Here is a 115,343-nt window from a genome sequence, read left to right as displayed (position 1 = left end):
TTGGTGCTGCTCGGATGCCACGACATCGGCGAGCGGAAGACCCATTGGTCCGCGGTGTTGAGATTGGTCCCGAGATAGCCGTCTTGGCTCTTCGAGGCGGCGATCTCGGTCAGCGCCGGACCGACATTTCCGTTGCGCCCCGCTCGCACGCCGGTGACGCCGTAGGTGTAGGCGACCATGTTGAGTCCCATGTTCAGGCTGTCGGGATAGGGCCGGGGCATCATCCCCAGGATCGCCAGGTCGGTGGTCGGCGAAAACCGCGTCGTCATCACCATCCCGAGCCGCTCGTCCGGCGAGAAGATCGTCGTCTCGTCGTAGCCGGGCGTATTGGTGATCGCCTCCATCTCGCCGGTGGCGAGGTGATGAACGACGGAGTCGGCGATGTCGCTCTTGCGCCCCCCGGCGAGCGAGATGGCGGTTCCGCCGTGGACGAACTGCTTGACCTCGCCGCCCCGGACGACCTGCGGGATGACGCCGTCCGGATGTTTCGGGTCCTTCTCGAAGGGATCGAGCGTGCTGACGATCTGCGGATCGGCGATCACATAGCCCGCCCCCTCCTTCCGCAACTCACCGGTGAAGACGAGGGCCGAGTAGTTGGCCAACAGGGTCGTCCAGGCGATGTGGCGGTTGTCAGGGGCGACGATCATCTCCGACCATCGGTGGCCGATGTGATCGCCGTCCGCCACTTCGGCGGGGTAGGTCACGGGCAGCAGCGCCGACTTGGCGCAGTCGTCCAGGCTGGGGGCGCACTCCAGGACGAAATCGCCCATGAAGATCCGCTTGTTGTCGGGAAACATCATGTAGCGGATGCCGTTGTCCTTCGGACGCGGCGGCACCGCTTGCGAGAAGATGGTGCGCGCGTTCCGGCCGTCGTCGTCCATGACCACAAGCGTGACCTGCCGCTGGTCTTGCTCCCCTTCCTGCGTGGACGAGACGAGGACCCTGCCGGACGGCGTATACATCGCGCTGCGGGGCACGAAGCCGTCAGCGAGGGGCAGGGTGTAGATCTCGTACCGGCCGGTCGACGCCGCTGCCGGCGCGCGCGGCGCGGCGACCGCGCTGTGGGTGAAGAACGCCGCGACAGCGCTGGTGGCGATAAGGCAGACGCGGACTGTGAGCGATCGCAGCTTCACTTCGAGAATCCTCCGACGGGTTCTTGTTGACTCGCTGGCTTCAACGGACCGCTTCCCACGTTCCGTTGCTTCGCACCTAAAAATATTTCGATTCCGAAGCGCATGCCCCGCGACGGCAGCGGGTTAGCGCACATCGTGGCTGTAGATGTCTTCCTGGGTCAGCCGGTTCAGCATCGGCTCGCCCGTTTGGAACCGACGGATGTTCTCGCAGATGATGTCGAGCGAGCGCGCGGTTCGGTCGGGGACTGCGGGGGTCACGTGGGGCGTGATCAGCGTGTTGGGCGCATCCCACAGCCGGCTGTTACGCGGCAGCGGCTCGACCTCGAAGGTGTCGAGCCCGGCGCCAGCGATCCGCCCTTCGTACAGCGCCTCGGTCAGCGCCGCTTCGTCGACGACGGGGCCCCGCGCCATGTTGATGAGATAGCCGTTCGGCCCAATCAAGCCGAGCTCGTGCGCGCCGATGAGGTGATGGGTGGCGTCCGACAAGCCCAGCACCAGCACGAGGAAGTCGCTCTGAGCAAGCAGGGTGTCCAGCCCGTCCCCGGCGTCGGCGCTGAACAGCTGATCGACGCCTGGCGGCGGCTCCGTGGCGCGGCGGCGGTAGCCGAGAACTCGCATGCCGAACGCCTTTGCCCGGACCGCCAGCTCCTTGCCCGTATTGCCCAGGCCGACGATGCCAATCGTGCGGCCGTAGAGACCTCGCAACTGATCCTGGTCTGGGACGCCCCATCGGTGGGCCCGCTGAGCGTCGAGGAAGACTGGATAGCGGTAGGCAAGGGCCAGGGCGAAGAACAGGGCGTGCTCGGCGAGCACCGGCGCGGAACGGCCGGCGGAGCCGGTGACGATCAGTCCTGGCCGGAACGCCTCAGGGCGTGCGGCGCGGTTCAGCCCGGCGTGATCGACATGGATCCAGCGCAGCCGGGGCACGCTGAAGAAGCGCTGATCCGGGTCCTTCGCGAGAATGGCGACGTCCGCGCGCTGCAGCGCCTGGTCGAAACCGGATGCATCGGGGCTATCGAACCGCAGGATCTCCGCGCCGGCGAGCGCCGTCTCGAGGCGCCGCCGATGCTCGCCCTCGTAGCGAAGGGTGGTGACGACGGTCAGGCCTTCCATGGCGATTACCCGGCCCGCGGAATGAGGATGGCCTGGAGGTATTTGACGTCGGGGACGTCAAGCCAGGCGTATCCCTCCGCGTCGGACGAGCCGACCTCAATCAGAGAGCCATCCACCAGCGACCGCGCCGGGCCGCCAGCGCCCTTCACGCCCAGCCGCAGCCCGCTTATCGCCGGCGGCTCCTCGTAGGCGCTCTGGCGCTGGCCGGCGTAGTTCACGAGGTGAACGACCAAGTCGCCGGCGCCATGTTCCTTGGCCCGAACCGTGACCTCGAGCGGCCCTGCGCCGACCAGCTTCACCGCCGGCTGCGAGGCCCGGCCGATCAGCTGCGCGAGCAGCTCACGGTGTTCGGGCAGGCCGTCGCGGAAGTACAGCCACTCCGGGAGCCAGGGCAGGTAGATGGCCTGCCCCTTGCCGAAGCGACGGGTGAGGACGCCAGCATGATCGTCGGGCTCGAGCTCGGGGAAACAAAGCTCGGGGGGGCCGTACTTCGGCGGCGGTAGAAGCTTCAGAAGGCGCTCGGCGTCGTCCTTCCGGTCCGTGTAGAAGTACCAGCCATCCAGGTGCAGCAGCCGGGTCTTCGGGAAGTCCAGCTCCTCGACGCCGATCTCCACGTAGGTCTCCAGTTTGTCGGCCGCTAGGTTCAGCCGGCTCGCCGGGAAGCTCTCGAGAGCGAAGGCGTCGCCGCGCTGGCCGCGCTCGTCGTAGAGCCCGGTCTCCCCGGTCGCGATCAACGTGCCGCCTTGGGCGACGAAGGCGTCGAGCACGGCGGCTTCCTCGGCGCTCAGGCAGGCGACGTTCGGCAGGACGATGACGTCGTAGGCCGCCAGCTGCTCGGCGACGTCGGCGTCGCCCATTCGCTCGTCGCTGACGAAGTCGAAGGGTATCCGGGCTTCCAGCAGCAGGCGATAGGCGCCGCGGAACCCGTTGACGTGCTGGCGGCCGGTCGCGGTCGCGCCGGCGTGCAGATCAGTCGCCCGCGAGTGGTAGAGGCCGACCCGCGCCAGCGACTTCGTGCCCACGAAGTGCTCTTGGTTGGCGCCGTGCCAGTGCATGAACTTGCGCACCGGCTCGAGCGGCGCTGTGTTGTCTTGGTCGAACGTTCCGAGGAGGTAGTAGTCGACCTGCGCCCCGCTGGCGATCTGCTGGCCGAAGCGGAGCATGTGGTGGGCGGGCGTCTCCGACGAGAACCGCCACTGGTAGTCGAGGAAATTGGTCGAGGCGCAGGCGTAGGCCTTGCCGCGACCGACTGCGGCGCCCCAGCGCGACAGTTCCCCCGCTTGGTGCGGCCATTCCGGCGCTGGCCGGCTGACCGCCCGCTGGAGCTCCAGACGCATGAAGTCGCAGGCCGCGCGGCCATTGCCCATCACGCCCGTCTTGGGGCGCAGCGACTTGACCGTGTCGTAGATCTGCTGAGCTACGGCCTGGCTCGTCCGCCGCTTGAACAGAAGGTAGTCGGCGTACGCCGGATCGCTGAAGTCCTCGCGCTCGGGCAGGCGGCGCTGGAACATCGCGGCGAAGCCGTCCTGGCAGTTCCGGCACCAGCAGATGCCGCGGTGGCGCCCGCTGTAGTCCACCGGCTGATAGCCGGTCATGTTGAAGAAGGCTCCGTCGAGCGCGTAGCGCGACAGCGACTCCCGCAAGATCCGATGGGCGTAGTCGCGGGCCCAACCGCCGTTCACGCAAGCCTGATAGGTGCCGTTGTACTCTTGCGGCTCGCCATCCTTGTTGTGCACGAACCAGTCAGGATGGGCCTCATAAGCGATGCGGGTGCCCTTCGAGAGGTCGTAGCGCCCGACCATCGTCAGCCCTTCGCGGTGCGCGGCCGCCAGCATGTCGCCCGCGAGATCGCGGGTTAGGAACGGGTTGCGCGCCTGCAGCGGCAGCTCGGTGGGATAGAAGGCGAAGATCCCGCCGACGTTGAAGGTGACGGTTGTCGCGCCGAACTCGCGGACCTGACGGGCGAGGGCGTCCGGATCGAGGCTCGCGTCCGTCAGCCGCAGGTTCGTCTGCACGATCCGGTACGGCTTCTCCCACCACGGCGAGCGATCGTCAGCCACTTTCATCCCGCGTCCTTCTTGCTCATCCTGCCTCCGAACCACTCGCCGACGAGGGCCAAACCTCGCAGGCGCAGCGATCTCCCGCCAAGGGCGCTCATAGGACGCTCGGCGAGAATGGTCAAAGTTTTTGGCCAAACCGACATCCTGGCGCTGGCGCCTTACCTGGCCGCGGGCTAGGGTCCGCCCCCGACACGACCGGTGAGAGCAGAACGCCGGCGGAAAGGCCCGGACGCCGGGGCTGGACCACGGGAGAGACGGGAAGTGGGCTACTTCGGAGAGTTCCGGACCAACTGGCAGGCCCTGCTGGCGACCTTCGTCGGCATCGCCACCGGCAACGCGCTCAGCCACTACACCATGAGCGTGTTCGCCCCGGAGCTGATCAACGAGTTCGGCTGGTCGAAGGCGCAGTTCGCGCTCGTCGGCTCGCTGCCGATGATCACCATGTTCCTGGTGCCGTTCGCGGGCAGGTTCACGGATCGGTTCGGCGCCCACGTGGCCGCGGCCGTGGGCTTCGGGTCGATCTCGCTGGGTTTCCTCGCGCTGAGCGCGATGACCGGCAACATCGTGGAGTTCTTCACGATCTGGGTGGTGCAGCACGTCTTTGGGGTGCTGACCACGTCGCTGGTCTTCACCCGCGTCATCGTCGAGCGGTTCGACAGGGCGCGCGGCAGCGGCCTGTCGCTGCTGATGATTGGACCGCCGCTGTCGGGCGCCATCGTCGCCCCGGTGCTCGGCAGTTTCATCGCGGCGGAGGGCTGGCGCGCCGCCTTCGTCGGCCTGGCCCTCGTCTCCGGTCTCGGCGGTCTGTTTTGCGTGACGCTGCTGGGCCGCAGGAAGCGCGCGGCGGACGGCGCGACGCCGACGAAGGCGCCGCACGCGCGCCTCACCCGCGCCGAGATGCTCGCGGTGGCGCAGCATCCGGCGTTTCTGCTGATCGTCGGCGGCATGTTCCTGATCAACATCCCGCAGGTGTTCGCCGCCTCACAACTGAAGTTGATCGTCCTCGCCAACGGCGTGTCCGACGAGCTAGCCACCTGGATGGTCTCGCTCTACGCGATCGGCGTGATTATCGGCCGGGTGGTCTTCGGACTGGCGCTCGACCGGGTACGGGCCAATGTCGTGGCGCTGTTCGCTCTCAGCCTGCCCGCGCTCGGCTTTTTCGTGCTCGCTTCGCCGGTCGCCGCCGTAGGCCTGCTGGCGGCGGCGGTCCTGGTGATCGGCATGGCCCAGGGCGCCGAAGGCGACATCGGCGCCTACATGGTCTCGCGCCACTTCGAGCTGAAGAACTACAGCTTGATCCTCGGCTTCGTGAAGTCGGCGCTCGACGGCGGCGGGGCGATCGGCGCGCTGGTGCTCAGCTACACCCTGCACGCGACCGACAGCTACGCACCGTTCCTGTTCCTGTCGGCCGCCGCCACGGTCGTCGGCGCGGTGTGCTTCTTCCTGACCGGCCGAGGCCGATCGCAGCCGATCCGCAGCGAGCCGATCGCGACGGAAGCAGCATGAGGCGGAGCCTCCTCGGCGGCGCAGGACGCAGAACTAGCCCTTTACATGATCCTTACATTTCAACGGGTTGCCGCTCCGCCTTGCACCGATAGGACTGGCCCGGGAGGCGGCCGCGCGATCCGCGGTCGCTTCGACCAACGAACGCCAAGAACGAAATTCTGGGGGAGAAGATCGTGTTTCACCAGCCGCTCCAGCCAGTGGGAGACAGCTTGTGGCTGTCGTTTTTGGTGGCCTCGATCCCCATCGCAGTCGTTCTCGTCCTGCTCGGCGTCGTCAGGCGTCCTGCTTGGCAGGCGTCCCTGGCGGCGTTGATCGTGGCATTCACCATCGCCACGATGGTCTGGCGGATGCCGACGAGCTTGGCGTTCAGCAGCATGGCCGCCGGCGCGACGTTCGCCCTTTGGCCCGTGATGTGGATCGTCTTCAATGGGCTGATCCTTTACAACGTGACCGTGGCCTCCGGCCGTTTCGATGCTTTCCGCACGTGGATGGTCGAGCATCTGCCCAACGATCGGCGGGTAGTCCTCGTCGTTGTGGGCTTTTGTTTTGGCTGCCTGCTCGAGGGCGTCGCCGGCTACGGTCTACCGGTCGCCATCACCAGTTCGCTGCTCATCGCGCTCGGTTTCCCGCCGATCCAGGCGCTCGTCGTCACGTTGATCTTCAATACCGCTCCGGTGGCGTTCGGCGGGCTCGGCGTTCCGGTGACGACCCTTTCCGCCGTGACTCAACTTCCCGCCACGTCTCTCGCAGCGATGATCGGCCGGCAACTCCCGTTGCTCGCCATTCTGCTGCCGTTCTACGCCATCGCCACTCAGGAAGGCGCTCGCGCCTTGCGCGGCGTGTGGCCAGTGCTGCTGGTCGCCGGGACGTCATTCGCCGTCGGTCAGTTCGTCGCCTCGAACTACTTGAGCTACGAACTGACCGATCTCGTATCTTCCTTGACCGCGCTGATTGCGACTGTGACGTTCCTTCGGGTGTGGAAGTACGCTCCGGATGAGCGGTATGCTCTACCCCCACTCCCGCAAGCGCCACGACCCGCACAACAGCTGGCCGCGTGGGAGGGCTGGGTGCCGTGGCTGCTCATGGTCACCGTGGTGATCGCCTGGGTTCACCTCAAGCTGAACCTGCTCGGCGAGATCAAGGTCGCATGGCCATCCCTTCATCGCGAGGTGTTCATCACCGCCTACAACAAGCCCTACGACGCGATCTGGAGCTTCCAGCCACTATCGACCGGGACCGCGATCACCGTGGCTTCCGTCCTGGTCGCCGCCGTCGTCCGGCTGTCTCCGGCGCGCTACTTCAGGGCGGTCGTCAAGGCGGCGCTTCAAATTCGAATGCCGGCGTTGACCACCACGCTGATCGTCGCGCTCGCCTACCTGATGAACTATTCGGGATTGACGTACACGCTGGGCATCGGCGCAGCGACGGCTGGTCCGCTGTTCCCGCTGCTGGCGGCTTTCCTCGGCTGGCTGGCGGTGTTCCTGTCCGGCAGCGACACGTCGGGCAACGCTCTGTTCGGCAACCTTCAGGTGGTCGCGGCCAACCGTCTCGGTCTGGATCCCGTGCTGATGGCGGCGACCAACTCGTCGGGCGGCGTGCTGGGCAAGATGATCTCGCCGCAGAACATCACGACCGGCGCCGTCATGACCGGGATGCAGGGCCGCGAGGGCGAAGTCCTTGCCCGCACCTTCAAGCACAGCGTGATCCTGACTTTACTGCTGGGCCTTCTCGTGATGGCGCAGCAGTATCTTTTTCCAGGTGTTATTCCGCACTGACCGGCGCGCGCCTCTGGCACCCGGGAACATGCGCATAGGGGGGCCACGTCCTTGCGGTCGCGCTGTACTGATGCTCCTGGGCGCTGCGGCCGCGGGAGAAGGCGGCGCCGATCAGGCGATCCGCCATCTCGATCGCGGCATCGATCAGGCGGGCTTCAAGGTCGATCAGCAATGCGACGATCGTCGCGCGCCGCCGCGCCAGGGTGTAGCGATCGATCAGGTAGGTTGGCGACAGCCGGCCCTCGCGCACCAGGCGGCCCTGGCCCTCGCAGGCCGGGACGGAGCCTCAGAGTTCTACAGGCCGGCCGGTTGCGGCGCTCTCCAGGATCGCTTCTCGCCGAGATGTGGTTGGCGAAGCTGGTCGCTTGCACCTCGTGACAGCGCGCGCCCGAACCGTCGCAATGAGCTGGTGACAGACCGCCGAGCCCCGCTCGGAGGCGCTTCAAGCCTCCGGGCGCCGCTGTTTCATCCCCTTGGTGATCACTTCTGCTTCAGCAGGAAGATCCCGTAGCCGACCCCGGCTTCGTCGCCGCTCCGTCCGCTCTGGAAGGCGATGGTGCGACCGTCGGGACTGACGACGGGATTGGACGCCTTGTAGCCGGGGTAATCGCCCCAGCGCGTCATGCGCACCATCTCGGGGCTGCTGGGCGCCAGCCGAAGCTTCCAGATGTCGATCGTCTTTGAGGTGTTGGTCGCCTGATCGCGGCTCGACTCCACAAGGGCGTGCTGGCCGTCCGGGAAGACGCCTTCCACCTCGTTGTACTCGTCGGGCAGCTTCCGATAGGCCGTGGTCTGGCCAGTCGTAAGATCCACGCCCATCACGTCGGCAAGCAGAACCTTGTTGAACCGGTAGCAGACGTAGATCAGCTCGCGGTCGTCATTGCGGAAATCCTGCGGCTCCCCGCCGACGCAGTCGGGACGTTTCAGCCGCACCGCCTCGCGCTTGTTGACGAGCTTCGGCTCGCCGTTCTCCAGCGCAATGTCCGCCGTGTAGATGACGACGTCGGTGACTTCGCCCGGATGGGTGCGAGGGTCGACGGCCCAGGCGACTTTCATCCGGCTGCGCGAGATCGCGATGCCTTCGGTCAGCTTCTGATCCAGCGCTATCGGCGCGCCGCCGTCGGCCTTGAGATACCAGAGCTCCTGGTCCGTGAAGCGCGTCTTGCGCACGTCGTCGAACTTGCGCGCGCCGACCAGCAGGAAGTCGCCGTTCGGGAGGTACTGGACGCGCAGGTACCCCGGGCTGGGATAGTGCGTCAGCAGCCGGATCTGCTTGGTCCTGACGTCGACCACGAAGGCGTCGCCGAAGCTCTTCGACATGAAGGCGATCTTGCGCCCGTCCGGAGACCAGGACGCGCGCTCGCCGAAGTAGGTCAGCTGTTCGACGTTCGGCGGCGGCTTGTCCTCGGGACTACCACTCTTGGCGACTGGCGGCGCGCTCGCGGCCCCGCCGCCAAGTGCGACCGAAAGGCCTGCGGCCGCCAACAGGATCGACGTGATGCGCTTCATGATCTCATCCCCATCAGGAGCCGGAGAGGGCGCCTCGTAGACAAAAATTTCGCCGGGCGAATACCGGCTTCGTGTCACCGGCTGCCACCGGAGGCGTCCGCCGTTCGGCCGCTCGCAGCGTCACCGTGCTCCGACCAGAACGATTGCGGCCGCGAACGGCGGGAAGCGCAGGGAAGCTAGGCGAGGTCTACCGCGACAACTTCGTGGATGCGCAGCCGCGGAACCTCGATGATCAGCCTGTCGCCCTCGCGCCTGACCTTAGCGTCCTGTTCCGCCTCAAGCAGCCGGACGCGCTTGGCTCGCGCTCCCGGGGGGAGCTGAAGGCCGACGACGAACGGACCCAGCGGCACGGTCTCGTGCATGAAGCCCTTCATCGTCGAAGGATTGTTCAGGTTGACCAGGTGCGCGGCGAGCGACTTCTCCTGCCGCCAATAGCTGACGTCGACGAGGCCCGCGCCCTCGACGGTCATCGGCTGAAGCTCTCCCGTCGCCCACGCGACCGCGTTGCGAAGCAGGTACAGGTGGTCCCTGGCCGAATGCTCCCAGAATGTCTGATCGGGGTTGAACGGGAAATAGACCACACGCCCTTTCCCGAAGGTTCGGGCGTAAGCCATTTGCACATCGGACGTCGGCTCTCGGGGATAGGCCGCTTCCGCCGGCAGTTCGGGATAGCTGCGGATCAGCCTCAGCGGCGGACGCTCGGCGGGGGAATGGGGCGTGACGTGCACGAGATGCGTTCCCGCGACGATCCGCGGCGTATCGTCGAGGCCGACCGTCAGGGGATGCGGGCCGTCGATGCTGATGTAGGCGTTCGCCACCTTCTTATCGACCTTGCCGGCGTAGTCGCAGCCGAACAGGTCCGCCAGGCCGAAGTTCTTCCGCGGGACGCCGAACTCGTCGTAGAGCGAGGTCTCGCCGGTGGCGACGATGGCGCCGCCGTTGGCCACGTAGTCGCGGATGCTGGCGCACTGGCTGTCAGTCAGAACCGCGATGTTCGGCAGTACGATCGCCTTGTACCGGCCGATCACGGCGCGATCGAGCTCACGGTCGTCGACCAGGCCGAACGGCGCCCGGGCTTCGAGAAGCGCCTGGTAGAAGCCGTTCAGCGAGGCCTCGTTGCCGCCGGCGGTCATCGCGCTGACGGGCTGACGCGACGGCGGCTCGGCGGACGGATAATAGCTGTTGGTCTGCACCGATTGCATCATCGCGACCGTGGCCAGGTTGGCCGTGTTCCGGAAGTAGCGTTCGTGCCTGGAATGCCAGGCGAACGCCCTTTCCACCGCGGGGACCCAGCGTTTGTCGAAGACTTCCGCCTTGAACTTGATCAGCCAGGGCCGGAAACCCTGAGCCATGCCGTCGTGCATGAAGGCGAGGGTCTCGTCGACGGACTGCACCGAGTCCTTGAATTCGATCTGGGCGACGTTGAAGCTGCCGCTGATCGGCCCGCTGCCCTGCATGACGCACGCGGCTTCCTTGGCGCCGCGGCCGGCCGCCCAAATAGGGTGATGAGCCTGCCGGTGCTGCTGATCCGCGTAGATCGCCCGGAAGGCCCCGCGCAGGCGTTTGGGATCGAGCCGCTGCCACGACGAGCCGGGGGCGAACAGGCCCTCGGGGTTTATGCTGCGAACCGTCTCGTTATAGGTCTTGATCTGCGCGAAGCGCTTTTCGTCGTTCCACTGCTGGTAGGCGCGCAGGGCGGGATCCTGCCTGTTCATCATGGACCGGGGCAGGTCCTGACCGCTGAACTGGCGGAATTCCGATGCGCAAATGTTGCAGTAGCAGATGCCGGCGAGACCGCCCGACCAGCGGTTTCCGAAGATGCCGTCGACCGGGTAAGTGCTCACGATCTCGCGGATGACCTGCGGCATCCACTCGAAACTCACCGGGCCGTTGGGGCAGCTCAGGTAGACCGAGGGATCGTTGGGGTGCTTGCGCGGCTGGCCGTCGGCGCCCCGCGCGGCCCAGTCCGGATGCGCCGCCAGCGCGTCGGGCCGCAGTACGCTCGGATCGACCCGCGCCAGGACGCGCAGCCCCATGGCCTTGCTCGCTTTGGCCATGTCGCCGAAGGGATCGGACGAGCCCAGGTGCTTGCTGCGGTAGTGGAAGGGCACTTCGGTCGGGTAGAAGGCCACGATGCCGCCGGCGCCGAGGCATACGCCCTGCGTCTTTGTCCGCCGCATGAAGTCGAGCCAGAACTTGGGATCGTAGCGCCCCGGATCATCCTCGGTGAAGTTGACCTGCACCCACCGCATCGGCTGCCACACCCAGTCGGGCGCATCGGCGGCGAGAGCCCTCGATACGCCGAAGGGCGCCGCGCCGGCGACCGCGGCCAATGACGCCGCGGCCTTCATCAGTGTCCTGCGATCCGGCGAGGAGATGCTGCTGGGTTCTTTCACGCTGACCTCGTTCGCTCGATACCTGAGTGGCATGGATGGGGCGCTACAAGGGCGCCACAGGGGGCGGGAGCATGGCTCAGCTCGCCGGTGCGCCACTTTCACGCCAGCTACGCTCAGGCAGGTTGATCTCGACAGCGGGGCCTAGGCGATCGGCGCTCTCGCCGAGTGCGAAGCGGTAGCGTCCTGCCCGCATGTGCCAGCCGCTGTTCTTCCAATCGGCGAGCAGGCGCGGGTCGATGTTCAGCACCACCTGCTTCGTCTCACCGGCCGCCAGTTGCACGCGCTGGAAACCGACTAGCCGCCGCTTCACCTGTCCGGCCTGAGAGACCAGGTAGAGCTGAGAGACGTCGGCGCCGGCACGCTTGCCGGTGTTGCGCACGGTGAAGGTGGCGGTCGTTCCCGAGAACTTGAGGGGCGACGTCTTGAAGGTGGTGTAGCTCAGGCCGTGGCCGAACGGGAACAGCGGCTTCAACCCCTTCCGCGCGTACCAGCGATAGCCGACGTCCGACCCCTCAGGGAATTCGACCGGGAGGACTTGCTGCTCCTTCGGCAGCGTGCGGACATCCTTGCCCTTCGCCGCATCGATCAGGTTCTGGCCCGGAAGCACGGGATTGGGGATCTGCGCGGTTGAGACCGGGAAGGTCACCGGCAGCCGCCCGGAAGGATTGACAGCGCCGGAGAGCACGCGGGCGATCGCTTGCCCACCGCGGTTGCCCGGATACCAGGCCTGCAGCACCGCCGGCACGCGGTCGATCCAGGGCATCGCCACCGGACCGCCGGTCTCGAGCACGACGATCGTGCGCCGGTTGGCGGCGGCCACGGCCTCGATCAGCCGATCCTGGTTGTCCGGCAGGTTGAGGCTGAGCACATCGCGGCCTTCGTACCGGAACTGCTCGGCGAAGACGACCACGACGTCCGCGCTGCGCGCAGCTCCGGCGGCGCGGGCCGGATCGGTCCCATCGTCGAAGCTCACGGTGGCTTCTGGGTACTGCGCCTTTAGCGCGGCGAGCGGCGCAGAAGGCATATAAAGGCGGAAGTGATACGCCTTATCGTCGTACCGCATCTGGTGCGACGCGCCGCCGACGGGCCAAACCTGCGAAGATCCGGCCCCTGCCAGGACGCCCTTGTCGGCGTGGCCGCCGACAACCAGGATGCGTTTTGCGCTGGCCGCGAGCGGCAGAAGCCCGCCTTCGTTCTTCAGCAGGACGATGCCCTGCTCCGCCACGCGCTGCGCCAGCTCGAGGTGCGCGGCGAAGTCAATCGGCTTGCCCGGGATCGGCGGATCGTTCGTGATCCCAAGCGCATACATGGTGCGCAAGATGCGGGACACCGAGCGGTCCACATCGGCCGGCGCGACGTCGCCCGTCCCCAGCGCCTCCTTGAGGCGCTCGCCGAACCAGGGGTTATGCCTTGGCTGCGTGCCCGATTCCTGGTCCAGGCCCTGTCGGATTGAGACCGAGTGGACAGCCCCCCAGTCGGACATCACCCAGCCCTTGTAGCCCCAGTCGCGCCGCAGCACGTCATTCAGCAGGAACGAGTTCTCGCAGGCGTAGACCGTGTTGACCTTATTGTAGGCGCACATGACGGAACCGGGCTGGCCGACCTCGATGGCGATCTGGAAGGCGAGCAGGTCGCTCTCGCGCATGGCGGGCTCGGACATTCGCACGTCGGCGAAGGAGCGCCCCGTCTCGTTGGCGTTGAGCGCATAGTGCTTGACCGTCGAAACGATTCGGTTCGACTGGATGCCGCGGACCGAGTAGCCGCCGAGCACGCCGGTGAGCAGCGGGTCCTCGCTGAAATACTCGAATGCGCGTCCGCCTCGCGGGTCGCGCACCAGGTTGATGCCCCCGGCCAGCAGAACGTTGAACCCCTTGGCCCGGGTCTCCGCACCCATGGCGCGTCCGACCTGCTCGATGAGTTCCGGACTCCAAGTGGACGCCATGGCGAGCCCGGCCGGCATCGCCGTCGCTTCATCCTTGGCCCGCATCAGCCCGCCCATGTTCGCGACGCCCAGGCTGGCGTCGGACTCCGTGAGCGGCGGGATGCCGAGCCGCGGCACGCCCGGCACGTAGCCTGCGCCCTTGACCAGGTTGGCCGGGAATTTCCCCGCCGGCCAGGTCTGGGGCACGAACCCCTGCAGCATCGAGAGCTTCTCGTCCTGCGTCATCTGGGTGATCGTGGCGGCGGCTCGGGCGTCCGGGTCCGCAGGCTGCGCCCCGGCGGTCGGGGCCGCGGCGACCAAGGCCAGCAGGGCGGCCGTCGTGAGCCTCAGCCGGGATCTCGCCGAAGACCCTCGCTTGCTCGGCTGGTCGAAACAAACCCCAGTAACAGCCGGCATCGTTCGCGCTCGCTCTCTAGGGGTTGGAAATACCTGGCGCGGCCAGAGCTCTGCACCAACCGAACCGTGTGGCTTCCGCTGGTTCGGAAAAAAAGATGCGCCGGGCGTCCCAATCGCCCGGCGCAAGGGGGAGGGCTGGTGCGGCTAGCGAGAGCCGAAGGCGTAGCGCAGGTTGATGCCGACCTCGCGCGGCGGGGTCGTCGTCACGCGGACGTAGGGCGCGGTGATCGTCGAGGCCTGCGCCGTCTGGAACGTCGGCGGTTGGAGGACCTGCACGCTGGTGCCGACGATGCTCGCGTCCGCCGTCAGCACCTTGGTCGTGTTGAAGATGTTCTTGGCGTAGAGCGCGACCTCCCAGCCCCCGTCGCGGCTGCGCACGCCGGTGTAGAGGTTGAGCAGCCCGAAGCCGTCGACCGCATCGTTGCGGTTATTCGGATCGCCGTTGGTCTTCGGACGGTAGGTGAACAGGCCACGGATGTAGCCGTCCATTTGCTCATTTACCGGGCGGGCGTATTCGCCCTGCAGCGTCAGGTTCCACTTCGGGATGAACTGCAGCGGACCATTCGTCACGCACTCCGACAGCCCCTCGGCGCCCGTAGCCGCCTGAAGTTGCGCGATGGTCGGCGCCTGGGTGAGGACTTCGGGCACGCCGTCGCCGTTGAGGTCGTTGCAGGCGATCGGCTGGTTCTTGATCTTGCTCTTGGCGTAGCTGAAGGCGCCTGAGATGTTCAGGCCCTGCATCACCTGCCAGGAGGCGTCGATGTCGACGCCATCGATCTTCGCGTCGACGCTGTTGCCGAAGTTGAAGTTGCCGACCGTCGGGCCAAGCTGGTTGAGATTGACGTAGTAAACCTGCTGGCCGCGCTGGATGAAGTTGTTGAAGTCCTGGTGGAAGGCGGCGGCGTTGAACAGCACCCGCTTGTCGAAGAAGGTCGACTTGAATCCGATCTCGTAGGACTTGGACTTTTCGTTGGCTAGATCGATGTGCCGCTCCAGCGTCGGCGTTAGGGGGCGGAACACGCCGATGACGAACGGACCGGGGCGGAAGGCGCTGCCGGTGTTCCCATAGACCATGAAGTCGCTGGTGAAGCGGTGTGACAGCGAGACGTTGTAGAGGGTGGCTTCCGCCTTGTCCTTCTTGTCGTTCAGGACAGGCCGGCCGCTGACGATCAGGGTGTTGCTGTCGCGATACCACAGCTTGCGGAGGCCGCCGGACAGCTCCGTCGACTCGCCGATGTGCAAAGTGGCGTTGCCGAAGATTGACCGCTCGTGCGACTTGCCGCGACGCGAGACCGGGGTCTCGACGGCGCGGATAAAGCGGCCGCCCAGAGTGACCGCCGAGACCTGCGTCAGGTCGTTTGGCGGGTTGAAGTCCTGCTGGTAGCCGCCGACCGTGTAGTCGAGCAGGCCGCCGAAGAGGGGCTGGTCGGACGACAAGCGCAGTTCGTTGGTGGTCTGCTTGGAGCGGCTGTGCAGGTTCTGGCGGAAGACGATGCCGGTGAAGGCGTTGGCGGCGTCCTGCGAGGAGAACTGCCGCAGATCCGTCTTCGTGAACGAGCCGACGTAGCTGAGCTTCTGGCCGGCGAAGCGATATTCGGCGTTGGCCGTGAACAGGTCCTGCTTCTGCTTGAAGGCGCCGAAGTCGTCGGTGATGCCGGCGTAGTCGTCGGCGTGCAGGATCGGCTGCGTCCCCACCGGCTGGCTCGGATCGAGCGTTGACACCGACACGACCTGCTCGAAGGAGATCACCTTCTTCTCCAGGTGCTGGTACATCAGGTCGACGGTCAGCGCGTCGTTCCACTCGAAACGAAGGCTCGGCCGCACGGCCCAGGTCTTGCTCGAGGGATGGGTCGGGCTGTTGATGCTGCCGATCCCATTGCCCTGGCTGTCGTCGATGATCCCGGCGATGCGGAAGCCGAGCATGTCGGCGATGATCGGCGCATTCACCGCGCCGTTTAGGTTACGGCCGTGCTGGTCGTTGATGGTGAGATTGCCGAAGCCGCCGAAGTCGCCGAGCGACGGCCGGCGGGTGGTCAGGGTGATCGAACCCGAAGGCGCGGACTGGCCGCGCAACGTGCCCTGCGGCCCGCGCAGGACTTCGATCTGGCCGACGTCGAACATGGATTGGAAGGCGTAGGACGACTGGATCGTCGCATCGTTCAGGTAGAAGGCGACGGTCGGCTGAGCGCCCGATTCCGCCTGGAACGGCGCGCCGCGGATCGTGGCGGCGGTCGTGAACCCGCTCGTGCCGGCCGTCAGGTTAAGCCCCGGGACGACGGCCTGGACGTCCTCGAACTGTCGGATGTTGAGCTTCTCGAGCGTCGCGCCGGTGACGGCGTTCACCGTCTGCGGCACCTCCTGCAAGCTCTCGGCCTTGCGACGGGCCGTAACGACGATCTCGCTGAGCATCGTGTCCTCGGACGAGGTCGATGCGGCGGGTTGCGCCATGGCCCCCGTCGCGATTGCGGCGACGCTCACGCTGGCGAATATCAGTGATGAAAGTCTCATTAGGTTCCCCTCCCAAGTGTTGGTGAATTTGTTCGCGGCCGCGTCTCTTCAGCGCGCGGAACACCGCGATTGTGATTGAGCCAGGCCGGCCCTTTTGGCTGTGTCGCCGAGGGCGGCAGCATCAGCTGCAGCGCGCCTTACGCCGCCGCGCAGCTTGGGTTCTTGGCCTTGGGCAGCGTGATGAAGTTGACGCTGGTCGGCGCCAGCGTGACCCGGCTCGCCTTCAGCGGGGTCGGGGACATGCCCGGCAGCTTGTCGCCAGGCTGGAGCGCCAGCGCCCGTCCATTCAGCAGGACCGTCTTACTCTGCAGCTCTGGGCTTGTCAGGGCGTATAGGTCCGCGGGCCCGGACAAGCGGATCTGCGCCGGCGCCTTCTCGAGGTTGATCGCGAGCAACGTAACGCCGCCGGCGACGCCCCGCTGGCAGTGGGCGTAGACATGCAAGCCGGGTTGGATCGGCCCGGCGTCGAGCACCTGGGTCCCCATCAGCCGGCGCCACAGCACCGCGCCCCAATAGCTGGCGTTCGGCTGGAACGTCTTTTCGTCGATCACGCCGTTGCTGCCGCTGATCAGCGCGTGCGTGAACATCGCGTCGAGGCCCTGCTTGGCCAGGCGCGCGTGCGTGTCGAGATACCGGAAGCTGTCGAGGAACGTCGGCTGCCACTGCAGGCCGCCGCACGCCGCCCCGCCGGTTTCGGTCAGCCAGATCGGCGCGCCCGGCGCATGGCGATCACGCAGCGCCTTCATCTCCTGGAGCTGCTTGTCGGGGCGGGCCAGAAACTCCTCGGTCAGGGCCTTGTCCGCACTGATCCCCTGTGGGGACTCGGGCGGCGCGCAACGCTGCGCGAGGACCGGGTAGAAGTGGTACGAAACGATGTCGAACTTCGGGGTCGGGTTCGCAGCGGCATACTGTTCGGGGCTCGTTCCCATTAGGGAGGCGACGCCGGCGATCCCGAGGGTCGCGTTCCCCGGACCGGCCAACTTCACGTCCGGGGCGACTTTGGCCATGCTCGCGCGGAAGGTCGCGAAATCGCGTGCGAAGTCTGCAGCGCTGACGCCGTGTTTAATCCGCGGCGGTTCTGGGGCGTTGGGCTCATTGAACAGCTCCGCCGCGTAGATCTCGCCGCCGATCGAGCGCGTATAGGTCATCCACGGCGCCGCCATCTTCGGCGTCCAGGCGTGCGCGCTGTCGCGTACGCCCTCGCTGTTGGTGAAGGAGGTGACGATCTTGGTGTCGGTCGCCTTCGCGAAGTCGATGGCGTCCTTCCACCGTTCGCGGGTGAGCACCACCGTATAGCCGTCCGGCGCCTTAGCCGGCGGCGGGGTGTCGCTGTCATGGAAGTAGACCGAGTTCGCCGTCGTGCCGCTGTAACGCAGGTAGAAGGGCGCAAGGGCGGCGGTGAGGGTGCGGAGCCGCGGATTGGTCAAGTCGGTCGCGGCCCGCGGTTCCCGGACAGCGGAAACGTCCTTCGGCTGCTCCCCTTTGGGCATGGCGTCATACGCCTTCCAGGTCTCGCCACCGGTCAGATGCGAGAAGCCGATCTGGTACGACTGGAACCGCTCGTCGATCTTGCGAACGAACGGCAGGCTCGCCGCCTCGATCTCGAGCGACCTGGCGGGCGGGGCCTTCGCCGGCGCCTGGGCTTGCGCGCCAGAGGCAAGGGCAAGCGCGCTCGCGCCGACAAGGGCTCCCGCAACAATCGGATTGGCTGAAATCTGCTTCACGGCGCGCCCTCGGTTTCCGCCCTGCCCCATTTTGGTCGGGACGCTATCCCGCAACCCTCTACGTGGTCAAATGTTTTGACCACGTTCGTATTTAGGCGCGTTTCTGGGACCGCGGGCGCGTGGCCTCGCCGTTCAGGTGACGGAAGATCTCCTAGGGTTCGCTCGGTCTTTGCGGCAGTCGCGGCTGGCGTCGCCGATCAGCCGGTGCGCGACCGCTTCTTGGGTGGCGCGACGAAGTCATGTCCCGACAACCGGCGGATCGAGGCCTGGAGGCGACGCTCGGCGTCATGAATTTCCTGCTGCGTCCGCACCGTCGAGATCATGTGCTGCCGCGCCGCCTCGCTCGCGCCTTCGGGATCTCGGGCCATGATCGCGTCGTAAATGGCTTTGTGTTCGGCCAGCTGCGTATCCGGCGCGCGCCGATGCTCGAACAGGTTCCGGCGGTTCAGATAAACGTTGGACCGCAGCACCGTCTCAAGGCTGCGCATGACGTGCAGCAGCATGCTGTTGTGGCTGGCGGCGTACATCGCGAAGTGGAAGTCCGCATCGGACTTGGCGATCTCTTCTGCGTCGCCAGCCTCGTGCGCCGCCGTCATCCGTTCGAACTGTTCCTGGATAGCCTTTCGGTCGAGCTCAGAGGCGCGAGTGGCGGCGTAGCCGGCGGCGGCGGCTTCGACGACGGACCGGAACTCCATGCAGTCGATGCGAGCGTCCGGCTCCTCGAAGAGCAGCGCCAGAGGATCGCGCAGCGTGCGGCCGATGGACTCGCTGACGTAGCAGACCCCCTGCGCGTCAGTCGTCAGAAGGCCGAGCTGTACGAGTTTGTCGAGCGCGTCACGCAGCGACGGGCGCGATACGTCCAACTTCGCTGAGAGGTCACGCTCCGAGAGGAGCCGCTCACCAGGCTGAAGAGCGCCCTCCAGAATGAGTTGCTGGATATGCTCGGCGACGGCGTCCGCCAACTTGGCCGGTCTGATCGACGGCGACATCGTTCCGCATCTCCACTTCCCTACGTCAACCGATGTGGCGCCTCCACGTCAGACCGTCAACGCGGTCACCGAATTTGCCCGCCCAAACGTATGGTTAGTCCCCCAGACCATCTCCTCGCGTGCACCCGTTGATCACGTGGGTTCAGGCGCAACCGGATGGTCCGCGAGCGCCTCCAGCGCCCGGACCATCGCGGAATGATCCCAACCGCTTCCGCCGCGGGCCACGCAGGCGCTGAACAGCTGTTGCGCCAAGCCGGTGTTCGGCAACGCCAGTCCCAGCGCCCGCGCGCTGGACAAGGCGAGGTTCAGGTCCTTCTGGTGCAGCTCGATCCTGAACCCTGGATCGAACGTGCGCTTGATCATCCGCTCGCCGTGCACCTCGAGCACGCGCGAGGAGGCGAACCCGCCCATCAGCGCCTCACGAACCTTCGCGGGATCAACGCCGGCCTTGGATGCGAAGAGCAGAGCTTCGGCGACGGCCTCGATGTTCAAGGCAACGATGATCTGATTGGCCACCTTGGCCACCTGGCCAGCGCCGACGTCGCCCACGAGCGTGATGTTCTTGCCCATCAGCTCGAAAAGCGGCCGGACGCGCTCGAACACCGCCGACTTGCCGCCGCACATGATCGTCAGCGCGGCGTTCTTCGCCCCGACTTCGCCGCCGGACACGGGTGCGTCGACATAGTCGCAGCCGAGCGCGGCGATCCTCTCGGCGAACCCGCGGGTGGAGATCGGGTCGATGGAGCTCATGTCCACGATACATTTTCCGGCGCTAAGTCCGGCGGCCGCCCCGTCGACGCCGAACAGGACGCGTTCAACGTCCGGGGTGTCCGGCAGCATCAGGACGACGACCTCAGCGGCGGCGGCGACCTCGCGAGCCGACGCGCAGGCGACGGCGCCGCCGGCGAGCAGTTCATTCGGCAACGGACTGCGATGCTGTACGACGTACAGCTGATGGCCGGCGCTCTGGAGGTGGCCAGCTATCGGGCGTCCCATGACGCCCAGGCCGATGAAGCCGATTTTCACGTGCGTTGCTCCGAGGAGTTGTGATCAGGGGAGGGCTCAGGGCGCCGAGGCCGCGCCGCCGGCCATCCGTCCGGCAGGACCAGGATGGCGCGGAAGTCGTTCACATTGGTTCGGGTCGGGCCGGTGACCACGAGCTCGCCCAAGCGTTCGAAGAAGCCGCCGCTGTCGTGAGCGGCAAGGTAGGCGAGCGGATCGAGCCCGCTGGCTCGCGCGCGGGCCAGAGTGTCGGGACCCGCCAGGGCGCCCGCGGCCCCGCCGCTCGCGCCGTCCTCGCCGTCGGTGTCAGCGGCCAGGGCCCATACCCGATCTCGAGGTCCGAGCTCGGCCATGAGGGCGAGCAGGAACTCGGTGTTGCGCCCTCCGCGACCGGTTGGTGGGCCGCTCAGGGTCACCGTCGTCTCGCCGCCGGAGATGAAAGCTGTCGGCTCCAGCCGGCCGTGCCGGACAAGATCGGCCATGCCGCGAGCGACGTCGCGGCTCTCGCCTTCGATGTCGTCTCCGAGGATGCGGACCCTGAAGCCTGCGGCCTGAGCGACGGCGGCCGCGGCGTTCAAGGCCCACCGCGGCGTCGCAATGGCGCGAATATCGTCGGGTCCGGTCGCTAGCGCAGGAGGCGGGGGCTGCGCGAGGAGGCGGGCGGCCGCCGGCGGCACGTCCGGGCCGAGCGCTGCGAGGATCCGGCTGAGATCCGGTTCGCCATCGGCGTCGAGGGCCGTCGGGCCCGAAGCGATTGCTGCGAGATGGTCGCCGGGGATGTCGCTGACGCACAACGTGACGACCCGCGCCGGGGCGGCTGCTGCAGCGAGCTTGCCGCCTTTGATAGCCGAAAGCCGCCGCCGCACGGCGTTCATTGTGCGGATGTCCAAGCCTGATCGCAGCAGCAGGCGGTTGACGGTCCGCTTGTCCTCCAGCGTGACGCCATCTGCCGGCAGGGCCATGACGGAGGAGCCGCCGCCGGAAATCAACGCAAGAACAAGATCTTCCTCGGCGAGGCCGCCGACCGCGGTCAGAATTTCACGCGCAGCAGCTTCGCTGTTCGAGTCTGGCACCGGATGAGCGGCCTCGAGCACGCGGATTCGGTGTGTTGGCGCTCCATGACCGTATGGAACGACAACGACGCCCGAGAGCGGCATGTCCGGCCAGGCCGCCTCGACGGCGGCCGCCATGGAGCCAGCGGCCTTGCCGGCGCCGACCACGATGCAACGGCCCGTCGGCCGCTCTGGAAGGTGGGCTGCAAGAACGGTCGCCGGATCGGCGCTGTCGACCGCAGCCTCGAACATAGATCGTAGAAGCTGACGGGCCCAGAGATCGCGGGCCTCGTTCTGCGTAGCAGCCATCACTGTGTGAGGCTTTCTGCCTGACCGCGCGTGCCGTGCGCAAAATCGCGCTTGCGCCTGCTTGGCGGCGCGCCGACGGGGCGGACGATGTTCGCAGCTCTGAAACGGTCGGGCTCGGCCATGTCAGATGGCTAACAATGTTGACCAGTCGTGGCAAGCGAGGGCGATTGCCTGCGGACGAGTGTGTGCGAAAGCAGGCGCGGAAATCGGAAGAGAGGGTTCCCGGTGGCGGGCGTAGCTTCGGATGCTACGCCAGAATTCCTCTAGCTGCTTCCTCGAAGGCCCGCGTGTCGGACTGCGGCGAACGGCGCGGTAAAAAAATACGACCACGCAGGTTGAGTTGAAGGGCGGCAGGGGCTACCGCTGCCCCGACGCCCATACTCAGTACGCGTTTGGAACGGAAAACTGAGCCGGCGCCACCGTGTCGTGCTCCTAGTTTGGGTGAGGGAGGAACGAGATGAGCCTGACCTTGCCGCCCCTCGACGAGTCCGTTCTGCAGCGACGGGACGAGGTCGTGCGCATGCTGCGCACACTGCTTCCCGCGGAATGTGTGATCGAGGCGGAGGAGGCTCGCCGCGCCTACGAATCCGACGGGCTGACCGCCTATCGGCAACTGCCCATGGTGGTCGCCCTGCCGGAGACGACCGAGCAGGTGTCGCAGGTGCTCGCCTGGTGTCAGGGGGCGGGCGTGAAGGTGGTTCCCCGCGGCGCAGGAACGTCGCTTTCTGGGGGCGCGCTGCCGTTGGGCGATGCGGTGCTGCTCGGGATGGCCAAGTTCAACCGCGTCCTTGAGATCGACTATGACGACCGCGTCGCCGTCGTGCAGCCGGGCGTCACCAATCTCGCCGTCACCCAGGCCGTGGAAGGTCAGGGCTTTTATTACGCCCCCGACCCCTCCAGCCAGATCGCCTGCACCATCGGCGGCAACGTGGCGGAGAATTCCGGCGGGGTACACTGCCTCAAGTACGGGCTGACGACGAACAACGTGCTCGGCGTCGAGCTGGTGCTGATGTCCGGCGAGGTGATCCGCCTCGGCGGCCGCCACATGGAGCCGCAGGATCTCGACCTCCTGGGCCTGGTCGTGGGCTCGGAAGGACTGCTGGGGGTGGTTACCGAGGTCACAGTCCGCATTCTGCCGAAGCCGGTGACGGCTGTGGCCATGCTGATCGGCTTCCCCGCGGTCGAGTCCGCTGGACAATGTGTCGCCGACATCATTGGGGCCGGCGTCATTCCGGCTGGGATGGAGATGATGGATCGGCTCGCGGTCGAGGCCGCCGAGGCCTTCGTACATGCGGGCTATCCGCTGGATGTCGAAGCCCTGTTGATCCTCGAACTCGACGGCTTTGAGGCGGAATGCGAGGACCTCGCCGCGCTCGTCCGCGAGATCGCCAGCGCAAACGGCGCCACGACGCTGCGCCTCTCGCAGTCCGACGCGGAACGCCAGCTCTTCTGGGCCGGCCGCAAGGCGGCGTTCCCGGCGGTCGGCCGCCTTGCGCCCGATTACTACTGCATGGACGGCACCATCCCCCGCGGACGGCTGCCCGAGGTGCTGCGCGGCATGTCGGAGATGTCGGAGCGCTACGGCCTGGCGGTCGCGAACGTCTTCCACGCCGGCGACGGTAACCTGCATCCGCTGATCCTCTATGACGCCAACGAGGCGGGTCAGCTGGAGCGGGCGGAAGCCTTCGGCGCAGACATCCTCAGGCTCTGCGTCGAGGTGGGCGGCGTGCTGACCGGCGAGCATGGCGTCGGCGTCGAGAAGCGGGACCTCATGCCGTTGATGTTCAGCGAGACGGACCTCGCCCATCAGCAGCGGCTGAAGTGTGCGTTCGACCCGCAGCTGTTGCTCAATCCGGGCAAGGTGTTCCCGACGCTGCATCGCTGCGCCGAGCTCGGCCGCGTGCATGTTCACCGGGGCCAGGTCGCCTTTCCGCACCTGCCGAGGTTCTGACGATGACCTCGCGAGCCCGATTGTCACCTCAGAGCCCCGAGGCGGTGCGCGACGCTGTCGCCTCGGCCGTCGCGCGCGGCGAAAAGCTCGAAATCGTCGGCGGCGGCTCGAAGGAGAGTTTCGGCGCGCCGGAAAGGACCGGGGCGCTGCTCGACATGCGCGGGCTTGGCCGGGTGCTCGACTATCAGCCTCGCGAGCTGACCATCGAGGTCGAGGCTGGGGCCTCGCTCGCCGAGGTCGACGCGCTCCTGACTGCGCACGGTCAGACCTTCGCCTTCGACGCCTTCGACGCGGCCGCGATCTTCGGCGGTCCAGTCGGTCGCGCGACGATCGGCGGCGCTGTCGCGAGCGGCGTGGCTGGGCCCGGTCGCCTGCAGGGCGGCGGCCCGCGCGATCATCTGCTCGGCTTCGAAGCGGTCTCGGGACGTGGCGAGCTGTTTGTCGCCGGCGGCAAGGTGGTGAAGAACGTCACCGGCTACGACGTCTCCAAGCTGATGGCGAACTCCTGGGGACGGATGGCGGCGCTGACCAAGCTCACGCTGCGCGTTGCGCCCCGCCCGGAAGCGACCGTCACATTGGCCTGCGCCTATCTGTCGCCAGAGGCCGCGGTGCAGCTGATGTGCGACGCGCTCAAGGCTCCGGTCACCATCGCCGCGGCCGCCTGCCTGCCGACTGTCACTCTGCTGCGGCTGGAGGGCTTCGACCGCTCGGTGTCGCTGCGGGCGCAATATCTCCGCGAACGCCTCGCGGCGCCGGGCGAATTGGAGCCGCTCGGGGAGACGGCCGCCGCGGACCTGTGGCGTCAGACCCGCGAGGCGACGTGGCTCGAAAGCAGCGAGACTGTATGGCGCATCGGGATAGCGCCGACCCGCGCCGCGGCGACGGTGCGACGGCTGTGGGAGCTTGGCGCGAATACGTTCATGGACCTGGGCGGCGCCCGCATCTGGGCCGGCGCCTCAGCGGAGGTCGAACCCCGCCTCTTGCGTGAGGTCGCAGCGGGGCAGGGGGGCTACGCCACCTTGATCCGGGCGCCGGCCGCGATCCGCGCCACGACGTCAGCCTTCCACCCTGCGGCTCCAGGCGTCGCCGAACTGTCCCGCCGGGCGATCGAGAGCTTCGATCCCTGCGGCGTCTTCCGCACCGGCCGTTTCCACGAGGTCGCGCATGCGCACTAGCTTCACCGACGCGCAACGGCGCGACCCGGATGTCGCCGCCAGCGAGGCGGAGATCCGCCGCTGCGTGCACTGCGGCTTCTGCACCGCGACCTGTCCGACCTATGTGCTGCTCGGCGACGAGCTCGATAGCCCGCGCGGGCGGATCTACCTGATCAAGGACATGCTCGAGAATGAGCGACAGCCTACGCGGGAGGTGGTCACCCACATCGACCGCTGCCTGTCCTGCCTCTCGTGCGTGACGACCTGTCCTTCCGGCGTCGATTATCGCCGGCTGATCGACCACGCCCGCACCTATGTCGAGGACAAGCACCGCAGGCCCTGGCCAGAGCGCGCGCTTCGATGGGTGCTTGCGCAGGTCTTGCCGCATCCGGGTCGACTGCGCCTTGCCTTGCGCCTCGCGGCCCCGGTGCGCGGCCTTGCGGGGGCGATCGGCCGCGCCCCCGGACTGAAGCCCGTCGGCGCGATGCTGCGGCTCGCACCACCCCGTATCCCGGTAGCCGCCAAGGACGGGGGCGCACCCGCCATCGGCCAACCCCGCGGCCGCGTGATCCTGCTGCAGGGCTGCGCCGAGTCCGTCCTGACGCCCGAAGTCCGGAGCGCCGCCGTTCGGCTGCTCGCAAGAGCCGGCTACGAGGTGCGCCTCGTGGCCGGAGAGGGGTGCTGCGGAGCGCTCGTCCACCACATGGGCCGCCATGAGGCCGCGCAGGCCTTCGCCCGCCGCAACATCGACGCCTGGAGCCGCGAGGCCGACCGAGGTCCGGTCGACGCGATCGTCGTCACCGCCTCTGGCTGCGGCTCGGCGGTGAAAGACTACGGCTATCTGCTGCGGGATGATCCGGCCTACGCCGAGCGGGCGGCCCAGTTCGCCGCCCTCGCCAAGGACGTCACCGAGCTGCTGGACGGGGCTCTGCCGGCGCCGGCGCGCAGCACGGGCCTTTCCGTCGCCCTGCACTCCGCCTGCTCGCTGAACCATGGCCAGCGCGTGCGCCTCGAGCCCGAGCGGTTGCTGCGCGCCGCCGGGTTCGAGGTGCGCTCGCCGAAGGAGGCGCATCTCTGCTGCGGGTCGGCCGGCGTCTACAACATCCTGCAGCCGGACATCGCCGGCGCGCTTGGCCGGCGCAAGGCGGCGAACCTCGACGGGCTCCGCGCCGACGTCATCGCCAGCAGCAACATCGGCTGCGCCACCCAGATCGGCGGATTGGCCGAAACCCCGGTGGCGCACACCGTCGAGCTTCTCGATTGGGCGACCGGCGGACCGCAGCCGCGTGCGCTCGCGCATATCCCCGAACAACAAGAGAGACCCATGCCATGTCCGACGGCCAGCTGACGCTGTCGCAAGCGAACGCGGTGATCGAAGGCGCGCTCGCCGAAGCCGCGCGCCTGGAGCTGAAGCCGCTCACTGTGGCGGTGCTCGATGCCGGCGGGCACCTGGTCGCCCTGCAACGGCAGGACGGCGCCTCCAACCTGCGGCCGCAGATCGCCACCGCCAAGGCCGCCGGCGCGCTGGCGCTCGGCGTCTCGTCCCGACAGATCGCGGCCATGGCGCAGGAGCGGCCGCAGTTCGTCGCGGCCTTGGCGAGCCTGGGCGCCGCGGCAGCGACCGGTGTGGTGCCGGCCGCCGGCGGCGTCCTGATCCGTGGCGAGGGCGGCCGCATCGTGGGCGCGGTGGGGATCACCGGCGACACCTCGGACAACGACGAAGCCTGTGCTTTGGCCGGCGCCTCCGCCGCCGGTCTGACGGCCTCGGTTTAACCGCGCCTACTCGCCTCGCCTGGAGATCCGCATTTGGAAACGCACCGTCTGCACGGGCGTCAGCGCCCGCTGTTCAAGCTTGCCCTCAGTCTCCTCGGGGCCGCGACGCTCGCCGGCCCTTCCGCCGAGGCCGCCTCGCCGCAACGGCTCGACGAGCTCCTCTGGCTCGGCTCGCACAACAGCTACCGTCCCGCGCCGAGCCCCGCGGACCTTGCCCGACTGCGCAAGTACGGATCGCGGACCTCGGGACTGGAGTACGGCCACCCGCCGATTGGCCAGCAGCTCGACCTCGGCCTGCGGCAGCTCGACTTCGACATCTGGGCGGACTCGCGCGGCGGCCTCTATTCCACGGTCCATGCCGACGACCTGGTGCAGCAGGCGGCGATGGGCAAGCCCGGGCCGAAGGTCATGCACATGCGGAGCGTCGACGAGCACACCTCGTGCCCGACATTGGAGGAGTGCCTCAGGCAGGTCGCGGATTGGTCACGCCGCCATCCGAAGCACGACCTCATCCTGGTCTTCCTCAGCGCCAAGGAAATCGCTCCGATACCGGGCGGCCCCAAGCCTGAGGCCTGGACGCCGGAGAACCTGTCGGGCGTTGACGAGCTCGTGACCAGGACCTTCGGCCGCGACCGGTTGCTTACGCCCGACGACGTTCGCGGCAAGGCGGAGAGCCTCCGCGCCGCGGTGCTGGCGCATCACTGGCCGAAGCGGGCGGCCGCGCGGGGCAAGGTGATGGTCGTGCTGGACGCGCCGCCCAGGGTGGCGGAGCTCTATCGTCAGGGCCATCCCGCGCTGCAGGGGCGGGCGATGTTCGGGCTCTACGACGAAGCAGCGCCGGAGGCGGCCGTGCTTGATGTTCCCGATCCTCGACGAGACGAGGCGCGCATCCGCCAACTGGTCGGGGAGGGTTTTCTGGTGCGCACCCGTGCCGACGCCGACACCCGTGAGGCGCGGGCAGGCGACCTGGGTCGCTTCGAGGCGGCGTTGCGCTCCAAGGCGCAGATCGTCACGACGGAGTACTATCCGGGCGCGCCGGATCCGCTGGGCCTGAAGTTCGTCGTCAAGGTGCCGACGACCACCCGATAGCGGACGAGATCGCACGCGAGATGCGGCGGGATCAGAGCCGTGTCGTGTTGACGGCGGCGTTTCCGCGTTCGCGTTCTCGCCGCCGGGCTATGTTCCGCCGCTACCGCGGCGTGTGCGCCGAACGCGCCTGGTCGCTGGCGGCAACGCTTGCCCCCGTTCAGCCCGAGCTCGGCGTGCACTCGGCCCCGATCATCACCTCGGCGGCTTCGCTTCCGCGATCTCGACCGGAATAGTCAGCTGACGCCCTGCGAGGACTCGCGCCTCACGCCGGAGCAACGCGCCGCCGACCTCGTCTCCCGGATGACGCTGGAGAAGAAGGCCGGGGCGATGCTGCGATGCGACGCGTCCGAGACGCTTCAATTTGGGGCCGAAGACGCCACGTAGTCGCACGGAGAACGAGAGGCATCGTCCGGAAGGCCTGCGAATCCGACGCGACTCGCGGACTCACATCGGATTCGCAGGAACTACGAGAACTGACAGATCTAAGCTGGGCCGTTCCCCGCCCAATGGAAATTATGATAACTTATTCAACGGCTCACGGGGATATCCTGAGTGGCGACCGCTGCAGGACCCACCTGTGCGGTCGCGCCGGTCAGTTGCGCGATCTGCAGCTCCAGAGCGCCAGGCTGACCGATGACCCGGTAAACCAGTCTGTCCTCCAGGGTAATGCGGCGCGACCACCAGCCCTTGAGGTCGCCCTTGAGCGGCTCCGGCTTACCAGTGCCTTGAAACGGCGTGCGCATGCATTCCTTGATGAGCTGGTTGAGCCGCTCGAGCGCATTGCGGTCTGAGCTCTGCCAGTGGAGATAGTCCTCCCAAGCTCGCTCCGCGAACACGAGCTTCACGGCTCGATGAGGCGCCCTTCACCGCCTCCAGCCTCGAGCTCGCTGATGGCGCCGACACGACGAGCGGCCCTGGCGTCGCTCTCTCCGCCCTGTCTCCCATGGTTGACAGGAACCTTACCTGTCTCCCATAGTTTACGCTTGATCCATGTGGAGCAACTCGACGAGTTCAAGGAGTGGCTGGAGGCTCTGCGCGACCGTCGCGCTGCCGCCAAGATCGCTGCCCGGCTCGAGCGCTTGGCCTATGGCCTCTTCGGGGACGTCGAGCCCGTTGGAGAGGGCGTGTCCGAGCTGCGGCTCCACTACGGCCGGGTTATCGGGTCTACATCGTGCAGCGCTGTTCGACCTACGTGGTCGTGCTGTGCGGTGGGGACAAGTCGTCCCAGACCGGAGACATCAAACGGGCCAAGGAGCTGGCTCGGGAATTGGAGAAGTGAGCCCCATGCCCCTGAAGACGCGCCGCTTCGATGCGGCTGAAGTGCTGGACACTCCCGAAGCCATTGAGGCCTTCCTGGAAGACGCCTTCGAGTCCGAAGACGCGGGCTACATCACCCATGCGCTTGGCGTTGTCGCCAGAGCTCGAGGAATGACCCTGCTAGCCCAGGAGACTGGCATCACCCGCCAAGCGCTCTACAAGGCTTTAAGTTCTGACGGGCATCCGGAGTTCGGCACTGTGCTTAAGGTGGCCCAAGCTCTAGGATTTAGGCTGACACCCGAGCGCATCCCTGAACACGCCTGAATGTCAGTTTAAGTTGGCCGATCGTTCGGCGGAGTAAATCGGGCGGCACGCAGACGCAGCAGTCTTGCGGTGTTGAATATAGCTGATCGATGTCAGCGGTGCCGGCCCAGAGATTTTCTCCGCATAATTTCCATTACGTCACCGCACCAGGAGGGGGCGCTTGGGATTCTGCGCGGATCCGCAGAGCTGGCCGCGTACGGCTGGTCGCGCTGCGCTTGAATTCCACAAGAGTTATGACCATCATGATGGTCATAACGGAGTTGCCTAGATGACCACGTATAGCGTCGCGGACGCAAAGACCGGCCTCCCGCGGCTGATAGATCGGGCACTCGAGGGTGAGGAGGTGGTGATCTCCCGGCATGGGCGCCCAGTGGCTGAGCTTCGTCCGATCCAAGCGCAGCGGGCGACGCAAAATGCGGCCACCTACGAATGGCTCAAGCGCCGCCGTGCGCAGCGGCCCCTGGTCAGGATCACGGCAGTTGAGCTGCTGGACGAACTCTATGAGCACGACCGCGATTGACCGCCTACCTTGACGCCAGCGCCTTGCTCCCGATGCTAATCGAGGAGCCAGGCAGCGCCATCGTCGACGACTTCATCGGCGCGACCTCAGGGCCGCTCGTCGTGTCGGAATTCGCAGCGGCTGAGGTCGCGTCAGCGCTGTCACGCCTGGTGCGAACCGCGCGGATCAGCCCGGAAGACGCCACGGCTCGGCTCGCCGATTTCGACGCCTGGCGGGTCGCCGCGACGGAAGACATCGACATGAACGCCGCTGACGTTCGTCTCGCAAATATCTTCGTCCGTCGGTTCGACTTGATATTGAGGGCGCCGGACGCTCTGCATGCCGCCATCTGCCGGCGGGCTAATCTCGCTTTGATTACGCTGGATCGGCGGCTTGCAACCGCCGCCGAGGTGTTGGGAGTGGAGACGCGGCTGCTGCAGATGGCAAGGTGATCACCTGGGCCCGGAGGGCTCCTACCATCTCAGATCAGCGAGGCCGATCAACATGCTGATATCGCTGGAATATTTCGCATAATTTCCATTGGGCGGGGAACGACTGTAGCCGCAAAGTGCAAATGTCAGTGCCGTGCAAATTAGAGACGTCAGCCTCCCTCCAAGCTTGGCTGGGAGACGGCGTCGATGGCGGTGCGGATCATGAGCGATGCGGAGCTGTCGAAGTTCGAGGTGCTGCGCGACGTGGACGCCGAGCGATTGCCGGTGCGCGCCGCGGCCGGCGTGCTGGGCCTCAGCGAGCGCCAGGTCTGGCGGCTGCTGAAGGCCTACCGGCTGCGCGGCGCTGACGGGATCATCTCGAAAAAGCGCGGCCGGCCGAGCAACCGCAAGACGCCGGCGGACGTGCGCCAAGCGGCGATCGACATCATCAAGGCGCGCTACCCGGATTTCGGCCCGACGCTGGCGGCCGAGAAGCTGCAGGAGCTGCACGACATCACCGTCTCGCGCGAGACGCTGCGCGCCTGGATGATCGCCGACGGCCTGTGGGACGCGCGCGCCAGGCGGCGGCGCAAGATCTACCAGCCGCGCTACCGCCGCGACTGCGTCGGCGAGCTGGTGCAGATCGACGGCTCCGAGCACCGCTGGTTCGAGGATCGCGGGCCGAAGTGCACGCTGCTGGTGTTCATCGACGACGCCACCAGCCGGCTGATGCACCTGCAGTTCGTCGAGTCGGAGTCGACCTTCGCCTACTTCGCGGCGACGCGGACCTACCTCGAGGCGCACGGCAAGCCGGTGGCGTTCTACAGCGACAAGCACTCGGTGTTTCGGGTCAGCAAAGCCGGCGTTAGCGGCGACGGCATGACCCAGTTCGGCCGGGCGCTCGGCAAGATGAACATCGAGATCATCTGCGCCAATTCCAGCCAGGCGAAAGGCCGCGTCGAGCGCGCCAACAAGACCCTGCAGGACCGGCTGGTGAAGGAGCTCAGGTTGGCGGAGATCGGCACGCTCGCCGACGGCAACGCGTTCCTTCCCGGCTTCGTCGCCGACTACAATGCCCGCTTCGGCAAGCTCCCGGCCAACCCGAAGGAGCTGCACCGGCCGATGTCGCCGCGCGACCAACTCGACGACGAGTTCACCTGGCAGGTCGAGCGCACCCTCTCCCAGTCACTGACCCTGCAGTACGACAAGGTGCTGTTCATCCTGGAGCCGTCGGAGACCGCGCAATCGGCGATCGGCAAGCGGGTGACCGTCGTCGACTATCCCGACGGGCGGATCGCCATCCGCTACCAGGGCGTCGAGCTCGCCTACCGCACCTTCGACAAGATCCGGCAGGTCAACCAGGCCGCGATCGTCGAGAACAAGCGGCTCGGCTCATTGCTGGAGATGATCAAGGCCTATCAGGACGCCCAGCCGCCGCCGAAGCGCACCTCGAAGGCGCCGAAGCGGCGGGACCAGACCGGGCACCGGTTCAGTGTTGGATGATCCAGCGTTGTTCGCCGCGGCTGGCCTCCGGCGCGTCGTGCTGATGAAACAGAACGAAGACTGGCAGCTCCAGCGCGTCACGGGGCTGTTGCAGCCCGGATCGCCTTTTCAAAGACATCCTTCTGCGACGAGATCTTCTCGGTATCTTTGCGCCGAGAGTACAAGCCAAATACGAAGTCCGTTGTCTTGAACGGGGACGTTACGACAATCGAGGTCGTATTCTCTTTGTCCCGGAGTTCTAATGCGAATGGGGTCCCGTCTCCAGGCACACCATTCTTCGCCATAGATAGACCATTTACTTCTGCAAAATCGTCTAGCCGAGCGCTCAACTGAGCAACCTGTGTTGGACTGAGTTCGCGGGACTCCTTGACGATCAACGTCATGTCTGACGGCTTGGAGCTAACCAACGGTGAGCAGCTGGCGGCAACAAGCCCGATCAAAAGGCCGCCGTAGCGGACCAAACGTCTCGCGTCGCTAGTTGCGACGGTCGCAGCTAAAACAACAGCGATCCAGTGCATGGCTCATCATGAACTGTCGGACGGCGCCGCGCGAGTTCGCATCCACCAGCCATGAATGGAGCTTCGGACGTCCGCTTCTCGGCGCGCCGCGGCTACGTGCCTCGCGCGCCTGCCGGCGCGCTTCGGAAAACACGCTGTCATCGTCTCCCGTGCGCCGGCCGGGCGGTCGGGCTCTGCGCTCCGCAACCGCTCCGCGCCCGCCCTTCGGCCGACCCCAGGTCCCCTGCCCTGACATCTCTATCCGGCGCCAACCGCGACATCTCTAACCGGCGTAGACAACGACTGTAGCCGGGTGGATTCCATTTCCAAGTGCGACCTGCCAAGCTTTTCAGCGGGTTGTCTCGGGGACGGATCCGGCTGTGGGCGAACGCTACGACCACCTCACCTTGGATGAGCGCAAGCTGATTTTCCAGCTGCGCGAAGCGAAGATGTCCGTGCCGCGGATCGCCGAGCGGCTCGGCCGACACCGCTCGACCATCCACCGGGAAATCCGGCGCAATTGGCATGACGACGGGCCGTGGCTGCGCGGCTACTTTCCTCAAGCTGCCCAGTCGCGCACGGATCGGCGCCGCATCCGCCGGCGCAAGCTGCATCAGGACCCAGACCTGGCGCGGTACGTCATCGCCCGTCTGCAGCAAGCCTGGTCGCCGGAACAAATCGCCGGCCGCCTTCGACGCGAGGCTGACGGCGCCCGCCGGATCAGCCACGAGACCATCTATCAGTTCGTCTACAGCGAGCTCGGGCATGCGCAGAATCTCTGTCAGTTGCTGCCGAGCCGCCGTCGACGTCGCCGGCGGCGCTACGCGCGGAAGCCCCGCGGCATGCAGATCCCGCTCGAGAACACCTTCGCCGAGCGTCCGGCCGAGATCGCCGCGCGGAGCTCGTTCGGTCACTGGGAGGGCGATCTGGTGATGTTCCGCAAGGCGCACGGGCAGCGGAATGTGCTCTCGATCGTCGAGCGCCAGACGCGGTTCACTGTCCTGAGAGTCCAGCCGAGCCGGCACTCCAAGCCCATCATGAACGGCCTGGCCGAGGAACTCGGCGGCCTCCCTGCTGGCGCGCGGCGAACCGTCACCTTCGACCGCGGCACCGAGTTCGCCGCTTACCCCGCCCTGAAAACGTCGCTCGGAATGGACGCCTACTTCTGTGCGCCCCAAGCGCCCTGGCAGAAGGGTTCTGTCGAGAACACCAACGGCCGCCTCAGGCGCTTCCTGCCGCTGGATGCAGACATTTCGGCCCGCAGCACCGCCGATCTGCGCGCATTAGCAGCGCGGATGAACGCAACGCCTCGCAAGTGCCTCGGCTACAGAACTCCTGCGGAGGCATTCTCCTCGATGCTCGATTGTAAGGCGCCACCATCTAGCCCTGAGCAGTGACGGTCTGGCAGTCTTCGGTCGGCGATCTGCGGCCTTCAGAGGCAATTGTCTGCCCCGTAGCTTACGGTTAGCTCCTTCAACTTGCCTGTGGGGGTTACGCGCCAAGTTATCAAGGCTTGCCTATTGCAGATCCCGATGCCGTGCTCCGTCCGAGCCATGCCAAAAACGGGGTTCTCGGCACCTGGGACGATGTGACGATCTACGTCCATCCCCTGTGCTTTTAGGTAAGCGGGCAGGTCGCCCTCAGGACCGCCTACGCGATAACGGGAATACACTCTTTTCCGAAGCAGTTCGGCGCGTGCAACGTCGCTCTCCTGTTTCCCGAAATCTGCGAACAGCTTTGTGTCGGGAAGTCTTAGGGCAGAGACAGTAACCAACGTGGCGGCTATCGCTGCCACAACGACCATCCAACCAATGACAACTCGCGCGCGCATGTTGGATTCAACATGGCGGAGCTGTCAGCCCAGTCAACATCCGCCACCCCGAGCGACACCTGGGCGAGCCACCTTCGGTGTCGCTTCTACGTGCTCGCGCGCCTACCGGCGCGCTCGAAGCGAAGATCGAAGCTGATCCATCTGTGCGGCGGACGGCGGTCGGGCTCTGCGCGGCGTGGGGCTCCGCGCCCGCCCGCCGTCCGGTCCCCTGCCCCCGTTGCACTTCGCCTGGAACCCACACCGCAAAGTGCAAATGTCAGTGCCGTGCAAATTAGAGACGTCAGCCTCCCTCCAAGCTTGGCTGGGTGACGGCGTCGATGGCGGTGCGGATCATGAGCGATGCGGAGCTGTCGAAGTTCGAGGTGCTGCGCGAAGCTCGCGCCATCGCCTTCTCGGAAAGGTGAACCGGCGCGGCAGCGCTCCGCCAAGATCTGGATCCGCAAACAAGACTATTATTCTCTCTAAGGGGTCCTGGCGAGAGTTGGGAGGTAAGCCATGCTGGGGTTTCGGGGTTTCTCCTGGAGCCATCGCCCCGCGGGACAGATCTGCCCCAAATGTGCTCTCCGGGGCACCCCGCTGTCAGGCTGCCCCTTGACGACCCATGGCCTGGCCGAAATGCATGGGATGAACCTGAGTCTGAACGACGTGGTGCACAGACTGGCGCTATGCAGGCCTAATCCCGGTGTGCAGTGCGCACATTGGCGACTGTCGAGCTAGCTGCTTGGCGGCGGCGGGCCGCGTTCGGATTCCACACTTAGCTGAGTGCGGGCCCCGGAGGCCGATCGAGCCGCGCAGAGAGCCCGAGACCATTAGGTCTAGGGCGGCCTAAAGCGCGACGCGCGCCTTCTCTATCTCAGCGCAAAGCATTTCCGTCGCTCCGGAGTTCGCGCGCCGAACGAGCGCGACAAGGTCCGCGTTGCTCATGCTAACGAGCTCCGGAGCTTCACCTGCTGCGGCCGCAGGCACCTCCCGAAGTTCCACGGGCAGGCGGGAAAGCCCGTCGCCGCCTAGAGGTCTGAACCGACGTCTCCACGCCAGCTGAAACTTGTCTCGGCAATCCGCTCGGCGGGTGGACGACGGTCGGGGCCCCAGTCATCGGCGAAGAGAGCTAGCCCCGCACCGCCGTTCGGAAACACCTCCGGCTGTTCGGCGCGGCTATAGAGACGCCCCGCGGGGGTGAAGACGTGACTCGCGAGCACTCCGTCACCGACGACGACAACCGGGCAATTCCACGCGGCAGCGAGCCTCGCGAAAAGCGCCCGATTTCGCGGCCTGTCCCAGGCGTCCAGCCTGCCAGGGGCCGGACAGATCTTCACAGAAGTCGGCCAGGTCGGCGAGGGATCGAGCTCCCAGAAATCCGCAGTCCGGTGGAAAAAGGTCGGGCGGCAGGAGGTCGTCAGAACCGCGCCAGAGACAGAGGAAGCTTCTACAAGAAGCAGGGTGATCGCCCCAGACGCTGCACCCCTGACCCGCGCCCGCCAGGTGCTCACAGCGAGCAAAGGGCGCCTTCACCAACTCGCGCACTCCCATGATGGTGCAGCACAGGTCACATTGGGAGCAGCTGCGGCTAGTTATGTGCGAGGCGAGAGCAGAGCGCCAAACCGACACCTCGGTCATAGCGGAGCGTACTGGGCTGGCGCGTGCTGCGGAACATTCCGGACCCTAAACCGCAAAGGCATGAGGCAATACTCCTACTCGAGCGCCTTCCCGGCCCTTATCCCGGGCCCGGGAAAGGCGTAACGGCCCTCGGCCCCGTCATCGTCTTCCACGCGCCGACCGGTCGGCTGCGCATCGGAAGGGCTGCCCGCCTGCCCGTCGGCAGACACCGTGCCCCTGCCCTGTCATCTCTGGCTGTCGACGATCGCGACCTCTCTAGCTGACGCCAACCGACGAGGACAACGGTGCAGCTTGTGTTGAATCCGGGCCTTGTGCTGCCGCCGCTGCCGTATCGGAAAGCCGGCTCAGCCGAGCACGGCGGGCTTGAGCGTGTCTTCGCACCACTGGCGAAAGCTGGTCGGCGTTGAGCTCATCGGCGTCCTAGACACGATCAAGTCGAGGCCTTGATCCTTGGCCCGGGCCATATCCGTCATGCCCTGCGCCACGGCGTCAGACATGCCGAACTGAACGAGGCGAGCCTTGTACGACTCGAAGCTGATCTGGTGATAGCTGACCGCACGGCCGAGCACGTCGGAGACGATCTCGGATGACCGAGGCGGCCTTTGGGTCGGGGGGCGTGAGCCAGAATACAGCGTCGGCGCCGCTGAATGCTTCGTTTACGACGCCTGCGTCCCCGTGGGAGCCGTTCACGACTTGGGTACGGTCTCGCACCTCTTTTGCAAGGTGCGTTGGGTCGCGCACGATCACCCGGACAGGTGCGTTCAAGTTAAGAAGGTTTTGGACGACCTGATCGCCGATATTGCCGGTAGGGGCGGTGACAACGATCATGCTTTTGCTCCGGTGTTGTTGGCGACGGCGCGGCCGGATTGGCGCTCTCGCTGGCCGGAAGCGGGCTCAGGCAATGAAAATCGCTGAAGCCGGCGTTCCGGCCAACATGACATTTCGGTCGCGCACGCGGCAAAAGCGGCGCAGCACGAACACTCTCAAGCGGCTCAGCTCAACAAGAAGGTGGGGCCAAGGCAGTCCCTCGGGCCCCCTACCCTGCCTTTGTGCATCCAAAGGCGCCGCATCAGACCGACAACCGTCCAACGCTGCTCATCTTGTGAAGGCGTAAGGAACTGGCGCCCGGTTCGACCTGAAAGCCGCAACGAAACCGATCGGATATGGGCGCGGGGGGCCCGCTCAGTTCTTCGGAACCGCGGCGAACATTTCCCGGCCCTTTTCGAACAGGTGTATGATTTCGAGGTGATGGCCCATTGTCTGGCGAGCGTCAGCGAAGAGCACCTCCAGGCTTCCTTCGTTGCGCCCCCTGCTGGCGACGGGAATCTGCTGTGCTTCGACCCACGCTACGGCTTCGGCGAACTGCGCATCGTTTTCCACCAGGTAGCCAGTGTGGTGGAGCTGTATGCCGAACCCCTCGTCAGGCAGCGCGTGAGCATAGAGCTCGTTCCGGCCGACGGGCTCGATCAACTCGACCATTACGGGCCCGGTCCAAGCCAGTCCGACCCGCACGTGATGTCGTGCATTAGGGTGCGTATCCCGGGTATCAAAGATGAGAAAATTCGCGACGCCGTGGCGGGCGTAATGCTGAATTGCCTGATCAAGGTCCGGCGTTACGTAGCCGAGCTGAACGAATTTGTTCAGGAAGGCTGGAAGGGCAGCGGTCATATCGCCTGGAGCTCCATCATGAGCGCCAAGTCCGCCCGGCGATGAGGCTGGCGCTCACAGGCGCGCCTCTCGCCAGTTCTCGTTGCGATGGACCTTCGGCTCGTCACGGGTATTCCCCAATGTTCATTGGTTCGCGGTAGGCGAACGCCACCACTTTTTGGGTTGGTCGACGAGAGGCACCGTGCCGTCGAACCCGGATTGCGCTCAAGGAGCCTCGTCGACCGGTTTTCGGACAAAGCATGCTTCACGCGACACAAAGCGCGCTGCTTGGCGGCTGGGCGCTGTTCAGCCCACGCCCGCCGCCGCGTCTTTCGAGCTGGTGGCCGCCGGCCCCGCTCCCATCGCGACTAAAGCGCGGCGCTGACCGGGCCAGTCACCCGATCTCGCTCGCACAGCCCCAGGACCAGCAGCGCCGACCCGGCGAGTCCAGCCTATCGGCGCCTATCATCGGCCCTGAGCGCATGGACCGGGCCATGCGTCGGACGGCGCGCGCCAGTGATCACCGCGGCCCCCGGACGCTGCCTGCGTTCGATTTCTGGCTCCGGCTCAGGAAAGGCGCTAGGAAGTAGATGAGTGAAGCCATCGGGAGACGTACCTTCATCCACGCTGCGGTCCCGGGCGAGGCTTGAAGGTTAAGGCTGCGTATGAGAGCCCAGATCGTCAAAGGTGCAAACCTCAACGGGCAAGAGATCACCCGGCATTTGCTTACATTTGAGCGCAGCCGTTCTGGGTTGCGGGCGGGCGCATCGCAGGTCTGGCTGGAAAACTATGTGTCTATCGCCCCTATTCATGGGGTGTTCCACTCGTCGCAACACGCCTTTCTCGAGCTGACTTTTCGACGGCCGCGGCCATGCGGAGGATCGTTCTACGAAAAATGGGGCTCAAAGCGGTCGGAGCCGGTTGGGCAAGCATTGTTTATCCCGCCGGACGTTCCGCTGCTTGGCGCCTGTCCCCCAGGGCCGATCGTCAAGCTCGCCTGCCTGCTGGACGCCGCCCTGTTTGAAGAGTTGCCGGCGGATCTGAGCGACCGTGCGCTCCAGCACTGCCTAGACCTTCGCGCGCCAAACGTCTTACGCAGCCTGCAGCAGATTTACATCGAACTGTCGCAGCCTAAACTGGGTGGTCATCTCATGGTGGAAGCCCAGCTCGTCTTGGCCAGCGTGGAGCTTGTGCGTCATCTCCACCAATTCGCGACCGACAAGCGTGGGGGCCTGCCCGACTGGAAGGTGAGGATAATCGAAGAGAGATTGCGCGCGGACGAGCCGCCGCCGACGGTCGCGGAGCTGGCGCAGCTGTGCAATATGTCGGCGCGCCACCTGGCGCGAGCATTCTCCCAGGAGAACGGCCATTCGATCTCGGCGCATGTCCGCGCCGCATGTCTCGAGCGGGCGCAGAAAATGCTCGCCGAGGGTGATCTGACCCTCAAGGAAATCGCCGCGAAGCTCGGCTTTTCGAGCCGCAGCACCTTCTCGGCGGCCTATCGGCGCCAAACCGGACGGAGCCCTCTGCAAGATCGCGCGCGCCGTGTTTCCCGATGAGCTCCGTCGAGCGACCTGAGCCCGAAGCCGCGCCGCTTTGTGTCGCATGAAGCCTGCTTTGTCCGAAAAGCCGCCGCCGCCCTCGTTGAACGGCATTGAGGTTTGAATCTAGTCTTTCGCGCTAACGCGACTGGGTCGAATTGCGCAGATCGCCGCAGCGGGGACGGATTGGGTTGCAGAATGATCATGAAGGACCTCCGGTCTTGACCGAGGAACTGGACAACGGAGGCGTGGTCAGGGTTCCGGCGTTCGATCTGCCGCCCTCGGCGGCGCTGAGCGAGATCGCCCGGGCGGGGCAGTCGCTCAGGCGGCCGGCGGCCGGGCCCGTGATTCCCCGCCTAAGCGAATTCAGCTCGGAAGAGTCCTTCAGGGAAGCCGTGCTGGCCTTCCGGAACCAGTTGGACACAGGCCTGGCGCGCCCCTTATCCGAGACTGTCCACGCCGCTTATCCGGTGCGGATAGAGCAGGCCACGTTAGGCGGCGTACCGGTCGAAATCTTCACGCCCGCTGGTGAGTTCGCACAGGATCAGATCCTGATAAATCTGCACGGCGGCGCATTCTGCGCAGGTGCGAAGTATATCGCTCGGGTCGAGTCGATTCCGGTCTGCCACCTTGGCGGCTGGAAGGTCGTCTCCGTAGACTATCGGCAGGGATTCGAACACAAGTTTCCGGCCGCCAGCGAGGACGTGGCCGCGGTCTATTCGGAGTTGCTCAAGACCTATCCCGCTCGCCGCATCGGCATATTTGGCGGGTCAGCGGGAGGCGCGATCGCGTCTCAGGCGGTCGCTTGGCTGATCGAACACGGCCAACCCGTTCCCGGCGCGCTCGGTATTTTTGGGGCCGGTACGGGTGGGGCCGGCGACTCCGCTTATTTCTCGGCGATCAGTTCCGCTCAAACGCCCCCCTTCGATTTGTTCGCAGACCTTCTGGGCGGCAAGGTCGGTTACTTTTCGGACGTTCGTGCAGACGATTATCTCGTCAACCCGAATATCGCTCCAGAGGCGTTTCGCGCCCAGTATCCACCGACACTCCTGATTACCGGCACCCGCGCTTCCGATCTGAGCCCGGCGATCGCCGCTCACCGCGCGCTTGCTGGCGCGGGCGTGGATGCTTCACTTCATGTTTTCGATGGATTGGGCCACTGCTTCTACTACAATATTTCGTTGCCCGAGGCGCAGGATGCTTACGCGACGATAGTGCGTTTCTATCGTGAAAAGCTCAGTCGTTGATGTCGATGTAAGGGGTGAGGATCGACTCCGCCCATCGCCGGCGGAGATGTACGGAGTGCTGGCCCGCCCCGATAGTATAACCAGACCTAACCGGCGCCAGGATCAGGGCGGATGTGGTTCTTGCGGCCGCGGTGCGCCCCAACAACAGCGCCGAGGATTGCGGTTAAGGGGCTTCGCCGTTTTCGCAGTCAGAGCAGGTGGGTTGGCTCCCGACTTTTGTAACAGTTTAGCGCGGGCCTACGCACCGTGCGGCCATCCGGAGGATCGATGATGGCGAACGAACTAGTGATCGTCGAAGCGGAGTCACGGGTTCCCGGCGGCGTTTTCCAGGTCATCCGCTACGAGTGGAGCGAACCGCTCAGCCGCGTCATCAAGCCGGAAGGCGATTACTTTCTCGACCTGTGCCTCACGCCGCGCCCGCGGGCTCGCGGGCGATTTGTCGACCGTTGGGCTCCGGGAAGATTTGAGAGCATTGGTGACATCTTCCTGGTTCCGCCAGAGTTCCCCATGCATGGTCGCTGCGATAGTGGGGTGCAGGCCTCTGTGAAGTGCCAGCTGAGATTGGATTTCCTGGAGACCTGGCTGGGCGAAACTCAGAACTGGGACGACGCAAGACTTGCGACTAGCCTGAACATCAGGAGCATGTCGGTGCGATCCGTGCTCGTTCGTCTTGCCGAAGAATTGAGAAGCCCGGGATTTGCGGCAGACGTGCTGATCGAATCGATTTCGACACAATTAGCCGTAGAACTGGCGCGATACTTTCGTGAGGTGCCGTTGCGATATGCGGGCGGCGGCCTTGCCTCGTGGCAGCTGAGAAAAATCGAAGATCGCTTGAGGGAGACCTATGTGGCCCCGACGCTGCAGGAGCTTGCTGATTTGTGTCGACTCTCCACGCGGCATGTCACGCGCGCTTTCAAGGAGAGTCGTGGAACGACGATTGGTGAGTATGTGAGTGAGGTCCGGATCGAACATGCCAAGACGCTGCTTCGAGACAGATCGATAAAGGCGGTGTCGTCCGATCTTGGATTTTCTTCGCCATCGGCATTCTCCGCAGCCTTTCGAGGCGCAGTAGGCGTTTCGCCTCGGGAGTACCGACTTCAACTCCGTGAGTTTGCTTGATCGCGTCCTGATTTCGACTCTTTGGCGCGATCGCGAATTTCATCAGCGTTGTCCGCGGCACCGCCTCCTCCATCTTGCCTGAAACGGCGAGAAGAAAGAAATGGCCAACCCGCAGGGATTGTTCGACCTAACTGGAAAGAAGGCGCTGGTGACCGGCGGCAACAGTGGCCTTGGGCTGGGGTTCGCTCGCGGCTTGGCCAAGCAGGGCGCCGACGTGATGATCTGGGCGCGCAGCGAGGAGAAGAACTGCGCCGCCGAGGTGGAACTTCGGCAGTACGGCGGGGAAGTGCTCAGCCGCGCCCTCGACGTGGCCTCGGAAGACGCCGTGGTGCGTCAGATGCAGGAAGCGGCGGAGGCTATGGGCCGCCTTGACTGCGTAATCGCCAACGCTGGCGTCTCCAGCCACAGGCCGTCGATCCTGGATCTGGACTCCAAGACCTACCACGACCTCTTAAACATCAACTTGCACGGCGCGTTTTACACGCTGCGCGAGGCCGCGCGACACATGGTGATCCGGGCCAAGGCTGGCGATCCGGGCGGCTCGATCATCGTCTGCGGCAGCCTGTCGGTCTACCTGGGCGTGCCTGGCCTGTCCCACTATGCGGCCGCCAAGGGCGCCTTGGCTTCGATGATGCGCTCCATGGCGGTTGAGCTCGGCCCGTTCGGCGTCCGCGTGAACATGGTGGCGCCCGGATACATCAAGACCGACCTGGGTCGTCACCGTGGGCAGGCCTCGGCCGGTGAAGGCGCAGAGGCCTCTCCGATGGACAAGCGCTTTATCGAGCACACGCCGATGAAGCGCGTCGGGTATCCGCAGGATTTCGAGGCCATCACCGCCTATCTCGCGAGCGACGGCGCCGCCTTCCACACCGGCGACGTCATCGTGATCGACGGCGGCTATATGGTGAACGTGTAATAAAAAGGAGATGGGCGACATGGGGAAGATCAACGCTGAGCGGATCGTCGAGAAGGCTCAGAAATCGTCGGGTCTCACCACCTTTGACAGCCAGAGCTTCCGTGAGGGCCTCGAAGTCCTCGTCGGCGACATCAACCGCGCGAACTGGCCGGACCCGGGCGTCGACTGGTTCGAGAGCATGGCGGTTCGGGGGTTGAGCAATCGACTGAAGATCGACGACTACATCCGCCGACATCCGCAGGTGCTGGAACAGCCGATCAAGGCGCCGATCTTTATTTTGGGGATGCCCCGGACCGGCACGACGATGTTGAGCAATCTGCTGGCCGTTGATCCGACCAAGCGCTCGCTGTTGGCCTGGATGGCGGACGAGCCGGTGCCGCCGGCGCCGTTCAAAGAGGTGCTCACCGATCCACGGCTCATGACCGCCCTGGAACTGGAGCAGAAGAGGCGGGCCGAGAATCCGAGAGCGGGCCGGTTCTACATGTCCTCGGCGGCGTTTCCGACCGAGTGCATCCATATCCACTCCGGCGACTTCAAATCTATGTTCTGGGAGGCGATGGGCAAATTGCCCAACTACAGCGAATGGATGTGGAGCGCCGACATGACCGCGGCCTACGCCTACGAGCGGCGGTTTCTCCAAGTGCTCCAGTTCGACGGCGCAGCGTCGTGGAACCTTAAGATGCCGTCGCACGCCCTTCACCTGAAGTATCTGCTGAAGGAATTTCCCGACGCGCGGCTGATCTGGACCCATCGCGATCCCTACACCGCCGTCGGCTCGCTCTGCAGCCTGATCAACAACACGCAGCAGAAGACGAAGGTCGAGATCGACTGGATTGCGGACCTCTATCCGCGCCAGGCGGCCGAGCACGTGAACCGGCTCCGAGCCGTGCGCGCCGAGATTGGCCACGACCGGATCTACGATCTTTACTACGCCGAGAGCATGCGCGATCCGATGGCCGCCATGCGTAAGCTCTACGCCTGGCTGGGCGACGAGCTCACACCGGAAGCGGAGGCCAACATGGCCCGCTGGCTCGGCGAGAATCCTCAGGGCAAGTGGGGTAAGCACGCCTACAAGCTCGACCAGTTCGGTCTTAGCGAGGATAAGCTAGCGCCGCTGTTCGCCGACTATCTGGCTGACTATCCGGTCGAGCGCGAAGGCTAAGGGGCGGCCGGCTTGCCCCCCGTCGAGCCACGCAGCGCGCAGGTCGTGCGCCGCCAAGCCCTCGGGCGGCCGCGGGAAGCCCACTTGAGGCGATGCCGAGCCGCGCGCGCCGGATCTGCTTACCCGCCGCCTGAAGCGGCCGTTGACATGTTGAAGGCTCTGAACGGCTGTCTGATCCAGGGCGGCGCAAACCGAGAGCCAGTAGGGAGGAGACCATGGGTTGCGTCGCGAGCGCCGAACATCCGTTGATGAGGGCGATTGAATGGAACCCCGGCGCCCCGGCCGAGCGGGTCAACGACTTTTTGTTGATGTCCCGTGGCTGTTCCAACAGCTACGTGATCACCAGCGAGGCTGGCGACGTGGTCATCAACACCGGCGCGCCGGCTGAAAGAGAGCATCGCCGACGCTTTGAGGAACTGCTGGGCCGCCCACTGAAGGTGGCCAAGATCGTCTTCACGCAGGATCATTTCGATCATATCGGCGGGTGGAGCAAATTCGCGGACCCCAGCGTCGAGATGATCGCCCAGGCCGAGTTCCCCCGGCTTTGTCGTGAGCGAACGGCGCTGGCTCCGTTCTTCGGGCCGCGAAGCCAAGCTGTGCTCCATGCGATGCTGTCGCCCTCCTCGAACCGGCCGCCGGCCTTCAGGGGCGCAAACCTGCCCGAGCCGCTCACCCTGTTCGACAAGCGCCACAGCTTCGAGGTGGGTCGGCGGCGGTTCGAGCTTTATTCGTCGCCGTCTGGCGAGACCCTAGACTCGTTGATGGTGTGGCTGCCGCAGGAGCGCGTGCTGTTCACCGGCAACTGGATGGGCGCGCTCTACGGCGCCTTGCCGCACTTCTACACCTTGCGCGGGGACCGAGACCGAAGCGTCGCCAATTTCATGGTCGAGTTGCAGCACCTGATCGATCTCGATCCGGACCTGCTGGTTACGGGTCACGGACTGCCAATCGTCGGAGAGGCCCGCATCCGTGCGGACATGTCCAGGCTCATGGCGGCCATCCGATACATCCACGACGAGACGGTTCGCGGTATGGCCGAGAAGAAGGATCTATGGACCCTGATGAGGGAAATCCAGCTTCCGGAAGACCTCGTCATGGCTCCAGGACGGGGGCCGGTCTCCTGGTACGTGCGGACGGTGTTCGAAGAGTACACGGGCTGGTTTCGTCAGGAGTCCACCACGGAGTTGTACGGCGTTCCGGCGCGCACAATCTGGCCTGAGCTGGCTCAGCTGGCGGGCGGCCCTGACGTACTGGCTGGAAAGGCCCAGGAACGCTTGAAGGCGGGCGCGCCGCTAGAGGCGATCCATTATGTAGAGATCGCCCTGGCTGCGGACCCAAAGCATCAGGCCGCCCTCGAGGTCGAAATCGCCGCGCACGAGGCGCTGCTCCAACGCACCCGGGGCCGCACCTTCGATGAAATGGGATGGTTGGAGGGAAGGATCGCCAAGGCGAAGGCGATCATCTCTACGCCCTGATCTCGGGCGCAGCATGCCGGGAAGGCTTGCTTGGCGTCGCCCGTGATAGGCGACCAGGGGCCCAGCCTCGGTTGGAGCCGCGGGCCCCTCGCTCGTCGTGCATGCGGTCGTTTCCCGCAGTCTCGTAGCCCCGCGCTTGGGCCCGTCCCCTGCGGAGCAGACCCAAGGCTTCTGCTGCGGCCTGCCCGTCGAGGCTCGCCTCACCCGATCGGCGGGGCCGTCTTCAGGCCGGTGAAGCGCACGCCCGCGCCGTCGGCCTGGTAGGTCCTGTTGAAGAAGATCAGCAGCGAGGTCAGCGCCTCGGCCGCCGCCGAGTTGGCGAGGCTGCCGCCGGCCAGGCCGCGCATGCCGATGTCGCCGACGAGCGAAACCACCTGGCCGCGCGCCTCGACGTCGTCGGAGAAGACCAGCACGTCGCAGTCCACCACCTCGTCGGTCGCCAGCTTGTGAGCGGCGACGTTGTGGAAGGCGGTCACCAGGCGTACGCCCTCGCCGAGGTGCTCGCGCGCCTCCATCGCGGCCGAGCCGCCGGCGGGCAGCTGCACGCGCATCACCTTCGGCGGGACGAGCGGCACGGTGGTGTCGACGACGATCGCCTGGCCGACCGAGTCCGTGATGTCCTTCAAGGTGTTGGCCTGGGCGGAGTAGGGTACGGTGACGATGACGATGTCGCAGTTCTTGGCGACCTCGGCGTTCACCCCATGGCCGACGTTCGGGCCCAGGGCGGCGGCGGCTTCGGCGGCGGCTTCGGCGCGGCGCGAGCCGATCAGGACCTGATGGCCGCCCGCCTTCACCAGGCGCTTGGCGATGGCGTTGCCGAGATCCCCCGTGCCGCCGACGACTGCGATCTTAGCCATTCCTGTTCCCCTCGATGGTTTCATTCGTCGCCAGTTCAGACGCAACAGCCGCCCCTGCCCGCTTTGATCTACCCGCGCACGGGCGCGGACAGACCCCGGCGATCTCGCAGGCAACTGAGCGATAAATGCATGCATATAGTCGGCGGATAGCAATGTCACCCCTGCGCCTGATGTACAACGAACACGGGGCCCTGCTTAGGAGAGCCGGATCCTGATCGACGGATCCGGACGCCGCAGATCTGAGATCGGCCGCCCAATATGCACGCAGTTATGTCGCCGCCCCGCCGGTTGGCGCGCCTGCAGTTCATCGGGCGGCGCTCGCGTTCCATATTTCCGCGGCCAAGCGCCTCGCCGACCAGGCGGCGCTTGAGAACGCCCGCACCAATATTCAGATTCACGGCGGCATAGGGATGACGGACGAGGCCTCGCCGCATCTCTGCCTGAAGCGCGCTCACCTGCTGAGCTTCATTGCGCCGGCCTCCACCGCTGCGCTGCTTGGAAAAGCCGCATGAGCGGCAACATCCTTCGCAGGGCGTGGGCGCCACGTTCAAGCGGCCCGACTCCACAATGCCACGCCGGCCTGGCGCTCCGCTCGAGGCTTCCGGGGGGCCACGATGACCGCTACCTTCCCATGGCCCAGTCTGTGTTGTCGCACCTGGTTGACTAGGTGGCCCTCTGAGGGTTATCCATTGGTTGCCCACGCTGGGCATTCCTCCCTTCACTGGCCCGCCGCGAGGCGGGCCTTTTTGTGCCATTACCAATCTGAGATCACGTTCTCGCAGTTCGTTAGCTGTCGACGCCGCGCTTCACCCGAAATGGGACGATCGAGCGTTCGCCGGTCGGCACCTCGATGCGTCCTTCCAAGGGCGGGAAGGCTCTGTGCTGGCATTGGTCGCGTTCACAGGTCCTGCAGCTGGAGCCGATGAGCACAGGCTCGGCCTCGAGATGGACGAAGTCGCTGTAGACCAGCTCGGGCGCGTGGATGAGCTCGCAGCCGAACCCCAGGACATACTGCCGGCCTCGTCGGGCGAACGCGCCTGAGGGTTTAAAGATGCTGCGGGCGACACAGAGGTAGCGCACGCCGTCCGTGGTTTCCGCCACCTGCACGACGAAGCGGTCCGGCGTGATCGCCGCCTCGTGGACGTTCCACAGAGGGCAGGTTCCGCCGAAGCGGGCGAAGTGGAAGCGCGTCGCGCTATGGCGCTTGGTGACGTTGCCGGCCGGGTCCATGCGCAGAAAGTAGAGGGGCACGCCCCTTTGGGAGGGACGCTGCAGCGTGCTCAGCCGATGGCAGACCTGCTCGAGGCTCACCCCGAACTCTGTCGCCAGTCGCTCCACGTCATGGCGCATGACACGCGCGGCGCGGGCGAAAGCGGCGTAGGGCATCACCAGGGCCGCCGCGGCATAGTTGGTCAGCGCGACCCGGCAGACGTCGAACGCCTCGCGAGACCGAAATGGCGCCCGCTCCATTTCCCGCTCGATCGCACCGCAGAGCGCTTGGGACACCAGGAAGGTCGCCAGCTGAAAAGCGCGGGTTTCCGAAGGTTGCGTTGCGTTGAGGGTCAGCGACCTGTCCTTCGGGTCAAACCGGCGCATCATGCGTTCGTGCGGCGCCCGCAGGACGCGCACGCCTGTGCGCAGGTAGACGTGCCCCTCGAGCTCGACCTCGAGGCCCGCGCCGGTCCGCAGGACCATCTCTTGGGCCAGCCCCTCGGCGGCGACGTCAAGGCCGTGAATATAGTTGTTCTTGTAGTGGAAGTAGTCGCTGACCTCGTCATAGGGGAGCAGCGGATAGAGATCCGCCCCCGACGACGCTGTAACGGCTTGGTCGACGATCTTCAGCCGCTCGTCCAGCTTGCGGAAAGCCCGCTGCAGGTCAAGGAACTCCCTGGCGAAGCGCGGCGCGCCCTGGGCGACGCGACGGATCTCCGAAAGGGGGATCGGATCGTGGGCCGTCGTCAGACTGGCGCACGCTTCGCGCAGATCGGCGGTCAGTCGAAGGTCCGCGGTCGGCTCGAAGACGACGGCCTCGGCGTCAAACGTCTCAAGAAGCGCCAGCATTGTGCGCGAGCTCAAGGGGCGCTGGTTTGTCTCCAGCTGCGAGAGGTAGCTGACCGAGATCCCGAGCTGCGCGGCGCAGGTCTCAAGGGTCCACCCCCGTTGCTGGCGCAACTCCCGGATCCTCGGTCCTACGTAGGGTTTTTCTTTTCGCATTTTTGCAATCGACGAAACAATCAAGCCGCCAATTTTGCACGAACGGGCGTGCGATGCGACGCCCAGCTGGTTAGCTATGTGTGCAATTTCGCAGGTTGGTGATGATTTCAGTTATCGACGAGCTGGTGCGGCGGCGGGCCGAGAACCGCATCGGCGGCGGTGAGCGCCGGATCGCCAACCAGCACGCCAAAGGCAAGCTGACCGCGCGTGAGCGGATCGACCTGCTGCTCGACGAAGGTTCGTTCGAAGAGTTCGACATGTTCGTCGAACCGCGCCGCAACGAATTCGACACCGGCGAGAACGTGATCCCCGGCGACGGCGTGATCACCGGCTGGGGCACGATCAACGGTCGGGTCGTCTTCGTCTTCTCCAAGGACTTCACGGTGTTCGGCGGCTCGCTCTCGGCGACCCACGCCCAGAAGATCGTCAAGGTGCAGCGCCAGGCCATGAAGGTCGGCGCGCCGATCATCGGCCTGTTCGACGCGGGCGGCGCCCGCATCCAGGAAGGCGTGGACAGCCTCGCCGGCTACGCCGACATCTTCCTCGAAAACACCCTGGCCTCGGGCGTCATCCCGCAGATCAGCGTGATCATGGGCCCGTGCGCCGGCGGCGACGTCTATTCGCCGGCGATCACCGACTTCATCTTCATGGTGAAGGACACGAGCTACATGTACGTGACCGGCCCCGATGTGGTGAAGACGGTCACCCACGAGGACGTCACCCATGACGAGCTCGGCGGCTACCGCGTCCACGCCCAGAAGTCCGGCGTGGTCGACGGCGCGTTCGAGAACGACCTCGAGGCGCTGACCCAGGTCCGCCGGCTGATCGACTTCCTGCCGCTCTCCAACCGCGAGAAGCCGCCGGTCCGCGAAAGCTTCGACGACCCGAACCGGGACGAGGCCTCGCTCGACACCCTGGTGCCGGCCAATCCGAACAAGCCCTACGACATCAAGGAACTGATCCTGAAGGTCGTGGACGAGGCCGACTTCTTCGAGGTCAGCCCGGAATACGCCAAGAACATCGTCGTCGGCTTCGCGCGTCTCGACGGCCAGCCGGTCGGCGTCGTCGCCAACCAGCCGCAGGTGCTGGCGGGCGTGCTCGACATCGACTCCAGCCGCAAGGCCGCGCGCTTCGTGCGCTTCTGCGACGCCTTCGACATTCCGCTGGTCACCTTCGTCGACGTGCCGGGCTTCATGCCGGGCACCCGGCAGGAGCAGGGCGGCCTGATCCGCCACGGCGCCAAGCTGCTGTTCGCCTACGCCGAGGCCACCGTGCCGAAGCTGACCGTGATCACCCGCAAGGCCTACGGCGGCGCCTACGACGTCATGAGCTCCAAGCACCTGCGAGGCGACGTCAACTACGCCTGGCCGACCGCCGAGATCGCGGTGATGGGCTCGAAGGGCGCGGTGGAGATCATCTTCCGGTCCGAGATCGGCGACTCCGAGGCCATCGCCAAGCGCGAGGCCGAGTACAAGACGAAGTTCGCCAACCCGTTCGTGGCCGCTTCGCGCGGCTACATCGACGACGTGATCATGCCGCACGGCACGCGTCGCCGGCTGGTGCGCGCGCTGAAGAGCCTCAAGGGCAAGCAGCTCAGCAATCCCTGGAAGAAGCACGACAACATCCCGCTGTAGGAGGTAGCCCCACCCCATGAATATTCATGAACACCAAGCCAAAGCCGTCCTCAAAGAGTTCGGCGTAGCCATTCCTCGCGGCATGCCCGCGTTTACAGTCGGGCACGCCGAAACCGCAGCCGAGCAGCTCGGCGGGCCGGTGTTCGTCGTCAAGTCGCAGATCCACGCCGGCGGCCGCGGCAAGGGCAAGTTCGAGGGCCTCGCCCCCGACGCCAAGGGCGGCGTTCGGGTTCTGAAGTCGGTGGAAGACGTCAAGGCCAACGCCGCCGAGATGCTCGGCCGCGTGCTGGTGACCCACCAGACCGGTCCCGCCGGCAAGCAGGTGAACCGCCTCTACATCGAGGAAGGCGCCGCGATCGCCAAGGAATTCTACCTGTCGCTGCTGGTCGACCGCGATACGAGCCGGGTCTCGGTCGTCGCTTCGACCGAAGGCGGCATGGACATCGAGGACGTCGCCCACGCGACGCCCGAGAAGATCATCACCTTCACCATCGACCCGGCGACGGGCGTGTGGCCGCACCACGGCCTGGCGCTCGGTCAGGCGCTCGGCCTGAAGGGCGATCTGGCGAAGCAGGCGACCAAGCTGCTCAACCAGCTCTACGAAGCCTTCCTGGCCAAGGACATGGCCATGCTCGAGATCAACCCGCTGATCGTCACCGCTGACGAGCAGCTGCGGGTGCTCGACGCCAAGGTGTCGTTCGACCCCAACGCCCTCTACCGCCACCCGGACATCAAGGCGCTGCGCGACGAGAGCGAAGAGGACCCGAAGGAGATCGAGGCCTCCAAGCACGACCTCTCCTACATCGCCCTCGACGGCACCATCGGCTGCATGGTCAACGGCGCCGGTCTGGCGATGGCCACCATGGACATCATCAAGCTCTACGGCGCTGCGCCGGCGAACTTCCTCGATGTCGGCGGCGGCGCGACCAAGGAGAAGGTGACGGCGGCGTTCAAGATCATCACCGCCGACCCGAACGTGAAGGGCATCCTGGTCAACATCTTCGGCGGCATCGCCCGCTGCGACATCCTGGCCGAGGGCGTCATCGCCGCGGTCAAGGAGACCGGCCTGAAGGTGCCGCTGGTGGTGCGCCTCGAAGGCACCAACGCCGAGCTCGGCAAGGACATCATCAACAAGAGCGGCCTGAACGTGATCGCCGCCAACGATCTCTCCGACGGCGCGGAAAAGATCGTCAAGGCCGTGCAGGGGGCCGCCTAATGTCAGTTCTGATCGGTAAAGACACTCGCGTCATCTGCCAGGGCATCACCGGCTCGCAGGGCACGTTCCACTCGGAACAGGCGATCGCTTACGGCACCAAGATGGTCGGCGGCACCTCGCCCGGCAAAGGCGGGACCAAGCACATCGGCCTGCCGGTGTTCAACACGGTGGGCGAAGCCGCCCGGGAAACCGGCGCCGACGCCAGCGTGATCTACGTGCCGCCGCCGTTCGCGGCCGACGCCATCCTCGAAGCCATCGACGCCGAGATCCCGCTGATCATCTGCATCACCGAGGGCATCCCGGTGGCCGACATGGTCAAGGTGAAGCGCTCGCTGTCGGGCTCCAAGTCGCGGCTGATCGGTCCGAACTGCCCGGGCGTGCTGACGCCGGGCGAGTGCAAGATCGGCATCATGCCGGGCAACATCTTCAAGCGCGGCTCGGTGGGCGTTGTTTCGCGCTCCGGGACGCTTACCTACGAGGCGGTCTTCCAGACCACCAACGTCGGCCTCGGCCAGACCACGGCGGTCGGCATCGGCGGCGACCCGGTGAAGGGCACCGAGTTCGTCGACGTGCTGCAGATGTTCCTGGACGACCCCGAGACCGAGTCGATCATCATGATCGGTGAAATCGGCGGCTCGGCGGAAGAAGCAGCGGCTGAATTCATCAAGAATTCACCCATCAAGAAGCCTATGGTGGGCTTCATTGCGGGCCGTACGGCGCCTCCGGGCCGCCATATGGGCCACGCCGGGGCGATCATCTCCGGCGGCAAGGGCGGGGCTGAAGACAAGATCGCGGCGATGGAAGCGGCGGGCATCCGCGTGTCTCCGTCCCCCGCGAAGCTGGGCGAAACCCTGCTCGAGGTGCTGAAAGGCGCAAGCCGGTGAGCGGTCCGCCCCTGGCGCCGGAGGCTCCGACCTATCGCGGTCCCGTCCTGAACGACTGGAACACGACGCTCCTGGCGACCCAGGAGGTAATTGTCCGGCGTCTGGGGCTACTGACGCAGGCTGATGGCTCCGCGCGCGCGGAGCTGCAGCTTGCTGTCTCCGAGAAACTGGAATTCTGCGCGCGCTGGAGTTGGCTCTTGGCCGCCGGAGGATGGCTCAAGCTCGACAACGCATTCGTCCAGATGTCGAGCGAGGCGATGGCGAAGATTCGGGAAAATCGGGACCGTCTGGCCTCCGACCATCGCCCGGTGGCGGACTACAATACCGCCGCACCGGGGCTGACGAGCGATCTCGGCTGACCAGATGTTTTCCAAGATCCTGATCGCCAACCGCGGGGAAATCGCGGTCCGCATTATCAAGACGTGCCGCAAGCTCGGCATTAAGACCGTCGTCGTCTATTCCGAGGCCGACGCGGACTCGATGGCCGTCGAGATGGCCGACGAGTCGGTCTTCATCGGTGCGGCGCCCGCCGCCGAAAGCTACCTGGTCGCCGACAAGATCGTCGCCGCCTGCCGCGAAACCGGCGCGGAAGCGGTCCACCCGGGCTTCGGCTTCCTGTCGGAGAACGCCGGCTTCGCCGAGCGGCTGGCCAAGGAAGGCATCGTCTTCATCGGTCCCAACCCCGGCGCCATCAAGGCGATGGGCGACAAGATCGAGTCGAAGAAGTTCGCCGCCAAGGCCGGCGTCTCGACCGTCCCCGGCCACGTCGGCGAGATCGAAGACACCGCCCACGCGATCAAGATCGCCGAGGAAATCGGCTATCCGGTGATGATCAAGGCCTCCGCCGGCGGCGGCGGCAAGGGCATCCGCGTCGCCTGGAACCGCCAGGACGTCGAGGAAGGCTTCCCGGCGGTGCGCGCCGAGGCCAAGGCCAGCTTCGGCGACGACCGGATCTTCATCGAGAAGTTCATCGAGAGCCCGCGCCACATCGAGATCCAGGTGCTCGGCGACAAGCACGGCAATGTCGTCCACCTGTTCGAGCGCGAATGCTCGATCCAGCGCCGCAACCAGAAGGTCATCGAAGAAGCGCCGAGCCCGCTGCTCGACGCGAAGACCCGCGCCGACATGGGCGCGCAGGCCGTCGCCTTGGCCAAGGCGGTCAATTACGACAGCGCCGGCACCGTCGAGTTCGTCGCCGGCCAGGACCGCAGCTTCTTCTTCCTGGAGATGAACACCCGTCTGCAGGTCGAACACCCGGTCACCGAGATGATCACCGGCGTCGACCTGGTCGAGCAGATGATCCGTTCGGCCGCCGGGGAGAAGATGACGTTCGGCCAGGACGATCTGAAGATCGACGGCTGGGCGGTCGAAAGCCGGATCTACGCCGAAGACCCGTACCGCGGCTTCCTGCCGTCGATCGGCCGTCTGGTGCGCTACAGCCCGCCGGCCGAGGGCCCGCTGCTCGGCGGCGGCATCATCCGCAACGACGCCGGCGTCCGCGAGGGCGACGAGATCTCGATGTTCTACGACCCGATGATCTCGAAGCTGTCGACCTGGGCCCCGACCCGCGAGGCGGCGATCGACACCATGGGGCGGGCGCTCGAGGACTTCCACATCGAGGGCCTGGGCCAGAACGTGCCCTTCCTGGCCGCGGTGATGGACCAGGAGCGTTTCCGCTCGGGCAAGCTGTCGACCAACTACATCAAGGACGAGTTCCCCGAGGGCTTCCACGGCGCTGAGCCGACCAGCTTCCAGCGCGACGTGATGGCCGCGGTGGCGCTGTCGATGCACCGCACCATGACCCGCCGCGCCGCGCCGCAACTGTTGCGCAACGACTGGGTGGTGGTGGAGAACGGCGAGCGCCGGGCGACCCGGGTGAGCAACGGCGGCGACGAGTTCGTGGTCGAGTTCCTCGGCGAGGGCCGCAAGCTGCGGCTCACCAAGGTCGACTGGCGTCCGGGCAAGCCGGTATTCGCCGGCGTGCTCGACGGGACGGCGTTCAGCGTCCAGGTCCAGCCGGCGGCGGAAGGCTTCAAGATCCGCCATCGCGCGGCGACCGCCCACGTCCTGGTGCTCACCGAGCGCTCGGCTGAACTGCACGAGAAGCTGCCGCCGAAGCAGGCGGCGGACACCTCGAAGATGGTGCTCTCGCCGATGCCGGGCCTGGTCGTCGCCCTCGACGTCTCCGTCGGCCGCGAAGTCCGCTCGGGCGAGCAGGTCGCGATCATCGAGGCGATGAAGATGCAGAACATCATCCGCGCCGAGCGCGACGGGGTGGTGAAGGCGGTCAACGCCAAGGCCGGAGACAGCGTCGCCGCCGACGAGGTGCTGGTCGAGTTCGGATAGTTGATCAGCAACACCGCCCGCCCAAGATCGCAGGTGAGGGGACGAAGTCCGGCGTCGTTCCACCATTCACTGAAATGGTACGCCTTGGTTACACCCTCTCCAACTCGACGAGAACGCCCGCGCCGGCGCCATAATTCGTCAGGTTCAAGGGCACACGCCCCGACAGGAAAAACCTGGCCGTCACCTGCCTTACCAGGAGCAATGTATGGACGACGCCCTTCGCCGCGCCGCGCTCGCCTATCACCGCCTGCCGCGGCCCGGAAAACTGGCGATCGAGCCGACCAAGCCGCTGGCCAGCCAGCGCGACCTCGCCCTCGCCTATTCGCCGGGCGTCGCTGCGGCCTGCGAAGCCATCGTCGAGGATCCGGGTGCGGCGGACGAGCTAACCGCCCGCGCCAACCTGGTGGCGGTGATCACCAACGGCACCGCGGTCCTCGGGCTCGGCGATATTGGCCCGTTGGCGGGCAAGCCGGTAATGGAAGGCAAGGCGGTCCTCTTCAAGAAATTCGCCGGCATCGACGTCTTCGACCTGGAGGTCGACGCCACCGAGGTCGACCGCTTCGTCGAGGTGGTGGCCGCCCTCGAGCCCACCTTCGGCGGGATCAACCTCGAGGACATCAAGGCGCCGGAGTGCTTCGAGATCGAACGCCGGCTGCGCGAGCGGATGCAGGTGCCGGTCTTCCACGACGACCAGCACGGCACCGCCATCGTCTGCGCTGCGGCCGTTCGCAACGGCCTGACCTTGCAGGGCAAGCAGCTCGAGGACGTGAAGCTGGTGACGTCGGGGGCCGGCGCTGCGGCCATGGCCAGCGTAGACCTCTTGGTGCGCATGGGCCTCAAGGTCGAGAACGTCACCCTCACCGACATCGCCGGGGTCGTCCACGCCGGCCGCAACGACCTGCCGCCGAACGTCGCCCGCTACGCCCGCGCCACCGAGGCCCGCACCCTGCCGGACGTGCTGCCGGGCGCGGACGTGTTCCTCGGCCTGTCCGCGCCGCGCGTGCTGAAGCCGGAGTGGCTCGCGCTGCTCGCCGACAAGCCGCTGATCCTCGCCCTGGCCAACCCGGAGCCGGAGATCCTGCCGGAGCTGGTGCGACGAGCGAGGCCCGACGCGATCGTCGCGACCGGCCGCAGCGACTATCCCAACCAGGTCAACAACGTCCTCTGCTTCCCCTTTGTCTTCCGCGGGGCGCTGGACGTCGGCGCGCGCGAGATCAACGAGGAGATGAAGATCGCCGCGGCCGAGGCGATCGCCAGCCTCGCCCGGGTCGAGGCCAGCGACGTCGCCGCCTCCGCCTATTCTGGGGAGTCCGCCCTCTTCGGGCCCGACTCGATCATCCCCAAGCCTTTCGACCATCGGCTGATCCTGCAGATCGCCCCGGCGGTCGCCCGTGCGGCGATGGACTCCGGCGTCGCCCGCCGGCCGATCACCGACTTCGACGCCTACCGCGCGGAGCTGGAGCAGTACGTCTACCGCTCCGGCCAGCTGATGCGGCCGGTGTTCGCCCGGGCGCGCGACGCCCGCCGCCGCATCGCCTACGGCGACGGCGAGGACGAGCGCGTGCTGCGCGCCGCCCAGACCGTGGTCGACGAGAATCTTGCCCGGCCGGTGCTAGTCGGCCGTCAGGCGGTGATCGATGAACGGCGGCGTGCGCTGGGGCTGCGGTTCCGGCTCGGCGAGGAGGTCGAGGTCTTCGATCCGGCAGCGGATCCGCGGGCGGCCGAACTGTCGTTCGAATACGCGCGGCTGGTGGAGCGCCGGGGCGCCACGCCAACCGCCGCGGCCCGGCGGTTCAGCACCCGAGGCTCGGTGAGCGCGGCCATGCTGCTGCGCGCCGGGATGGTCGACGGCGCCCTGGTCGGCGGCGCGGGCGACTGGTGGCGGCATTTCACCTATGTGCTGCCGGTCCTGCCACGGCGTGCAGACACCGGCCGCATCTATGCGCTTTCGGGTCTCATCCTGCCGCAGGGACCGCTGTTCATCTGCGACACCCATGTGGTCGTCGATCCCACCGCCGAGCAGGTGGCCGAGGCGACCTTCCTTTCGGTCGAGGCGGTGCGCCGCTTCGGCCTGACGCCGCGGGTGGCCCTGCTGTCCCACTCCAGCTTCGGCTCGAGCCATTCGCCGTCGGCGAAGAAGATGCGCGAAGCCCTGCACCTCATCGAGGCGCAGAAGCCCGACTTCCAGGTCGACGGCGAGATGCACGGCGACTCCGCCCTGCTGCCCCCGGCCCGCGCCCGCTACGTCACTGAGAGCAAGCTGCAGGGGGCAGCGAACTTGCTGGTCATGCCCTCGCTTGATGCGGCGAACATCGCGCTGAGCCTGCTCGCCAGCGCCGGCGACGGCCTGCAGGTCGGCCCGCTGCTGCTGGGCGTCGCCCAGCCCCTGCACATCCTCGATGCGACGGTGACCACCCGCGGCGTCGTCAACCTGACGGCGGTGTGCGCGGCGGAGGCGCAGGGCGGCTAGGGCGACTTTTGTCGATGCAGAAGCTCTCCGCGACGACCCACGCGGATCGCCGGCTTCTTATCGTTGAGAGCCATTTCGTGTAGTCGGACGCCGGCTGAGCGTCCTAACGTCGCGTCGCAATTGGAGTGAGGCCGACCCCGCTACGCGTGGCGTTCGAGCCCGACACCGGCAGACAGCGCGGAAATCTCGTCGCCATATGGATAACTTCGGGGCAGACCACGTTCGAGCTCGCATCGGCGGGCTGGAACTTGGGCTCCCCGCCGCAAAGAGGCGAGCGCGCCTAGCACTTGAGTGCGGCCGCGAACCGCTTCGGTTCGGTGACTCGGGTTTCGGCGAGTTCGGCGCGCCGGCGAAGGTCTTCGGCGTAGCTGAGCAGTTCGTGCTTGTCGCTCAAAAGCGAGATGACAGCGGCGGCTTGCTCCATGAGCTCGGCCTGCTGCCTCAGTTCCTCAGCGCTCCACATGTTACGCTTCTCCTCGCTCGTCGGCCGGGGCGTCCCGCACCGCTGCTGCGTGTTGCCGTTTCTGTGGTTCGATGCGTCCAATCGCGCGTGACGATGTCGACGGCTGCGACCTAGCAGGCGGCGCCTTTATCCGGCGCCTTATGCAGAGGGTGCGCGGACGGCGCAGCGCATCACCATTGGACCCCTCGACATCGCGGATCGCTCCCTTGCGTCCCGACAGATGATATATCCCACCTAGTTATATAAGACGAGGGTTTTTTTTCAATCCGTCGAGCTCGTGCGCCAAGTGAGTGACGTTAGCCGAGCAGGACGCGGCGGCGGAGATAGGCGGAAGTCGTGACGATGCGACATCGTCAACGATGGCGAAGACGCGCATATCCAATCCGTATCGGGCCCTTGCGATGGCGTATAATGGAGTGAATGGCGGCCGCCACGTCACCCATATACGCGCGCAGCGTGGATAAGTGTGCGTCTACGATCTGCGCATTATTGTCTTATCCATATCCCGTCGCACAATCAGGAAATCGCTCCGCGCACATGATGTGAACTGGACGCCGCCTAGGCTTGTTACGACGATATAGATGGCGGCCTCAGTTACGTCGGAATTGACACAAAAAGTTATTACTGTCGCGTTTGGGCGTCGGCAAATACGGTGAGTGCGCTTTGACGCCGATATCTTAGTCAATTCATGACGTGAATTCTGCGCGGGCGGAGGAAGAAGCGCATTTCGCACGGGATCGGAACTGACCGGGCGCTGAGAAAGCCCGGATTGAAGTTTGTCGGTCGCTGCGCCAACATATCTATCTAGGTGCGACCGCGGAGGGTCGCGAGAGCTGACAGAAGCGTTGCGTGGCAAGAAGCTGATGAGCGGCCGGCTCTTTGGAACTTTGGTCGCCACGCTCCGGTGGTCGCGGACGGTCTCGCCCAGGCGCTCTGCGCCGGGCCGCGAAGGCGCCGCTCGCCGGCGACTGACGGGCAACGGAAAGAAGGCGCTGGCCGCTTCTGGTGGTGAGCCGGCCAGGACGCCCGCCAGGCGGCGGCCTAAGAAATAGAACCTAGTTGACGATGATGGGGCCATGGGGGAAGACGATCAGGCCGAGCGCCGCGGCAGGGCGCACATCCTCGTCGGAGAGACCAGAAAATGGGCGGCAGTGGTTGGAGAGGAACTTCGAGTCGGCCCACGCCGCTCGTGACGCTCGAGAACGCGCACTTCTGGACAGGCGGCGCGCAGGGCAAGCTTCAGATCCAGCGTTGCCAGGCGTGCGGCTGGCATCACCATCCGCCAAAGTCCCGCTGCTCTGAGTGCCTGAGCGACAAGATCTCGGTGGCGGCCCTGTCCGGGCGCGGCGTTGTCGTGGCGCGGACCACGAACCACCAGATGTGGCATCCGGAGTTTACGCCGCCCTACGTCATCGCCATCGTCGAGCTGGAGGAGGCGTCGCACGTGCGGCTGACGACCCGCATCGTCAACTGCATGCCTGAGGACGTCGTCATCGGCAGCCGCGTGCGGGTGGTCTTCGAGCGCCAAGGCCCAGCATGGATGCCGCTGTTCGAACTGGACGCCGCCTGATGGACAAGTTCGAAGCGAAGGTCCGCATCACCGGGATCGGCATGTCCGACGTCGGCCGGCGTCTCGGCCGCGACCCGGTTGGCCTGACACTGGACGCCTGCCTTGCCGCAATACGCGACGCCGGTCTGACGCGACGCGACATCGACGGCCTGGTCACCAGCCCCGGTCCCCTCGGCAATAACGGCTACAGCGGCGGCGGCGTCCGCGACGTGGAGGAGATCCTGCGGATCAATCCACGCTGGTTCCGGTCGAGCGGCGAGACCTGCGGGCACAGCGGCCCCGTGGTGGACGCCGCCATGGCGATCGCCGCCGGCCTCTGCCGCCATGTGCTGGTCTTCCGCTCCACCTGGGAGTCGACCGCCACGGCCCGTATGCGGGAGGCGTCCCCGACGACACCGGCGCCCATCGAGGGTGACTTCCAGTGGCGTGTCCCCTTCGGCGCGTTCTCGGCGGCCAACTGGATCGGGATGCTGGCCGACCGGCATATGTACGAATTCGGCACCACGCGCGAGCAGTTGGGCGCCATCGCCCTTAATGCGCGCGCGAACGCCGCGCGCAATCCCGCCGCGGTTTATCGCGAGCCCCTGACAATGGACGACTACCTGAACGCGAGGATGATCTCCACGCCGCTGGGGCTTTACGACTGCGACGTCCCTTGTGACGGCGCCGTCGCCCTCGTCCTATCGTCTGTGGAGGCGTCCCAGGACACCCGCCGGTCGCGGCCGATTCGGATCGAGGCTCTCGGCACCCAGACGCTGGAGCGCTGGAGTTGGGACCAGGGCACCTTGATCCACGAGCCGATGCTGGTCGGCGCGGCTAAATCCATGTGGGAGCGGACGGACCTCAAACCCGCCGACGTCGATGTCGCCGAGCTTTATGACGGCTTCAGTTTCAATTGCCTGAGCTGGATCGAGGCGCTCGGCTTCTGTCCTACGGGCGAGGGCGGCCGCTTCGTTGAGGGAGGCGCGCGGATCGCGCTGGACGGCGAGTTGCCGCTCAACACCCATGGGGGCCAGCTATCCGCCGGTCGGCTGCAAGGCTTCGGTTTCCTTCACGAAGCCTGCGTCCAACTCTGGGACGAGGGCGGCGAACGCCAGGTCCCGGGCGGCCCGGAAGTCGCGTGCGTCTCGACTGGCGGGGGCGTCCCCGGCGGCGCGATCCTGCTTACGCGCGGTTAGCTGCGGCGCGGCGCCCCTCCCCTTGGAGATTCCCAACCTAGTTGAATAGGTGCACCATGTTTGGTAAGGCCTATCAGGACAGCAAAGGAAGGCGTTTGGATGGTTCTTGAGGGCAAGGTGATTGCAGTGACCGGCGCGGGCCGCGGCATCGGTCGCGAGATCGCGATCCTCTGCGCCAGGGAAGGCGCCGCCGTGGTCGTGAACGACCTAGGCGCCAGCGCCGCGGGCGACGGTGCGGACGTCGGCCCGGCCGAAGAGGTTGTCGCTGCGATCCGCAGCGCCGGCGGCAAGGCCGTGATCAACGGCGCGAGCGTCGCCGATCCGCATGGCGCGGCCTCGATCATTGAAGACGCGGTTCAGAACTTTGGCCGCATCGACGGCGTCGTCAACAACGCCGGCATCTTGCGGGACCGCATGTTCCACAAGATGAGCCTTGAGGATTGGCGTACGGTCATCGACGTCCACCTCAACGGCACCTTCTACGTCTCGAAAGCGGCGGCGAACTATTTCAAGGACCAGGGCAGCGGCGCCTACGTCCACTTCACCTCGACCTCAGGTCTTATCGGCAACTTCGGCCAGTCGAACTATTCGGCCGCCAAGATGGGCGTTGTCGGTCTATCGAATTCGATCGCCCTCGACATGCAGCGAGCGGGCGTTCGTTCGAACTGCATAGCGCCGTTCGCCTGGAGCCGGTTGATCGCAACCATTCCGGCGGAAACCGAGACGGAGAAGCTGAGAGTCGAGCGGATGCAGTCCATGTCCGCCGACAAGATCGCCCCGCTGGTCGCGAGCCTGCTCTCCGACGCCGCTTCCGACATCACCGGCCAGGTCTTCTGCGTGCGGAAGAACGAGATCGTTCTCTTCTCGCCCTCGCGGCCTGTCCGCAGCCTGCACCGTTCAGAAGGCTGGACCGCCGAGACGATCGCAACGGAGGCCCTGCCCGCCTTCCGCGCCAACATTCAGCCGCTGGCCCGCTCCAGCGACATCTTCTGCTACGACCCCGTCTAAGCCGTGGCCTTCGATCCGGACCAGCTGATCGCCCGCCCCCCGATCGAGACGCGTCAGCAGCTCGAGCCCGCAGCCGTGATCCTCTACGCCCTGGGGGTCGGGGCCCGGGACCTGCAATACGTCTATGAGCAGGGCCTGAGGGCGTTGCCGACCATGGCCGCCGCCATGGCCTATCCGGGTTTCGTCTGGCGCGACTACGATCTCGGGGTCGATTGGCGGCGGGTTCTCCACGGGGAGACCAGCATCACCCTGGCCGCCCCCCTGCCAGTGCAGGGCGAGCTGATCGGACGGACCCGCTTCGGCCCGATCTTCGATAAGGGCGCGCAGAAGGGTGCGGTGGCCTATCAGACCCGCGAAATCCACACCGCCGACGGCGTCCATGTAGCCACCGTGCGCAATGGCAGCTTCCTGCGCAGCGAGGGAGGCTTCGGCGGCTCCTCGGAGGGCCAGCCGCAGCCGCATCGAATTCCGGACCGCGAGCCAGACGTGACGGTGCAGATGGCCACAACATCGGACCAGGCGCTGATCTATCGGTTGTCGGGCGATCTCAATCCGCTGCACATCGATCCGCAAGTCGCTCAGGCAGCTGGATTCCCCCGACCGATCCTCCACGGATTGGCCAGTTACGGCGTGGCGGGACGCGCGCTCCTGCAGGCGCTCTGCGAAAACGAGCCGGAACGGCTCAAACGGCTGGACGTACGCTTCGCCAGTCCGCTGTTTCCCGGCGAAACCCTTCGCATCGCCATCTGGCGCGAAGGCGACGGCCGCGCGGCGTTCCGCGCCACCGTCGAGGAGCGCGGTCAGGTCATCCTCAACAACGGCTACGCGGAGTTCGCATGAGCGGCGACACCGGCATCCTCTCCTTTGGCGCCTACATCCCGCGCAAGCGCCTGCAGCGAGCCGCCATCTATTCGACGAACGCCTGGTTTGCGCCTGGACTGAAAGGGCTGGCGAAGGGCGAGCGCGCCGTCGGCGACTGGGATGAGGACGTCATCACCATGGCGGTCGAGGCCGCGCGCGACACCCTCGAGGGCGTCGATCGCGCGACGGTCGGATCGCTGAGCCTGGCGTCGACCAGCCTGCCGTTCGTCGATCGCCTCAACAGCGGCGTCGTTAAAGAGGCGCTGAACCTCGCCGACGGCATCGCGGCCTTGGACGTCACCGGCAGCCAGCGGGCGGGTACGTCGGCGCTCCTGCAGGCGCTTGCCGCGGCCGCCGGCGGCCGCGGGCCGCACCTTTGCCTCGCCTCAGAGATGCGCAAGAGCCGTCCCGCCTCGGAGGCGGAATTGACGACCGGCGACGCCGCGGCGGGTCTCCTGGTCGGAGCCGGCGAACCCGTCGCCCGATTCCTCGGGGCGCATAGCGTGACCGCCGATTTCGTCGACCATTACCGCTCTGCGGGCATGACCTTCGACTACGCGTGGGAAAGCCGCTGGGTGCGTGACGAAGGCTATATGGCGCTCGCTGGAACCGCGCTGCAGGCCGCCTTGCGGAGCCTTGCCGTCGCGCCCGAGGCGATCGATCGCCTGATCATCCCGATCTCGGTTCGCGGCGTGGCGGAAGGTCTTGCAAAGCAAGCGGGCGTCAGGGCCGAGGCCGTAGAGGACACCCTTGCGGCGAACGTCGGCGACGCTGGTGTCGCCCATCCGCTCCTGATGCTGGCCGCCGCCCTGCAGACGGCGCGGCCTGGCGAAAAGATCCTCCTCATGGGGTTCGGCCAGGGTGTCGACGTCCTGCTGTTCGAGGCGACCGACGCGCTCGACAAGCTGCCGCCGCGGCGCGGCGTGCAAGGCGCCCTCGCCCGCAGGTTCAGCGACGAGAACTACACGCGCTGGCTGTTCCATCGCGGGCTCCTCGATCTCGAACTCGGCATGCGCGCGGAGGCTGATCAGAAACAGCCGGCGACGACGCTATGGCGCAATCGCAAGGCGGTCCTCGGACTCGTCGGCGGCCGCTGCGCCAAGACCGGCGTCGTGCAGTTCCCCAAGACCGATATCTCGGTCAATCGGGAGGAGCGCTCCGCCCACACGCAGGAAGACCATCCGCTGGCGGACCGCAAGGCCCGGGTGGTCACCTTTACGGCTGACAGCCTGACCTATTCGCCGAACCCGCCCTCGCTCTACGGCATGGTGGACTTCGAAGGCGGCGGCCGGATCACGGTCGAGTTCGCCGACGTCGAAGGCGTGGACGTCGAGGTCGGCCGCGAGATGCGGATGATGTTCCGCATCAAGGCGGTCGACGAAAGCCGCAGCTTCACCAAGTACTTCTGGAAGGCGGCGCCGGTCGCCTGACCGCGCCACGCAAGGGAACAGAGATCGATGGCGCGTGGCATCAAGGACAAGGTCGCGATCCTCGGCATGGGGTGCACCAAGTTCGGCGAGCGTTGGGACAAGGACGCCGACAGCCTGATGGTCGAGGCGTTCGAGGAGGCGCTCGCGGACGCGGGGATCGAGAGCTCGCAGATCAACGCCGCCTGGCTGGGCGTCGGGTTCGACGCGATGAACATCGGCCCCTCGGGGATTCCGCTGTCGATCGCGCTTCGGCTCCCCGACGTCGGCGTGACGAAGGTCGAGAACTATTGCGCGAGCGGGACCGAGAGCTTCCGCGGCGCGGTCTATGCAGTCGCGAGCGGCGCCGCCGACATCGCCCTGGCGCTCGGCGTCGAGAAGCTCAAGGACACCGGCTACGGCGGACTGCCGGTGCGCAGCCGCGGCACCACCTTCGACATGATCGGACTGACCGGTTCGGCGCCGGGCAATTTCGCCCAGCTTGCGTCGGCCTACCGCGCCGCCCATGGCGTGGCCCGGGACGACCTGAAGCGGGCGATGGCGCACGTCTCCGTCAAGAGCCACGCCAACGGGGCGAAGAACCCCAAGGCCCACCTTCGCAAGCCAATCGACATCGACACCGTGCTGAACGCCCCGATGATCGCCGAGCCGCTCGGCCTCTTCGACTGCTGCGGCGTCTCCGACGGCGCCGCCTGCGCGATCGTCACCACCCCTGAGATCGCCCGGGCCCTCGGCAAGCAGGACCTGGTGACCATCAAGGCCCTGCAGATCTGCTCCTCCAACGGTTGGGAGCTGCAGCAGGCGGGCGGCTGGAACGGCGCCTATTTCCACACTACGCGGGTCGCGGCCAAGCGGGCCTATGAAGAGGCTGGCGTCACCAATCCGCGCGAACAGATCAGCCTCACCGAGGTGCACGACTGCTTTTCGATCACAGAGCTGGTGACGATGGAGGATCTCAACCTTTCGGAGGAAGGTCGCGGCTGGAAGGACGTCCTCGACGGCCGCTTCGACGCCGACGGCGCCGTGCCCTGCCAGATCGACGGCGGCCTGAAGTGCTTCGGCCATCCCATCGGCGCCTCGGGCCTTCGCATGCTGTACGAAAACTACCTGCAACTGCTCGGCCGCGCGGGTCCGCGCCAGCGCAGCCGCCCGCCCGCCCTGGCGCTCAGCCACAACCTCGGCGGGATGCCGAGCCAGAACGTCTCGGCGATCGCGATCGTGGGCCGCGCCGATGCATGACCCCGGCCTAGACCCCGAGCTGTTCGCCAGCTTCCTGGACGCCCTGCGCAGGTTCGTGCGCGAGCGGCTCGTGCCGGCGGAAGCGACGGTCATCAGCGCCGATCGCATTCCCGCCGAGCTGCTCGACGAGATGAGCGAGTTCGGGCTGTTCGGCCTCACCATCCCGGTGGAGTTTGGCGGCGCAGGCCTGTCGCTTTCCCAGTACCTCGAGGTCATCCTCGAGCTGTCCTGGGCCGCGCCGGCCTTCCGCTCGGTGATTGCGATCGGCACCGGCGTCGTCGCCACCGCGCTCAAACTGGATGGCACCGAAGAGCAGAAGGCCCTGTGGCTTCCGCAACTCGTCGACGGGGCGATCGCCAGCTTCGGCCTCACCGAACCCGATAGCGGATCTGACAGCGCCGGCATGAAGACCAGCGCCGTCAAGGACGGCGACCACTATGTGCTGAACGGGACCAAGCGCTACATCACCAATGCGCCGATGGCCCGTTTCGCGCTTGTCATGGCCAGGACGTCGCGGGAGAACCTGCCGGGCAACGCTCACGTGAGCGCCTTCCTGGTGCCCACCGATGCGCCGGGCGTGTCGATCGGCCGCCCGGACCAGAAGATGGGCCAGCGCGGCGCGCTGACGGCGGACCTGATCTTGCAGGACGTGCGCCTCGAGGCCTCCGCCCTGCTCGGCGGGGTGGAGGGACGTGGCTTCAAGACCGCCATGAAGGCGCTCGACGGCGGGCGCCTCAGCGTCGCGGCCGGCGCCATCGGATACGCCCGCCGCATCCTCGCTTCGGGGCTGCAATACGCCACGGAGCGGAAGGCCTTCGGTGAGCCGATCGCCAACTTCCAGCTCATTCAAGCCATGCTGGCCGACTCCCAGACCGAGCTCTACGCCGCCGAGTGCATGTTGCGCGACGTGGCGCGATTGGCGGCGGCTGGCGAGCGGATCTCCACCAAGGCCGCTTGCGTGAAGATGTTCGCCAGCGAAGCTTGCGGGCGCATCGCCGATCGCACGGTGCAGATCTACGGCGGCGCCGGCTACATGGCCGAGTACGAAGTCGAGCGCTTCTTCCGCGATTCCCGAGTTTATCGGATCTACGAGGGGACCACCCAGATCCTCCAGCTGGTCATCGCCAGGGCCATGCTGAAGGAACTTAACGAGGTTTGAACCGCACCCCGACCGCCCCGACGTCCACGAAGCCCGCCAGAGGTTTCAGCAAGACTTGCTCCCATATCCGCCATGAACCAATTCGGACGCCTGTCACCCGAAACCGGCTTGGAGCCCAGTGGTCAGACCGCTGCGCTCGGCGGCGGCGCCGACTCGCCCGAGGCGCTTCAAGGCCTCCGGCCCGGGAGCCAGCGGCCGCGCGATCGCGGCAAGGTGCGCTCCGCCCGCCGTGTCGTCGAGCTGCTGACCCTGCTGGCGGATGTCGGCTATGGCGTCACAGTCGGAGACGTTTGCGAAGGTCTTGGCTGGCCGCAATCTAGCGCCTCTGAGCTATTGCAAAGCCTGGTTGAGATGGGGCTGCTCTATAAGTCAGACGGACGCCGATATTCTCCCACCCCGCTCGCCGCATCGCTCGGGTGCGGCGCTCAGCCCCTGATGGTACGGTCTGGCCGGCTGCAACGAGCCATGGAGATCCTCGCGTGGCACACAGGTTACAGCACCGCGGTCATCGGCCGGGTCGGATTGGATGCGCAGGTGTTCGGATGGGTGCGCGGCGGCCGCCGGGACGGGCTGGAGCTTCGCACGGGGATGAAGGCGCCGCTGCATGAGACCGCAGCCGGATGGCTGCTGCTGTCGGCTTTGGACGATGGCCTAATCGCCCGCACGCTGCACAGGTTGCTTGCGGAAGCGCCACCGTCAAGGAAGTTCGACGTGCAGAGAGTTCGGAGTCAGATCGCCACCAGCGTCGCAGGCGGGCGCGTCTCAGGCCCCGGAGGATTTGCGCCGCAGAGCCGCCTTTGGGCCGCGCGGGTGCGGAACGCCGCCGTTGGACTGCCGCTCGCCCTCGCGATCTTTCATCCGCCCGACTCGAAGCCGGATCTTGGGCTGGTCTCAAGTCTCGAGAGTCTTGAGGACTTGCTCGAACCCTAGCCGGAGGCGCCTCCGCCAGACAGCGGCGCGCCGCTGCTAGCGCCGTCTTGCCACGCCACCGCCCCGGGCCGACGGCGGCGAGCCCGCTGAAAGCCATGCCAGCAGCGCTTCTCGCCGCATTCATGGCTTGGCGTCACTTCTCTATTACCTAGTTATATATGTATTGACACAAAGGCGCTTTCCGAGTGCTCTCCGGCCTACCGGCGATCGGCGAGCGGGCTGGTCAGCGCGGGCCCAGCCTATCGGCCGAACAAGACCGGAGAGGAACAATCTCAGTGGCTTCAAGCACCGCCATCAAGTTGAAGAGCGGCAAGGACCTGCCGGCGCATGTGCCGGCCTCACTCGTCCGCGAGGTGTCGCAGTTCCTTCGGCCCAACACATCGCCGGACCCCTACGCCAGCACGAAGGAAGTCTTCGAGACCTTCCCGAGGATCTTCTTCTCCCCGGAATTCGCGCCCGGACAGTACGACGGCACGTGGGTAGTCACGCACTACGAAGACATCCGCGACGTCTATCAGACCGACGCGCTCTATTCGACCGCCGAGTCCGCCGGATTCCAGACGCTCATCGGCGAAACCTTCCGCATGATCCCGCTGGCGATCGATCCGCCCGAGCACGGCAAATACCGGGTCCTGCTGAACCCCTGGTTCTCGCCCAAGGCGATCACGGCCCTGGAGCCGAAGATCCTCGCCACCATCAACGTCCTGATCGACGAGTTCTGGTCCAAGGGCGGGTGCGACGTCGCCTACGACTTCGGCCGTATCTACCCGGTGCGGGTCTTCATGGACCTAATGGGCTTTCCGCCGGAGCAGCTGGAGGAGTTCCTCGCCTGGGAGTACGCCATCCTGCACGGCAACCGCGACGTGGAGCGCATGAAGTGGGGAATCGGCTCGGCCGTCGCCTACCTCCGCGGCTTCATCGATGAGATGCGCCGCTCGCCGGCGGAGAACCTCACCAGCCATATCGTCCACGGGGAGGTTGAGGGCCGGCCGCTGACGGATGACGAGATCATCGGCACCGTCGCCTTCCTGTGGCTCGGCGGCCTCGACACGGTGGCGGCGAGCACGTCGCTGATGTTCCGCAGGCTGGCGCTCGATCCGGACCTGCAGCAGCGGCTGCGCGAGAATCCGGACCTGATCGCCGACGCCGTCGAGGAATTCCTGCGGCTGCACCCGCTTGTGAACTCGGTCCGCCTCGTGAAGCAGGACCACGAGATCCACGGGGTGCAGATCAAGCGGGGCGATCACATCATGTGCTACAACGCGACGGGGAATTTCGATCCGTCGGAGTTCGAGAATCCCCGCGAGTTCGACCTCGACCGCGCCAACAACCGGCACTTCACCCTCGCCGGCGGCCCGCACCGCTGCCTGGGCTCGCACCTAGCGCGCCGCGAACTGCGGCTTGCGCTCAGCGAGTTCTTACGCCGGATTCCCGCCTTCCGGATCAAGCCGGGCGCGGACTTGACCACTCACCCCGGGCTCATGGCCGTCGCTCGCCTCCCCGTCGTCTGGGACGCGGGCAAGGCTCTATCCTGCTAGAGGGCGCCGGGCGGGGCTGCCGAGGCTTCTCGGGTCTGCTGGCGGGCCCCTCGCGCGGGCTGGCCGGCGGCTGCGGCGTGACACGATTGCACTGGATAGTTAAATAGGTTGAATAGGTGTGCGGGCTGGCGCCCGCCGCCCGGCTACGGAGAGGACTCATGAAGATCATAGCCGATCAGAAACGCTGCGCCGGTCACGCGCGCTGCGCCTCCGTAGCTCCGGAGGTCTTCGAGCTCACCGATGACGGCTACATCGGCTTTGCGGAAAAGGCTCTGCCCGAGCCCATGGCGGCCCTGGCCCGGCGTGGCGTTCGCGCCTGTCCCGAACGCGCCCTGGTGATCGTCGACGAGGGCGAGTGAAGGATGGGGCGCACGCCGCGCGCCTCGGCCTCAGTGAATTGGAGAGTTCCGATATGAATCTGCCGCTGAAAATCGCCAATTCCGTCTTCGTGGGCGGGGAATGGATTAAGGCCTCCGGCGAGCCGGAACCGGTGGTCAATCCCGCCACCGAGGAAGTGATCGGCCTGGCGCCGGTGGCCACGCGATCAGAAGTCGAGTCCGCCATCGCTGCGGCGCGCGAGGCCTTCGACCGCGGTCCCTGGCCGCGGATGTCCGCGCCCGAGCGCGCCGCGGTTCTGACCCGCTTCCACGACGCCCTGGTCGCCAGGCGCGACGACATCATCCGCATCCTTGTGGCCGAGGCTGGCGCGGTGGCGGCGATTCTGCCGGTTCAGTTCGACCGCCCGATGCTGCTCGCAAAGGACGCAATCGAGCGTGGCGCGCGCTATCGCGACACGCCCCTGCCCCCTGGCACGATTCCGAACGCCGCCGGCGGCCGCAGTCTGGTGGGCGGCGTGATCCGTCGCGAGCCGGTGGGGGTGGTCGCGGCGATCACGCCCTACAACTATCCCTACCTGCTCAACGTGGTGAAGCTGTTCCCCGCCCTCGTCACCGGCAACACCGTTGTCCTCAAGCCCTCGCCCTTCACGCCGTTCAGCGCCCTCATCGTCGCCGAAGTCGCCGCGCAGGTCGGTCTGCCGAAAGGGGTGGTAAACATCGTCACCGGCGGCCAGGACGTGGGCGAACTGATGACCACCGACCCCAGGATCGACCTGATCAGCTTCACCGGCTCCGACAAGGTCGGCGCCGCCATCGCCGGCCAGGCGGCGCCGACCCTCAAGCGCCTCCACCTGGAGCTCGGCGGAAAGTCGGCGATGATCGTGCGCGGCGATGCCAACCTCGACGCCGCGGTGCGGGCCGGGATGTCCTATCTCATGCACTGCGGACAGGGCTGCGCGAACCAGACCCGGCAGCTGGTGCACAACAGCGTCCGCAAGTCCTATGTCGAGGCTTTGGCCCAGGCGCACCGGGCGATGAAGATCGGCGACCCAGCGGACACCTCGGTGACTCTCGGACCGCTCATCCGCGAAAGCCAGCGCGCCCGGGTCGAGCACTATGTCCAGGAGGGACTGAAGGGCGGCGCGGTGCTGGTCACCGGAGGCCAACGGCCGGCGCACCTCGAGCGGGGCTTCTTCTACGAGCCGACCCTGTTCGACGATGTCGACAACGCCTCGGTGCTTGCTCAGGAAGAAGTGTTCGGCCCGATCTGCGCAGTGATCGGCTTCGACACCGATGAGGAGGCCGTCGAGATCGCCAACGACTCGCAGTTCGGCCTGTCGGGCGGGATCTTCTCCTCCGACCTGGGCGCGGCCTTCGACATGGCCTGCGCCATCCGCACTGGCGGCATCTCCATCAACGAGGGCGGCTCGGCCCCGAATTCGCCGATCATCCCGCCGTTCGGCGGCGTCAAGCGGTCAGGCATCGGGCGCGAGTGGGGCGACGAGGGCCTCAACGCCTTCACGGAGCTGAAGTCGCTCTCCTTCCGGCAGATATGAGAGGCTTGGCCAGGCCGAGCAGGAGACGACCCCACGCCTGATCGGCCGTCCTGGCTATGGCGAACGCCTCTGGCGCCGCTCGGCGCGGTGTGAGCGGCGTGCGGGCACGCACCGCGCGTGCGGTGCGTGCATGGGCGCGTCGAGGTCATGGCCCCGGCTTGATCTGTGAGCGATGCTGGAAGAGGGGGCGGCGAGAGCCGCCCCCGCCCCCGTCAGACGGAGCGAGTGCGCCCCAGCGGTCGGCCAGGGGCCGAAGGCGTGATGCGGCCGTTGGGCACGCGCGCCGCTACCAGCCCGCCATGGCCGCGGCGCGCGCGCGGTGCGTCGTCGGGCCGCCGAGATAGGCGCGGTCGAAGAGCGCGCGCCGAAACCAGACGTGCAGCCCATGCTCCCACGTGTAGCCGATGCCGCCATGGGCGGCGATAGCGGCGCGCATCACCGAGACGTAGCGATCGGCGACATGAGCCTTGGCGATCGCCGCGGCGCGCGGCGCCTCCGGCAACTGAGCGTCGTGCGCGTAGGCTGCGTACCAAACCAATGCCCGCGCCGGCTCGGTCTCGAGGGCCATATGGGCCAGCTGGTGCTTCAGCCCCTGGAAGCGGCCGATGGGCTGGCCGAATTGTCGGCGCTCCTTGGCGTAGGCGACCGAGCGCTCAACGCATTCGTCGGCGCCGCCCCATGCTTCGGCGGCGAGCAGCACCAGGGCGGCGTCGAATGCGCGCCAGGCGCGGGCGTCGCCCGGCGCACAAAGCAAGGTGGCGGGCGCCCGGGCGAAGGTGACCCGGGCCCCGCGGCGGGTGGGATCGGACGAGGGGAGCGGCTCGATCGAGACGCCGGCGCCAGCCTCGACGAGCGCCAGGCCGGCGCCGACCGTCCCGACCAGAAAGAGCTGGGCGGCGTCCGCCCCCACCACATAGTCGACGACGCCCGAGGCCTTGCCTTCCTCCAGGGTCACGTTCCAGGTGTCAGGCACCCAGGCGCCGCCGAACGCAACCGTGGCGACCTGGCGGCCCGCGGCGAGGCTCGGCAACCACCGGACCTTTGCGTCCGCGTCGTCCGTTGCCGCGATCGCGAGCCCGACGAGGAGATGCTCGATGAGCGGGCCCGTGGCCGCCGCCGCGCCAGCGACCTCGAGCGCGAGAGCCAGATCAACCAGGCCAAGCCCGCTGCCGCCATGTTCCTCCGGCAACGCAAGCCCTCCAAGGCCCAGCGCCATCAACACGTCCCAGCTGGGCTGGTCGATCGAGGCCGTTCCGTCGACGATCGCGCCCAAGCGCTCGCGCGGAAAGGCGTCGGCGAGGGCGCGGCGCAGCGTCTCCTGGATCGCCAGCTGCTCCTTGGACGGATGAAACCTCACGCCTCTCCCCCCATGGCGAGGTCGCGGGGCAGGCCAAGGCCGCGCTCGGCGATGATGTTGCGCTGGATGTTGCTCGCGCCGCCGGCGATGGAGTTGCCGAGGCTGCCCATGATCTGGTCGAGCCATTTCTCGGGCCCGCGTCCCCGGGCGCCTGCGGCCGCCGGCTGCAGCAGGGCCGCGTCGCCGATCAGCTCCTGCGCGAGCAAAGCGATCTCGTGGCCCGTCTCGGTAAGGAACAGCTTCATCATGAGGCCAAGCCGCCCTGGATCCTCCTGCGCGGCGGCGAGCGAAAAGAGGCGGTAGCTGGAGCACCGGTGGGAGAGCACCGAGCCTTCGATGCGGATCAGGGCCTGGCGGATCTCCGGATCCTCGATGGCCGGGCGGCCGGCCCGCTGGACCGTGCGGGCCAGCTCGACAAGCTTCTCGTACTGCGCGCCCAGGCCTTCGGCGGAGCCGATGTTCGCCCGCTCGTGCTTCAGCGTCGTGCGCGAGATTCGCCAGCCCTGCCCGCGCTCGCCGACGATCCAGTCAGCCGGCGTCGTCGCATTGTCGAAGAAGAACTCGTAGAAGCCTGCGCCGCCGGTCATCTGCCGGATCGGACGGCGGGTCACGCCTGGCTGATCGAGGTCGATCAGCAGGTAGGAGATCCCTTCGTGCTTCGGTGCGTCCGGCTCGGTGCGGATCAGCGCGAACATGTGGGTCGCGCGGCCCCCCTCGCTGGTCCAGATCTTCTGGCCGTTGATCACCCAGCGGCCGTCCACAAGGTCGCCCCTGCAGCGGACGGACGCCAGGTCAGAGCCCGTGCCGGGCTCGGAATAGCCCTGCCCCCAGACGAGGTCGCCGGCGATCGTCGGTGGGATGAAGCGCTGGCGCTGCGCCTCGGTGCCGCGCTCGAGCAGGGTCGGCACCAACATGGCCGTTCCGTTGCCGGGCGCCTCCATCGGCGCCCCAACGCGGCGGAACTCCTCACGGATCACCTGGGCGCGCACCACGTCGATCGGCTGCTCGCCGCCGCCGTAGCGGCGCGGCACATTGCGGTAGAGGTAGCCCTGCTGGGCGGCGACGGTGCGAAACGCGCGCACATGCTGGGCCAGAGCCTCGCCACGACAGTCGCCCGGCCGCCAAGACGCGGCGAGAAACGCACGCACCTCGCCGCGGAACGTCTCCGCGTGCGGTCCATAGCTAAGATCCATCGGACTCCCTCCCATTGTCGCGACCGCGGGCGGCCACTCGGAGACCGTTGGAGACACTCTAAAAGAAATCACCTCGCTCACCAAGTGAGCTTTCAAGCGCGCCTATAGGCGCAATCGACGCTCGCCCGGGCGGCGGATCCGCGGCCCGCATCAAGATCGCAGGGGTCTCGACCTCTCTCCGGACCGGCGCGCGGCCGGCGGCGCGCCGGTGCCCCGAAGCTGCGGCTGGATCAGGCCGCGCCGCCGAAGGTCCCGCCTTCGGCCACGAGGCGCTGCAGGAGCGCCGCCGGACGATAGGCCTCGCCGTGCTCGGCTTCGAATTCCTCAAGCTTGGCCAGGACCTTGGGCAGGCCCACGGTGTCGCCCCAGAACATCGGACCGCCGGTGTGCGCCGGCCAGTTGTAGCCGAGGATCGCCGCGACATCGATGTCGGAGGCGCGCAACGCGACGCCCTCCTCAAGGATCTTCGCGCCTTCGTTCACGACCGGATAGAGCAGGCGCGCGATGATGTCCTCGCGGCTGTGCGGCGGTTTCTGCGCGATCCCCTTGAAGGCGGCGTAGTCCCGGATCACCGCCTTCGCCGCCGGCGAGGGCCTGGATGTCCGGTTCTCGTCGTAGTCGTAGTAGCCGCCGTTCTGCTTCTGACCCAGGCGGCCCTGCGCCACGAGGTCGCCGCGGAGCGTGCGCTCTTTGTGGTCGCGGCCGAGCACGTCCAGCCCAACAAGATCGGTCATCGCAAACGGCCCCATGGCGAAGCCGTAGTCGTAGATCACCTGATCGACGTCCTCCGGCGCCGTGCCCTCCAGGATCAGAAGCTCCGCCTGGCGGCTGCGCGGTCCCATCAGCCGGTTGGCGATGAAGCCGTGGCAGACGCCGCTCAGCACCGGCGCCTTGCCGATCCGACGCGCCAGATTCATGGCGGTGGCGATGACCTCCTTCGAAGTCTTGTCGCCGCGCACCACCTCCAGCAGCCGCATGACGTTGGCCGGCGAGAAGAAGTGCAGGCCGACCACCTGGCCCGGGCGTCGGGTGGCGGCGGCGATCTCGTTCACGTCGAGGAAGGAGGTGTTGCTGGCCAAGATCGCATCGGGCTTGGCGAGGCCGTCGAGCTTGGCGAAGATCTCCTTCTTGAGCGGCATGCTCTCGAACACCGCCTCAATCACCAGGTCGACGTCGGCGAGCACGCCCATGTCGGTCGCCGGCCTGATCAGGGCCATGCGCGCCTCGACGTCCGCCGCCGTCACCTTGCCGCGCTTGGCGCTGATCTCGTAGTTGCGGCGGATCACCCCCAGGCCGCGATCCAGGGCCGCCTGGGTCACGTCCACCAGCCGCACCGGTATGCCGACGTTCAGGAAGTTCATCGCGATGCCGCCGCCCATGGTGCCCGCGCCGATCACGCCCACCGAGCGGACCGGCAGCTCCGGGGCGCCCTGCGGCACGTCCGGCACCTTGGAGGTCTGGCGTTCGGCGAAAAAGACGTAGCGCCGGGCGGCCGACTGGGCGGAGCCGACAAGCTCGTGGAACAGCTCCCGCTCGCGCGCCATGCCCTGGTCGAACGGCAGCTCGACGGCGGCCTCGATCGCCTTGATGATCGCCTCCGGCGCCAGGAGGCCGCGGAACGCCCGGGCGTTCTTGCGGCGGAATTCGTCGAAGATCTCGGGCTTGCCGCGCGCCGCGGCGACCTTGTCCTCACGGTCGCGGACGAGCGTCGCCGGCGCGTTCGCAGCCAGCACGTCGCGCGCGAACGCGATGGCGTCCTCGCGCAGCGCGCCTTCAGCCGCCAGACGGTCGACCACGGCGAGCTTGACCGCGTCTTCGGCGCCGATCGGCCGGCCGCCGGTGATGAGGTCGAGGGCGATCTCAGGCCCGACGACGCGGGTCAGCCGCTGAGTGCCGCCCAGGCCCGGCAGGATGCCCAGATTCACCTCCGGCAGCCCCACCCTAGCCGAGGGCGCGGCGATGCGGTGGGTGCAGACTAGCGCCAGCTCGAGGCCGGCGCCCAGGGCCGTGCCGTGGATGGCGGCCACCACCGGTTTGCCGACGCCCTCGATTTGCCGGAACACTTCGCTAAGGTCCGGCGACTGCGGCGTCTTGCCGAACTCGTTGATGTCGGCGCCGGCGAAGAAGGTGCGCCCGGCACAGATCAGCACGATGGCGCGGACCGCCGGCTCGTCGCGGAAGCGGCTGAAGCCCTCGGCGAGGGCGCGGCGCGCATCGAGGCCCAAGGCGTTGACCGGCGGGGAGTCGATTGTGACGACGCCGATCTCGCCGTCCACCATGTAATGACCAGCCTGCATTGCAGCCAACCTCGATAACCTAGTTTATCTGGTCAGCCTTCGCACAGGGCGGTGGGCCGGCGCAACCACCCTCGCGCGCCGGCGTCGCTCTCGCCGCCCGCGCTCAGCGCCGCCCGCAACGCCGGCGAGCTCACCTTCATCGAGGGGGTCCGCGGGATTTCCGGCAGCACGTGGAACGCCACTGGAACGCAGTAGGGCAGCAGATGGCGCCGGACATGGGCCGACAAGGCCGCCTCGCTCGGCGGCTCGGCGGCCGCGCGAAGCGCGATGGCGGCGACCGGGACCTCGCCGAGCCGCGCATCGGGCACGCCAACGACGCCGGCTTCGCGCACCGCTGGATGTAGCTCCAGGACGCGCGCCACCTCGTCGGGCTGGACCTTGAAGCCGCCGCGGTTGATCGAACTGTCCAGCCGCCCCTTGATCCACAGGAACCGGTCCGCGTCGAGGACAGCACGATCCGTCGTGCGGATCCAGGCCTCCGGGCTGCCGATCGAGGCGCCGCGCAGCTCCAGCGCGCCCTCCTCGCCCAGCGGTCGCGGGGCCCCGGTCTCAGGATCGACGATACGAGCCTCCACGCCCTTGTTGATGCGTCCGGCCGCGCCGCGCTTGCTCGACCAGTATTTGCGAAAGGCCGGCAACGACCAGGTCGCAGCCGAGCCGGCGAACTCAGTCGCCCCGTAGTTGCCCAGGACGGCGACGCCGTAACGCTCCTGGAACGTATCGACGAGCGCGGGGTCCAGCGGGGCGCTGCCGGAGCCGATCGCCGCCAAGCTAGCGAGATCCTCGCGCGGCGGATCCGCATCCAGGATCATCCGCAAGGCTGCTGGCGGAAGGCCTGCTTGCTTGGGGCGATGCTCCACGATCGCCGCGCGCCAGGCCTCGACGGAGAAGCGCTCGAGCAGCACCAACGGGCGTCCGCTCATCGCCGTCGACACCACGTTCCAGACACCGGAGATGTGCACAAAGGACGAGTGGACGATCGAAGGCCTCAGCGCGGCCGCCTCCTCTCCCGCGGCGGCCGCGGCGGCCGCGGCGGCATCGAGCTGCCGCTCGAGCACGGCGCGCTGAAGCGGCACGCGCTTGGGCGGGCCCGTCGTGCCCGAGGTGAGCATCAGAATGGCGCTCTCCCGACGCGGGGCGAGAAGGCCGCCGCCGACCGGACGCTCCAGACCGGCGACCAGCTCGACCGGCCGGGCGAAATCGCCGGTTAGGCTCAAGCCCGCCGCGCCACTCACGGCGACCGCCCTGCGGAACGCCGGGCGGTCCCAGTCTTGGGCGGCGGCGACCACGACCGGCGCGCGCGCCGATCGGACATCCTGTGCCAGTTGGTCGTCCGGCGCGAGCGCATTCAGCGTCAGCAGGCAGTGACCGCCGCGGAGCATCGCCAGAATGGCCGCGGCGTGAGCGGGCCGGTTGCGCAACGCGCAGGCCGCCACGCCGCCCTCGCCCAGTCCGAGCCGTGCGATGGCCTCATCGATCGCCTCGACCGACTGGCGCAGCTCGCTCCAAGTGATCCAGGCGCCGTCAAACTGCAGCGCGCGCCCATTTGGATCGCGCGCGAGCGCCGCGTCGATGCAATCGTGCAAATAGCCCATTCTGGCCCGTCCTCCCTACCCGACAGCGGGGCGGCGCTTGCGCAGCAACGAATGCGGACCGCATTGCGCTGTTCCCTGCGCCGCGGTCGCCCTGGCGGGAGCCGCGTGAAGCATCGCCCGGCTGGGGGCCCCGTGTCCGGCAAGTGACATCACTTACTAGGTGCACTACTATATGCCGGCAGGGCGTTGCGGAGTCGAGCACCCCTTTCCGGAGCGAACGCCAGCCCTTTAGAACAGTTGGGAGACGAACGCATGAGCGAACCGCACATCCTTCTGGAGCGCCACGGCGCGATCCAAATCATCCGCCTCAACCGGCCTGACCGGCTGAATGCGCTATCGCCCGAAATCTTCGCCGGCATGCATGAGGGCGTCGACCGCGCACTCGTCGACGGTGCACGCGCAATCATTCTGACCGGCGCCGGGCGGGGCTTTTGCAGCGGCGCCGACCTGCAGGCGGCAGGCGCGGCCGACCCCGAAACGATCGACCTGGGCGCCAATCTGGAAGCGACGATCAATCCGCTGCTCGAGAAAATCTCCACCCTGCCGATGCCGGTAATCACTGCGATCAATGGGCCGGCCGTGGGCATCGGCGCCGGGCTGGCGCTCTGCGGCGACTTCGCGATCGCCGCCGAGTCCGCCTATCTGCTCCTGGCCTTCGCACGGGTGGGCCTGGTCCCGGACGGCTCGATCAGCTGGACCCTGCCTCGCCTCGCCGGTCGCCAGCGCGCGGTGGAGGCGATGATGCTGGGCGAGCGGATCGGCGCCGAGCGGATGGACCAGTGGGGCCTCATCTACAAGCGGGTCCCCGACGACAAGCTGATGGAGGAGGCGTTGGCGCTCGGCGAACGGCTTGCCGTCGGCGCGACCCAGTCCTTCGCCATCATCAAGCGCATCCTGCGCACGTCGCTGGACGGCACCTTCAGCGAGACCTTGCAGGCCGAACGGGTCGGCCAGCGCGACGCCTGCCGGACCGCCGATTTTCGCGAGGGCGTCGCAGCTTTCGCAGCCAAGCGCCCGCCCGCCTTTCAGGGACGCTGATCCCGGGCCGACCGCGCGCCGGCGGCGGGCGATGTCGACGTGCGCGGCAAGGCGGGCTCTCAACCGCGCCATCGACCTCGATCGCCGCCGCGCTTGGGTCAGGAACGCCCTAAGCCCCGCTAGAGCCGATGCTGCGCCGGACCCAGGCGGCTCGGCGGACATCACATACGCTTGACCCGCCGCGACTCACATATATAACCAGGTCATAAACCCGACGCTTGGCAACCAGGGCAAGTGACTTATGAAAATCCGGCGGATCACCGACGCGTTGAGGGTGCGCGCGCGCAACCAGCGCGACGACATCGCGCATGACGATACCCGCCGGACGCTCACCTTCGCCGAGTTCGACCGCGAAGCGGACGAGATTGGCGGCGGCCTCGCCGCCGCCGGATTGAAACCCGGCGACCGCGTGTTCCTGCCGATCAGCAATCAGCACGCGGTTGAGCACTGCGCCGCAGTCTTCGGCGTGCTGCGCGCAGGGGGCATCGTCTGCCCGATCAACACGCGCTTCAGTCCCGAAGAAGTGCGCGACTACGCCAAGCTGGTCGAGCCCCGCTGGGCCATTTCCGACGCCATGGACCTGATCGAGGGCATCCCGTTGCAGCAGGCGTGGGACGCCGAGGCGATGCCGCGAGACCCCGACGCCTTGCCCGATCAGGAGAGCCTCGACGCCGACGCCGACGCCGAGATCCTCGCCACCTCCGGCACGACGGGCAAGATCAAGGGCGTCGTCGTCAGCCACCCCGACCTGGTGAGCCGGGTGACCGGCGCCAACAGGGACGGCTCTCGCTCGACCTTGCACGCCCTGCCGCTCACCGGCTCAGGCGGCAACATCGGCATCGTCATGCTGCCCGCGCGCGGCGGCGCCACCGCCTACACCCAGCCGAAATTCGACGCCAAGGGCTTCCTCGAGCTGGTCCGCGCCAAAAAGCCCGATCTCATCTATCTGGTGCCCTCGATGCTGCGGCTGATCCTCGATCTGCCCGACGTCGGCGACCACGACTTCGCCGGCGTCAGATACCTGATGACCGGCACCGCCCCGCTGCCGCACGACTCCGTCGAGCGCGCGCTGGCGCTGTGGCCGCATGTGCGCATGCGCAATAGCTACGGCATGTCCGAGGGCGGCATCAGCATCGGGACCACGAGCGAGGCCCAGGTCCGCAAGCCGGGCTGCGTCGGCAAGCTGCCGGCGCACATGCAGCTGCGCGACGAGGCCGGCAACGTCGTCACCGAGACCGGCGTCGTTGGCGAGATCTACGGCTACCAGAGACACCCGCGCCGCTACTGGAACGACCCGGAAGCCACCGCCGCGTCGTTCGTCGGCGGCTGGACGCGCTCGGGCGACCTCGGCTTTGTCGACGCCGACGGCGACCTGATCATGGCTGGGCGGTCCAAGGAGCTGATCATCCGCGGCGGCTACAATATCACGCCGCTGGAGATCGAGACCGTGCTGCATCGTCATCCCGCGGTGCAGATGGCCGCAGTCGTCGGCGTGGATCATCCGGTGCTCGGCGAGGACATTGCCGCAGCCGTCACCTTGCGGCCGGGCGCGACGGTCACCGCCGAGGAGCTCTCGGCCTTCGCCCGCGAAAGCCTGGCCGACAACAAGGTGCCGCGCACCATCATCGTGCTGGAAGCCCTGCCGCTCAATCTCGCCGGCAAGGTGGTCAAGAAGGACCTCAAGCCGACGCTGCAGGCCGTCGCCGACGCCCGGCGCGGTCATAGCTGACCTTCGCCGGTCTGCGTCCGACACCAGCCGCGCAACGGTGGCCCAGTCCAGGCAGAGACGCCGGCGGGCCGATGGACATCTTAGACTAGGTGATCTATCTAGATACGTCAGCGCGCAACCCGGCTCTCGGGGGTCAAAGCGCCACGGGAAGCTTTCCCGGTCTTCGGAGCCGGGCTGCTCGCGCGGCCTCCCACTGAACCAGTAGAATGGTAACATAGCATGACGAAGGTTATGGAGGGGGTCCGAGTTCTCGAGATTGCTCAGTTCACGTTCGTGCCCATGGCGGGCGGCGTGCTGGCGGACTGGGGAGCCGACGTTATCAAGATCGAGCATCCCGTGCGCGGGGACGCCCAGCGCGGCATCAAAATGCTGCAGCGACTGGCGATCAATCCGCAGCGCACAAGCCTGATGCAGCACCCGAACCGCGGCAAGCGCTCGGTGGGGATCGACGTCTCCACGCCCGAAGGCCAGGCGTTGATCTACGAACTCGCCAAGACCTGCGACGTCTTTCTCACGAACTACCTTCCACAGCAGCGTCAGAAGCTGAAGATCGACGTCGAGCACATCCGCGCAGCCAACCCGAGCATCATCTACGTGCGCGGCTCGGCGTTCGGCGACAAGGGTCCTGAGCGCGAGAAGGGCGGCTTCGATTCCACGGCCTTCTGGGCGCGCGGCGGCTCGGCGGTGCTCGTCGCGCCCAAGGAGCTGGGATCGCCGCTGTTGCAGCCGGGTCCGGCGTACGGCGACACCATCGGCGGCATGAACATCGCCGGCGGCATTGCTGCTGCTCTGTTCCATCGCCAGCGCACCGGCAAGCCGACCGAAGTCGACGTCTCGCTACTCTCCTCCGGCATCTGGGCGACCGCCTGCAGCGTCGATGTGGCGATGGAGCTCAAGAAGGATCCGTTCGCAGCGCAGATGCCTGGCGATCCGAAGGGCGGCGCCAATCCCCTGGTCGGCATGTTCGCGACCCAGGACGGCCGCCACATCAGCCTGTCGGTCCTGACGCCGGGGCCATACATCAAGGATACGTTCGAGCACCTGCACATCGGCGACAAGGCCGACGATCCCCGTTTCGCCAGCGACGTCGAGCTGATGAAGCCGGAGAACACGGCCGCCGCCTATGAGCTGATCATCGCCGCCTTCAAGCAACGCCCCTTCTCCTACTGGGTCGAGCGGCTGAAGACGATGCGCGGCCAATGGGCGGCCTATCAGAGCGTGCATGACGTCGGCTTCGACGAGCAGGTGCTCGCCAACGACATGATCTTCGAGGTCGAGAGCGCCGACGGCGGGCCGCCCATCCGGCTCGTGGCCAATCCTGTCCAGTTCGACCATGCGGGCGTGCAGACCACGCGCGCGCCGGAAGCCTCGGAGCATACCGAGCTGGTGCTCATGGAGCTCGGTCTCGAATGGGACCGGCTTGAGGCGCTCAAGGCAAAGGGCGCCATCGCCTGAACCACGGCGACAGACCCTGCAGAGACAGTCGAATAAGATCGAGGAGCGTCATGAGACTCAAGGGCAAGCGGGCGGTGATCACCGGCGCCTCGCGCGGCATGGGCCGCAAGTTCGCCGAGGCCTTGGTGGCTGAGGGCGCATACGTCGCCGTCGTGGCCCGTCCTTCCGAGGCTCTGGACGCGACGGTCGCCAGCCTGGGGAAGTGCGCGATCGCCGCGCCCTGCGACCTGCTGCGACCCGAGCAGATCAACGCCGCGATCCACCGGGCGGCGGAGGCGTTCGACGGCCTGGACATCCTGATCAACAACGCCGGCATGCTGTTCCCGCGGGCGATCGCGGAGCTGCCGGACAGCGACCTCGAACGGCAGATCGGGGTCAACTTCGCCGCGCCGGTCATCGCCTGCCGAGCCGCGATCCCGTTCATGAAGGCCGCCGGCGGCGGCGACATCGTCAACGTCTCCTCTGAGAGCGTAAAAGTCCCCTTCCCTCTGTTGTCGATCTACGGAGCGACCAAATCGGCGCTGGAATACTTCACCCAGGTCCTGCGCGGCGAGGTGCGGCCCGACAACATTCGCGTGACGACGCTGCGTTCCGGCTTCATCGCCGACACCGAGCTTGGTCGGGAATGGGATCCAGAGCAGGCCGCGAAGTTCCGAAGCGCGATCATGAGCAGCGGCTACGCCAACATCAGCGGCTCGCGCGGCGCGCCACCCGAGACGATGGCCGAGGGTCTTGTCAGCATCCTAGCGCTTCCCCGTGAAGTGACGGCCGATATCGTCGAACTGCGCCCCACCGCGCCTTAAGCAGGGCCGCGTTCTACGCGCGGGCGGCCGGCGATCCGCGCCGGTCATCGCCCAAGCGCGGGGCACGGCCGCCGGTCAGGATTGGCCGACGGCCGCTGGGCCGGCTCGAGCACAAAGCCCGCTCAGGCGATCCTGGCGTCGCGGTCGCGCCAGTAGCGCGCGCGGATTTCACGCTTGTAGAGCTTGCCGGCGTCATCGCGTGGCAGCGCCGCATCGAAGTCGACCGAACGCGGGCATTTCAAGGAGCTCAGCCGCTCTCGGCAAAAATCGACGAGCTCCTGGGCCAGCGACGGGCCGGCGTCGCCCCAGTCGCGGGGCTGCACGACCGCCTTCACCGCCTCGCCCATCTCGGCGTCCGGCACGCCCACGACCGCGACTTCGGCGACCTTCGGGAGCAGGATCAGGACGTTCTCCGTCTCCTGGGGATAGACGTTCACGCCGCCGGCAAGCCGTGGCTGCGCCGGGGCCGACGGCGATCGTGCGCTGGTCCGGGCAGGTCGTTGCGGCGCTCGCGCGGAGCTCGGCGAAGTGAGCACGCGCACGCGGCTGTCGGCGAGGATCTAGGCGGCCTCAGCCGCGGTCAGGCGGGTCGATATGGGCGTGATGAATAGCCCCGCGCGCTGCGCCGCCCAGTAGACCTCCAAGGCGGCGAGCGTGTTGGGCAGCCACATGGCCGCCACGTCGCCCGCCGCCAGCGACAGCGCCCGGAACTTTGGGCTCCGCGGTGCGCGGCGGCCTCGAGTTCGCCATAGCTCAGCGTCTCGCCGGTCTCGGCGAGGATCGCCGCCGCCTTCTGCGGGGTCGCCCCGCATGGATGCGGGGATGCATGACTCTCCTTTCGACGGCGCGGCTTGACGCACGACCGGCGCAGAGCCTCGGGGACTAAGCCGTCCGCAGGCGCGCAAGGCGCCCGACGATGATCTCCTCCGCCTCGGCGACGATCCGCTCGATCAACTCGCGGCAGGTCGGCACGTCGTGGATCAGGCCCTGGACCATGCCGGCCGTCCAGATGCCGTGGTCCGGGTCGCCCCGGTCCAACCCCTGCTTGCCGCGAGCGCCCTTGACGAGGTGTGCGACGGCCTCGAACGGCTCGCCGCGGCCCTCGGCCTCCAGCACCTGGCGGGTGATCGCGTTCTTCGCGACGCGCACGGTGTTGCGGTAGGAGCGGAAGATCAGGTCGGTCGACCGCTCGTCGGCCGCCACCATCGCCTGCTTGAAGTTCTCGTGAATCGGCGCCTCGCGCGTCGCGCAAAAGCGCGTGCCCATGTTGACGCCGTCCGCGCCCAGTGCGAGCGCCGCCGCCATCCCGCGCCCATCGGCGAAGCCGCCCGAGGCCAGCATGGGGATCTTGACCTTGTCCGCGGCGGCCGGAATCAGGATCAGGCCGGGGATATCGTCCTCACCGGGATGGCCGGCGCACTCGAAACCGTCGATCGAGATCGCGTCTACCCCCATCCGCTCCGCCGAGAGCGCGTGGCGCACGGCGGTGCATTTGTGGATCACCTTGATGCCGTGCGCCTTGAAATGGACGACGTGCTCCTCGGGCTTGTAGCCTGCGGTCTCCACGATCTTGACCCCGCTCTCGATTATCGCCTGCCGGTACTGCGCGTACGGCGGCGGATTGATCGAGGGCAGGATCGTCAGGTTCACGCCAAACGGCTGGTCGGTCATCTCCCGGCAGCGCGCGATCTCGGCGCGCAGGGCCTCAGGCGTCGGTTGCGTAAGGGCGGTGATGACGCCCAGGCCCCCGGCGTTCGAAACGGCGGACGCCAAGTCGGCGGTTCCGACCCACATCATGCCGCCCTGGACGATGGGGTGCTTGATCCCGAGCAGGTCGGTGATCCGGGTCCTGATCACAGTCGTTCGTCTCCTGAAGTCAGCGTTCGATCGTGGGAGGCTTGCTCCACTGGGGCGCGACCGGCGCAGCGCGCGCCGGGAACCTGCAGACCGCAGGCGCGGTCGAGCAGATCCCAAAGGCGTCGGCGGCGACTGCGGCCATCATCCCTTTCCCACAGATCACTAACTATGTTAGCGATCACGCGTGAGGCTGTCGATGGCCGAACGCCGCTCAAGCGTCGCCTGCACTCCAGACCGCCGCTGGGCAAGGGCGGGCCGCAGGACCGATCACCGGGGACGTCATCGGCGCCCCGCCTTCACTCTCCAGGGAGCCACGCCAATGACCAAGGCCGTCATCCTGAGCGCGATGCGCACGCCGGTGGGCACGGCGCGCAAGGGTTCGCTCGTCCACACCGACGCCGAAACGCTCGCGCTGACCGCCCTCAAGGCCGCGCTCGCGCGCTCGGGGCTGGAGCCGGATGAGGTCGGCGACGTCGTCTTCGCAGAATCCCTCTACGGCGGCGGCGCGGTGGCGCGTCATGCGGCGATTGAGGCGGGCCTGGAACGCGCCGCCGGCATGGCCCTGAACCGGCATTGCGCCGGCAGCTTGACGGCGACAGGCGTCGCCGCCGCCTCGGTCCTCTGCGGCATGGAGGACGTCGTGATGGCCGGCGGGGTGCAGTCGAGCTCGACGGCGCCTGCGCTGCGCTACCGCACGCCGGGCGGCGATGAGGTGACCGAGCACTGGGCGCCGCCCACCCACCCAGACCGGGCGGACGCGCCCAACCGCGATATGTCGATCACCGTGGGATGGAACACCGCCCAGCTCGCCGGCGTCGATCGCGAACGGATGGACCGCTGGGCGCTGCGCTCTCACCAGCGCGCCATCGCGGCGATCGACGAAGGGCGGTTTATCGACGAGATCGTCGCAGTCGAGGCCGGCAAGGCCGGCGGCGGCGCCTTCCGCTTCGCCCAGGACGAGCATCCGCGCCGCGACAGCAGCTATGAGAAGCTCGCTAGCCTGAAGCCCATCCATCCCGAGATCGAGGGCTTCTCGATCACGGCCGGCAACGCGAGCGGCGTCAACGACGCGGCTGCTGCGTTGGCCGTCACCACCGACGTCTATGCGCGCGGCCGCGGGCTCACCCCACTCGCCGTCATTCACGGCTGGGCCGCGCTCGGCGTCGATCCCAAGCGTACGGGCCTGGCGGTGATCGACTGCGTCGAAAAACTGCTCGGGCGCGCCGGCCGCACCGTCCGCGACGTCAGGCTCTGGGAGATCAACGAGGCGTTCGCGAGCGTGCCGATCGCGGCGGCGGACGCGCTGAAGCTCGACGATGAGACGGTGAACGTGTCTGGCTCGGGGTGCTCCATAGGCCATCCGGTGGCCGCATCGGGCGGCCGCATGATCGCCACCATGATCCGCGATCTGCAGCGCCGCGGCGGCGGTCTGGGCGTGGCCGCCATGTGCGCCGGCGGCGGACAGGCCGGCGCAGTGCTGATCGAGGTGTGACGACGCTCGCCGGCGGATGTGATCGCTGGCCGATGGACACGACGCCAGGCGCGTTATCGTCACGTCAGGCGCCGCTGGCGTCCTAGCCGGGACCCGCGCCGCCCTGCGCGAGCTAGGCCCGGCCTTCGCTAGCCGAGGCGAGACGTTGCAGGTAGACGACCTAGTCAAATATCTGTTTGATGAGATCTCTGCGCATGTTGACTCCGTCCGGAAGGGAGGTCGAGGGTTGCGGACGAGCCGAAGCGCCCCGGCAGCAGTGGTGGTGGTCGACGAGAGGCGCACGGCGCCTCCGCGAAGGCCATCCGAGCCTGCATGACTCCGGCCGCAGCGGCGCCTGGCGGAGACCAAGACGCCCCCGCCCCGGCCTTGATCGATGGCGACAGCCAAAGGCGGTCAGGGGGGATAAGCGGAAAAGACCCCTTGCTGGACGCCGCCGCCGGGAAATTGCCCCTCGCGAGCCAAGACTCCAGAACGCACTGAAGGAACGCCCAGATGGAATACCAGACAATCATCGTCGAGAAGGCGAACCACATCGTCACGGTGACGATCAATCGGCCGGAGTCGTTCAACACCTTTACAAAGCGAATGCTCGAGGAGTTCTCCTACCTGTGGCGCCATATCGCCGAGGATGACGACGCCCACGTCGTGGTCCTGCGCGCCGCGCCCGGCCGCGCCTTCTCCACCGGCGCCGACGTAAAGGCTTCGAAGGAGGCCGATGGCGGCCTCTTCCATCCGAATATCTGGACGGCCGAAGACCCCGGCGACCGCCTTGCGCCTAAGGTCAACCGTTGCTGGAAGCCCTTGATCACAGCGGTCCACGGCCTCGCCGCCGGCGGCGCCTTCTATTGGCTCAACGAGAGCGACATTATCATCTGCTCCGAGGACGCCGCCTTCTTCGATCCGCACGTCACCTACGGGCTCACCGCGGCCCTGGAGCCGATCGGAGCGACCTACCGGATGCCGCTGGGCGATGTCTTGCGGATGACGCTGCTTGGCAATGATGAGCGAATCTCGGCCCGCACCGCGCTGCGCATCGGCCTCGTCTCCGAGGTTGTGCCGAATGATCAGCTTTGGGAACGCGCTCAGGAGCTCGCCGAGAAGATCGCGGCCAAGCCGCCGGCCGCCATCCAGGGCTCGGTTCGAGCGATCTGGGAGTCGCTGGATCAGCCGCGGTCGATCGCCCTGCAGACGGGCCTGAAGTACTGCTTCCTCGGCAATCCGATCGGGAGCGCCCAGGTGGATCGCTGGTCGATCATGGGCAAGGGCACAACCGCGTACACCATGCGCTGATTACACCGCTTCGCAGGGCCGACGAGCAGCAGCGCGCTGCCCGCCGCGCTTGCGGCGAGCCCTGCGAGCACCTGCCCGGCTCGCACGCCCGGCCCCCATCACCAACCGATCTTCGCCGGCCGCCGCACGCGGCGCGTTTCCATCTCGCCAGAAGTCGCAGGTGGTGAGCCCGGCTGAAGGCCTGGAGTGGCTTCGAACTCGGCTGCGCCAGCCGACCATGCAGCGGCGGCGTTTGGCGACGACGCCACACACAAGCCGACCATGACCGACGACGCGCGCGAAAAATCGGCGCTGCGCTCAGGGCTCCGGCGCCGACCGGCCGATCGTATCTTCGCCCGGAGGGAGATATCTCGCATGAGATACGTCTGCCGACACCGAGCTGCTCGACGACAGTCGAGCCACGGCCGCGCATCAGAACGGCCGATGGCTTCGTCCGGGCGCACCGAGCTTGTACGCCCGATAGCGGCAGGGCGCCGTCCTTGTCGATGAGCTCGCCCTGCGTGCGGAGCTCGCGCAGATGTTCCCCGCGGATGGGTCCGGAGCGCCCCAATGCGCCTGAGGAACCGGCCGGCGATGAAGGGGGCGACGCCGAGATGATCAAAGCCCGATCTTAGATGAAGCAGGACAGGTTCGCGGCGGGCAGCTCCCGATCGGATCTTCGGGTCCCGCCAGGTGGCCATCCAGGTGCCGCACGCTGATCGGCACGTTGCTTCGTCTTCATGTCTGATGCTGCGCGCAGCCGGTGACGGGTCCCCCGACGTCCAGCCGCGCGCAGAGATCGTCAGTTGTTGAGATTAATGAAGACGTTCTTTTCCTGGGTGAAGGAGATCAGCCCCTCGAGACACTCCTCGCGACCGATGCCGGACTGCTTGTAGCCGCCGAAGGGCGAGCCCAGAGCGTGGCGCGATACATCGTTGATCCAGCAGTAGCCGGCCTCCACGCGAGAGACGATGCGGTGCGCCTTGGCGATGTCCCGGGTCCACACCGCGCAGGTCAGGCCATATTCGAGCTGGTTGACCTGGCGCAGCATCTCCTCCTCGTCGCTCCACTTGAGCACCGACTGGACGGGGCCGAAGATTTCCTCGCGCGCGATGCGCATGTCCATCGTCACGTCGGCGAAGATCGTGGGCAACATGAAGAAGCCGTTCGCCAGCGCCGGATCCTTCGGCTGTTCGCCGCCATAGACGAGGCGCGCGCCTTCCTCGTGCGCGGACGCAATGTAGGACTTGACCCGGGCGAGCGCATTCCCGTCGATCAGGGAGCCCATCGTCGTCGCCGGATCGGTCGGAATGCCTGGCTTATACTTGGCGACGAGCGCGGGGATGCGTTCCAGGACCGCGTCATGAATGTCGGCGTGGAGGAAGGCGCGGCTGATCGACCCGCACGACTGGCCGGACCATGTATAGTTCATGCCGGACACCATCGCCTGCGCCACCTTGTCCGGATCGGAATCTGGAAAGACGATGAACGCGTTCTTGCCGCCCAGTTCCAACAGCACCCGCTTCAGCGAGTCAGCGGCGCTGCGCATGATCGCGCGCCCGGTCGGCACACTGCCGGTCAGCGCGATCATCGCAACGCCGGGATCGGCGACGAGCGCCGCGCCGAAGTCACGGCCGCCCGAGAGCACGTTGAAGACGCCGGGCGGGAGCAGACCCTCGAACAGTTCGGCGCCACGCAGCGCTGACAGCGGCGCCTGCTCAGGCGACTTGATCACCACCGTATTGCCGGTCGCAAGGGGAGCCGCCGCTCTGGCGACCGTAAAGCCCAATGGGTGGTTGAATGGCGCGATGCAGGCGACGACGCCATAGGGTTCGCGCACCGAGAAGCTGACCGCGTCGGGTCCCTGCGGCACCGAAACGCCCTTCATCTCCGTCACTAGACCGGCGCAATATTCGTAGATCATCGCGCAGCCCATCGCATCGCCCATCATCTCGTTGATGGGATTTCCACCGTCAGTGGCGTCGATGAGCGCGAGTTCACGCGCGTTGGCGCGGACGATCGCCGCCAATTCCCTGAGGATTTTTGCGCGCTCCATCGGCTTCACGTCGCGCCACACCCGGAAGCCTTCTTCAGCAGCAGCGACGGCAGGCCTGACATCTGCGGCCGTGGCCTCGCCGATCGAGCAGATCACCTCGCCCGTCGCCGGATTGGACACTTCGACCGTTTTGCCTTCGATCGGCTGATGCCACTTGCCCCCGTAGAACAGTCCACGACCGTCGGGAAACGCTACTTTTTGCTCCGACATAAACTTCTCCGCTTCAGATTTGTAGACCGGGCCGGCGATCGGGGCGGTCTCGCAGACCGCGTCAATCGCGGCGCTGACCGTGCAACTTGTTGCCTCCAAACCGTCCGCGTCAGTCTATCCTATTTTAGGATGCCTATCTCTATCGTCCTTACAACGTGATGATCGGGTTAGACAAAGTCAATTTTGCTTATGCGCGAGACTTCACCCGATTATATCGAGGTATGCGGCTAAGCCCGATTCATTTCGTCTTTCCGAATGCCAGCATCAATTTGGATCCGACCCGGAGGTACGCCTTTCGAGCGTCGCCGGAACAGATGTGCTTTCCGAGGAGAGCACGCCGGCGACATAGATCAGCCGCGCTCCGCCGCTACCTCTTCGCCGACTCATTGCAGGCGGCGAGCTGGTCCGCCGACAGCGGCCGCGAGGCCGGGCCGAAACTGTTCACCGTCCCCATCTGGCGCGCCAGCTCCTTGCAGCCGCGCAGGGTCGAGGTCTCGCCGGAGGGCGAGCGGGCCGCGCAGACGGCGCCGAGGCATTCGAACACCGCCCCGCCGGCCACCGGCTTGGCCGCGCCGGGGGCCGCAGCGGCGAGCTTTGCGATCACCGGCTCGGCCATGGCGCTGGTGGCGAGCGCACAGGCGGCGGCGGTGGCGGTAAGCGCCGCTGAAAGACGGAATTTCATTATTCTTCCCCGATCCAAAAAATTCAGAACCTTCGAGCCGCCCCGATCAGCGGTTCTTCCGTCGAAATCGGTAGCACGAGGCTAGACGTATATAACCTAGTAATGCAACCCTTGGGAACGCGAAACCAGAGGGCCAAAGGATCGGATATGGACATCAAAGGGGGATCAGCGCTGATTGTCGGCGGCGCGGGCGGCTTCGGTGCGGCCACCACGCGGCGGCTGGCGCAGGCGGGCGCCCATGTCGTCATCGCCGACATGGGCGAGGACAAAGGCAGGGCGCTGGCCGAGGAGCTCGGGGGATCGGCCGAATTCGTCAAGACCGATGTGCTTGATGAGGATTCGGTCGGCGCAGCGGTCGCCGCGGCGAACGCGAAGGGACCTTTGCGCGCCTGCGTGGTGGTCCATGGCGGCCCCGCGGCCGGCGCGCGCATCATCAACCGCGACGGCAAGCGCTATCCGTTCGAGATCTTCCGCCGCACCGTCGACCTCTTTCTAAACGGCACCTTTCACGTGCTCAGCCAGGCGGCCGAGGCCATGGCGGGGACGGAACCGTTGGCCGACAATCAGCGGGGCGTCATCATCACCACGGCTTCCATCGCCGGCTTCGAGGGGCAGGTCGGTCAATCGGACTATTCGGCGGCCAAGGGCGGCGTGATCGGCCTGACGCTGACCGCCGCGCGCGACCTGGCGCCGCACGGCGTGCGTGTGATGTGCATCGCCCCAGGCACCTTCCTGACCCCGGCCTACCGCTTGTCCGCCGAAGAAGCGCAGGCGAAATGGGGCCCGATGGTGCCCAACCCGAAGCGGATGGGCGATCCGGACGAGTACGCCCAGCTGGCCGCACACATCGTCGCCAACGACTTCCTTAACGGCGCCACAATCCGCATCGACGGCGCCCAGCGCTTCGGTCTGAAATAGGCCCTCGCGAAGCCCGCGCCTCGCTTGGCCGCTCCGGTCAGCGCGGCGCGCGCTTCCTGCCTTTAGCGTCGGGCGCCCTCTGGGCGTCAGCTTCGCCGGCGGGCTGCGCGGGGACCTGGGCGCGCAGCTCGTGCTTAAGCACCTTTCCAGTGCTGTTGCGCGGCAGGTCCTCGACCAGGAGGAGCCTCTCGGGGGTCTTCTGCCGGGCGACGCCAGCGGCGCGGAAGAACGCCCGAACGCGCTCCAGCGTCAGGTCGGCGCCGTGGCGCGCCACCACGAAGGCGCAGACGACCTCGCCCATCCTCCGGTCCGGCGCGGCCACCACGCTCGCCTCTCGCACGTCAGGATGTCGCAACAACAGGTCCTCGACCTCGCGCGAGGAGATGTTCTCGCCGCCACGGATGATGATGTCCTTCTTGCGGTCGGTGATCCGCAGGAAACCGTCGGCGTCGAAGCGGCCGACATCGCCCGTCCGAAACCAACCGCCCGGCAGGAAGGCGTCGCGATCCAGGCTTGCGTCCAAATAGCCGGTGAAAAGCTCGAAACCCTTGACCACCAGCTCGCCTTCTTCGACCTCCTGGCCGTCGTCGTCGACGAAGCGAATCTGGGCGCCGGTCATTGGCCGCCCCTCTGTCGCTAGCCGCTTCTCGAGTGGATCATTGGGATCGCCCATGGTGACCGTGGGCATCTCGGAGGAGCCGTAGGACCGGAAGATCGGCAGACCCCGGGCCTCACACTGCGCAACCAGGGAGGGCGGCACCGTCGTTCCGCCCACCATAACGCGGCTCAGGGAGCTGATGTCGCGACCGGCCTTGTCGGCCGCATCCAGCAGCCCGGCGAGGTGGAAGGGGGTGAAACTGCCCGAGGTCGCCCGATACCGCTCGACCAGCGCGGCCGCGATGGCGGGATTCCATTGGTCCATGGTCACCAGGTCCGCGCCCGTGACCATGGTGCGCAACATGACGCCGGCGCCGGCGACGTGACCCGGCGGCCAGGGCGACAGCATAACCTCGGGCGGCGATCCCTGTCGCGCCAGCGCATTGGCGGCGATTTCCGAGAGCAGGGTGCGATTGGTGTGCCGGACCCCCTTCGGATCCGCGGTCGTCCCCGAGGTGTAGACGAGCATCGCCAGATCGTCCGGATCCCGGGAGACAGGCGGCGTGGGGGCGATCGGCGCCTGCAGCGATTCCCAGGGCACGGTCCTCTCCGACGCCTCATCCTCTATGACGACGTGCCGCTGCAGAGCCTCGAGCGGACCGCACTCGGCGACCATTTCCACGTAGTCGACCTTGCGCCAAGAGCCCGGCGTGACGATCAACTTCGCCCGCGACTGGCGCAGGATGAAGCCGACCTCCTTCGCCCCGTAGATCGACACGATCGGCGCCAGCACGGCGCCGGCGTGGAAAACGCCGACAGCGGCGATCTGCCATTCCACCCAGGCCGGCAGCTGAAGGGCGACCACCTCGCCGGGTTCTATCCCCAGCCGCTGCAAGTGGGCGCCGAAGCGCCGCCCGCGTTCGACGATCTCGGCCAGCGTCAGCTCTGCGGGGCGCGTCTCGGAGGAGACCACCACCCGCGCGTGCGGATGGTCTCGCGCTCCTTCCGCCAACGCCTGACCGAGACTGCGCGACACGCCTTCGAGTTCGACCATCCGCTCATCCCTGGGCTCGCCGCGTCTCGCCGGCCTTCCCCCCTTCATCAGGCTCGCCCGTTTCGCGCTCGCGCCGGGCCTTGAAGATCGCCGCAGCGGCGCTGGTCGACAGCCCCATGTTGAGGGCCTCATGGTCGAGCGCGGCTTCAAAACTCGCATCCTCGGCCATGTTGAGGTTGGCCTTCATGTAGCGGTAGCCAATGCGCGGCCCATCCGCGAGCTGCGCGGCCGCAGCCAGGGTGGCGGCTCGGAGTTCGGCGTCGGGATAGAGGCGTGTGTACATGCCGCGGGCGTAGGCTTCCTGGGCGGAGAACTTCTCCCCCAGAAAGAAGATCTCCCGCGCCATGCCGGCGCCAACGATCTTGGTCCAGAACCAAGTCGATCCGAAGTCGCCGCCGGCGCCGATCCGATCGAAGGCCGACAGAAAGGTGGCGCTCTCGCCGGCGAACCGCAGGTCGCAGGCGCCAGCGATGCCGATCCCCGCGCCGGCTACGGGACCATTCACCATCGCGATGGTCGGCTTCGGCATCTCATGCAGCAGCCGCGACGTTTCCATGAAGCCGCGCAGCCGCTGGAAGCCTTGCTCCACGCGCCCGCCTTCCTCCGGCGTCGCCCCTCCTGCCCGCCGCGAAGCGCCGGCCTTGACATCGCCGCCGGCGCAGAACCCGCGGCCAGAACCGGTGATGACGACGCAGCCGACCGAAGGGGCGTAGGCCGCGTCGGATACGGCCGCCACAAGCTCGGCCATGATCTGGTCGGTGAGCGCATTGAGACGCTCGGGACGATTGAGCGTGATCACGCGCACGCCGCCGATGTTCTCGACCAGGACAAGCGGGCCGTCTTCTGGGTCGCGTTCGCTCATCTTGCTCTCCGGGTTTGAGCCAGGACACCTACGAAAGGAGGGCCGATCGCAACATAATATACTAGGTGCCCCAACAGAAGGCGCAAGCCATTTGCGTTCGTGAATCATGCGGATCGGCGACCGGTCAGCGTCGGCGCGACAACTTCGCTTCGCAGAAAATTCAGGAGACCGCGCGGGGTGCGGCCGTCGCGTTGATGGAAGGACGCGGCTGGCCCCGGACGCAGAGCACCGGCGTCCGACTAGTTTGTGGAAACGTAACCGCCAGCCACAGCCGTGGTGCGTCGCGTGGACCGAGGCGGAGCGAGCGCCAGGGTGAAGAGGAGCCGCTCGACCAGATTGCCCGCGGCAGACCCGCCTTGCTGCAGCAGATCAGCGCCGATTGCGCGCGCGGCGCAGGTTCGGCGCAGCGCCTGGTCTTGACTTCGGGAGCACGCTGCCCGTGCGGCGACCAGCGATCTAAGCTGACGTGGCTGCCGATCTCTTCACAGCAGGCCTTCTTGCGCCGCCTGGTGAACGGTCCTCACCGCCGGATGAAAGCCAAGGCTGCGGGAAAGCGAGGCGTCGACGTGAAGATGCCAGGGGTTTGACATCGGTTCCGATGAGGATTCCATCGTCTCCCCGACAAGCTGGACCAGCTCATAGATCGTTGTCGGAGCTTCGTCGGAGATGTTGACCACGCGACCATCAAAAGCCCCGGTCAGCGCCAAGTTGACTGCTGTTGCGACGTCGCGATGATGAATCGTGCTGATCCGCTGGGCGGGATGGAACGCGAAGGCTTCCAGATGCTTGGGCAACATCTCGAGGTGACCATCGCCGTCGCCATAGACGAGCGGAAAGCGCAGAATCGTCCAGTTCAGGCCGCTTTCGCGCAACTTCTTCTCCGCTGCGACCTTGCTGGCTGGATAGGCCAAATCGGGCTCAACGACATCCGTTTCACGCCCCGGATGCAGGCTACTCTTGTTGTAGACGTGGGCTGTACTCGTCATGATGAGGCGCGCGTGGGGCGCGCGAGCTCTCACCGCCCCGATCAGGTTGCGCGTACCCTCCAGATTGCTCTTCCAGATCAGGCCGGCGTCCTGCGTTCGAAATACGGCCGCCAGATGGACGACCGCCGAAACGCCGTCGACGGCTTGCGCCAGCGATGAAGGATCCAAGAGGTCGCCTTCGACGCCCGTCACTCCAGCAGGAACTTGCTTGCCGGGGCGAACCAGGGCCCGACAGTCCGCACCTGCCTGAGCGAGGCGAGGCAGCAGACGCTCACCGACCTGTCCGGTCGCGCCCGTCACGAGGATCGTCATGCCTGTTTCCCCTTCAGGCGCTGATTGAGGCGCTCGGTCGCCGTTTTCAGCACCCGCACGGTGATTTCGATCTCGGCTTCAGAAACGCCGGCGAACGCCGCATCGCGGATGAACCCCAAATCGGGAAGGTCGCCCCACAGCTTCCGGCCAGCTGGCGTCATGCGCAGCAGCTTCTGGCGCTGATCGACCGCGTCCGGAACCTGCTCGACGAAGCCCTTTCGAGACAACGAGCTGATCATGGCGCTCAATGTCGCGCGCTCGATCTGCAGCGACCGCGCCAACTCACGCTGCATCGTCGGCCCAACCTCGGCGAGCTGATGCAAGACATACCACTGGGTCGCGCCGAGGCCGTGAGGCCGGAGGGCGTCCTCCATCATCTGGCGCCCGGCGAAGTAGCAGCGCTTCGCCCAGGCCGCCACCAGGGCATATTCGGGATTATCGCTTCTTTTAGGCACCCAACAATATTGTTAGGATACATACATTCTGTCAACAGCTCGAAGTTCGCCTTGAGCGTCTGTTCCGGCAAGATCGGCGCTCGGCTGATCGGAGCGCTCAACGTCAGCCTTAGAAGGGATGCGCCCAAGGCGGTGCGAGTGAAGTGGCGGCTCTCCCGCTCCACTCATCCACGATGGGCGCGAGGCCTGACCAACAACTTTAATCACCGCCCCTCATGGCGCCCGCCCTCGCCTCCATATCGGCCGAGCGGGACCTCACGCGTGACGCGTGCGCAGCCAACCTGACTGGGCGACCTTATGGGGTTCGCGAGCTTCCCTCATCTTTCGAAGCCGGATCGCCCCGACGAGCCCCCAGCACAGGCCGGCGCGGTCAGCCTCAATCTCCGGCTTCGACCACCATGCCTTTGTCGGCGTGCCCAACCCAGTGCGCGTTGGCGTTCATCAGGTGCAGCCGCCAGTGCGCCTCGGCGCCGTTCGCATCCCCCGCCTCGATCAATTCGATGAGCTTCACGAACGAACGTACGCCAGCCATCGAGCGCTTGCGCTGGGCCTGTTCGTCGAGCGGCCGTCGCGTGAAGAATTCGACCTGGTAACGCTCGACTACGCCCCGCAGCACTTCGGTGACGAAGGACAGCGTCCGGTTGCCGCCCAGCTCGACCAGCAGCGAGTGGAAGCGGGCGACGCCGATCATGAAGTCGATGTATTGGGCGTCGTCGAACAGCTCGGTCAGGCGCGCCACCTCCGCGCGCAGCTTGGCGACCGCCTCGGGCGAACGCTGCTCGGCCAGTTTGCGGGCGACGTAGGGCTCGATCGCCAGCCGCGCCTCGTAGACGTCGCCCACCGGGGTGTCCTGGGCCTGCAGCACAAAGCCGGCGTAGCGCGAGACGCTCTGCACCTTGGGCTGATGCACCCGCGCCCCGGTGCGCGAGCCGCGCACCACGCTGATCAGGCCTTCCGCCTCCAGGACCCGCAAGGCCTCGCGCAGCGTCGGCCGCGAGATCCTCAGGGAGTCCATCATCTGGCCTTCGGGCGGCAGAAAATCGCCTTCCTTCAGCTCGCCGCGAATGATCCGCTTGCGGATGTGGCCAGCGACGATCTCGGCGGTCTTCGGCGCGCGGACAGGGAAGCTGATCGGCGCTGCGGGCGCAGCCTGTCCGCCGCCGGTCTCAAGGCTGTTGGGCAAGGGCTTCGACATTCTTCGATCCTGAGGGAATCCCAACTTTAGCGGCTGGTCCGCCCAAGGCAAGCAAACATATAGAGCTAAGTCAGCCAGCTCCCCAGCCGAGGGGCGGCCCAGCGACCCGCTGCTGGGCGCGCTTGCTTGCTGCGCTCTACAGGGTGCCCAGCTTAGTCCCGGTCATCCGAAAGACTTGCGCCGGACTCGGCTTCGCGGGTCAGCGCGGCGGCGCGCCGGCGCAACTCCTTGGCGTAAGCCAGGAGCTCGTTCCTGTCGGTCGAGGGCGTGATGGCCGCAGCGGCGCGCTCCATGAGCTCGGCCTCATGCCTCAGGTCCTGGGCGGTCAACACTAACGCACCTCCTAAGATGGCCGATTGTCTGTCTGTGCGGGTTCAGGTCGTCCGCCCGCGCCGGGGCGACGCCGGGCTCGCCGGACGGGGCGGCAGGCGCCATTGGCGCGCTCGAGCTCAGTCCCCGGGCGCGCGCGCCCTCTATGCGCTGCGCGTTCGGCCGCGCGAGCAGGATTTCGTCTGTCGACAAATCCATCGTGAGAATCCCGACCTTCAACAGGGGCGACCACCTGGCCCCCGTATACTACCTAGTTAAATATGACGGATAGTGCTCATGGTGCGCCCTTGGCCGCAATGCCGCCCACGCGAGCGGTGCGCATGGGCGGGCTTGGTCTGCGGCCGGAATGGAGACAGGGTGAAACAGGCCTATTTCACGCGAACCGACGGCGGCTTCCTTCCGACCGACCTGCCCAGGAGCCCTTGGAACAGCGGAATGCTGAACGGCGCGGCGATCGGCGGCCTGCTGGCGTATGTGATCGAGAAAGCGGTCGCGCCGACGGGGGCCTCCATGGCCTTCGCCCGCCTGGACATCGACATTCTCGGCCTGATCCCCATGAGCGAGATCAGCGGCCGGACAGCGATCGTACGCGAGGGGCCGCGGATGCAGATCATCGGCGCCGAGCTTCTCGTCTCCGGCCGGGTCGTCGCCCGCGCCCGGGCGCTACGCTTGCGCGTAATTGAAACCCCCGTCGGCGCGCCCGACGCAGCTCCGCCGCCCTTCGCGCAGATTCCTCTGCACCCCCACCACGATCCGGCCCAGAGGGCCGGCATCCAGCGGCGCATTCTGCGCCATCCGGGCGAAACGCCAGGCTCAGGCGCGATGTGGACGCTCTTCGATTGCGAGCTGGTGGCGGGCGTCAACCTCTCGCCGTTCGTGCGGGCGGCGATCACCGGCGACTTCGGCAGCGGCGCGGCGCGTCTGCTGCCGGCGAGAGACTACAGCTTCGCCAACGTGGACATCAGCCTGCACTTCATTCGCATGCCCGTAAGCGAGTGGCTGTTTGTAGACGCAGTCACCGAAAGCTCCGGCAACGGGGCAGGAATCGTGACGAGCCGATTCGCCGATGAAGTTGGCGCCTTCGCGCGCGGACATCAAACACTGTTTCTCGCACCGAAGGCCAAGACGGCCGCGGGAGACGGCCGGACCCTCGCCGAGGCGTGAGCCGGCTCGGCGCGGCCGCCAGAGCTCTTCGGCGAATCGCCCAAGCGCCTGGCGGGTCTGCGCGACCACGGCGTCGGTCAACTTGCCGAGAACGCTCTCGCCCTCCAGCTGCCCGGCGAGGCGCTCAAGGCGCGCGAATTCAGTGACGACGCCCGTGGCAGCGCATGCCGAACTGCTAGTTCGCCACGGAAAAGCCCGCGCCAGTCGCCGCATTTCCGTTCAGAAACGGAAGGCTAGTCGTCGCAGATCCGGTCAACGCCAACATCGCGTTCGCAACCGCCGGCGCGATCGGCGGGACGCCTGGCTCGCCCATGCCCGTCGGGCGGTTCGTCGATCTGATGATGTGCGTTTCGATCACCGGCATTTCGTTCATGCGCAGGATCGGATAGCGATCGAAATTGATTTCCTGGACGACCCCATCCTTGAGCGTGACCGCACCATAGAGCGCGGCCGTCAGACCAAAGCCGATCCCGCCCTCCATCTGCGCTGCGATCTGGTCAGGCGAAATCGCCAAGCCGCAGTCCACCACGGCGGTCACCCTGCGCACCACGGGACGGCCGTCCCGCATCCGCACTTCGGCCACTTGGCCGACAACCGTGCCGAAGCATTCGGTGATGGCCATGCCCCGCGCCCAGCCGGTCTCGATCAGACTGCCCCAGCCAGACTTGCGGCGCAATTCGTCCAGCACGGCTAAGTGGCGCGCTGCGCCTGCACGGCGATAAAACGCGCGCCGGTAGTCCGCAGGGTCCCGCCGCGTCCGTTGGGCAAGTTGGTCGACAATGTGCTCCATCACCATGCCGGTGTGCGAATGGCCCACGGAGCGCCAGAAACCACACTGCACGGGATGGGTCGGTGAGAAGATCTTGCCGTCGACGACGGAAGCGGTCGCGAAATAGGGCGATCCCTTAACGCCTTCGAAGTTTTGGACGTTGCCGCCCACCGGGACCAGCGCCTGCGACACCACGTGATGCCGCCAGCGCGCGGGAAAGCCGTCTCGATCCAGTTCGATCCAGGCGCGATGGTGCGCCATGGGCCGATAGAAGCCGCCGGCCATCTCGTCTTCTCGGGTCCAGACCAGCTTCACCGGCCGTCCACCAGTGTGTTTCGCGATCCGCAGGCATTCGACGGCGATGTCCGCCGACATCGTGCCTCGGCGCCCGAAGGATCCGCCTGCCGGCAGCACCTGAATGTCGACCCTTCCTGGGATCGTACGACCGACGAGCGCGGCCTGCACCTGATCGACGGTCACCAGCTGGGTGCCCGAGATGATCTTGATGTCCCAACCATCCGCTTGAGCAACGCAGTTCAGCGGCTCGAGCGGCGCCTGGGCCAGATAAGGGAAGTCGAACGCGAACTCGATGGCCTCGGCGCCGAAAGGGGTGTCGGGATCGCCCCTCTTCTCGAGGCGATTGGGCTTGAGATCGGTCCGGCCCGCAGCCACGTCGTGGTAGTAGCGGAAAATCTCGGGTGTGGAGCGCGTCTCGGCCTCACTGTCATCCCACTCGATCCGCAACGCGTCACGGCCCCGCCGGGCGGCAAAGGTGTTTTCCGCGATCACCGCCACGCCGCTCTCGATCGCGAAGGCATCGACTACACCTTTCACCTTTCGCGCATCGGATGCGTCAAATCGCGCGAGTTTGCCGCCAAAGCGAGGACTATGCGCGACCATCGCGACCAGCATTTCCGGCAGTTGCACGTCCTGCGTATAAACCTGCTGGCCTGTTGTCTTCGGCAGACTGTCCTTGCGCCGCACCCGATCTGAGCCGATCAGCCGATAATCTTTCGGCTGCTTGAGCCTCGGCTGTTGGGGCGGCGTCTGGCGAGCCGCGTCCGCCAGCAGTTCGGCGAAGGTCAACGAACGACTCGATCCGGGATGCGACACCACACTGTCGCGGACCACGATCGAATGCGGCGGAACCGTCCAACGCGAGGCCGCGGCAGCTACGAACATCGCGCGCGCCGCCGCGCCCGCATTGCGCAGCAGATCCCAATTGCTCGCGACCGAAGCGGATGCGGCCGTCATCTGGGGACCGTAGGCGCGGAAATTACCGCGCGCTTCGATCGCACGAACCCGTTTCCAGTCTGCGTCGAGCTCTTCTGCGACCATCGCCGCCAGCGCGGTATGGATGCCCTGCCCCATCTCCTGCTGCCTGTTGACCACTGTCACCCAGCCGTCGGAGCCGATGCGGACGAAGGGCCCGAACGCGCTCGGCTCCGGATCGCCGCCGCCACCCTGCAGGATCGCGCCAGCGACCTGCATCGGGTGCGTGGCGGCGTAGCCGACGACCATCGCGCCGCCGACGAGCGACCCGCCCAGGATCAACCGACGACGTGTCAGGGCCAAGCGCTGCTTCGGGCCGGCCGCCTCCCTATTCACGGGCGCTTCCTTTCCAGATCTACGGCTCATTGCGGGCACTTTGCGCCGGTATCGAGCCAGGCCTTGATGATTGCGCCGAACTCCGCCTGCGTGCCCGGTGCGGGCGTGCGATTTCCGCCGGGGCGCCAGGCCCAGCCTACGAGCACGTCCTGGCTCATGTGATGGAGCAGCTCAGCGCGGCTCATGCCGCCTCGCGCGGGATCCTGGATCTGGCGGCAGATGTCGCCAAGCGACTTGCCCTGCCAGGCCATGTTGGCGGGCGCGAGCCTCCACCTGGGATTGCCGGGTACGCCGGAGAGCTCGAAATTCGTCTCATGGTGGCAGGTCGAGCAGCGCATTGTCGTCGCGCCGCGACCATCTACGCCACGCGAGACCCACGGGGTGTGGGGCCGCATCGCATCTGTCTGCGTCGGCCGGTCGGTGCGCGGGTGGCAATTCATGCAGCGCGGGCTTTGGATCACGCGACCGGCTTCCACGAACAACGCGATCGACCGCGTCTGCGGGTCGGCGATAGCGGCGAAGTCGGACACCGGCCGAAGATGCGTCGCCGGCGCGCGCGCCTGAACGGCCGGGAGCGCCTGCGTCTGCGGCGGCGTCCGAGGATGGAGCGCATAGATCAGGGCCAAAAGAACGCCCGTCGCCGCGACCAGACCCAATATCGGCAGGCGCCCGATGCGAAAGCGTCCCCGCGGGGACTGCGAATGCGAGCCCCGCCACATCACGAGGCCGCCTGCCTTCGCAGCGTCCGGGCCGCGTCGTGGATCGCCGCACGGATGCGATTATAGGTGGCGCAGCGGCAGATGTTGCCGCTCATGGCGGCGTCGATGTCGCTGTCGATCGGCGCGCTGACGGCGCGCAGCAGGGCGAGCGCGCTCATGATCTGACCTGACTGGCAAAAGCCGCATTGCGGAACATCGCGGGCGACCCAAGCGGTCCGAAGCGCGTCGGCCTCAGCCCCGGCCGCCGCCTCGATCGTGGTTATGCGGGACGCCGCCGCCGTCTCCAGCGGCAGCGTGCAGGAGCGCATGGGCTCACCGTCCACGTGGACGGTGCATGCGCCGCATTGCGCGACACCGCACCCGTATTTCGTGCCGGTAAGCTTCAGCGTGTCGCGAAGCACCCAAAGAAGCGGGGTCTGGCCGTCATCGGCGACTTCGCAAGGCCGACCATTGACGGAGATCGTGTAGGACATTTGGAGGCTCGGCGGTTCAACGAACGTCTCGGACGCTAAGGCCGCTCGGATCGCGCAGAAACGCCCAATCCTTCAGAAAACATGCCTGATCCTAGATCGTGCCCGCGTGACGCCGGCGTCAGCGGCGGTGTTCAGCCCGAGACCGCGCCAGCGATGAGCACGACCCTTGCGGCGCGGACATCGTCGTCGCGCCGTTACTGCGTTTGGCGCCTGCGATCGGGCTCGGGACATGGGCTGGCGGGAGCGGCCAGGCGAATGCGATCCGCGCGCCGCTGAGGCGCCTTGCCCCCGACCGGCCGATAATTTCTGCCGGCGCGGCCAGAGCAGTTGTCGGCGATGTGATGGCCTTGACGTCGTGCTCAAGGACACGCCCAGGCCAGAGCCTGCGCCCCTTCTGCTGGAGGTCGCGCGCCAAGTCGCCCCGTGAAGCACGAAGTCGGAAAATGACGACGACCCCACCGAATATTTCACGCTTCTTTTCACCAGCGGCCGCTGATCAGAAGGCCAAGATCGCGATAATCTTGCCTATTCCCACAAGCAGCGATAGGTTGCCCACAAGGCGCCGTGTGTTGCGCTGGCCTCGCAGCCAACCGGAGGGGCGCATGTCGTCATCGCTTGTCGCGGCGGTCACTGCCTATATCGAGGCCCGGGGCGGCGGCCCTGGCCTGTTTTCGACGCCGATCGACGACGTCAACATTGTCCGCTCTTTTCAAGCGATGATGCCCAGGCGGCAGATCTATCGGCCGTCGCTGTGCGTGGTGCTGCAGGGCGCGAAGGAGATCGTATTCGGCGACGAGATGCTCCAGTACAACGCGATGGAATGTCTCGTGGTCAGCGTGGAACTGCCGGCCAATGGGCGCATCGTCGAGGCGAGCGAGGCCGCGCCCTTTGTTGGCGTCACGATTGATCTCGACGTTGCAATGATGCGCGCCGTGCTGGAGCAGTTGGACACGCCGCCCGCGCCGGCTTCGGGGCCCTGCGTGTTCGTGAGCAAGGTCGACGAGCCTCTGGCGGATTGCATCCTGCGCCTAATTCGGATGGCCGACAGGCCAAAGGCGATCCCGATCCTCTACCCCTCCGTCATGCGTGAGATCTGCTACTGCCTTCTGAGCGGTCCACATGGCGGCGAACTTTGTAATCTGGCCCTGCCGGAATCGAACACCCAGCGCGTTGTCAAAGCCATCTACCTGCTGCGCGAGAACTTCGCCCAGACACTACGCGTGGAACAATTGGCCGAAGCGGCGCGCATGAGTCCGTCGTCGTTCCATCAGCACTTCAAGGCGCTGACCTCCATGACGCCTCTTCAGTATCAAAAACAACTGCGCCTTCTCGAGGCGCGACGCCTGATGGTCGCAGAGGCTGCAAACGTGACGGACGCCGCCTATCAGGTTGGCTATGAGAGCGCCTCGCAGTTCAGCCGCGAATACTCCCGCACGTTTGGAGTTGCTCCCAAGCGTGACGCGATGAACCAGCAGCGTCTGTACCGAGCCTATCAGGAATTGACCGGCCGCGAATTGCCCAGCCCTTAGGGGCGCCTGGCCTGCAGGCCGCTCTCGCCGGTTCCGCTTGGAAAGGCCGCCGGCGTCCTGGTCCGAGACCCGATGGCGGCTATTTCGGATTTCTGCTGCCTCTCGCTGCGTCGCGCCTGCCCACAGGACACTCAACGCGCGTTCACTTGCACCATCCCGTTGAAGCTTGGCTTTGGGGTCCCTTGGCTGACGGTGCTGCGGCCGCGTCACTGACTCGCCGCACTTCGGCGGTCGTGAGCCCTATGGCGTGATGCGCACCATCCGCTACTTCGCCGAGAACCTGGGGGTCCGGAATAGCTCCTCGCCCAGGCGCCAGTCCGCCGCCGAGCGCGCGTCGTGCTGGCTCCGCAGGCCCAACGCGCCGCTGTTGGATTGGGCAAGTTTTTTGCGCGTTCGGGCATGGAGGTTCGACACGCCGGGGCCATCCTGATGAGGAAGGTGAAAAGCGGGCGGGTCGTGACAATCATCACTCGATGTCTCGCCGAATTGCCGGGAACCCAAGGATCGTTGATGACGAAGTGGACAACTAAAGACATCCCGCCGCAGAACGGCCGTTCAGTCGTAGTAACCGGCGCCGGCGGGCTTGGTTACGAAGACGCCCTGGCCTTGACGCGGGCCGGCGCCAGCGTCGTGATCGCGGGACGCAATCCTCAGAGGGGTGCGCACGCCGTCGCGGCGATCAAGCATGCCGTCCCTGACGCGAAGGTGCGGTTCGGCAAGGTGGACCTTGCGAGTCTCGATTCGATCGCCCGGTTCGCCGCGCAGCTTTCCCAGGAACAAGACAATCTGGACCTTCTGATCAACAACGCCGGCGTCATGACCCCGCCGAAGCGTCACGAGACGAGCGACGGATTTGAGCTGCAATTCGGCACAAACTATATTGGCCATTTTGCGCTCACGGCGCACCTGCTGCCGCTTCTGAAGCGGGGGGATAGCCCAAGGGTCGTAACGCTCGGAAGCATTGCTGCGCGTAACGCAGCGATAAACTTCGACGACCTGCAGGCCGAGCGCGACTACAAACCGATGCCAGTCTACAGCCAGTCGAAACTCGCCTGCATCATGTTTGCCTTCGAACTGAGCCGGCGCAGCAAGGCGGGCGGATGGGGCGTGGAGAGCCTGGCGGCGCATCCCGGCGTCGCGCGCACCGATCTGCTTCCCAACGGAGCGGGCCGGTCAAGCGCGGCCGCGGCCGCTCGCTCTGTCCTCTGGTTCATGTTCCAGCCCGCGTGGCAAGGTGCCTTGCCGACCCTATTTGCCGCGACAGCCCCGAAGGCCAGGGACGGCGCCTACTACGGGCCTGACGGAATGGGCGGGACGCGTGGCTATCCGACGGAGGAAACGCCCCCCCAAGGGGCGCTGGACGCCGCCGCGGCGGCTCGCCTGTGGGAGACATCTCAGGACCTGACCAGCGTCACGTTTGCGTAAACCTCGGCAGGCGCGCCAAGTTCGAGCGCGTGTTTCGACCGGCGCCCGCCCCGCAGCGCCGGCACCCTCAAGCACTGGCTCGCGGGGCTGTTCGCGTCTTGAGGGCAGAGACCCGACCCGGCCTGGCGATACGATGCAACGCTATTCTCAAGCTGAAGGCCTGGGACGCGCACCAAGACGTCCCGCGGCCGCTCCTGCGAACGCCTTCCAAGGCTGAAACCGCTCCGGCCAGGCCGCATAGCGCATGCAAACCGCTCCCGGCCGAGCCCAGGCATGGCCACAAGGCGAACGCCGCCGACGGGCCGGCACGAACATGCGGCGGCCGCGCGCGGCCGCCGCATGTCGCATTCAAGCCTCCTGCGACTCCTGCGCGGGCCGGCTGCGCCCGGCCCCCGCAAACAGCTTCACGACGTCAGCGGAGGTGACGATGCGCGTCTCGCCTTCCCCGATCGGACGGTTTCCGCCGCCGGAGCGCGGCGTCGTGTCCACGTGGCCGGCCTGGGCGCGCAGGGCGCCCACCGTGCATTGCTCGCGCGGGATGTGCTTGAAAGGATCGAAACTGTAGGCGCGCATCGCGTTCAGGTGCGTGATTTTGTCGATATCGCCGTCAGGCATCCCTGCGAAACTGCGCATCAGGTATTCAGGCGCTTCCGGCCACAATGTGTCGGAGTGCGGGTAGTCGCATTCGTAGCAGATGTTATCGACGCCGATGTCGTGACGGTTCTTGAGACCGAACTTGTCGTCGATAAAGCAGGTGATGAAGTGTTCGCGGAAGATGTCGGAGGGCTTGCGGCCGCCGAAATCCGTGTGCGTCCACTCGTGATGGTGCTCGAAGGTGAAATCCGCGCGCTCGAGGAAGTACGGGATCCATCCGATGCCGCCTTCCGACAGCGCGATCTTCAGGTCCGGATAGGTCTGCAGCGCGCGCAGCTGCAGCCAGTCGGAGGCGCTGTTGGCGATCGAGATCGGCATGCCCGTGATCCAGGCGTCGATCGGCGATTCCATCGAGGGGTGGGCCGCCGCGGCGCCGGTGCCGATGTGGCAGTTCAGAACCACGCGGTTCTCCGCGCAGACCTTCCAGAGTGGCTCCCAGTAGGAATTGTGGATGCTGGGGAAACCCCTCAGGCTCGGATTGTCCGAAAATGAGATGGCGTGACAGCCCTTCCCGACCACCCGCTTCACCTCCGCGACGGTCAGGTTGATGTCCCAGATCGGCATGCAGGCCATCGGGATGAAGCGGCCCGGGTAGGCCGCGCACCATTCGTCGATGTGCCAGTCGTTATAGGCCTGCAGCATGACGTGGGCGAGCGTCTTGTCCTTGGACTGGGCGAAGAAGCCGCCATCGAAGCCGACGAAGGTCCCGAAGTTGATCGACGCCAGCAGGCCGTTGACGTTCATGTCGTCGATGCGCTTGTGCACGTTCCAGGCGCCCTCGCGCATCTGCGAGATGGCCGTGGGCTCCATTCCGTACTCGCTGCGCGGGCGGCCCACGACCGCGTTCAGGCCGATGTTGGCGATGCGGCGATCCTCATATGACCAGTAGCCGTCGCCGTTGGCCTCCACGACGTACTTCGGCGCCTTGTCCTTGAACGCGACGGGCACGTGCTGGTCGAACATCTCGGGCGGTTCGACGATATGATCGTCGACGCTCACAAGGATCATGTCTTCGATCTTCATGGGATACTCCCTATCGATCCGGCTTCGCCCGCCACCGTCTGGATCGGGCGGCCGGCGTCAAAATGAAAAATTGAAGGGTGCTCGGTTTTGGGACCGACCGAGGGCCGCGGCCCCGCTCATCCGGCCCTGGCGCCGGCGATCAGCTTCTGGACGTCGAGGACGCCGGTGTTCACGCCGCCGGTGAAGCCGAAGTCGACCGGCATGGCGAGGCCGCTGACGAAGCAGGCGGCGTCGCTGTTCAGGAACAGCAGCGGATAGGCCTGCTCCTCGGGCTGCGAGAGGCGGCCGACCGGCTCGCTGAAGGCGTCGAACACCTCCTTGGGCGCGACCTTGACGAAATGGTCCCGCATCATCGGCGTAGCCACCGGCGAGGGGAGCGTCACGTTCAGCCGGACGCCCTGGCGCGCGAGCTCCGCTGCGCGCTTGAGCGTGTAGACGACGATCGCCTCCTTCGAGAAGGTGTAGCCGTCCGCGACGAGGCCCATGTGCTCCTCGCACCAGGCGAGGCCCGAGGCGAAGTCTGGCGTTGCGACCAGCTCCAGCGTCTGGGCGAGGCGCTGCTGCAGGCGGTAGGCGGCGTTGGATGCGATGGTGGCGACGCCGCCCCCGCGGTTGATCCGCGGGATCCACTGCTCGGTCCAGTGGCGCATCCCCAGGAAATTGACCTTCATGACGTCCAGCGCCGGGAAGGTCTGCGGCAGACCGGCGCAGTTGAACAGCCCGTCGATCTGGCCGCCGATCTCCTCCACGGCCTTGTCGATCGCGGCGGGCTCCTTGAGATCGACGATCCGGAACGACGCCATCGGCACGGCGCTCTCGCGGACATCCACACCGTGGACCTCGGCGCCTAGGCGGACCAGTTCGCGCGCGGCCGCTTCCCCGATGCCGGAGAAGCAGCCCGCGATCACCACGCGCTTGCCTGCGTACGACCAAAGGTCCATGCCGTCCTCCCGATCACCCGTCGTTGTATAACTAGGTGTATATCCACGTCTTCCAACCACGATCAAGCCAGAATGCTGCGCCGCGACGCCGCCTGACCAGCTCGGCCGCAGCGCTCGCCTTCACAGCACTCGACGCTGGCTGGATCAGCGCGGCCAGGCCCCTCCTCCGCTCCGGACCGCGGCGGCGGCAATAATTATAACCTGGTTGACGATGTAATCATCGGCGACGCAGATTGGAAACGTAGAAACAGCTCCACTGAGCCGGCGTCATGGCGAATGGCCCTACCGACCCGGGCGGGTGCCCGGCGCTGCGTTCGGGGAACGCCAGATGAAACCGATCGCCGACCCTGCGTCTTCCACTGCCGGCGCCGACACGCTCTACCGCGCCCGGCGCAGCTGGCTGGACGCTCAATGGGCGTACAAGCCGGACCTCAGAAGCGATCAGGTCGAGGGCGCGACGATCCGCTCGCGGGTTTGGAACGCCGCAGCGGACCACCTGCCCGGGCTCGTGCTGGTCCATGGCTTCCGGGCCCACGCCCGCTGGTGGGACCACATCGCTCCGGCGTTCACCGACCGGTTCCGCGTCATCGCTCCCGACCTGAGCGGCATGGGCGACAGCGATCACCGCGAAGCCTATTCCCGCGCGCAACACGCGCGAGAAGTGCTGGCTGCGGCCGCGTCGCTCGGCCCCGCGCCAGTGACCCTCGTCGCCCACAGCTACGGCGGGATGGTCTCCCTGATCGCGACGCGCGCCGCGCCCGAGCGGATCGCGCGGCTGGTGATCATAGATGTCGCGGTGCCGCTCCCCACGCACAGGCGCAAAAGCCCGGTCCACCGGCCCGCGCGAATATATCCCGACCGGGCCGCTGCGGCCGCGCGTTTCAAGCTGCGGCCAGGTGGCGGCTGGCCTGACCCCGACGTTCTGGCCTACGTCGCAGAGCATTCGGTCTGCGAGCGCGACGGCGGCTGGACCTGGAAGTTCGACGACCGGATCACGAGCGCGCTCGGCGGGGACGAGGATCATCGTGCGCTAATCCGGGGGATTGTCGTCCCCGTCGACGTCATATTCGGCGATCGCAGCGAAGTGATGGCGCCGCCGCATCGCGCCGAGGCGAAGAGGATTGCGCCGCTCTGCGGCGAGCCGGTCGAGATCCCCGCCTGCCATCATCACGTGATGATCGAACAACCCGCCGCCATGGTGACCGCGCTGCGTGGCCTGCTGGCCAACGCCCGCTAGGCCCCTTCGTGAGATCCGCCCGCAGAGCGTCACGTTGAGCGTAGCGCACCTTCGGAAGCGGGGCCTGTGCTCGCTGTGGGGCCGCCGTCCGCGGGCTCAGTCGTCGGCCTCGATCACCATGCCTTTGTCGGCGTGCCCAACCCAGTGCGCGTTGGCGTTCATCAGGTGCAGCCGCCAGTGCGCCTCGGCGGCGTCCGTATTGCCAGCCCCGATCAGTTCGATAAGCCTGCTGAACGAGCGCACCCCGGCCATCGAGCGCTTGCGCAGGGCCTTTTCGTCGATCTGCCGCCGCTTGAAGAATTCGACCTGGTAGCGCTCGACCACGCCCTGCAGCACTTCGGTGACGAAGGACAGCGTCCGGTTGCCGCCCAGTTCGACGAGCCGCGAGTGGAAGCGGGCGACGCCGATCGAGAAGTCGATGTACTGAGCGTTGTCGAACAGCTCGGTCAGGCGCGCCACCTCCTCACGCAGCTTGGCGACCGCCTCGGGCGAACGCTGCTCGGCCAGTTTGCGGGCGACGTAGGGCTCGATCGCCAGCCGCGCCTCGTAGACGTCGCCCACCGGGGTGTCCTGGGCCTGCAGGACGAAGCCGGCGTAGCGCGAGACGCTCTGCACCTTGGGCTGATGCACCCGCGCCCCGGTGCGCGAGCCGCGCACCACGCTGATCAGGCCTTCCGCCTCCAGGACCCGCAAGGCCTCGCGCAGCGTCGGCCGCGAGATCCGCAGGGAGTCCATCATCTGGCCTTCGGGCGGCAGGAAGTCGCCCTCCTTCAGCTCGCCGCGAATGATCCGCTTGCGGATGTGGCTCGCCACGATCTCGGCGGTCTTCGGCGCGCGGATGGAGAAACCGACCGGCCGCGCGGCCCCATGCTTTCGGCCGCCGTCTTCAGGATTATTGGGCAAGGGCTTGAGGACTCGTCGTTGTCGGGGCCCATCATTAGCGGCTGGGCTGTTCAAAGCAAGGAGACATGTCAAGCTAGGTCAACTAGCTCCGAATCCGCGAGAACGCGGCGACGGCGCGCCGCAGGCAGGAGCCCAGGCGCTCTGGAAAAGTCGCCGGCGCGCTCGCCCGGATCGGCTACGCCCTGGGAGCTGCGGCTGGACGGCGCGCGCGGGATGGGGGTTCGGCGTTCGCCCCCACCCGCGCGACGGCGCTTACGCCTTCTGAGCGGCCAGCTGCCAGTGGCGAGCCATCATCGCGGCCGCCCGCTCCTGGAGATCCTGCGGCGCGTCCGGGTAGATCACTGGGCTCGAACCCGAGGGCAGGGCGATCACGGCGGTCGCCCGCACGGTCTCGTCACCGCGCTGATTGGTGAAGCGCACAGTTACGTCGACCAGATTGCGGCCGTTCTCCTGCCGCTTGCCGGTGATTTCACCGGTGATGAACTGGGTATCGCCCATGTAGTTGAACTTGCGGATCTCGTCGTGGACGTGGAGCACGAGCGCGTCGTCGCCGGCCCAGTCGGTCAGGTAGTGGTAGAGATAGTTCTCTCGCATCACCCCGTAGTCGTAGGCCATCGGATTGCCGATCGCCTGCGCCCAGAGCGGATCCCAGTGCAGGCGTTGCGCGACGTCGGGGACGCCATACTCGTTCTTCACGTAGAAGGGGGCGATCCGCTGCCGGTTCCGATACGCGAGGCGCCCCACGGTCGGGGCGTAGGGCACGAAGCCGTAGCCGCCAGCGTGGAAGCAGATCACGTCGGTGACGGTCAGCGGCCCCTTCGCCATCTTGCCGAGGCTGTCGCCGACCCCGACCGAGGCGAAGTCGCGCTTCGCCGCGCCCTGCACATGTTCCGCCGCGTACACCGCATCGATCTCGGCGATGTCTTCGTCCGAATAGCGGGCCGGCTCGATCGCACTGTACTTGCCTTTTTTCGCCGCTGTCTTCCGTTCAGTCAGCACGCGCAGTGCGCGATAGACCGCGACGACTTCGCTGCGCTGGTTGACCTTCACGGTGCGGCGCACGGCGATGACCGATCGACCGGAGAACTCCGAAGCCTTGACCTCGGCGCTCTCATCGCCGCTGAAGCTGTAGAGCGTGTCGCCCGGGTAGACCGGACGGTACCAGTCCCAGGTCGAGCCGGAGACGAAGACGTGCACGCCGCGGAACAGCGACTTGCGCAGCGCCTTGATCTCGCTCGACGGCGGATCGCCCAGCATCGGGGCGTTGATGATGCCGGCCATCATCCCCGGCGCAATGACGCCGCCCCACCGCGTGCGGGCGGCGTAGTCGGGTTCGCAGTGCAGCGGATTGTCGTTGCCGCAGCCGTGGGCGAAATTGCGGATATTGTCGGTCGTCGCCGTCTGGATGTATTCGCGCAGCGGCGAGGCCTCCTCGTACCCCAGCAGCTTCTGCTGCCGCGCGATGTCCTCGTCGGTGATCGCGTACTCGGTCGCCTTCTTCCATTCCTCGCTTTGCAGCACATTGACCTTGTCGGTCGTTTCCGTCGCCATATCCGTCGTCCTTTAACCGGCGCGCCGAAGCCGCCCGTAATCCTCAATTCCGTCCAGTTCGTCCGCGGCCTAGAGCTGGTCGAAGGGCACGTTCTTGTCGGTGCGCATCTCGCCCGGCATGCCGAGGACCCGCTCGGCGATCTGGTTCTTCAGCACTTCGTCAGCGCCGCCGCCGATCCGCATCACCGCAGACCAGATGTAATCGTAATGGAGCTTCGCCGCGGCGGCGTCTCCGACCGGGGCTGCGAGCGCGCCCGCCCCGCCGATCTCCATCGCCAGTCCGAGCGCCTTCTGCTGGCGACCGGCGTAAGCGTACTTGACCATGCCCGCGAGCGCCCCGGGGTCCTCACCCCGCGAGAGCATCGTGCGCAGCCGGGCCTCCAGGAACCGGCCGCCGCGCTCCTGCGCCAGCGCGGAGCCGAGCGCCAGGCGGACGGCGGGGCTGTCCAGCGCTACGCCCTCCCCGCAGGGCACGGAGGCGGCGTAGTCGATGATCGGCCGCATCGCACTCTTGGGCGAGCCGCTCCCCAGGCGCTCGCCCGTCAGCACCGTCATGCAGCAGGCCCATCCCTCGCCGAGCGCACCGATGCGGTTGGCGTCTGGAATGCGCACGTCGGTAAGGAAGGTCTCGTTGAAGTCCGAAGCGCCCGAGATCTGCCGGATCGGCCGCACCTCGATTCCCGGGCTCTTCATGTCGACGACGAAGAAGCTCAGGCCCTTGTGCTTCGGCGCCGTGGGATCGGTCCGCACCACCAGCAGCCCCCAATCAACCGCGTGCGCCCAGCTCGACCAGACTTTCTGACCGTTGACGACCCACGCCTCGCCGTCGCGCACCGCCTTGGTGCGCAGGTTGGCCAGGTCGGATCCGGCGGACGGCTCGGAGAAGAGCTGGCACCAGGTCATCTCGCCCTTCAGCGTCGCCTCGACGAAGCGCGCCCGCTGCGCATCGTCGCCATGCTTGCCGATGACCGGTACCGCCATGCCCAGGCCGATGGAGATGAAGGCTCCCTTCGGCAGCTGGAACTTGGCCTCCTCCTCGCCGAAGACGACCGCCTCGATCGTCGTGCCGCCGCGGCCGCCGAGCGTCTTGGGCAGGTGGATCCCGGCATAGCCGCCATCGTAGAGCGCCCGCTGCCAAGCGCGCCCGCGTTCGACAAGCTCCAGCTCGCTCAGATCGAGCCCCGCGGGAATCTCGTGCGCCGGCGCATGCGCCTTCAACCATTCGCGCGCATTCGCCCGCAGCGCGGCCTCTTCGGGGGTGTCGCCGAAGTCCATGATCTTACACCGCCTCCGCCGGGCTCTGGATTTCGCTCGCGATCAGCCGGTCGGCCCAATGCTCGCTGGAGCCGAGCGAGACGGCGAGCGTCCGCTCACGCCGATAGTAGAAGTGGCAGTTGGCTTCCCAGGTGTAGCCGATGCCGCCGTGGATTTGGAGGTTCTCGCGCGCGCCCATCTCGAACGCCGCGGCGCCTGTGAGACGGGCTGCGGCTGCAGCCGCAGGCGTCTCCTCGAGCGCATTGTCGGCGGCCCAGGCGCCGAAATAGGCGTTCGAGCGGGCGAGCTCGATGGCCACGGCAAGGTCGGCCAGCTTGTGCTTGATCGCCTGGAAGCTCGCGAGCGAGCGCCCGAAGATCTGCCGGTCCATCGCATAGTCGCGCGCCATCGTCAGGCAGGCGTCGGCGCCGCCGACCGCCTCGAATGCGACCTGTACGGCGGCGCGGTCGAACAGCCGTTCGAGCGTCTCCGGCCGCCCCGTCGGCAACGCCTCGGCCCGGGCGTTCAGGAACTCCAGCGAATAATGCGGCCGCAGCTGATCGAAGCTGTCGAGGCGCGTGCGGGAAACACCGGGCTGATCGAGATCGACCAGCACGAGCCCGGCCTCCCCGCCCACCTCCGCCAGCACGACGGCGAGCCCAGCGACCCCGGCGTCCGCGACCGGCGTCTTCACGCCGCGCAGCGCGCCGTTCTCGAAAACCGTGCGAAGCTCGCGCCCGCGCCAATCGCCCAGCCCCTCGGCATAGGCGAAGGCGGCCACCAGCTCCCCGGCGGCCAGGCGCGGAAGCCACCTCGCCTTCTGTGCCTCGCTGCCGCCGAGGGCTATGGCGTCGGCGGCCAGGACGATCGAGGAAAAGAACGGCAGCGCCGCATTCGCGCGTCCCAGCTCCTCGCTGATGACGCCGAGGTCCAGCTGGCTCAGGCCGAGCCCGCCGTGCTCCACCGGCAGGGCTGCGCCCAGGAACCCCATGGTCGCGATTTCGCGCCACAGCGGCTCGTCCCAGTCCGCACCCTCCGAGATCAGCGCCCGCAGCCGGTCCGGCGTGGCGCGCGCCTTCAGCAGGCCGCGCGCCTGGTCCGCCAGCATGACCTGTTCTTCCGAAAGGTCGAAGTTCATCAGCCCTCCACCTGGCGACGCGCCTTGAGACATAGATGACTAAGCTAGCGATCTAGATCTGGCAATCACTGACTGCGGCGAACAGGATCGAGCGACGGCGTTAAGCCGCCCGGGCGACCGCCGAGCGTCATTCATGCCGACCGGTCGCCGCCCCCTCACGCCGCAATCATGGACTGCGCACTTGGATCACGGGCCAGCTCCGCAAAGCGGCTGGCCGCGCCATCGCCTCAGCGCCGCCCTCAGTTGTAGGTCTTGCCGCTCTCGATCTGATCGAGCCCGGATTCATGCCGACGCTGCGTGAGCGAGCTGCGGCCGCCGTCGACCAGGATTGTTTGGCCGGTGACATGCGAGCCGGCCCGCGAAGCGAGGTAGATCACCGCGCCGGCGATGTCTCGGGGCTCGCCGACGCGGTGCAAGGGCATGCGCTGAGCGGCCGCATCCAGCCTGTCGGCGCCAAGAGCCTGCGTAGAGGAGTGGCTGCGGATCAGGCCGGGGGCTACGCAGTTGACGCGGATCTTCTCGCCGGCCATCTCGTCGGCGAGGCAAAGCGCCATGTGGGCGACGCCGGCCTTGGCCACGCCATACGCAAGCGCCAGCGGCGACGCAGTCAGCCCAGCTTCAGAGCCAATGAGAACGATACTGCCGCCGCCGCGCGCCGCGATCGCCGGCCGAACGCCCTGGCAGAGCCGGAAATTGTGATGAATATTGCGGGTCAGGATGCGGTCGAACAGATCGGGCGGCGTCTGCGCCGAGGGTCCGACGAAAGGCAGGATGGCTGCGTTGCAGACCAGGATGTCGAGGGCGCCGAACTGCTTGGGGGCTTCCGCTGCGAAAGCCTCCACCTGCTGCAGGTCGTCCAGGTCGCACGCCAAGCCCTTCGCGATAATCTCTGCGCGGCCGTAGCGCGTGTTCAGATCCGCGGCGACCTCATCGCATGCGGCCCCGTCGCGGCTGGAGATCACCACCTTGGCCCCCTGGGCCGCCATTTCTTGGGCAAGGCCCAGCCCAATACCCTTGGTGGCGCCAGTGATCGCGGCGACCTTGCCGCTCAGATCGAACAACGACATATCTCGCACCTCGTCAATATTCCTATCGGTCGCCGAATTCTTGGCGCCTAGCAGCGGCCCGCCTGGATTCGCGACATCACGCACTCGGGTAGTCGACACCATGGACCGCCCGGTGATCTGCCTGGAGCGACCTCATCGCCAAGAGCGCGCACAGTGCGCCAGCGGCCGCGAACAGGCTGGTGATGGCGAGAGAAAGCCGGATGGCGTCCGCCCCAAAGCTGGGTTCGAACAAATCATTGAGCGCACCAATGAGAACGGGCGCCATGCCGGTCCCGACGAACCCAGTTCCAAGGGTGAGAACCATGGCCGCCGTCGCTCGAATGCGTATCGGCACGATGCTTTGGGCGATCGTAACGCAGATGGGCTGATAGCTCGTGAGGAGCAACGACCAAAGGAACAGCGAGCCGACTGCGATGCGCCAATCTGGGCTGAAGGCGAACAACAGCCCCGGGCCGACGGACAGCAACGGTCCGACCGTGGCGACCCACACGTACCCTCCAATGCCGCGCCGGCCCAGGCGATCGCCCAGGACGCCGCCGATCAAGGCCCCTGCGATCAGCGAAGTCGATACGGTGACACCGAACCATCCCCCGACACGAACCGGCGACATCTCGTGGACACGCATGAGGAACGCAGGGCCCCAGCTCAGAAAGCCCACCCCCGCCATGCCGCCGAAGACCGTGGTGAGAACCAGATAGCGATAGGAACGGAGGTTCCAGAGCATCTTGAATGCGGTTCCGATCGGCGGAGCTTCGCCCACCGGCTTGGAGCGGTCTGACAGACCGCGCGGCGGGTCCTTGACTGTGAATATGATCAAGGCGGCGAGCAGCACGCCGGGCACTCCGACGACAAGGAAACTCGATCGCCAACCAAAATGCTCCGACAGCCACCCACCGAGAAAGACGCTGATCCCCACACCCAGTGCTTGCGCAGACAAAAGGATCGCAAACGCTCGTGCTCGGCTCGAAAGCGGGTACAGGTCGGTGATGATCGACTGCGAGATCGGAAGCGCCCCTCCTTCGGCGAAGGCCACGCCGAGTCGGCTCAAGGCTAGATGTCGGAAATTCTGCGCGAGGCCGCCGAGGCTCGTGAGAACGCTCCACAGTAACAGGCACACCGCAATCACCCACTTGCGGGAGTAGCGATCCGCCAGTCGGGCGACTGGTATTGCACCAAGTATGTAGAAGCTCGCAAATATGAGCCCGGTCAGCAGGCCCATTTCCGTGTCTGACGCGTGGAATTCGGCCTTTATCGGCTCCAACAGAATCGATACGATCTGTCTATCGATAAAATTGCAGACCGCCACAGCGCAAAGCAGCGCAAGAAAGTAATTTCGGCGGAACGAGCTCCAATTTTCGGCCGCACCTGTCGAGCGCATATCGCTGGACTTTGTCGCTTCGGTGTATTCTGTCATAGGAACCCAATTCCGCCTTTAGCGAACGCTGCCCGCAATCCTGCGCGCGAGGCCGTGTTAATTGCGGTGAAACCGCTTCCCGATAAGATCAGAGCCTGGTGCTTTCGCACGGCGCCCAGTTGTGACGCCATTTCGTAACGGGACCACGCCCCAGCGGCTCAGAATCCAGGGCTCGTGAAGGGTCTCGATGTCTTCTTGCACCAATGCTCCCAGGCGCGACCGAGCGCGTCGGCGCCGACATTGGAGTCAACTCTGCCGGTCGTCTCGATTTCGCCGGGCGACAGATAGGTGACCTCGCCCAGCTGCAGCGCCTCGCGCAGGAGCTTGGCCTGCGCATCCAGGCCGATGGCGAGAAAAGTCGCCCTCCGGATGGAGGGGGCCGCGACGACGGCCCCATGCCCCCGCAGCAGCAAGCTTGAGCCCTGCCCGAGCTTGCCCGCCAGGTCCTGACCCATCTCGAGATTGACCACCAACAGGTTCGTGCAGTCGCCGAATTTGTCGGCGATGTCCCACACCGGGACGCAGACCCCAAACGGGCCGCCGCTGTTCGAAATGGGGCGAAGAGGCGTCGAGGACACCGTGAACGGGATCACGCAGCGGCTGTGATCGTGAACCACAGAGTGGACATCCGGCCGCGCCGCATAAATGGCGGCGTGAATAAACCGCTCAATGTAGGGCCGCCGACCTTGGGCGTCGATCGGCTCGCCGCTCGCATCGAAGACCATAATGTCCTCGGGGCCAATGAGCGCAGGCGCACGCGCGCGCGACAGTAGGAAACGGTCGGGTTGGTGCGGGTCCCGGCAGCTGATGTGGCCGAAGGAGTCGACGATCTCCTCGGACGCGAGAATGTGATTGGCGGTGACCAGCTCCTCGATGACCGCTGCGTAATCCTGGTTATCCCGAGCGATCGACATCAATCCACTCCCCTTGCCACTTCGTCGCCGGCCGAGCGCGAGCTTGCGGCCCTGATGCAGGCGGCATTGGTACGCGAGCCCGACAAAGCATGCAATAGCCCTCGGCTGGGCGGCGCTCATTCGAAAACTACGAGACAATCTCCCGCGCGACGGTCCAGCCGGGCCCCGCTAATGCATTCATTCGTGCACGCCGCCTCGTTCACCAGAAGGCGACACGGCCCCCTCGGGACCAAGCGCCCCAGAGCCCGCGCCGGGCCGCGCAGGCCTAGAAACACAGGCTAGCACGGGCGCGCCCCCGGCGAGCGCATTTTCGAATAACATTCATTTACATCGCCATTGAGATGGTTCACGATCCCTCGTGGGCTGCTGAGAATGCGCGAGGGGTCCGGTCCAGCAGTTGGCGCGACCATTCCGGCCGCCAATGCGCGCGCCGCTCCCCAGCGCTGTGCACCGAAGCTTGTAAATCGCCGGCGCCTGGGCCTG

Annotated in this window: 93 protein-coding genes and 2 pseudogenes (2 of these 95 running past the window's edge); 49 read left to right on the top strand and 46 right to left on the bottom strand. The window is 66.7% G+C overall.

The annotated features are described in order from the left end of the window. The 3 genes from ACSQ14_RS26085 to ACSQ14_RS26075 all read right to left on the bottom strand — a co-directional run. Positions 1–1,133, bottom strand: the 5' portion of a protein-coding gene (locus ACSQ14_RS26085) for a hypothetical protein (protein ID WP_436018096.1). 520 nt of this gene lie to the left of the window's left edge; 1,133 of the gene's 1,653 nt are visible here — the first part of the coding sequence; the start codon lies at positions 1,131–1,133; the stop codon falls past the left edge of the window. 123 nt (positions 1,134–1,256) lie between these two features. Next, positions 1,257–2,246, bottom strand: coding sequence for a D-2-hydroxyacid dehydrogenase (locus ACSQ14_RS26080; protein ID WP_436018094.1), 990 nt, complete (start codon positions 2,244–2,246; stop codon positions 1,257–1,259). Between the two features lie 5 nt (positions 2,247–2,251). Continuing rightward, a complete protein-coding gene (locus ACSQ14_RS26075; RefSeq protein WP_436018092.1) occupies positions 2,252–4,312 on the bottom strand; it encodes a beta-galactosidase trimerization domain-containing protein in 2,061 nt (686 codons plus the stop codon). Between the two features lie 255 nt (positions 4,313–4,567). Here ACSQ14_RS26075 and ACSQ14_RS26070 point away from each other — a divergent pair, with 255 nt between their 5' ends. Both ACSQ14_RS26070 and ACSQ14_RS26065 read left to right on the top strand, forming a co-directional pair. Next, positions 4,568–5,812 (top strand): MFS transporter, encoded by a 1,245-nt coding sequence (locus tag ACSQ14_RS26070; protein WP_436018090.1) that lies wholly within the window; start codon positions 4,568–4,570, stop codon positions 5,810–5,812. Positions 5,813–5,985: 173 nt separating this feature from the next. Then, the gene (locus tag ACSQ14_RS26065) at positions 5,986–7,587 is read left to right on the top strand and encodes an L-lactate permease (protein ID WP_436018088.1); all 1,602 of its coding nucleotides are present in this window, start codon (positions 5,986–5,988) and stop codon (positions 7,585–7,587) included. Between the two features lie 73 nt (positions 7,588–7,660). On the opposite strand, the pseudogene ACSQ14_RS26060 reads toward ACSQ14_RS26065, so the two are convergent. The 9 genes and pseudogenes from ACSQ14_RS26060 to ACSQ14_RS26020 form a co-directional block, all read right to left on the bottom strand. Further along, positions 7,661–7,843 (bottom strand): annotated as a pseudogene (locus ACSQ14_RS26060) (hypothetical protein); the annotation flags it as partial. 224 nt (positions 7,844–8,067) lie between these two features. Next, positions 8,068–9,096, bottom strand: coding sequence for a TolB family protein (locus ACSQ14_RS26055; RefSeq protein WP_436018086.1), 1,029 nt, complete (start codon positions 9,094–9,096; stop codon positions 8,068–8,070). Positions 9,097–9,272: 176 nt separating this feature from the next. Then, complete coding sequence (locus tag ACSQ14_RS26050) at positions 9,273–11,492, bottom strand: hypothetical protein (protein ID WP_436018084.1); 2,220 nt, start codon at positions 11,490–11,492, stop codon at positions 9,273–9,275. Positions 11,493–11,568: 76 nt separating this feature from the next. Beyond that, the gene (locus ACSQ14_RS26045; protein WP_436018082.1) at positions 11,569–13,659 is read right to left on the bottom strand and encodes a beta-glucosidase family protein; all 2,091 of its coding nucleotides are present in this window, start codon (positions 13,657–13,659) and stop codon (positions 11,569–11,571) included. 315 nt (positions 13,660–13,974) lie between these two features. Continuing rightward, positions 13,975–16,278 carry a TonB-dependent receptor gene (locus tag ACSQ14_RS26040; RefSeq protein ID WP_436018080.1) on the bottom strand — a complete coding sequence of 768 codons (2,304 nt, stop codon included), beginning with the start codon at positions 16,276–16,278 and terminating at the stop codon, positions 13,975–13,977. Positions 16,279–16,475: 197 nt separating this feature from the next. Next, a complete protein-coding gene (locus ACSQ14_RS26035; RefSeq protein ID WP_436018078.1) occupies positions 16,476–18,062 on the bottom strand; it encodes a hypothetical protein in 1,587 nt (528 codons plus the stop codon). Between the two features lie 197 nt (positions 18,063–18,259). Next, on the bottom strand, positions 18,260–19,051 hold the full coding sequence (locus ACSQ14_RS26030) for an FCD domain-containing protein (RefSeq protein WP_436018076.1): 792 nt from the start codon (positions 19,049–19,051) through the stop codon (positions 18,260–18,262). Positions 19,052–19,183: 132 nt separating this feature from the next. Next, positions 19,184–20,077, bottom strand: a complete 894-nt coding sequence (locus ACSQ14_RS26025; RefSeq protein ID WP_436018074.1) for a 2-hydroxy-3-oxopropionate reductase — start codon at positions 20,075–20,077, stop codon at positions 19,184–19,186. Beyond that, positions 20,074–21,414: a glycerate kinase type-2 family protein gene (locus tag ACSQ14_RS26020; protein WP_436018072.1), complete on the bottom strand. Its 1,341-nt coding sequence runs from the start codon at positions 21,412–21,414 to the stop codon at positions 20,074–20,076. The genes ACSQ14_RS26025 and ACSQ14_RS26020 overlap by 4 nt, the downstream gene beginning before the upstream one ends. A 457-nt stretch (positions 21,415–21,871) precedes the next feature. Here ACSQ14_RS26020 and ACSQ14_RS26015 point away from each other — a divergent pair, with 457 nt between their 5' ends. From ACSQ14_RS26015 to ACSQ14_RS25995, 5 genes are read left to right on the top strand one after another with little or no spacing between them, the layout of a single operon-like run. Next, entirely contained in the window at positions 21,872–23,365 is a 1,494-nt protein-coding gene (locus ACSQ14_RS26015; protein ID WP_436018070.1) for an FAD-linked oxidase C-terminal domain-containing protein, read from the top strand. 2 nt (positions 23,366–23,367) lie between these two features. Further along, positions 23,368–24,540 carry an FAD-binding protein gene (locus tag ACSQ14_RS26010; RefSeq protein ID WP_436018068.1) on the top strand — a complete coding sequence of 391 codons (1,173 nt, stop codon included), beginning with the start codon at positions 23,368–23,370 and terminating at the stop codon, positions 24,538–24,540. Further along, positions 24,530–25,867 carry a glycolate oxidase subunit GlcF gene (gene glcF, locus ACSQ14_RS26005; RefSeq protein ID WP_436018066.1) on the top strand — a complete coding sequence of 446 codons (1,338 nt, stop codon included), beginning with the start codon at positions 24,530–24,532 and terminating at the stop codon, positions 25,865–25,867. The genes ACSQ14_RS26010 and glcF overlap by 11 nt, the downstream gene beginning before the upstream one ends. Continuing rightward, positions 25,849–26,292, top strand: a complete 444-nt coding sequence (locus ACSQ14_RS26000) for a GlcG/HbpS family heme-binding protein (protein ID WP_436018064.1) — start codon at positions 25,849–25,851, stop codon at positions 26,290–26,292. The genes glcF and ACSQ14_RS26000 overlap by 19 nt, the downstream gene beginning before the upstream one ends. Before the next feature lie 33 nt (positions 26,293–26,325). Continuing rightward, the gene (locus ACSQ14_RS25995) at positions 26,326–27,381 is read left to right on the top strand and encodes a Ca2+-dependent phosphoinositide-specific phospholipase C (protein WP_436018062.1); all 1,056 of its coding nucleotides are present in this window, start codon (positions 26,326–26,328) and stop codon (positions 27,379–27,381) included. Positions 27,382–27,908: 527 nt separating this feature from the next. Here ACSQ14_RS25995 and ACSQ14_RS25990 read toward each other — a convergent pair. Beyond that, on the bottom strand, positions 27,909–28,226 hold the full coding sequence (locus ACSQ14_RS25990) for a Txe/YoeB family addiction module toxin (RefSeq protein WP_436018060.1): 318 nt from the start codon (positions 28,224–28,226) through the stop codon (positions 27,909–27,911). 439 nt (positions 28,227–28,665) lie between these two features. Between ACSQ14_RS25990 and ACSQ14_RS25985 the strand changes: the two genes are divergently transcribed. The 4 genes from ACSQ14_RS25985 to ACSQ14_RS25970 all read left to right on the top strand — a co-directional run bounded on the left by ACSQ14_RS25985 (position 28,666) and on the right by ACSQ14_RS25970 (position 31,395). Beyond that, positions 28,666–28,962, top strand: a complete 297-nt coding sequence (locus ACSQ14_RS25985; RefSeq protein ID WP_436017424.1) for an addiction module antidote protein — start codon at positions 28,666–28,668, stop codon at positions 28,960–28,962. Between the two features lie 268 nt (positions 28,963–29,230). Then, on the top strand, positions 29,231–29,482 hold the full coding sequence (locus ACSQ14_RS25980; protein WP_436017422.1) for a type II toxin-antitoxin system Phd/YefM family antitoxin: 252 nt from the start codon (positions 29,231–29,233) through the stop codon (positions 29,480–29,482). Then, the gene (locus ACSQ14_RS25975) at positions 29,479–29,913 is read left to right on the top strand and encodes a type II toxin-antitoxin system VapC family toxin (RefSeq protein WP_436018058.1); all 435 of its coding nucleotides are present in this window, start codon (positions 29,479–29,481) and stop codon (positions 29,911–29,913) included. The genes ACSQ14_RS25980 and ACSQ14_RS25975 overlap by 4 nt, the downstream gene beginning before the upstream one ends. A gap of 186 nt (positions 29,914–30,099) precedes the next feature. Beyond that, positions 30,100–31,395 carry an ISNCY family transposase gene (locus tag ACSQ14_RS25970; RefSeq protein ID WP_436018056.1) on the top strand — a complete coding sequence of 432 codons (1,296 nt, stop codon included), beginning with the start codon at positions 30,100–30,102 and terminating at the stop codon, positions 31,393–31,395. A gap of 77 nt (positions 31,396–31,472) precedes the next feature. Here ACSQ14_RS25970 and ACSQ14_RS25965 read toward each other — a convergent pair whose 3' ends face one another. Then, complete coding sequence (locus tag ACSQ14_RS25965) at positions 31,473–31,913, bottom strand: hypothetical protein (RefSeq protein WP_436018054.1); 441 nt, start codon at positions 31,911–31,913, stop codon at positions 31,473–31,475. A gap of 359 nt (positions 31,914–32,272) precedes the next feature. On the opposite strand from ACSQ14_RS25965, the gene ACSQ14_RS25960 reads away from it, so the two are divergent. Beyond that, the gene (locus ACSQ14_RS25960; protein ID WP_436012106.1) at positions 32,273–33,289 is read left to right on the top strand and encodes an IS30 family transposase; all 1,017 of its coding nucleotides are present in this window, start codon (positions 32,273–32,275) and stop codon (positions 33,287–33,289) included. A gap of 2,395 nt (positions 33,290–35,684) precedes the next feature. On the opposite strand, the gene ACSQ14_RS25955 is transcribed toward ACSQ14_RS25960, so the two are convergent. After that, complete coding sequence (locus ACSQ14_RS25955; protein ID WP_436018138.1) at positions 35,685–35,909, bottom strand: hypothetical protein; 225 nt, start codon at positions 35,907–35,909, stop codon at positions 35,685–35,687. Further along, entirely contained in the window at positions 35,830–36,168 is a 339-nt protein-coding gene (locus ACSQ14_RS25950) for an NAD(P)H-binding protein (protein ID WP_436018052.1), read from the bottom strand. Before ACSQ14_RS25950 ends, ACSQ14_RS25955 begins: the two co-directional genes overlap by 80 nt. Here ACSQ14_RS25950 and ACSQ14_RS25945 point away from each other — a divergent pair. Then, on the top strand, positions 36,118–36,255 hold the full coding sequence (locus tag ACSQ14_RS25945; RefSeq protein WP_436018136.1) for a hypothetical protein: 138 nt from the start codon (positions 36,118–36,120) through the stop codon (positions 36,253–36,255). The genes ACSQ14_RS25950 and ACSQ14_RS25945 overlap by 51 nt on opposite strands. Before the next feature lie 267 nt (positions 36,256–36,522). Here the strand turns inward: ACSQ14_RS25945 and ACSQ14_RS25940 are convergent, their stop codons facing one another. Then, a complete protein-coding gene (locus ACSQ14_RS25940; RefSeq protein ID WP_436018050.1) occupies positions 36,523–37,008 on the bottom strand; it encodes a VOC family protein in 486 nt (161 codons plus the stop codon). A gap of 644 nt (positions 37,009–37,652) precedes the next feature. Here ACSQ14_RS25940 and ACSQ14_RS25935 point away from each other — a divergent pair. The 6 genes from ACSQ14_RS25935 to ACSQ14_RS25910 all read left to right on the top strand — a co-directional run bounded on the left by ACSQ14_RS25935 (position 37,653) and on the right by ACSQ14_RS25910 (position 44,447). Continuing rightward, on the top strand, positions 37,653–38,546 hold the full coding sequence (locus tag ACSQ14_RS25935; RefSeq protein ID WP_436018048.1) for a helix-turn-helix transcriptional regulator: 894 nt from the start codon (positions 37,653–37,655) through the stop codon (positions 38,544–38,546). Positions 38,547–38,749: 203 nt separating this feature from the next. After that, positions 38,750–39,775 (top strand): alpha/beta hydrolase, encoded by a 1,026-nt coding sequence (locus ACSQ14_RS25930; protein ID WP_436018046.1) that lies wholly within the window; start codon positions 38,750–38,752, stop codon positions 39,773–39,775. A gap of 267 nt (positions 39,776–40,042) precedes the next feature. Then, positions 40,043–40,894, top strand: a complete 852-nt coding sequence (locus tag ACSQ14_RS25925) for a helix-turn-helix transcriptional regulator (protein WP_436018044.1) — start codon at positions 40,043–40,045, stop codon at positions 40,892–40,894. A gap of 100 nt (positions 40,895–40,994) precedes the next feature. Further along, on the top strand, positions 40,995–41,810 hold the full coding sequence (locus tag ACSQ14_RS25920; protein ID WP_436018042.1) for an SDR family NAD(P)-dependent oxidoreductase: 816 nt from the start codon (positions 40,995–40,997) through the stop codon (positions 41,808–41,810). Positions 41,811–41,829: 19 nt separating this feature from the next. Continuing rightward, on the top strand, positions 41,830–42,972 hold the full coding sequence (locus ACSQ14_RS25915) for a sulfotransferase family protein (RefSeq protein ID WP_436018040.1): 1,143 nt from the start codon (positions 41,830–41,832) through the stop codon (positions 42,970–42,972). Positions 42,973–43,187: 215 nt separating this feature from the next. Next, positions 43,188–44,447: an MBL fold metallo-hydrolase gene (locus ACSQ14_RS25910; RefSeq protein WP_436018038.1), complete on the top strand. Its 1,260-nt coding sequence runs from the start codon at positions 43,188–43,190 to the stop codon at positions 44,445–44,447. A gap of 200 nt (positions 44,448–44,647) precedes the next feature. Here the strand turns inward: ACSQ14_RS25910 and npdG are convergent, their stop codons facing one another. Together npdG and ACSQ14_RS25900 are read right to left on the bottom strand one after the other, a co-directional pair. Further along, complete coding sequence (gene npdG / locus ACSQ14_RS25905) at positions 44,648–45,304, bottom strand: NADPH-dependent F420 reductase (protein ID WP_436018036.1); 657 nt, start codon at positions 45,302–45,304, stop codon at positions 44,648–44,650. A gap of 786 nt (positions 45,305–46,090) precedes the next feature. After that, positions 46,091–47,542: a helix-turn-helix domain-containing protein gene (locus tag ACSQ14_RS25900; RefSeq protein ID WP_436018034.1), complete on the bottom strand. Its 1,452-nt coding sequence runs from the start codon at positions 47,540–47,542 to the stop codon at positions 46,091–46,093. 77 nt (positions 47,543–47,619) lie between these two features. Between ACSQ14_RS25900 and ACSQ14_RS25895 the strand changes: the two genes are divergently transcribed. The 6 genes from ACSQ14_RS25895 to ACSQ14_RS25870 all read left to right on the top strand — a co-directional run bounded on the left by ACSQ14_RS25895 (position 47,620) and on the right by ACSQ14_RS25870 (position 56,068). Beyond that, positions 47,620–49,152, top strand: a complete 1,533-nt coding sequence (locus ACSQ14_RS25895; RefSeq protein WP_436018032.1) for an acyl-CoA carboxylase subunit beta — start codon at positions 47,620–47,622, stop codon at positions 49,150–49,152. A gap of 16 nt (positions 49,153–49,168) precedes the next feature. Beyond that, positions 49,169–50,368 (top strand): ADP-forming succinate--CoA ligase subunit beta, encoded by a 1,200-nt coding sequence (gene sucC / locus ACSQ14_RS25890; protein ID WP_436018030.1) that lies wholly within the window; start codon positions 49,169–49,171, stop codon positions 50,366–50,368. Further along, positions 50,368–51,252 carry a succinate--CoA ligase subunit alpha gene (gene sucD / locus ACSQ14_RS25885; RefSeq protein ID WP_436018028.1) on the top strand — a complete coding sequence of 295 codons (885 nt, stop codon included), beginning with the start codon at positions 50,368–50,370 and terminating at the stop codon, positions 51,250–51,252. Before sucC ends, sucD begins: the two co-directional genes overlap by 1 nt. Beyond that, the gene (locus tag ACSQ14_RS25880; protein ID WP_436018026.1) at positions 51,249–51,611 is read left to right on the top strand and encodes a hypothetical protein; all 363 of its coding nucleotides are present in this window, start codon (positions 51,249–51,251) and stop codon (positions 51,609–51,611) included. Before sucD ends, ACSQ14_RS25880 begins: the two co-directional genes overlap by 4 nt. A gap of 4 nt (positions 51,612–51,615) precedes the next feature. Continuing rightward, positions 51,616–53,598 carry an acetyl-CoA carboxylase biotin carboxylase subunit gene (locus tag ACSQ14_RS25875; protein WP_436018024.1) on the top strand — a complete coding sequence of 661 codons (1,983 nt, stop codon included), beginning with the start codon at positions 51,616–51,618 and terminating at the stop codon, positions 53,596–53,598. Positions 53,599–53,803: 205 nt separating this feature from the next. Continuing rightward, the gene (locus ACSQ14_RS25870; RefSeq protein ID WP_436018022.1) at positions 53,804–56,068 is read left to right on the top strand and encodes an NADP-dependent malic enzyme; all 2,265 of its coding nucleotides are present in this window, start codon (positions 53,804–53,806) and stop codon (positions 56,066–56,068) included. Positions 56,069–56,348: 280 nt separating this feature from the next. Here the strand turns inward: ACSQ14_RS25870 and ACSQ14_RS25865 are convergent, their stop codons facing one another. After that, positions 56,349–56,531, bottom strand: a complete 183-nt coding sequence (locus ACSQ14_RS25865) for a hypothetical protein (RefSeq protein ID WP_436018020.1) — start codon at positions 56,529–56,531, stop codon at positions 56,349–56,351. Between the two features lie 1,141 nt (positions 56,532–57,672). Here ACSQ14_RS25865 and ACSQ14_RS25860 point away from each other — a divergent pair. The 12 genes and pseudogenes from ACSQ14_RS25860 to ACSQ14_RS25805 form a co-directional block, all read left to right on the top strand. Continuing rightward, positions 57,673–57,837 (top strand): annotated as a pseudogene (locus ACSQ14_RS25860) (zinc ribbon domain-containing protein); the annotation flags it as partial. Positions 57,838–57,855: 18 nt separating this feature from the next. Then, positions 57,856–58,101 (top strand): Zn-ribbon domain-containing OB-fold protein, encoded by a 246-nt coding sequence (locus ACSQ14_RS25855; RefSeq protein ID WP_436018134.1) that lies wholly within the window; start codon positions 57,856–57,858, stop codon positions 58,099–58,101. Continuing rightward, on the top strand, positions 58,101–59,279 hold the full coding sequence (locus ACSQ14_RS25850) for a thiolase family protein (RefSeq protein WP_436018018.1): 1,179 nt from the start codon (positions 58,101–58,103) through the stop codon (positions 59,277–59,279). The genes ACSQ14_RS25855 and ACSQ14_RS25850 overlap by 1 nt, the downstream gene beginning before the upstream one ends. A gap of 99 nt (positions 59,280–59,378) precedes the next feature. Continuing rightward, a complete protein-coding gene (locus ACSQ14_RS25845) occupies positions 59,379–60,287 on the top strand; it encodes an SDR family NAD(P)-dependent oxidoreductase (protein ID WP_436018016.1) in 909 nt (302 codons plus the stop codon). 3 nt (positions 60,288–60,290) lie between these two features. Beyond that, positions 60,291–61,127, top strand: a complete 837-nt coding sequence (locus ACSQ14_RS25840; RefSeq protein WP_436018014.1) for a MaoC/PaaZ C-terminal domain-containing protein — start codon at positions 60,291–60,293, stop codon at positions 61,125–61,127. Next, entirely contained in the window at positions 61,124–62,578 is a 1,455-nt protein-coding gene (locus ACSQ14_RS25835) for a 3-hydroxy-3-methylglutaryl CoA synthase (RefSeq protein WP_436018012.1), read from the top strand. The genes ACSQ14_RS25840 and ACSQ14_RS25835 overlap by 4 nt, the downstream gene beginning before the upstream one ends. A 27-nt stretch (positions 62,579–62,605) precedes the next feature. Continuing rightward, positions 62,606–63,814, top strand: coding sequence for an acetyl-CoA acetyltransferase (locus tag ACSQ14_RS25830; protein WP_436018010.1), 1,209 nt, complete (start codon positions 62,606–62,608; stop codon positions 63,812–63,814). Next, the gene (locus ACSQ14_RS25825) at positions 63,807–64,973 is read left to right on the top strand and encodes an acyl-CoA dehydrogenase family protein (protein ID WP_436018008.1); all 1,167 of its coding nucleotides are present in this window, start codon (positions 63,807–63,809) and stop codon (positions 64,971–64,973) included. Before ACSQ14_RS25830 ends, ACSQ14_RS25825 begins: the two co-directional genes overlap by 8 nt. Positions 64,974–65,045: 72 nt before the next feature. Further along, a complete protein-coding gene (locus ACSQ14_RS25820) occupies positions 65,046–65,903 on the top strand; it encodes a helix-turn-helix domain-containing protein (protein WP_436018006.1) in 858 nt (285 codons plus the stop codon). Positions 65,904–66,178: 275 nt separating this feature from the next. After that, positions 66,179–67,441 carry a cytochrome P450 gene (locus ACSQ14_RS25815; protein ID WP_436018004.1) on the top strand — a complete coding sequence of 421 codons (1,263 nt, stop codon included), beginning with the start codon at positions 66,179–66,181 and terminating at the stop codon, positions 67,439–67,441. A 158-nt stretch (positions 67,442–67,599) separates the two neighbouring features. Further along, positions 67,600–67,800, top strand: a complete 201-nt coding sequence (locus ACSQ14_RS25810; RefSeq protein WP_436018002.1) for a ferredoxin — start codon at positions 67,600–67,602, stop codon at positions 67,798–67,800. A 53-nt stretch (positions 67,801–67,853) separates the two neighbouring features. After that, complete coding sequence (locus ACSQ14_RS25805; protein WP_436018000.1) at positions 67,854–69,335, top strand: aldehyde dehydrogenase family protein; 1,482 nt, start codon at positions 67,854–67,856, stop codon at positions 69,333–69,335. A gap of 286 nt (positions 69,336–69,621) precedes the next feature. Here ACSQ14_RS25805 and ACSQ14_RS25800 read toward each other — a convergent pair whose 3' ends face one another. The 4 genes from ACSQ14_RS25800 to ACSQ14_RS25785 form a co-directional block, all read right to left on the bottom strand. Next, positions 69,622–70,692 (bottom strand): acyl-CoA dehydrogenase family protein, encoded by a 1,071-nt coding sequence (locus ACSQ14_RS25800; protein ID WP_436017998.1) that lies wholly within the window; start codon positions 70,690–70,692, stop codon positions 69,622–69,624. Beyond that, positions 70,689–71,885 carry an acyl-CoA dehydrogenase family protein gene (locus tag ACSQ14_RS25795; protein WP_436017996.1) on the bottom strand — a complete coding sequence of 399 codons (1,197 nt, stop codon included), beginning with the start codon at positions 71,883–71,885 and terminating at the stop codon, positions 70,689–70,691. Before ACSQ14_RS25795 ends, ACSQ14_RS25800 begins: the two co-directional genes overlap by 4 nt. Before the next feature lie 230 nt (positions 71,886–72,115). Continuing rightward, the gene (locus ACSQ14_RS25790; protein WP_436017994.1) at positions 72,116–74,182 is read right to left on the bottom strand and encodes a 3-hydroxyacyl-CoA dehydrogenase NAD-binding domain-containing protein; all 2,067 of its coding nucleotides are present in this window, start codon (positions 74,180–74,182) and stop codon (positions 72,116–72,118) included. A 32-nt stretch (positions 74,183–74,214) separates the two neighbouring features. Beyond that, positions 74,215–75,777 (bottom strand): class I adenylate-forming enzyme family protein, encoded by a 1,563-nt coding sequence (locus tag ACSQ14_RS25785; protein ID WP_436017992.1) that lies wholly within the window; start codon positions 75,775–75,777, stop codon positions 74,215–74,217. 252 nt (positions 75,778–76,029) lie between these two features. Between ACSQ14_RS25785 and ACSQ14_RS25780 the strand changes: the two genes are divergently transcribed. From ACSQ14_RS25780 to ACSQ14_RS25765, 4 genes are all read left to right on the top strand, one after another. Continuing rightward, the gene (locus ACSQ14_RS25780) at positions 76,030–76,815 is read left to right on the top strand and encodes an enoyl-CoA hydratase-related protein (RefSeq protein WP_436017990.1); all 786 of its coding nucleotides are present in this window, start codon (positions 76,030–76,032) and stop codon (positions 76,813–76,815) included. A 241-nt stretch (positions 76,816–77,056) separates the two neighbouring features. Beyond that, entirely contained in the window at positions 77,057–78,544 is a 1,488-nt protein-coding gene (locus tag ACSQ14_RS25775) for a class I adenylate-forming enzyme family protein (RefSeq protein ID WP_436017988.1), read from the top strand. A 219-nt stretch (positions 78,545–78,763) separates the two neighbouring features. Continuing rightward, positions 78,764–79,999, top strand: coding sequence for a CaiB/BaiF CoA transferase family protein (locus ACSQ14_RS25770; protein ID WP_436017986.1), 1,236 nt, complete (start codon positions 78,764–78,766; stop codon positions 79,997–79,999). A gap of 50 nt (positions 80,000–80,049) precedes the next feature. Then, on the top strand, positions 80,050–80,802 hold the full coding sequence (locus ACSQ14_RS25765; protein ID WP_436017984.1) for an SDR family oxidoreductase: 753 nt from the start codon (positions 80,050–80,052) through the stop codon (positions 80,800–80,802). A 122-nt stretch (positions 80,803–80,924) separates the two neighbouring features. On the opposite strand, the gene ACSQ14_RS25760 is transcribed toward ACSQ14_RS25765, so the two are convergent. Then, entirely contained in the window at positions 80,925–81,239 is a 315-nt protein-coding gene (locus ACSQ14_RS25760; RefSeq protein ID WP_436017982.1) for an AMP-binding enzyme, read from the bottom strand. 445 nt (positions 81,240–81,684) lie between these two features. After that, entirely contained in the window at positions 81,685–82,659 is a 975-nt protein-coding gene (locus ACSQ14_RS25755) for an NAD(P)H-dependent flavin oxidoreductase (protein WP_436017980.1), read from the bottom strand. Positions 82,660–82,855: 196 nt separating this feature from the next. On the opposite strand from ACSQ14_RS25755, the gene ACSQ14_RS25750 reads away from it, so the two are divergent. Then, the gene (locus tag ACSQ14_RS25750; RefSeq protein ID WP_436017978.1) at positions 82,856–84,151 is read left to right on the top strand and encodes a thiolase family protein; all 1,296 of its coding nucleotides are present in this window, start codon (positions 82,856–82,858) and stop codon (positions 84,149–84,151) included. Between the two features lie 492 nt (positions 84,152–84,643). After that, on the top strand, positions 84,644–85,441 hold the full coding sequence (locus ACSQ14_RS25745) for an enoyl-CoA hydratase/isomerase family protein (RefSeq protein WP_436017976.1): 798 nt from the start codon (positions 84,644–84,646) through the stop codon (positions 85,439–85,441). Positions 85,442–86,222: 781 nt separating this feature from the next. On the opposite strand, the gene ACSQ14_RS25740 is transcribed toward ACSQ14_RS25745, so the two are convergent. Together ACSQ14_RS25740 and ACSQ14_RS25735 are read right to left on the bottom strand one after the other, a co-directional pair. Next, positions 86,223–87,686 (bottom strand): aldehyde dehydrogenase family protein, encoded by a 1,464-nt coding sequence (locus ACSQ14_RS25740; RefSeq protein WP_436017974.1) that lies wholly within the window; start codon positions 87,684–87,686, stop codon positions 86,223–86,225. A 367-nt stretch (positions 87,687–88,053) separates the two neighbouring features. Next, on the bottom strand, positions 88,054–88,368 hold the full coding sequence (locus ACSQ14_RS25735) for a CC_3452 family protein (protein ID WP_436017972.1): 315 nt from the start codon (positions 88,366–88,368) through the stop codon (positions 88,054–88,056). A 111-nt stretch (positions 88,369–88,479) separates the two neighbouring features. Here ACSQ14_RS25735 and ACSQ14_RS25730 point away from each other — a divergent pair, with 111 nt between their 5' ends. After that, positions 88,480–89,286, top strand: a complete 807-nt coding sequence (locus ACSQ14_RS25730) for an SDR family NAD(P)-dependent oxidoreductase (protein ID WP_436017970.1) — start codon at positions 88,480–88,482, stop codon at positions 89,284–89,286. Positions 89,287–89,323: 37 nt separating this feature from the next. Here ACSQ14_RS25730 and ACSQ14_RS25725 read toward each other — a convergent pair whose 3' ends face one another. The 6 genes from ACSQ14_RS25725 to ACSQ14_RS25700 form a co-directional block, all read right to left on the bottom strand. Continuing rightward, positions 89,324–90,937: a class I adenylate-forming enzyme family protein gene (locus tag ACSQ14_RS25725; protein ID WP_436017968.1), complete on the bottom strand. Its 1,614-nt coding sequence runs from the start codon at positions 90,935–90,937 to the stop codon at positions 89,324–89,326. 4 nt (positions 90,938–90,941) lie between these two features. After that, positions 90,942–91,799, bottom strand: a complete 858-nt coding sequence (locus ACSQ14_RS25720) for an enoyl-CoA hydratase-related protein (protein WP_436017966.1) — start codon at positions 91,797–91,799, stop codon at positions 90,942–90,944. A 482-nt stretch (positions 91,800–92,281) separates the two neighbouring features. Then, entirely contained in the window at positions 92,282–93,097 is an 816-nt protein-coding gene (locus tag ACSQ14_RS25715) for an NAD-dependent epimerase/dehydratase family protein (RefSeq protein ID WP_436017964.1), read from the bottom strand. Continuing rightward, positions 93,094–93,516, bottom strand: a complete 423-nt coding sequence (locus ACSQ14_RS25710; protein WP_436017962.1) for a MarR family winged helix-turn-helix transcriptional regulator — start codon at positions 93,514–93,516, stop codon at positions 93,094–93,096. The genes ACSQ14_RS25715 and ACSQ14_RS25710 overlap by 4 nt, the downstream gene beginning before the upstream one ends. Before the next feature lie 412 nt (positions 93,517–93,928). Continuing rightward, entirely contained in the window at positions 93,929–94,747 is an 819-nt protein-coding gene (locus ACSQ14_RS25705; protein ID WP_436017960.1) for a FadR/GntR family transcriptional regulator, read from the bottom strand. A gap of 152 nt (positions 94,748–94,899) precedes the next feature. Then, the gene (locus ACSQ14_RS25700; RefSeq protein ID WP_436017958.1) at positions 94,900–95,076 is read right to left on the bottom strand and encodes a hypothetical protein; all 177 of its coding nucleotides are present in this window, start codon (positions 95,074–95,076) and stop codon (positions 94,900–94,902) included. Positions 95,077–95,434: 358 nt separating this feature from the next. Here ACSQ14_RS25700 and ACSQ14_RS25695 point away from each other — a divergent pair, with 358 nt between their 5' ends. After that, positions 95,435–96,241, top strand: a complete 807-nt coding sequence (locus ACSQ14_RS25695) for an acyl-CoA thioesterase domain-containing protein (protein ID WP_436017956.1) — start codon at positions 95,435–95,437, stop codon at positions 96,239–96,241. A 175-nt stretch (positions 96,242–96,416) separates the two neighbouring features. Here ACSQ14_RS25695 and ACSQ14_RS25690 read toward each other — a convergent pair whose 3' ends face one another. The 3 genes from ACSQ14_RS25690 to ACSQ14_RS25680 form a co-directional block, all read right to left on the bottom strand. After that, a complete protein-coding gene (locus tag ACSQ14_RS25690; protein WP_436017954.1) occupies positions 96,417–98,585 on the bottom strand; it encodes a molybdopterin cofactor-binding domain-containing protein in 2,169 nt (722 codons plus the stop codon). Positions 98,586–98,644: 59 nt separating this feature from the next. Beyond that, complete coding sequence (locus ACSQ14_RS25685; RefSeq protein ID WP_436017952.1) at positions 98,645–99,274, bottom strand: Isoquinoline 1-oxidoreductase subunit; 630 nt, start codon at positions 99,272–99,274, stop codon at positions 98,645–98,647. A 62-nt stretch (positions 99,275–99,336) separates the two neighbouring features. Beyond that, a complete protein-coding gene (locus ACSQ14_RS25680) occupies positions 99,337–99,810 on the bottom strand; it encodes a (2Fe-2S)-binding protein (RefSeq protein WP_436017950.1) in 474 nt (157 codons plus the stop codon). A gap of 602 nt (positions 99,811–100,412) precedes the next feature. Between ACSQ14_RS25680 and ACSQ14_RS25675 the strand changes: the two genes are divergently transcribed. Both ACSQ14_RS25675 and ACSQ14_RS25670 read left to right on the top strand, forming a co-directional pair. Next, positions 100,413–101,339: an AraC family transcriptional regulator gene (locus ACSQ14_RS25675; RefSeq protein WP_436017948.1), complete on the top strand. Its 927-nt coding sequence runs from the start codon at positions 100,413–100,415 to the stop codon at positions 101,337–101,339. Between the two features lie 336 nt (positions 101,340–101,675). After that, the gene (locus ACSQ14_RS25670; protein ID WP_436017946.1) at positions 101,676–102,764 is read left to right on the top strand and encodes an SDR family oxidoreductase; all 1,089 of its coding nucleotides are present in this window, start codon (positions 101,676–101,678) and stop codon (positions 102,762–102,764) included. A 348-nt stretch (positions 102,765–103,112) separates the two neighbouring features. Here ACSQ14_RS25670 and ACSQ14_RS25665 read toward each other — a convergent pair whose 3' ends face one another. Together ACSQ14_RS25665 and ACSQ14_RS25660 are read right to left on the bottom strand one after the other, a co-directional pair. Beyond that, positions 103,113–104,441 (bottom strand): amidohydrolase family protein, encoded by a 1,329-nt coding sequence (locus ACSQ14_RS25665; RefSeq protein ID WP_436017944.1) that lies wholly within the window; start codon positions 104,439–104,441, stop codon positions 103,113–103,115. Positions 104,442–104,557: 116 nt separating this feature from the next. Then, the gene (locus ACSQ14_RS25660) at positions 104,558–105,382 is read right to left on the bottom strand and encodes a coniferyl-alcohol dehydrogenase (RefSeq protein ID WP_436017942.1); all 825 of its coding nucleotides are present in this window, start codon (positions 105,380–105,382) and stop codon (positions 104,558–104,560) included. A 328-nt stretch (positions 105,383–105,710) separates the two neighbouring features. Between ACSQ14_RS25660 and ACSQ14_RS25655 the strand changes: the two genes are divergently transcribed. Continuing rightward, a complete protein-coding gene (locus ACSQ14_RS25655; RefSeq protein WP_436017940.1) occupies positions 105,711–106,619 on the top strand; it encodes an alpha/beta fold hydrolase in 909 nt (302 codons plus the stop codon). A gap of 96 nt (positions 106,620–106,715) precedes the next feature. Here the strand turns inward: ACSQ14_RS25655 and ACSQ14_RS25650 are convergent, their stop codons facing one another. From ACSQ14_RS25650 to ACSQ14_RS25620, 7 genes are all read right to left on the bottom strand, one after another. Next, entirely contained in the window at positions 106,716–107,522 is an 807-nt protein-coding gene (locus ACSQ14_RS25650; RefSeq protein ID WP_436017938.1) for a FadR/GntR family transcriptional regulator, read from the bottom strand. Positions 107,523–107,774: 252 nt separating this feature from the next. Beyond that, positions 107,775–109,073, bottom strand: a complete 1,299-nt coding sequence (locus ACSQ14_RS25645; protein WP_436017936.1) for an FAS1-like dehydratase domain-containing protein — start codon at positions 109,071–109,073, stop codon at positions 107,775–107,777. Positions 109,074–109,142: 69 nt separating this feature from the next. Further along, entirely contained in the window at positions 109,143–110,348 is a 1,206-nt protein-coding gene (locus tag ACSQ14_RS25640) for an acyl-CoA dehydrogenase family protein (protein ID WP_436017934.1), read from the bottom strand. 4 nt (positions 110,349–110,352) lie between these two features. Then, positions 110,353–111,465, bottom strand: coding sequence for an acyl-CoA dehydrogenase family protein (locus ACSQ14_RS25635; protein ID WP_436017932.1), 1,113 nt, complete (start codon positions 111,463–111,465; stop codon positions 110,353–110,355). A 239-nt stretch (positions 111,466–111,704) separates the two neighbouring features. Then, on the bottom strand, positions 111,705–112,532 hold the full coding sequence (locus tag ACSQ14_RS25630; protein ID WP_436017930.1) for an SDR family NAD(P)-dependent oxidoreductase: 828 nt from the start codon (positions 112,530–112,532) through the stop codon (positions 111,705–111,707). Positions 112,533–112,608: 76 nt separating this feature from the next. Next, positions 112,609–113,946 (bottom strand): spinster family MFS transporter, encoded by a 1,338-nt coding sequence (locus ACSQ14_RS25625; RefSeq protein WP_436017928.1) that lies wholly within the window; start codon positions 113,944–113,946, stop codon positions 112,609–112,611. A gap of 158 nt (positions 113,947–114,104) precedes the next feature. After that, positions 114,105–114,860, bottom strand: coding sequence for a class II aldolase/adducin family protein (locus tag ACSQ14_RS25620; RefSeq protein ID WP_436017926.1), 756 nt, complete (start codon positions 114,858–114,860; stop codon positions 114,105–114,107). Positions 114,861–115,232: 372 nt separating this feature from the next. Here ACSQ14_RS25620 and ACSQ14_RS25615 point away from each other — a divergent pair, with 372 nt between their 5' ends. Continuing rightward, positions 115,233–115,343, top strand: partial view of a Gfo/Idh/MocA family protein gene (locus ACSQ14_RS25615; RefSeq protein WP_436017924.1) — the 5' portion only. It continues 1,134 nt past the right edge of the window; the window shows 111 of its 1,245 coding nt (coding positions 1–111); it begins with the start codon at positions 115,233–115,235; its stop codon lies off the right edge, out of view.

It is taken from the genome of Phenylobacterium sp. LjRoot219 (genome assembly GCF_964252995.1).
Lineage (GTDB): Bacteria > Pseudomonadota > Alphaproteobacteria > Caulobacterales > Caulobacteraceae > Phenylobacterium.
Note: the sequence above shows the minus strand (reverse complement) of the source record. Positions and strands in the feature narration are given on the sequence as shown.

Bases quoted from the DNA above. Each gene is read 5' to 3' on its own strand.
- ACSQ14_RS26080 (WP_436018094.1), bottom strand. From the start codon at position 2,246: ATGGAAGGCCTGACCGTCGTCACCACCCTTCGCTACGAGGGCGAGCAT.
- ACSQ14_RS26075 (WP_436018092.1), bottom strand. From the start codon at position 4,312: ATGAAAGTGGCTGACGATCGCTCGCCGTGGTGGGAGAAGCCGTACCGG.
- ACSQ14_RS26055 (WP_436018086.1), bottom strand. From the start codon at position 9,096: ATGAAGCGCATCACGTCGATCCTGTTGGCGGCCGCAGGCCTTTCGGTC.
- ACSQ14_RS26045 (WP_436018082.1), bottom strand. From the start codon at position 13,659: ATGACGCAGGACGAGAAGCTCTCGATGCTGCAGGGGTTCGTGCCCCAG.
- ACSQ14_RS26040 (WP_436018080.1), bottom strand. From the start codon at position 16,278: ATGGCGCAACCCGCCGCATCGACCTCGTCCGAGGACACGATGCTCAGC.
- ACSQ14_RS26030 (WP_436018076.1), bottom strand. From the start codon at position 19,051: ATGTCGCCGTCGATCAGACCGGCCAAGTTGGCGGACGCCGTCGCCGAG.
- ACSQ14_RS26020 (WP_436018072.1), bottom strand. From the start codon at position 21,414: ATGGCTGCTACGCAGAACGAGGCCCGCGATCTCTGGGCCCGTCAGCTT.
- ACSQ14_RS26015 (WP_436018070.1), top strand. From the start codon at position 21,872: ATGAGCCTGACCTTGCCGCCCCTCGACGAGTCCGTTCTGCAGCGACGG.
- ACSQ14_RS26010 (WP_436018068.1), top strand. From the start codon at position 23,368: ATGACCTCGCGAGCCCGATTGTCACCTCAGAGCCCCGAGGCGGTGCGC.
- glcF (WP_436018066.1), top strand. From the start codon at position 24,530: ATGCGCACTAGCTTCACCGACGCGCAACGGCGCGACCCGGATGTCGCC.
- ACSQ14_RS26000 (WP_436018064.1), top strand. From the start codon at position 25,849: ATGTCCGACGGCCAGCTGACGCTGTCGCAAGCGAACGCGGTGATCGAA.
- ACSQ14_RS25985 (WP_436017424.1), top strand. From the start codon at position 28,666: ATGCCCCTGAAGACGCGCCGCTTCGATGCGGCTGAAGTGCTGGACACT.
- ACSQ14_RS25980 (WP_436017422.1), top strand. From the start codon at position 29,231: ATGACCACGTATAGCGTCGCGGACGCAAAGACCGGCCTCCCGCGGCTG.
- ACSQ14_RS25970 (WP_436018056.1), top strand. From the start codon at position 30,100: ATGGCGGTGCGGATCATGAGCGATGCGGAGCTGTCGAAGTTCGAGGTG.
- ACSQ14_RS25965 (WP_436018054.1), bottom strand. From the start codon at position 31,913: ATGCACTGGATCGCTGTTGTTTTAGCTGCGACCGTCGCAACTAGCGAC.
- ACSQ14_RS25950 (WP_436018052.1), bottom strand. From the start codon at position 36,168: ATGATCGTTGTCACCGCCCCTACCGGCAATATCGGCGATCAGGTCGTC.
- ACSQ14_RS25940 (WP_436018050.1), bottom strand. From the start codon at position 37,008: ATGACCGCTGCCCTTCCAGCCTTCCTGAACAAATTCGTTCAGCTCGGC.
- ACSQ14_RS25935 (WP_436018048.1), top strand. From the start codon at position 37,653: ATGAGAGCCCAGATCGTCAAAGGTGCAAACCTCAACGGGCAAGAGATC.
- ACSQ14_RS25925 (WP_436018044.1), top strand. From the start codon at position 40,043: ATGATGGCGAACGAACTAGTGATCGTCGAAGCGGAGTCACGGGTTCCC.
- ACSQ14_RS25920 (WP_436018042.1), top strand. From the start codon at position 40,995: ATGGCCAACCCGCAGGGATTGTTCGACCTAACTGGAAAGAAGGCGCTG.
- ACSQ14_RS25915 (WP_436018040.1), top strand. From the start codon at position 41,830: ATGGGGAAGATCAACGCTGAGCGGATCGTCGAGAAGGCTCAGAAATCG.
- ACSQ14_RS25910 (WP_436018038.1), top strand. From the start codon at position 43,188: ATGGGTTGCGTCGCGAGCGCCGAACATCCGTTGATGAGGGCGATTGAA.
- npdG (WP_436018036.1), bottom strand. From the start codon at position 45,304: ATGGCTAAGATCGCAGTCGTCGGCGGCACGGGGGATCTCGGCAACGCC.
- ACSQ14_RS25895 (WP_436018032.1), top strand. From the start codon at position 47,620: ATGATTTCAGTTATCGACGAGCTGGTGCGGCGGCGGGCCGAGAACCGC.
- sucC (WP_436018030.1), top strand. From the start codon at position 49,169: ATGAATATTCATGAACACCAAGCCAAAGCCGTCCTCAAAGAGTTCGGC.
- sucD (WP_436018028.1), top strand. From the start codon at position 50,368: ATGTCAGTTCTGATCGGTAAAGACACTCGCGTCATCTGCCAGGGCATC.
- ACSQ14_RS25875 (WP_436018024.1), top strand. From the start codon at position 51,616: ATGTTTTCCAAGATCCTGATCGCCAACCGCGGGGAAATCGCGGTCCGC.
- ACSQ14_RS25870 (WP_436018022.1), top strand. From the start codon at position 53,804: ATGGACGACGCCCTTCGCCGCGCCGCGCTCGCCTATCACCGCCTGCCG.
- ACSQ14_RS25865 (WP_436018020.1), bottom strand. From the start codon at position 56,531: ATGTGGAGCGCTGAGGAACTGAGGCAGCAGGCCGAGCTCATGGAGCAA.
- ACSQ14_RS25850 (WP_436018018.1), top strand. From the start codon at position 58,101: ATGGACAAGTTCGAAGCGAAGGTCCGCATCACCGGGATCGGCATGTCC.
- ACSQ14_RS25845 (WP_436018016.1), top strand. From the start codon at position 59,379: ATGGTTCTTGAGGGCAAGGTGATTGCAGTGACCGGCGCGGGCCGCGGC.
- ACSQ14_RS25835 (WP_436018012.1), top strand. From the start codon at position 61,124: ATGAGCGGCGACACCGGCATCCTCTCCTTTGGCGCCTACATCCCGCGC.
- ACSQ14_RS25830 (WP_436018010.1), top strand. From the start codon at position 62,606: ATGGCGCGTGGCATCAAGGACAAGGTCGCGATCCTCGGCATGGGGTGC.
- ACSQ14_RS25825 (WP_436018008.1), top strand. From the start codon at position 63,807: ATGCATGACCCCGGCCTAGACCCCGAGCTGTTCGCCAGCTTCCTGGAC.
- ACSQ14_RS25820 (WP_436018006.1), top strand. From the start codon at position 65,046: ATGAACCAATTCGGACGCCTGTCACCCGAAACCGGCTTGGAGCCCAGT.
- ACSQ14_RS25810 (WP_436018002.1), top strand. From the start codon at position 67,600: ATGAAGATCATAGCCGATCAGAAACGCTGCGCCGGTCACGCGCGCTGC.
- ACSQ14_RS25805 (WP_436018000.1), top strand. From the start codon at position 67,854: ATGAATCTGCCGCTGAAAATCGCCAATTCCGTCTTCGTGGGCGGGGAA.
- ACSQ14_RS25795 (WP_436017996.1), bottom strand. From the start codon at position 71,885: ATGGATCTTAGCTATGGACCGCACGCGGAGACGTTCCGCGGCGAGGTG.
- ACSQ14_RS25790 (WP_436017994.1), bottom strand. From the start codon at position 74,182: ATGCAGGCTGGTCATTACATGGTGGACGGCGAGATCGGCGTCGTCACA.
- ACSQ14_RS25785 (WP_436017992.1), bottom strand. From the start codon at position 75,777: ATGGGCTATTTGCACGATTGCATCGACGCGGCGCTCGCGCGCGATCCA.
- ACSQ14_RS25780 (WP_436017990.1), top strand. From the start codon at position 76,030: ATGAGCGAACCGCACATCCTTCTGGAGCGCCACGGCGCGATCCAAATC.
- ACSQ14_RS25775 (WP_436017988.1), top strand. From the start codon at position 77,057: ATGAAAATCCGGCGGATCACCGACGCGTTGAGGGTGCGCGCGCGCAAC.
- ACSQ14_RS25770 (WP_436017986.1), top strand. From the start codon at position 78,764: ATGACGAAGGTTATGGAGGGGGTCCGAGTTCTCGAGATTGCTCAGTTC.
- ACSQ14_RS25765 (WP_436017984.1), top strand. From the start codon at position 80,050: ATGAGACTCAAGGGCAAGCGGGCGGTGATCACCGGCGCCTCGCGCGGC.
- ACSQ14_RS25750 (WP_436017978.1), top strand. From the start codon at position 82,856: ATGGCCGAACGCCGCTCAAGCGTCGCCTGCACTCCAGACCGCCGCTGG.
- ACSQ14_RS25745 (WP_436017976.1), top strand. From the start codon at position 84,644: ATGGAATACCAGACAATCATCGTCGAGAAGGCGAACCACATCGTCACG.
- ACSQ14_RS25740 (WP_436017974.1), bottom strand. From the start codon at position 87,686: ATGTCGGAGCAAAAAGTAGCGTTTCCCGACGGTCGTGGACTGTTCTAC.
- ACSQ14_RS25735 (WP_436017972.1), bottom strand. From the start codon at position 88,368: ATGAAATTCCGTCTTTCAGCGGCGCTTACCGCCACCGCCGCCGCCTGT.
- ACSQ14_RS25725 (WP_436017968.1), bottom strand. From the start codon at position 90,937: ATGGTCGAACTCGAAGGCGTGTCGCGCAGTCTCGGTCAGGCGTTGGCG.
- ACSQ14_RS25720 (WP_436017966.1), bottom strand. From the start codon at position 91,799: ATGAGCGAACGCGACCCAGAAGACGGCCCGCTTGTCCTGGTCGAGAAC.
- ACSQ14_RS25715 (WP_436017964.1), bottom strand. From the start codon at position 93,097: ATGACGATCCTCGTGACGGGCGCGACCGGACAGGTCGGTGAGCGTCTG.
- ACSQ14_RS25705 (WP_436017960.1), bottom strand. From the start codon at position 94,747: ATGTCGAAGCCCTTGCCCAACAGCCTTGAGACCGGCGGCGGACAGGCT.
- ACSQ14_RS25680 (WP_436017950.1), bottom strand. From the start codon at position 99,810: ATGTCCTACACGATCTCCGTCAATGGTCGGCCTTGCGAAGTCGCCGAT.
- ACSQ14_RS25675 (WP_436017948.1), top strand. From the start codon at position 100,413: ATGTCGTCATCGCTTGTCGCGGCGGTCACTGCCTATATCGAGGCCCGG.
- ACSQ14_RS25665 (WP_436017944.1), bottom strand. From the start codon at position 104,441: ATGAAGATCGAAGACATGATCCTTGTGAGCGTCGACGATCATATCGTC.
- ACSQ14_RS25660 (WP_436017942.1), bottom strand. From the start codon at position 105,382: ATGGACCTTTGGTCGTACGCAGGCAAGCGCGTGGTGATCGCGGGCTGC.
- ACSQ14_RS25655 (WP_436017940.1), top strand. From the start codon at position 105,711: ATGAAACCGATCGCCGACCCTGCGTCTTCCACTGCCGGCGCCGACACG.
- ACSQ14_RS25645 (WP_436017936.1), bottom strand. From the start codon at position 109,073: ATGGCGACGGAAACGACCGACAAGGTCAATGTGCTGCAAAGCGAGGAA.
- ACSQ14_RS25640 (WP_436017934.1), bottom strand. From the start codon at position 110,348: ATGGACTTCGGCGACACCCCCGAAGAGGCCGCGCTGCGGGCGAATGCG.
- ACSQ14_RS25635 (WP_436017932.1), bottom strand. From the start codon at position 111,465: ATGAACTTCGACCTTTCGGAAGAACAGGTCATGCTGGCGGACCAGGCG.
- ACSQ14_RS25630 (WP_436017930.1), bottom strand. From the start codon at position 112,532: ATGTCGTTGTTCGATCTGAGCGGCAAGGTCGCCGCGATCACTGGCGCC.
- ACSQ14_RS25625 (WP_436017928.1), bottom strand. From the start codon at position 113,946: ATGACAGAATACACCGAAGCGACAAAGTCCAGCGATATGCGCTCGACA.
- ACSQ14_RS25620 (WP_436017926.1), bottom strand. From the start codon at position 114,860: ATGTCGATCGCTCGGGATAACCAGGATTACGCAGCGGTCATCGAGGAG.